The sequence below is a fragment of the Amycolatopsis kentuckyensis genome (assembly GCF_041679295.1).
Classification (GTDB): domain Bacteria; phylum Actinomycetota; class Actinomycetes; order Mycobacteriales; family Pseudonocardiaceae; genus Amycolatopsis; species Amycolatopsis kentuckyensis_A.
Map to the genome: position 1 here is coordinate 115,060 of NZ_JBGDMD010000008.1, position 115,343 is coordinate 230,402.

A 115,343-nucleotide genomic window follows, 5' to 3' on the forward strand; every position below is an offset into this window, starting at 1 on the left:
TTACAAGAGCGGCTGCTCACGGCCCGCTAACTTGGGGCACCCCGAAGCAGAGGAGTGCGCCGTGGGCAAGGTGGTCATGTACAGCTCGGTGTCGGTGGACGGCTTCATCGCGGACGAGAACGACCAGCCCGGACCGCTGTTCGACTGGCTGTCCGGCGGTGACGTCCCGTTGGACGAGAGCGGCCAGGTGAAGGTGTCGCAGACGTCCTACGACTACACCCGGCCGTACTGGGACCGGATCGGGGTGACGGTCGTCGGCCGCCACGTCTTCGACCTGACGGACGGCTGGGACGGGAAGCCGCCGGGCGGGATCGACCACGTGGTCGTCGTGACGCACCGGCCGGCGCCCGAGGGCTGGGACCCCGGGGCGCCGTTCCACTTCGTCGACGGCGTCGAGGCGGCCATGGCCACCGCGCGGGAGCTCGCGGGTGACCGCCTGGTCGAGGTCGCCGCCGGCGACGTCGGGGGCCAGGTGCTCGCCGCGGGTCTGGTCGACGAGGTGCGCATGGACGTCGTACCCGTGGTGTTCGGGTCCGGCAAGCGCTACTTCGGATCGGTCCGCGCGCAGCACCTGCTGGAGGATCCCGACGAGGTGGTTCCGGGCGACCGGGTGCTTCACCTGCGCTATCGGGTGCGCCGTTGACCTGAGCTCCGGCTGCGGCCGTTAGGCTCGGGTCCTCGGGTATCCGGTCTTGGAGGTGCGGTGGAGCGGCTGGTTCCGGACGTCACCGGGCTCGACCCGGCGCTGGCCCGCCGGCTTCGGACCACGGTCGCCTGCACCGACGCCGACGACATCCCCAAAGTCGAGCACGCCGGCGAAAGCCGGGACCACGACGGCGGCCGCGTGCAGATCATGCACAACGGCCTGCTCGTCGAAGAAGGCGGCTACTACGGCCCCTGGATGACCGAGGCCATCCGCGTCCTGCGCGGCCACCACGAACCGCAGGAAGAACTGGTCTTCCACCGGATCGTCGAACGCCTCGCCGCCGACGGCGGGAACCCGGCCATGATCGAGTTCGGCAGTTTCTGGACCTACTACGGGCTCTGGTTCTGCCACGCCATCCCCACCGGCCACGTCGTCGCGGTGGAACCCGATCCCGCCTACCTCGAGGTCGGCCGCCGCAACGCCGCTCTCAACGGCTACACCGGCCGCGTCCGGTTCGTGCCCGCCGCCATCGGGGACCGGCCCGGGGAACCCCTGGACTTCGAAGCCGAAAGCGACGGCCGGACGTACCGCGTCCGGCAGTACGACCTCGCTTCCCTGATGTACGACGCCGAACTGCCCCGCGCGGACCTCGTTCTCGTCGACGTCCAGGGCGCCGAAACCGTCCTGATCGACCGCGCTCGCGACATCTTCGACGCCGGCCGCGTGCGGTTCCTCGTCGTCTCGACGCACCACCACTCCATCTCCGGGGATCCGCTCACCCACCAGAACGCCCTGCGGAACCTGCTCGACGCCGGCGCGCACGTCATCGCCGAGCACACCGTCGGCGAGTCCGCCAGCGGTGACGGCCTCGTCGCCGTCTCCTTCGACCCGCGCGACCAGGACTTCACCGTCCCCGTCAGCCACGGCCGGTATCGGGACTCCCTCTTCGGCGAAGTCGAATACGACCTCGCCGCGGCCACCGGCAGGCACTGACTCTCACGGCACCCGGGGATCGAGGAAGTTCGTCCACACCCAGTCCGACAACGGCCCGAACGCGGGCTTCGCGGGGACGAACACCGCGGACGGCGCCACGTGCGCCGCCCTGGCGCGGATCCAGACGTCCAGCCACCAACGCCGAAGCAGCGCCGGGTCGCCCAGCACCGCCGGCGGGGCACCCAGGTGACGGCGCCAGATTTCCGCGCGCAGCCTGCGGATCGGGCGCCAGTCCGGCGGGTTCGCCGGGCCCGCTCCGCGGGGGTCGTGGACCGTGAGCATCACCTCGGTGTCGTGGGTCCAGCTGCGGTAGCTGCTGTTCACCGACCCCACGACCGCCGTCACGTCGTCGACGATCGTCAGCTTGCTGTGCACGTACGCGGTCCGGCCGGTGTTCGTCCCGTCGTCGCCCGTGCGCTCGAAGACGTAGAAGCGGCCCGGGAACGCGGCCACCAGCGGGGTGAGCATCAGGCGACGGCGGTAGGCGAGGTCCGGCAGGTCCCCGACGCTCGCCTCGTTCGCGATCACCACCACGCCCCAGACGTCCGGGTTCGCCCGCAGCGCGTCCTTGATCGCGTTCGTCAGTTCCGCGGTCCCGGAGTAGTACTGGTCCTCCATGTAGAAGTACTGCTTCGCCGACCGGATCGCCGTCGCGATCGCCCGCGCCGAGGTCTGGATCTTGGCGGGGAACGGGAACCCCGGCGCGTAGGTGTGCGTGACCTGCGACACCAGCGACCCCGCCGCCGGCGACGGCGGGACGCTCAGGCCGCGCAAGGCCGCCAGCGGAACCGCCGGCGGCGGGACCGTCTTCCGCCACCGGCTGGTGAACGTGCGGAGCAAGCTGTCCGCACCTGGCCCGTCGACGCGCAACGTCACGTCGAACAGCGGGGCGCCGGGAAGGCGCTTGCCCGCGGCGTCCGTGGCGTACAGGCGATCCGTGCTGAACTCGATCCCGCCCACGTAGGCGACGAACCGCTGCTTCGAGCCGACGATCAGCAGTTTCTGGTGGTGCGAGCCGGCGAAGAGGTGCGCGGCGTCGATGTGGCACCACGCGTCGTGGCCGTCGGCCTTGAGCTTCTTCACGAGCGCCTCGGTGGCCAGGTTGTGCGCTCGCGTCGGGCTCCACAGGGCGGCCAGGTCGAGGAGGATCTGCCGGACCCGCGGCGGGAACCGGCGCAGCGTGGTCTGGTCCAGCGCCCCCGCCCAGAGCAGCAGCCGGATCTGCGCGCCCCGGCCGGCGGCGAACCGCAGCGCCTCGCCGAGGTTGTCGGTGCGGCCGGACGCGGTCGGCACCGGCAGGTCGTTCTCGCAGTTCCAGCCGGCCAGGTAGACGAACGGTTCCGGGTGGTTGGCCGCCGCCGCCCGGATGTCGGCGAGCATTCTCGGCAGGGTCGCCTCCCCGCCGACGAGGTGCTCGATCCGGGTGCCCGTGGCCGGGGCTTCCAGTCCCAGGCTCGGATCGGCCCGCAGGAACGGCCCCTCCATCAGACCGTGGTGCCGAGGTTGGACCCGATTTCGATGTCGGTGCCCGAGGACGGCGTGTACTCGTTCCACTCCGCGATCAACGCACCCTTGGTCCCCGGCTGCAGCACGGCGAAGGGTGCCGCGGAACCGTCGTGCGCCCGGGCGGTCGACGCCACGGTGAGCCGCGAGCTGTCGGGGATCGCCGTGATCACCGTCGTCTCCTGCACGACGCTGCCGTCCGCGGGGTCGAGCTTGTCGGCCGAGTCGAGCACCACCTGCGCGCCGACCAGGAACCCGTCGGTCGACCCGACGCGGAACGTGACCGGGCTCGCGCTCTTCGGCAGGACCGCCGACGTCGTCGTGTAAGCGGCGTCCTCGAGCCGCACCGCGCTGCGGCCCGGGTTCGCCGGCGGGATGCCCGGGTAGTTGCGGTCGTCGTAGGCCGCGATCTCCTTGGCGATGGACAGGTACTGCGGATCGGGCACGACCGGCGGGGTCTTGAACCCGCCCTCGGCGAACGCGACCCAGGCCGTCTCCCAGCCCTTCCGGACCGTCAGCACCACGCGCGCGCTGCCCGATCGCAGGAACGCCTGCCGCGTGCTGTCCGGGTGCTGCAGCTGCCGGATGAACTCCCAGCTCTGCGGCGTGTCCCAGAAGTAGGAGTAGAGGAACGTCACCACGTTCTCCCACTCGATGGCCTGGTTGACGAACCGGATGACGCTCTCGTGCTCCCGGACGGTCGCCCAGCTCGAGGCGTCGAGGCCGAGCTCGTTGCCGTCGAACCCGATCCCGTGCTCGAGGTCGACGCCGGCCTTCTTGAACGCCGCCACGACGTCCGGCGGCATGAAGGCGAAGTCGGGTCCGAGCAGGAACCGCACCACGCCCTTCATGATCTCTTCGTTCTCTTCACGCCGGAGGGTCAGCGTGTCGACGTTCTCGATCTTCTCGGCCAGCACGGCGGTCTTGGCGGCGATGTCCTGCTGCCGCTCGAAGTACTGCGTCTGCGCCGCGTCCCGCAGGGCGTTCCAGACCGCCGCCTGCCACCGCTCCTTGACCACGGTGCTGAGCGGCGGGTTGCGCGGGTCCGGGTCGAGGACGGTCGGGATCTCCTCGAGCTCGGCGACCAGCTTGAGCTGGGTGTTGCGGTTGTGCCCCAGCGCGAACGACACGACGACCTTCCCGGTCGCGTGCAGCATGAAACCCTTCCACTGCGCGGAGGTCAGCTCGATCGGCCCGAACTGCCCCTGGGTGCCGCTGTTGGTGTAGGACGAGCCCAGCACCGCGATGGAGAACCGGTTCTCGTCGCCGGTCTGGCTCGTCAAGGCGTACCACAGCGTCAACGTCCGGATCCGGTAGCCGTCCGGGATCTCCAAGGGGTCCATCGTGTAGATCCCCGGTTCGTCGAACGACGGCACGGTCGTCGCGGTGCGCTCGACCGGGGCCGGCAGCAGCGGCGGGTCCGGCACGACCGCGCCGTAGCGCTCGGCGAGCACCCGGTGGTGCGGCTGTGCCTCGCCCGGCCGGGTGTCCGCGGTGATTTCGTTGTGCGGCAAGCCGAAGACGAACGGGCCGACGCCGCCCCGCAGGTCCGCCAGCTGCTTGTGCGCCTTCCGCAGCCCGGCCCCGGGCTCGGGGATGACCAGGTCGTAGGTGAGCCGCAGGCCGTACCGGTACAGCCGCACCCGCCACTTGCGCATCAGGCTGAAGTAGTCGACGCGCATCGCCTCGGTCGAGCTCGGGTTCCGGATGGTCCGGGTCGACTGCTCCTCCGACCCCGTCACCGTCGTGGTCGAGATGGTGATCTTGTGTTCCTGCTTCGTCCGCGCGGACGCCTTCTTCGTCAGCTCGGTGGCGTGTTTCGTGCTCGTGGTGGCCGACTGCGAAGTCGAGTCCTGAGCGGTGAACCCGGAGGACGCCGAGCCGGAGATCACCGGGATCCCGCCGGACACCGACCCCGTCACGTTGAACTGGTTCGAGTGCTGGGCCTGCGACGTGGTGGCCTGGCTGAGCTCGGTGTTGTCGGTCACGCCGGTTTCGCTGGTGTTCTCCAGCGAGTCGGTCACGATCGACGTGAACTCCTTGCTCAGCACCGACCATTCCTTGTGGCTGACCGCGGTCTCCTCCAGCGGTGCCAGCGGGATCGTGGCGATCAGCTCCCCGCGCTGCAGCCCGGCGGGCGCCATTTCGAGCCGTTCGAGGTTCAGCATGCCCAGCGGCGTCGCCCGGGTGTTCGCGGCCAGCGCGCCGACGGCGATCGCCGCGTTCCGGACCCGCTGCCGCGCCTGCCCGACCTGCGTCGTCGTCGCGTCCGGATCCTCCAGTGCCTCGGTCAGCGCCCGGCCGCGCAGCTCGGCGACGGCGTCGCCGAGCCGCGTCAGGTCGGCGACGGACGCGTCGACGAGCTCGGCGGCGTCCGGCCCGGTCCCGGCCTCGAACCCGCGCAGCAGGTCCGTCGTCGACGCCTCGACTCGGACGCCGGCGTCGCGAAGGAGTGTCTCCGCGTCGCCGACTTCGCCGGGCCGCAGCCCGAGTTCCCGCGCGAAGGCGTGCTTGACCAGGGCTTGCCCGCTGCTGGGGACCGGCACCGTCAGCTGGACGTGGGTGGCCTTGGCGATCTCGCGCGTCGCGCTCGTCAGCACTGCGGGTGCGGACGGCGGCGCCGCGTGCTGGTCGGTCTGGTGCGCCTGGGCTTCGGTCACGTGTCCGGCTCCGTCCGTGCGGTGTGGATTCCGCCTTCAGGCTTCCGGGCCGCGGTGCGGTCGTCGACGGCCGATGGGCCCGCCGAGCGGGCGGGACCGTCCGTCCCGAACGGTCACCCCTTGAGGCGGGGGAACAGGTTCTCCGCATTGCCCCGGTCGATGGCCGCGCGCAGGTCGTCCTCCAACGGGTAGCGCTCGTACGTCTTGTTCAAGAACGACACCGCGGGCGGCGGGGCGAACGGGAAGTCGCTGCCGTAGGTGATGTGGTCCGGGGAGGCCACCTCCAGCAGGCTCGGCAGCGCCGCCGGGGACGCCGACAGCGCGATGTCGTAGTAGAACTGCCTCAGCACCGCCAGCTGCTTCGGTACCTGGTGCTTCTGGTCCAGCAGCGTCCACGCCTGCTGGGCCTTGTTCTTCGTGCTCATGATCGTCAGCAGGATGCGGTAGGAGATGTACGGCACGAACCCGCCCGCGTGCGCGAGGACGAACTTGATCCCCGGGTACTTCGCCATCGCTCCCGACAGGATCAGGCTGATCGCCGTGCGGGTCGTGTCGAGGAGGAAGTCCGCCGTGAACGACGGGATTCCCGGTACCTCCGGGCCGGGCAGCTCGCCCGGGTGCACGAACACCACCACCTGCCGCTCGTGCAGGAACTCCAGCAGCGGCTCGAACTCCGGGTCGCCCAGGTAGCGGCCGTCGTTGTTGGCGAGCAGCACGATCCCGTCGGCGTGCAGGACGTCCAGCGCGTACTCGGCTTCGGCCAGCGCGCCTTCGACGTCGGGCAGCGTCAGGGTGGCGAAGAAGCCGAACCGGTCGGGTCGGTCGGCGACCACCGCGGCCGCGTACTCGTTGACGTGCCTCGCCCAGCGGCGGGCTTCCGGCACGTCCCCGAAGTAAACCCCTGGTGTGGACAGGGAAAGCACGCCGGTCCGGATGCCGTGGCCGTCCATGAACTTCACCGCGGCCGCGGCCGACCATGACGGCAGGTCGACGCCGCCCGGCCGGATTCCCTTGTCGTGCATCCAATCCCCGTAGCGGGGCGGCACGATGTGCTGGTGGGTGTCGATGCGCTGGGCACGGCTCATCGAAGGGGTCCTTTCGGGATCAGGCGGTGGCCGGCAGCCGGACGCTCTTGGTGGACAGGTAGCGGCGGCGGTCGGTGACCAGGATCGACACGAGCGTGCCGACCAGCAGCCACGCCGCGAGCTGCGCGACGCCCGTGGTCAGGCCCGTGCCGTCGGTCGCCGCGGCGCGCAGGGCCAGCACCGCGCCGTGCGTGGGCAGGTAGCCGGCGAGGGTGTACAGCGGACCCGGCAGCGTCGAGACGACGCCGGTCGCGCCCGCGAGGACGAGCACCGCGAGGGAGGCGATCCGCCCGGCGCGCCCGAAGATCGCCGTCGCCGCCTGGTTGAGCGCGACGAACGCCGAGGCCGCCAGCAACGCGATCAGCAGGAAGCCGATCGTGCCCGCGAAGCCGAGTTCCAGCACCGGAACGGCGATCGCGGTGATGGCCAGGGCCGCGAGCGCGGCCGCCGTCGCACCCGGGATGGCCGCGCGCAGGATGATCCGCCAGGTGGGTTCGCGGGCGGTGAGCACCGCGTCCGGGACGGCCCGGGTGACGATGTACGTCGCCAGCGCGAGCGCCCACAGCGCCAGCGCGGCGAACAAGGTCAGGGCCAGGGTGCCGATCGGGGTGCCGTCGGTCGCGGCCGTGCTGGGGTTCGCGGCGACGGTCTTGAGGTGCGCGCGTTCGGCGTCGGTGTAGCTGGGCACCTGGTCGCGGCCCTTGGCCAGCTGGGTGGCGAGGTCCTGGGCGCCGTCGTCGACCTTCTTGGCGCCGTCCGTCAGCTGTCCGGCACCGGACGCGAGCTTCCGCGCGCCGGAATTCGCTTGCCGGACACCGCTGTCGAGCTGACGTGCGCCGTTCGCGGCGGACGCGATCCCGGCGGCGAGCTGACCCGACTTCGCAGCCAGCTGCGCGTTGCCGTCGGCGACCTTGCGGGCCCCGCTCGCCAGGGCCTGGACGGAGTCGCGCGCCTTGACGGCGTTGGCCCGGACGGCGGCCTTGACCCCGTCGATCTTCCCCGCGTCGGTGGTGAACCGGTCCGCGGCCTGCCGGAGCTCGGCGCAGAAGGCCGCGGTGCCGGTGCACTCGTCGGCCAGCCGACGGAACTGCTTCGCGGCGTCACCGGCCGAGGGGACGGCGTCGATCGCGGCGATGATCCGGTTCGCCAGCGGGACGACGACTCCGGCGAGCTGCTCGTTGCCGTCGGCGACCTGATCGGCTCCGCCGGCCAGCTGCCGGGTCAGCGCGGGCAGCTGCGCGGTGTCCCGCTCGGCCTGGGTGAGCCCCGAAGACAGCTTCCCCGAACCGGCGGCGAGCTGGGCGGTCCCGTCGGCGAGCTGGTCGGCACCGGTGCTCAGCTGACCGGCCGCGTCGGCCAGCTGCCGGGTGCCGCCGGCCAGCTGCCCCGCGCCGTCCGCCGCCTGGCCGACCTGCTGGTGCAGGGTCGTGAACCCGACGTACACATTGTCCAAATAGGTCTCGACGACCTGCTGGTCCAGGGTCCGCCGCGTGGCTTGGGCGATGTGGCCGGCCAAGCCGGGATCGCCGACCCCCGCGGCGTCGGACGTCTGCACCCGCAGCTGCGCCTGCCGGGCTTCGAGCGGTTTCGCGGTGGCGCTGGACGTGGCGCGCGCCGAGAAGTCCTTCGGGATCGTGACCGTCGCGGCGTAGCTGCCGTCGGCCAGGCCGGCCGCGGCGTCGCCGGCGTCGGTGAGGACCCAGTCGTACGCCGAATCTTCGCTGTGCGTCAGGTATCCGGCGAGCTGGCGGCCGAGCGGGATGGTCTGACCGTTCACCTGGACGGGCTCGTCGTTGTTGACCACGGCCGCCTTCGCGGTGCCGTGGTTGGCGTCCGGCGTCCAGAACGCCCACGTGAGCAGGCCCATGACGATCAGCGGCACGGCGATCAGGCCGGCCCAGGTCCGCCAGGTCAGCGGGCCGGTGGCCGACGCGCGGGCGGAGTTGGCGAACGGCTTGAGCATCAGGAGACCTCGGCGGGCTGGACGGCGGTGAGGGCGTGCAGGTGGGTGGCGCCGCCGGGCAGCAGGTCCCGGATGCGCTCGGGGTCCTGGCAGGTCAGCACGAACGTGGTGCTCCCCCGCTCGGCGAGCAGCGCGCGCACCCGGTCGCGGACGTCGGTGCGGAGCACGAGGTCGACGTCGTCGAGGACCACGAGCGCGGCGTCGCCGATCCGCCGGGTCGGGTCCGGCTCGGCGCGGCAGGGCACGACGGCGACGTCCCTGCGCAGTGCGTGCGTGTGCTGCGGCAGGACCCGCCCGAGCACCTTGAGGTCGCCGGTGAACTTCGTGACGCGCCCGGCGAACGTGTACAGCAGCGCCGTCTTGCCGCACGCGCCCGCGCCGTGCAGCACGAGGACTTCCCCGCGCCGCAGGTGCACGTCGATGCCGGCGTAGACCGGACGGCCCCGGTCGTCCTCGAGCCGGAGCCCGCGGGCGCTGACCGCCTCTTCGCTGTCCGGCGCGGGCCAGTCGGCCAGCCGCAGTTCGTGGACGAGCGCGTCACCCTCCGCGTCGAACACCGGCAGCGCGCGGTCGAGCTTCGGCGGCAGGCCCCAGGCGCGGCGGCCCAGCAGCGCCAGGACCGCGGGCACCAAGGTCATCCGCACGACGAAGGCGTCGACGAACACCCCGACCGCGAGGCTGAACGCGATGGGCTTGATGGTGGCACTGCCTTCGGGCACGAACGCGGCGAACACCGCGAACATGATCACCGCGGCCGCGACGACCACCCTCGACGCGGAGATGAACCCGGACTCGATCGCGTGCCGCGGATCGCGAGAGTGGACGTAGTCCTCGCGGATTCGCGAGACGAGGAAGACTTCGTAGTCCATCGCGAGTCCGAAGAGGACACCCATCAGGATGATCGGCAGGAAGCTGATCACGCTCCCGGTGTGCGTCACGTCGAGCGCGTCCGCGAAGTGCCCTTGCACGAACACGAACGACGTCGCGCCGAACGCCGCCGCGACCGAAAGCAGGTAGCCCGCGGTCGCTTTGATCGGCACCCAGATCGACCGGAACACCATGGCCAGCAGGATCAGCGAGAGGCCGACGACGAGGATCCCGAACGGCAGCAACGCGCTGCCGAGCTGCGCGGAGACGTCGATGCCGACGGCGGTGATGCCGGTGACCGCGGTCTGCGTCCCGTAGGCGGCGAGGAAGTGCGGCTCCAGCCCACGCAGCCGCGCGACGAGGTCGTCGGTCTGCACGGAGTCCGGCGCGGTCGCCGGGACGACCTGCACGATTCCGGTGTCGCCCTTGGGGTTCGGGGTGGCCAGCGGCACCGAGGCGACGCCCGGCACGTGCCGGATCTCTTCGGCGATCTTGTTCACCAGCCCGATCGGGTCGGTGCTGGTGATGATGTCCGCCGTGACGATCAGCGGGCCGTTGTAGCCGGGCCCGAAGTGCTCGCTGACGACGTCGTAGGTGTCGCGCGCCGGGCTGCCGTGCTCCTCGGTTCCGTTGTCCGGCAACGCCAGCCGCAACGACGTCGCCGGGATCGCGCAGACGGCCAGGCCCGCCACCACGAGCACCACGGTGACGAGCGGCGCCTTCGTCGCGAGCCGGACCCACCAGCGCGCGACCCGCGGCTTCCGGCGGCGTCGCTTGCGTTTCGGCGCGCGCGGCCGCAACCGCTTGCCCGCGAACGACATCAGCGCCGGGACGAGCGTGACGGCGATCGCGACCGCCAGGGCCACGGCGACCGCGGCGGCGACGCCCATGGTGGTCAGGAACGGGATGCCGGCCACCGCCAGCCCGAGCAGGGCGATGACGACGGTGAGCCCGGCGAAGATGACCGCCGACCCCGCGGTGGCGGTGGCGCGGGCGATCGACTCCTCGACGTCGAGGCCCTCGGCGAGCTGGTCGCGGTGCCGGGAGAGCAGGAACAAGGCGTAGTCGATCCCGACGGCGAGCCCGATCATCACCGCCAGCATCGGCGCGGTCGACGAGATCGGCGTGACGAGCGTGGCCAGGTAGATCAGGCCGCCGGCGACGCCGACCCCGAGAACCGCCGTGGCCAGCGGCATGACCGCGGCGATCAGCGAGCGGAACATCAGCACCAGGACCAGCAGGGCGATGACCAGGCCGATGCCTTCGGTCGGGCTGAGCTTCGGCACCCGGTTCGAAAACGCGTCGCCGCCGGTGTGGACCTTCGCGCCGGTGGCCGTCCCGAGGTCCGCGGCGATCGCGGACAGCTGCGCCTTGGTGGCCGGGTCGACCTGCGCGAGCTGCACCTTCAGCGGCACGGCGAGCAGGGCCGCCCGGCCGTCGGCCGACACCGCGCCGGAAACGCTCTTGTCGAAGGGGTTCACGACGGTCGCGACCTGGTCCAGCTTCCCGATCCGGGTCACCGCCTGCGCGACCGCGGCGCGGTTCTGCGGGGTGTCGGCCTTCGCGCCCTCCGGCACCACGAGCACCAGCTGCGCCGACGTACCGCTGACTTCGGAGAAGACGCGGCCGAGGTGGTCGAGGGCGTCCTGCGACTCCGAACCCGGGATCGCGAAGGTGTCGTCGGTGCCCTGGTTGACCAGCAGTGCGGCCCCGCCGGCCGCCGCCAGCACCACCACCCACAGCGCGAGCACGAGGACACGCGCCCGGGCGGCCGCGCGGCCCAGCCGGTACAGGAACGACGACACGAGGACTCCCAGCTCTTCGGATACGTGGTGTATCGTAATACAGGATGTATCCGATGCGCAGTGGATCCCGTCACTCCCCCGGGTGAGGCGGGGAAAGTAAGGTGACCGGCATGGCGACCACCAGCGCGGACCTCGGCGCTCCGAAGCGGATGACGCGGCGGCGCGCCGAGACCCGGCGCCGGGTGCTGGCAGCCGCCTACGAGGTGTTCACCGAGCTGGGCATCCGCGACGCCCCGGTGGAACTGATCTGCGAACGCGCCGGCTTCACCCGCGGCGCCTTCTACTCCAACTTCGCCAGCAAGGAAGAACTCTTCCTGGCGATCTACGAAGTGGAGATGCGGGAGCGCGCGGAACGGCTGCGCGTCGCCGTCGAAGAGGCGATCGGCCGGGCCGAACCCGGCTCCGTCGACGAAGTGCTGCGGCAAGCCGGGTTGTTGTTCATGGACTCACTAGCGGCCGACGAGACGTGGTACCTGCTCAACGCCGAGTTCCGCGCCCAGGCCATGCGGCAGCCGGAACTGCGCGCGCCGACCGCCGCCGCCGAGGGCCGCTTCCACGACGAGCTCGGCGAGATCCTGCAGCACCTGCTCGGCCGGCTCGACCTGCGGCTGTCGGTCGACCCGCGCAGTGCCGTCGTGACGATCGTGGCCCTGTACGAGACCATGCTGCAGCGCGCGATCTTCGACGCGCTGCCCGACCGGGCCGACAGCCGCTACCTCACCGAGGTCCTGCCCCGGCTGTTCACCGCGCTGGTCGAACCGAGCCGGTGAGCCGGGCGGCGGCGTCGACGTCCGGCAGGGGACGCCGGCAGAGTTCGTGAGCTTCGCCGGCGGGTAAGCCCAGCATGCGCAGGAGGTCCTCGGCGACCTGGTCGGCCGCCGCCGCGGCGTCGCGGTCCGGCTGGTCGTGCAGGAGACGGCCGAGGCCCAGCATCGCGCCCGCCACCGTGACCATGGCCAGCTCGGAGTCGCGCACGGTGAACCGGCCCGCCTCGGCCGCGGCCTCGATGTCCCGGCGGGCGCGCGGCGCCAGGCCCCGATCCGATGTCGCCAGCGCGAGCCCGTTGTTCAGCAGCACCTGGCTCAGTTCGGGCCGCAGCCGGTGCAGGCGGCCGCTGAGCCGGAAGCTCTGCGCGAACACCAGCGCCGGGTCGGTCAGGTCCACGGTGAGCTCGTCGAGCAGGGCGCCGAAGCGGTCCAGCGCGTCCTCCACCGCGGCCTGGTAGAGCTGCTCCTTGCTCTCGAAGTGGTTGTAGAACGAGCCCATCCCGACGTCGGCGGCCTGCGTGATCTCCAGGATCGGGACGTTCGTGTTCCCCGCCGCGATGAAGGCCTGGGCCGCCTGGAGCAGCGCGGCCCGCGTCCGCGCCTTGCGCCGTGTCAACCGGTCGGTACCGATCGCCTGCTCGGCCATGCCTTCCCTCCCGATCGTCGGGGCCACTTTAGCCGGGTCGTCACAAAACTGAGGATAGCCTCTTGACTGACGATACGATCGGAAGTGACGATATCGTCAGAATCCAAGGAGGGGCCATGAGCGATCCCCACGCCGACCTGCACAGCGAGCAGGGCGCGTTGCCCGGCGAGCACCCGGGGCGGGCGGGCAACCCGGTCGTCAAGGTCCACGACCTGGCCTGGCTGGAGTTCGAGAAGCCGGACCTGCGCAAGGCCGAGCTGTTCGCGAACGCCTTCGGGTTCACGACGGCGCTGCGCGGTGCGGACGAACTGCAGCTGCGCGGCACCGAGCCGGGCGCGCCCTGCGTCCTGATCCGCCGGGGCCCGCGCTCGCGGTTCACCGGGCCGGCGTTCCGGGCCGCCGATCCGGCCGACGTGCTCCGCCTGGCGGACGCGACCGGGCACGAGGTCGCGCGGCTGCCGGAGAGCCTCGGCGGGGTGACCGTGGACCTGCTCGACCCGAGCGGCGCGCGCGTGCGCGTGGTGTCCGGCACGCACGAGCTCCCCGCGTTGCCGGCACAGGAGCCGCTCCCCCTCAACTTCGGGCGCGACGTCACCCGGGTGAACGCCACCCAGCGCCCGCCGCGGGAGCCGGTCAAGGTGCAGCGGCTCGGCCACGTCGTGCTGCAGACGCGGAAGTACCGCGAAACGCTCGACTGGTACCTCGCGCACCTGGGCCTGATCGTGAGCGACTTCCTCTACTACCCCGGCCGTCGCGCACGCGGGCCGGTCATGAGCTTCATCCGCTGCGACCGCGGCGGTACCCCGGCCGACCACCACACCCTGGCGATGGTGCTCGGCCCGGCGAACCGGTACGTGCACTCGGCCTACCAGGTGCCGGACCTCGACTCGCTCGCCGCCGGCGGCGAGTACCTGCTCGACCGGGGCTACCACCGGTCGTGGGGCATCGGCCGGCACATCCAGGGCAGCCAGCTCTTCGACTACTGGCGCGACCCCGACGGGTTCCTCGTCGAGCACTTCAGCGACGGCGACCTGTTCGACTCCTCGCTCGAGCCGGGCTGGGCGCCGATGACCGCGTCGGGCCTCGCCCAGTGGGGGCCGCCCGCCACCAAGGACTTCCTCGGCGTCAAACCCGGCCGGGAAGCGTTCCGCGAGCTGCGCGCGATCGTCGGCGCGCTGCGCGAAGAGAACGAATTCGACTTCGACCGCCTTCGCGGCCTGCTGAAAGTTGCGGTGTCATGAGCATTTCCGTCCTGCGCACCGCCGGCGCCTGGTGGGTCGCGACTCCCACCGGCGCGGCGGAAGTCACCACCGACGCCACGACGACCGGCCAGTTGCTGGCCGACCGGACGGCCCTCGCCGCGGCCGCGGCGAGCGGGCGCACGGTCGACGTGGCGACCCTCGAGCTCGTCTCGCCGGTCACCGCGCCGTGCCGCGTGGTCGCCCAGATGACCAACTTCGCCTCGCACGTCGAGGACACCGGCGGGAACCCGGCCACCGTGCCGCTGACGTTCTTCCGCAAGGCGTCCGGCTCGATCAGCGGCCCGCACGACGACGTGGTGCGGCCCGCCCACGTGCGGCTCCTGGACTACGAGGTCGAGATCGGGCTCGTCATCGGCGCGGAGATCCCGGTCGGCACGGAGATCGGCGACGACGTCTCCGCGTACGTCGCCGGCCTGGTGGTGACCAACGACGTTTCCGCGCGCGACGTCCAGCTGCCCCAGACCCAGTTCTACGAAGCCAAGTCCTACCCGTCGTTCACCCCCACCGGGCCCGCGCTCGTCCTGCTCGACGCCGTCGAGTTCGAGCGGTTCGCGGACCTGCGGCTGAAACTGAGCGTCAACGGCGAAGTCCGCCAGGACCGGACGGTCGCCGACATGATCCACCGGCCCGCCGAAGCCCTCCGGGCCCTCGCCCGCTTCCAGCGCCTGGATCCCGGTGACCTCGTGCTGACCGGCACCCCGGTCGGCACGGCGTTGTCCGCGCCACCGAAACCGGTGGAGATCATCGGCTCCCTCCTGCCGCCGGCGCTCAAGTGGAAGCTGTTCTTCCGGGGCCAGGAAAGGAATCCCCGGTACCTCCAGGACGGCGATGTCATCGAAGCCGGCGTCGCCACCGACGACGGTGTCCTCGACCTGGGTACCCAGCGCACGGTCGTGAGGCACGCCCGGTGACCGGAAACCCGTTGTGGCCGGCGTATTCCGGCCCCGCCGACGTCGAAGCGATCGAAGCCGTGCCGCTGGCGGCCCGCGGCCTCCCGGCGTCCACCTACGCCCTGCTGGTCCGCGCCGCCACCACGTGGCCGGACCGCACCGCGCTCACCGTGCTGCCCGACGCCGCGCGTTGGCGGGCAGCCGAGCAGCGCACGTTCGCCGAACTCCTCGGTGACGTCCACCGGTACGCGAACCTGCTGCACGGACTCGGCGTCCGCCGGGGTGCCGCGGTCGCGCTGCTGTCGCCCAACACCGCCGAGCTGGTGCCCGCCACCCTGGCCGCGCAGCTCGCCGGGATCGCGGCGCCCCTCAACGGCGGCCTTTCGCGCCGGCACCTCACCCAGCTCCTCCGCCGCTCCGGCGCCCGGGTCCTCCTCACCGCCGGACCCGAACTGTCGCCCGCCGTCTGGGAAACCGCGCAGGCGCTGGCGCAGGACGGCGCGGTCGACACGCTCCTGGTCCTCCGGCCCACCGGCGCCACCGAGCCGGCCGCGGACCTGCCGAGCCTGCCCGGCGTCCGCGTCGGCTACCTGGGCGAGCTGGCAGCCGAGCGGGAATCGTCGGTCTTCCTCGGCGAACCGCCGCGCCCGGACGACCTGGCGGCGTTCTTCCCCACCGGCGGCACCACCGGCGCGCCGAAACTGGCCGCGCACACGCACGCCGCCGAGGTCGCCGACGCCTGGATGCTGGCCGCGAACTCGCTGCTCGACGAGCACGCCACCCTCTTCGCCGCGCTGCCGCTGTTCCACGTCAACGCGCTGGTCGTCACCCTGCTCGCGCCGCTGTTCAAGGGGCAGGCCGCGGTCTGGGCCGGACCGCTGGGCTACCGCGATCTCCCGCTGTACCAGGAGTTCTGGCGGATCGTCGAGCACCACCGCATCTCCGCGATGAGCGCAGTCCCCACCGTCTACGCGGTGCTCGCGCAGTGCCCGGTCGACGCGGACATCAGCAGCCTGCGCTTCGCCATGGTCGGCGCTTCCCCCCTGCCCGCCGCCGTCCGCGAGAGCTTCCAGGCCTGCACCGGCATCACGCTCGTCGAAGGCTACGGCCTGACCGAAGCGACCTGCGCCAGCGCACGCAGCTTCCCCGATACCCCGCGCCCCGGCTCGGTCGGCCAGCGGTTGCCCTACCAGCGGCTGAAAACCGTGCGCGTCCGCGAAGACGGCACCTGGGAGGACCTCCCGCCCGGCCGCACCGGGGTGCTCGCGATCAGCGGCCCCACCGTGTTCCCCGGGTACGTCACCGGCCACGACGAGCGCGGCCACGTCCTCGACGGCCTCGGCAAGCTCGTCGACGGCTGGCTGGACACCGGCGACCTCGCCCGGGTCGACTCTGACGGGTTCGTGCACCTCGCCGGCCGCGCCAAGGACCTCATCATCCGCGGCGGCCACAACATCGACCCCGCGGTCGTCGAGGACGCGCTGCTCGCCCACCCCGCGGTCACCGCCGCCGGCGCGGTGGGCCGGCCGGACGCCCACGCCGGCGAGGTACCGGTCGCCTACGTCACGCTCGCCGCCGGCGCCTCGGTGACCGAGGAGGACCTGTGCGGCTGGGCCCGCGAGCGGGTCCCCGAGTCGGCCGCCGCGCCGAAGACCGTCACGGTGCTCGACGCCCTGCCGCTCACCGATCTCGGCAAGCCGTACAAGCCCGCCCTGCGCGCCGACGCCACCCGTCGCGAACTGGCCGAAGCGCTCGCCGGCGTCCCCGGGGTGCTGGACGTCGAGACCGAGGTCGACGACGGCGCGGTCGTCGCGGTGGTGCGGACCACGGGCGACGGCTCGGCGGTCAAGGCGGTCCTCGGCCGGTACGCGGTCGGCTGGCGCGTGGCGGGTGCCTCGTGACCGACGTGCCCGTGGTGGTCATCGGCGCGGGCCCGACCGGCCTCACCGCCGCCGCCCTGCTGGCCCGGTACGGCGTCGAGACCCTCGTCCTGGACCGGTGGGAGACGATCTACCCGCGGCCCCGCGCCGTCCACCTCGACGACGAGGTCTGCCGGATCCTCGGCCGGCTCGGGCTGTTCGAGGAGTTCACCGCGATTTCGCGGCCCTGCCACGGGTTGCGGCTCGTGGACCGGGACCTGAACGTGCTCGCGGAGTTCCGGCGCGACGCCGGGCGCGGCAGGCACGGCTACCCCGAGGCCAGCATGTTCGACCAGCCCGACCTGGAAGCGCTGCTGCGCGCGGGACTCGGGCGGCACTCCGTGGCGACAGTGCGCGGCGGCGCCGAAGTGACGTCGCTGGCCCCGGAGGCCGGCGGCGTGCGGGTCACGTTCACCGAGTCCGGCCGGCCGGACTCGGTGCGCGCGCGGTACGTCCTCGGCTGCGACGGCGCCAACAGCCTGACCCGGACCTCGATCGGGGCGGTCCTGCGCGACCTCGGGTTCACGCAACGCTGGCTCGTCGCCGACGTCCGCACCGACGCCGAACTCGGCGCGTGGGAAGGGGTGCACCAGGTCTCCGACCCGGTCCGCGCCGCCACCTACATGCGCATCGGCGCGGACCGCCACCGCTGGGAGTTCCGGCTGGCCGACGGCGAAACCGCCGACGGCTACCGCGAGCCGGCCGGGCTGCTCCCCCTGATCGGGCCGTGGACCCGTGACGTGCCGGCCGGCGAACTGGAGGTCGTCCGCGTCGCCGAGTACACCTTCCGCGCCCAGGTCGCCGACCGGTGGCGCGACCGGCGGGTCTTCCTCCTCGGCGACGCCGCCCACCTCACCCCGCCGTTCATCGGCCAGGGCATGGGCGCCGGGATGCGCGACGCGCTGAACCTCGCGTGGAAACTCGCCGGCGTGCTCGACGGCACGCTCGCCGAATCCGTCCTCGGCACCTACGAGCCGGAACGCAAACCGCACGCCACCACCATGATCCGGCTCGCCAAGCTGATGGGCGCCGCCATGACCGAGGGCGGCGAACTCGGCACGTTCCTCCGCCGCGTCGCCGTGCCCCGCCTGCACCTCGTGCCCGGGGTGCGCAAGCGCGTGCTCGAAACCGCGACCCCGCCGCTGCACCGCTCGGCCCTCGTCCTGCGGCCGCGCCTGCGCCGGTCCCTGGCCGGCCGGCAGTGCCCCAACGCGCCGGTCGACGGCGGACGCCGGCTCGACGAAGTGACGGCCGGGCGGTTCGCCGTCGTCACCACCGCCGAACCCGCCGCCGCGCAGCGAGCGGACATCGAGCAGCGCGGCGCCGTGGTCGTGGTCGCCCGGCCCGGCAGCCCGCTGCACCGCTGGCTGCGCGGTGGCTTCGCCCGCGCCGCCGTCGTCCGTCCGGACGGGACGGTCCACAGCGCCGGCCGCGACCTGGCCGCCCTCTGCGCGGCGCTGCCGGTCCGCCGCGCGACGGTCACTACACTGAGCGGGAATCCGCGGAGGTGAATCCATGGCCCGTCAGCGCCGCGCCAACGGCGAGGAGTCGCGCCGCAAGATTCTCGACGCGGCCGTCGAAGTGGCGGGCGAACGCGGTTACGACGGCACCAGCATCGCCCTCGTCAGCGCGAAGTGCGGCCTGCCGGCCAGCTCGATCTACTGGCACTTCAAGGACAAGGACGAGCTGATCGCGTCGGTCATCGAGCGCAGCTTCGCCACCTGGCTCGAAGCGGTCCGGCTCACCGACCTGCCGGCCCCGGCCGCCGAACGCGTCAAGACGCTGGCCGTCTCGGTCGCCAAAGCGTTGCTGGCAGCACCCGACTTCCTCCGGCTCGGCCTGATGCTCGCGCTCGAACGGCGACCGCAGGATCCCAGCGCGCGCACCGTGTTCCTGCGGGTCCGCGCCACGACCCACGCTTACGTCGCCGACATCCTCCGCTCCACCAACGAAAAGCTGGACGACGCGGCGGTCGAGCTCCTGGCGACGTACGCGATCGCCGCCGCCGACGGCCTCTTCATCGCCCAGGAGATCGGCGGCGACAGCGTCGATCTCGTCCGGCTGTTCGAACTGCACGCCCGGGCCGTCCTGACCGCCGCCGACCAGCTGGGCGTCACCGGCTGACGAGCGCCGGCGGCGGGAGGTGCTCGCCGGCTCCGGCGGCCGCGTAGACGATCCCGTCGGGCCGGACCGCGATGGCGGTGACGCGGCGGCGGCTCATCCAGTCCCGCAAGCGGTTCTCGACGTCGACGAGCGCGCGGGCACCCGGATCGTGCCCGGCCGGCCGCAGCTCGAGCACGTCCGCGCCGGCGTCGCACCAGCGGCCGAGGTCGGCACGCGGACCGGTGTGGAGCACGGTCCAGGCGACGCTGCCGAGGGCGTCGTCGAGCCGGGCGCGCCGGCCTCGCTGGTCGAGGACCCACGGCTGGGGAATGTGCCGGCCCGTGGCCCGCCGTCCCGGACCGGGTACGAGGAACCCGTCGCGGCTGCCGGTGGGCGGCAGCCAGCGGGCGCTGCTGAGGTAGGTCCCGACGCCCGGCAGCCGGCACCCGAGCCGGAACGCCCGGTCCCGCACCGCCGTGACGGCCGGCCGGCGTTCGGTGATCACGCGACCGAAGAACACCGCCGCCCGCGTGACGGCGCGAACGTGCGGCATCCGCTCGGTTTCGTACGAGCCGAGCAGCCGCTCGACGGTCTCGGCGGGCGCCGCCGGGTCGCACGCCGCGGCGAGCTTCCAGCACAGGTTGTCGACGTCGCGCACGCCCGAGGCCATGCCCTCCCCGATCCACGGCGGCATGACGTGGGCGGCGTCGCCGGCCAGGAACACCCGGCCGGCCCGCCACCGGTCGGCGAACCGGACGTGGTGGTTGTAGACGACCGCGCGCAGGACCTCGACCTGCTCGGGCCCGATGCCCTGGGCGGCCAGCAGTTCCGCGACGCCGTCCGGGGAGACGAGCGCGGCCTCGTCGTCGCCGGGCAGCACGGGGAACTCCCAGCGGTGGTGGCCGAGCGGGGTCGGGCAGTCGACGGCGGGGCGGGCCGGGTCGCAGTGGAACCGCAGCCGGTCGGCCTCCGGCCACGGCTGCCTGACCCGCGTGTCGATGACGACCCAGCGGTCTTCGTAGGTACGGCCGGAAAAACCGATGCCCAGCTGGGTGCGGGTGGGGCTGGAACCGCCGTCGGCGGCGATGACGTAGGCCGCGCGGAACCGGCGGGGCGCGGCCGATCCGGTGGGCGTGACGGTGAGGTCGACGCCGCCGGCGTCCTGGGCCAGGTCCGTGCATTCGTGGCCCAGCAGCACTTCCACGTTCGGGTACCGCTCGACGCCCGCGCGCAGGGTGCGTTCGAGCGCGGGCTGGTGGATGAACTGCTGGGGCGGGTAGCCGTTGCCCTGCGTCTCGGGCGTGAACGACAGGAACGTGCGGCCGGCGGCGTCGACGAAGGTGAGCGGCCGGTCGGCGAGCATGTCGGCGGTGAGCGCGTCGGCCAGGCCGGCACGCTGCCAGATCCGGACGACCTCCTCGTCGGTGGAGATCGCCCGGGCGCGGGCGTACACGTCGGCGTCGCGCTCGACCACCAGCACGCGCAAACCCAGGCGCCCCAGCAGGTTCGCCGCGGTGACGCCCACGGGTCCGTACCCGACGACCGCGACGTCGTGGGTCGTCATCGCCGCACCCCCCGGGGAACCGAGGACAGCGCCGGCACGGTCTCTTCCCGCTCGCGCAGGGAGCGCACGGCCCCCTGGAACCGGCTCATCAGCGTGGCGACCCGCTCGCCGGTCGTGGTGTGCCCCCAGATCGAGATGGCGTCGTAGTGGCCGGGTTCCCACGTGGCCTCCCGCTCCGGCGTGATCACCACCGGGTTCCAGCCGACCTCCAGCTCGAACCCGGAGGGGGTGACGCAGTAGTAGGACAGTTCCCGGTCGTTGGTGTGCTGCCCGACCGACCAGGCCATCGCGAAGCCGAGCTCGGTCACCCGGTGGAAGCTGTCGAGCAGGTCCTCCAGGCGAGCGACCTCGATGTTGACGTGCTGCACCGCGGTCCGGACCGGGTCGAGCCGCAACCCCGCGACGTTCGCCAGGGCGATCGAGTGGTGGCGCGGCCCGCTGCGCAGGAAGCGGATGGCCAGTTTCGCCGGCCCGACCCGTTCGGTGATCCGGTCGGACAGGCGCAGGTCGAGCAGGTTGTTCCAGTAGGTGTGCAGCTGCTCGGGGCGGGTGGTGGTGATGGCGACGTGGCCCATCCCGGAGAGCCCGGTGACGAACGCGGTCGTGCGCATCCGCAGCGGCGCGGCGGTGGTCCGGGCGCGGGTGAAGACCTCGGTGGCGACGCCCTTCGGACCGGGGAACCGCCACAGCCGTTCGACTCCGCGCAACGCGGCCTCCTCCTCGGCGCCTTCGGTGACCGGCAGGCCGGCGGCGCGGACCCGGCCCAGGACGACTTCGAACGTCTCGTGGTCGTCGATCTCCCAGCCGATCGCGGTGACGTCCTCGCGCCGGCCGCGTTCGACGAGGAACCGGCACTCGCGGTCGTCGAGCCGCAGCCGCAGGGTGTCGCGGGTCGGCTCGTCGACGTGCAGGCCGACGGCGTCGGCACCGAACCGGTGCCAGTCGGTGAGCCGCCGCGACTCGACGACGAGGTAGCCGAGCCGGGCGGCGCCGAAGATGTCCGGCCGGGTGGTCATGCCCCGCCCTCCAGCCAGGCCAGGACGAGGGCGTTGAAGCGAGCGGCCTGCTCGTACTGGGCCCAGTGTCCGGTGCGGGCGAACAGGTGCAGGTCGCAGTCCGGCAGGGCGTGCGCCAGCCACGGGCCGCCGGAGGGGCGGTTGACCTTGTCCTCGGTGCCCCAGACCACCAGGGTCGGCACCGGGCAGCGCGCCAGCCGGGTCTTGCTGCGGGTGAAGTCCATCTTCAGCATCGTGCGAAGGCTGTTCGGACGGCGTAGCGGCGGGTTCGCGACGACCTCGGGCTGGATGCTTGCCTGGTAGCGGAGTTCCAGCAGGTCCGCGGGCACGTCGGAGGAGTCGTGCACGAGGTGGTCGTGCAGGATCGTCCGGAGCTTGTCCCGCGACGGTCCGTCGCCGGTGTAGTAGTTCAGCAGGGCGGCGAGGCCCTTGGTCGGCAGCGCCCGGGTGGCGCCGACGCCGCCGGGGCCCATCAGCACCTGGCGGGCGACGCGGTCCGGCCGGTCGAGGGCGAGCCGCAGCGCGGCCGCGCCACCGTAGGAGTTGCCGACCAGGTGCGCCCGCTCGATGCCGAGCGTGTCGAGCAGGCAGCGCACGAAGAGGGCGAGGTCGCCGAAGGGGTCCGACTGGTCGAGCTCCTTGGCCGACTGCCCGTAGCCGGGCAGGTCCGGCACGACGACCCGGTAGCCGGCGCCCGCGAACGTCTCGATGTTGCGGACGTAGTTCGACGCGCCGGTCGCCCCGGGGCCGCCGCCGTGCAGCAGCACCAGCGGGACGTCCCGGGTCACGCCCGTGGGCGGGACGGCTTCGGTCAGGAACGCGTCGCGAGCCCCGGCCCGGACTGTCATCTCGGTCCGGACGACCTCGCCGGACGCCAGCGTGTCCACCGCTGCGCCACCTTTCCGTAGCGATCACTACAATTGGAATGATTACTACAGTAAGGTCGTGCCGGGGCGGCCGTCAAGCGCCGCCGCGAGGACTCCCTTCAGCACGGGGAGGCGGTGCCACCCGTCCCCGGGGGTGGCACCGCCTGCTGAGGAGAGACTCAGCCGAACACGAACCAGAAGAACGCCGCCGTCGCCTTCTTGCCCGTCGAGTCCGTCACCGTCACCGAGACCTGCCTGCTGTCCGCGCGGGCCGGGGTCCCGGAGACCACGCCGGTCGCCGGGTCGAGGGTCAGGCCGGGTGCGAGCGCCGTCGACGACCACTTGTTCCCGCCGGCACCGCCCGTTGCCTGCAGCGGCAGGTTCACCGCCTGGCCGACCCGGCTGTTCTGCGTCCCCGGGTTGGTCAGCTTCAGGTCGGTGGGCTGCCCGCCGGTCACCGTCAGGCTGTAGTGCGTTGTCTGCGTCGACTTCGGGCTCTTGCCGGAAATCGTCACGTCGTACGTCCCGGCCGGGGTGCCGGCGCTCGTCGAAAGCGTGAGCGTCGCGTGGCCGCCGACGTCCACGCTCGCCGGGGCGAACGTCGCCGTCGCGCCCGGAGGCAGGCCCGTTGCGGTCAGTGCGATGGTGCCGGCCGGGGTGTCGCCGCCGGGCAGGTGCGGGGCGATGTCCGCCGCGTACGTGGACACCCGCGCGTAGACCGCGTACCAGTCGCACCCGGTCGACATCCACGAGAACACGCCCACGACCGAGTTGCCGACCAGGTACGGGCCACCGCTGTCGCCGACGCAGGCGCCGGCGTGGTGGTCGGCGTACCCCGTGCACAGCATCGCCGGCGTCTTGTACTGCTCCTGCCCGTGCGGGTCGGTGAACCGGCCCTTGCACGCGCTGTCCGCCGCGACCGGGACGTCGGCCTGGCGCAGCACGGTGCTGTAGGTGTTGGCGCCCGTCTCACCCCAGCCGATGGAGATGCCCCGCGTCCCGGCCGCTTCCAGGCTCGGGTCCGTGTTGAGCTTCGGGTAGGTCATCCCGGCGGGCACCGGCATGTCCTTGTCGAGGGTGACGACCGCGATGTCGGCCCCGGCGCTCCAGTCCGTATACGCCGGGTGGACCCACTGGGACGCGATTTCGGCGGTGGTGCCGGTGTTCTGCGTCAGGTCGTCGGCGCCGTAGACGAACCACTTGTGGCCCGGCTTCTCCAGCAGGCAGTGCGCCGCCAGCAGCACCGTGCGCGGCCCGAACAGCGTCGCCGTGCAGGACTGCTGCCCCGGGAACGCCGAACCCTCGCGCCGCATCGAGATGAGGAACGGGTGCGCGGCCGTCGTGGTCGGCGAACCACCGACCACACTGGGGGAAGCGCCGGCCGGAGCGGCGGCCGTGACCGTCGTGCTCACCGAACTGCCCGCGGCCACGCTTCCCGAGGACGGCGAGGCGGACAGCGTGAAGTCCTGCGCCGGGGGCGGGGTGTCGCCACCGCCGAGCAGCTTCGCGCCCAGCGCGTCGGCCTTCGGGGATCCCCAGCCGGTGCACAGGTCGTAGCCCGTGCCCGCGTTGTAGGTGCCGTTGCCGCCGGACGTGACGTCGTGGAACGTCGACGCGTAGTCGCCCGAACCGGCGATCCGGTAGATGTCCGGGTTCAGCTGCCCGAGCCGGGACTTCCCGCCCCCGAGCGACTTCTGGTTCAGCATCGCCACGTACCCCGCCCACAGCGGCGAAGACAGGCTGGTGCCGCCGACGTCGAGCCAGCCGCCGTTCAGGTACACCGACAACGCGCCGGCGCCGTAGTCGGCGACGAGCGAGACGTCCGGCACCGAGCGGTACTGGTTGGTGCCGGGCTGCCAGTCCGGCCGCGGGTAGATCTTCGAGTACGCGCCGCCGGACCGGGTGTTGCCGCTGCTTCCCTGGTTCCAGCACGTCTCCGACTGCCAGGTGCCCGCGCTGTCGGACGTGCGCAGCTGGGTGCCGCCGACGCCGGTGAACAGCGGGTCGCTGGCCGGGTAGTCGGCCTGGATCGTCGAGTTGTCACCGCGGTAGCCGCAGCCGGTGGCGCCCCAGTCGCCGGACGCCGAAAGCATCGTGACGCCCTGGGCGGCGAGCTGCGTGTAGGAGTCGTGCGACGCCGCGATCGGGTCGGCTTCGCAGACCTCGCCGTTGAGCCACGAGCCGGAGAGGATCGTGATCTTGTTGTCCGACGCGATCTTCGCCATTTCGTGCACCCACGCCTGGTCGCTGTTGGGCGCGGAGTAGACGATCTGCTTGGCCTTCGGCGCGGTGGCGGCCACGGCCTGGATGTCGAGGGTGACCTCCATCTGGTCGCTGCCGGGGTTCGGCACGCCGCCGTCGACCTTCACCAGCTCCGGGGTGACGGCCGGCTGCTTGAAGTACTGCGTCCAGGCGTCGATGTCCGACTGCTTGAAGGTGTCGAACTCGATCAGCCCGACCGTCTCCCCCGAGCCGTCGTACGACCCGGACAGCCCGCTCATGCTGTAGGCGGTGCGTAGCTGCGCCGGGGTGTAGCCGCCGGCCGGCCCGGCGGGACCCGCGGGGGCACCCGCCCGGTGCGCGGCCGGCCGGTTCGTCAGACCGGTGACGCCGCGGACGACCGACGCCAGGTCCGCCGGCACCGCGGTGCCCTTGGTGGCGGTGAAGAAACGCTCGCCGGTGGCCGAGCGGAAGCCGGAAAGGGCCGTGGCGAAGGCGTTCTCCACCTGGTCCGGGGTGCCGGACGCGGTGACGACCTGGCGGTTGCCCGTGACGTCGGCGATCCGGAGTCCCTTGCCCGTCAGGTAGTTCCGCACGAGGTCGACCGCCCCGGCGGTGGGGCCGAAGCGCTCGGTGTACTCCGCGGCGCTCAGGTAGTGGTGGTACAGCGGGGATCCCGGATCGGCCGTCGCGGCGACGTACCGCTCGGCTCCCGCCGCGTCCCGGGGCTTGAGCGCGACGGAGACCGTGAGGTTCCCGGGGATCGCCGAGCTGTCCGCGGTGGCTCCGGCCGGGACGGCGGGCGCCGTGCCCAACGGGACCAGCGGCGGCGGGGCGGCCGAGACCGGCGGCGGGGAGATCGCCGACGTCACGAGGAAGACGGCGGCGAGGAAGGCTGGTTTTCGCATGTGCTGCTCCGGTGGGATGAGGAGGAATACAGCACTCCGGACCGTAGGAACCGGGATCCGGGTTTTCCACGAAGAGTGGAAACCACGCCGGTGCCGGGGAACAACCGCTGCTCAGGGACCGGCGTCCACAGAATTGCGTGACAGGACTTTCGTCGGTTCCGCGACCGCCCGCCGCTGATCATGCTGGGGACGTGACCCGGCCGTCCCCGGGCTCGTTCGCGGTCACGCTGGACGCCGCGATCGACGAATCCGGGCTGTCCCTCGAACGGCTCCAGCACCACCTCGCCGCGCGCGGCGTGCGGCTCTCGCGGTCCGCGCTGTCCTACTGGCGGCGCGGCCGGTCGCAGCCCGAACGCGAGACGTCGATGATCGCCGTCACCCACCTGGAGGCGGTGCTCGGCCTCGAAGCCGGGACGTTGGCCTCGCAGCTCGGCCCCAAGGCTCCCCGCGGCCGCTGGCTCGGCGAGCCCGCCTGCCGGATCGAACGCCGCCGGCTGTGGCCGCAGCTGCGGGCCATGTCCGGCGAACTCAAGCCACCGCCGGACGGCCAGCTGTCGTTCTGGTCGATCCACGACCGCATGCTGCTCGACGAACACGGCTGCGAGCGCGCCCTGCAGGTGCGCATGGTCGCCGAAGCCGCCGTCGAGGGCGTGGACCGGCTGATGACGTACTACCAGGCCGATTCCTTCCTGACCGCCGATCCGTACTACCACCACGTCCGGTCGGCGCGGCTGAAGCGGGTCTGCGTGGACCGGGCGACCGGCATGCTCGCCGGTGAGCTGCGCCTCGCGCGCCCGCTCGCGCTGGGCGAGGTGACGGTGGTGGAGTACGAGATCCGGTTCCCGCCCGGGCCACCCATCGACCACTACCACCGGCGGTTCACCCGGCCCATCGCCGAATACGTCTGCCAGGTCGCGTTCGGCCCGCGGATGCCGCGCAGCATCCGTTCGTTCGAGCAGCGCGCCCCGGGTGGCCCCGAGCACGCCGGCCGCCCCCTGCCGGCCGGGGGCACGCACACCGCGACGCTGGCGTTGCGCGACGTCCGGCCCGGGATCTACGGCACCGGTTGGCAGTGGTGACGCCAATTCTGTGAACGGCGGCCGCTGAACAGGGCGTTCGACCGGCGATCGACGGGACGTCCACAAAGGTCTGGGCCCGGCGTGATCACGGACTTACGGTCACGGCGCAGTCACTCCCCGATCAGGAAGGCCGCCACCCATGCGCCGACCATCCCGTGCCCTCCTCACCCTCGCCGCCGTCGCCGCGTTCGCGATCGGCGGCACGTCCACCGCCACCGCCGCGCCCGGCCCCGACACGCGTCCGCTGTCCATGGCCGCCGAATACGGGACCGTCCCGGCCGCCGCCACCGCGGCCACCATCGGCGACAACTACCCCGCGAAGTGGCGCAACGTCCCGCAGGACTCCGTCGTCGACGACTGGAACATGTACAACCGCGAGTGCGTCTCGTGGGCGGCGTTCACCATCGCCCGCCACGGGCAGAGCGCGAACAACTACGGCGACGCGAAGTACTGGGACGACAACGCCCGCAACCACGGCTACCGCGTCGACACCACCCCGACGGCCGGCTCGATCGCCCAGACCGACAACGGCCGCTTCGGTCACGTCGCCGTCGTCGACAGCGTCCACGGGAGCACCGTCACCGTCGAGGACTACAACTGGGCCGGCGACGGCCACTACCTCGTCCACGACGTCAGCGCCTCGTCGTTCCGCTACATCCACTTCTACGACTGACCGGGAGCCGACATGCGTTCGCTGAGCCGCAGGCTCTTTCTCGCGACGACGGCGGTGGCGGTCACCGTCGCCTTGACCCCGCCGGCCGCCCTCGCCCTGCCCGCACCGTCGTCCACCGCCCGCGACTACGAGCAGGACGGGCCGCACCGGCCCGTCAAGGCGGCCGGCGACGCCGCCCACACGCTCTACTACCCCGCCGACATCGCAACCGGCACCGCGAAGCACCCGGTGCTGTTGTGGGGCAACGGCACCGGGGCCACCGTCGAGCAGTACGAGGTCCTGTTCACCCACCTCGCGAGCTGGGGTTACGTGGTCGCCGCGGCGAACACCGGCCAATCGGGCTCCGGCACGGAAATGCTCGACGGCGCGAGGTACCTGATCGCCGAGAACGCCCGCCAGGGCAGCGTTTTCCACGACCGCGTCGACACCGGCGCGATCGCGGCGGCGGGCCACTCGCAGGGCGGTGGCGGCGCCATCGCGGCGGGCGCCGACCCGCTGGTGAAGACGACGATCCCGATCATGCCCGGCCCCCAGGGGAACGTGAACTCCCTGCACGGACCGGCGTTCTTCGTATCCGGGCAGGCCGACATCATCGTCCCGGCACCGTACGTCCGCGCGCGGTTCCTCGCGTGCGACCAGGTTCCGGCCGTCTACGGCCAGTTGAGAGGAGCAACGCACTTCCTGCAGGGTGACACGCGCTACCGCCTCATCGGCGCGGTCACCGCCTGGCTCCAGTACCACCTGGCCGGCGACCAGGCCGCGAAGAACGTCTTCTACGGCACCAGTCCCGACCTGGCGCGGGACACCGGGGCGTGGTCGGACTTCGCCCGCAACACGCTCGCCTCCTGATCGCGGCTGACTCCCCAGGAGGAGGCCGTCAGCCGGCTCGTCGCCCAGGGGGTCGAAGGGAATGCCTAACCGAGGCTCTCGTACGGGTCGTCCGGAGCCGGCACGGGTTGGGCCCGGGCGACGTCGAGGTACGGGATGGTGCCGCCGTTCACCGGGTCCTTGGCCTGTGCCGGGCTGAAGGTGCCGGTGACCTCGAGCCACGAATCGGGTTGCAGCACCGGGGGCACCTCGCCGGTCAGGCCGACCTTGACCGGCTGCGCGTCCGCCGCGCAGCAGTTGAGGAGCATGCGGATCAGGTACGGCGTGCCGTCGTCGCCGAACGCCACGAAACCGGTGAGCGTGACCGTGCGCCCGGTCAGGGACCGGCCGTGGTCGTACACCGCGCGGTCCGCGTAGCCGATCACCGTCAACGGGACCGGGTTGCCGGCCGGGAGCGGGGCGACGATCCGCGGCGCGGTCACCGCCGTGCCCGTGCGCATCGCGCTGTAGGAGCCCAACGCCGGTGGCGCGGCGAGGATCAGCGCGAACACCGGCAGCACCAGCAGCCACGAGATCCGCGGCCCCGGCGGCCCGGCCGGGCGGCGCCGCGCGTACCGGACGGTGGCGACCGCCGCGACCACCAGCACCACCCCGGCCGCCAGCACCAGCGGGCGCAACCCGGCTTTGACGTACCGCAGGTACAGCCCGGTCGCGCCGGCGTGGAGCAGGACCCCGCCGACGAGGAGCAGCAGGATCGCCTGCACCGTGCGGTTCACCGCAGCACCGCCCCGGTCGCGACCGCGGTTCCGGCGGCCACGACGAACGTCACCGGCGCGAACCGCAGCGCGAACCCGCGGCCGAACGTGGCGGCCTGCATGCCGAACAGCTTCAGGTCGATCATCGGGCCGACGACCAGGAACGCCAGCCGGGCCGTGAGCGAGAACTGCGTCAACGAGGACGCGACGAACGCGTCGGCCTCCGAGCAGATCGACAGCAGCACCGCGAGGACGGACAACGCCAAGACCGCCACGACCGGATTGCCGGCCGCGGCGTACAGCCAGCTCGAAGGCACCACGGCCTTGAGGGTGGCGGCGGCCATCGCGCCGCCGACGAGGAACCCGCCCGCGTGCATGACGTCGTGCCGGACCGACCCCCAGAACGCCTCGCCGCGGCCTTCGCCGTCCCCGTGCGCGTGCGCCCGGGGCCGCAGCCAGTCCGGCCGGCCGAGCCGCTGCCACAGCCAGCCCATCACGCAGGACGCCGCGAGACTCGCCACGAACCGGGCGACGACCATCCGCGGCTGCCCGGGGAACGCGACCGCGGTCGCCGTCAGCACCACCGGGTTGATCGCCGGCGCCGACAGCAGGAACGCCACCGCGGCCGAGGGCGTCACGCCGCCGCGCACCAGCGCGCCGGCCACCGGCACCGACGCGCATTCGCAGCCGGGCAGGACCGCCCCGGCCAGCCCGGCGACCGGCACCGCCAGCGCGGGCCGGTTCGGCAGCACGCGGGCGAAGAACGCCGGCGGGACGAAGACGGCGAGCCCGGCCGACAGCAGCACGCCGACGACCAGGAAGGGCAGCGCCTGCACGACCACCGCCACGAACACCGTCAGCCAGCTCTGCAGCACCGGCGTGGCCAGCAGCTGCCGCACCGGCCCCTGCGCCACGAACCCGAGCAGCAGCACCAAGGTCAGGATCAGGACCGGGTCGGCGTTCCAGCCCGCCGGCCCGCGCCGGTCCCGGTCTTCGTCGATGGCAGTCACCACAGGCTCCCGTACTTCCGCTCCGTACCCCGTTCCTGACACGGACGGCGGCGCTTCCGGGTTCACCGCACGCGGCCCGACGAAAGTCGCGGGCGGTTCGCGACGAAAGTCGGACGCGCGCACTCGCCGATTCGTCCCGATCGGGCGGGAACGGGCCGCCGTGGCCGATTGGTCCGCGGGCCATTCGGCGGAACCGCGCCGGGGCAATTCATTGCGCCCCTTCGGAAATGGGTCAACGGCGCCCGGCGGACTGTATAAACAGGACACCCATGGGTCCCCACCGTCCGCACGACTTCCCTCCAGGAGGGCTCGATGCGCCGTCCACCCCGAAGAATCCTCGCCGTCGCCGGTTTCGCGGCACTGGCGCTGACCACTGCCGCACTCCCGGCCACCGCGGCGTCCGCCACGACCACCGTGCACCCGACGGCACGCGTGTGCGCGCAGACCGCGAAGCCCGGCATGGCAACGTGTTTCGCCGAACGCCAGACCGACACGATGCGCGCCGCGCTCGCCCCGGACGCCCTGCCGAGCGGGTTCGGGCCGACCGGGCTGCGGTCCGCGTACAACCTCACGGCGAGCGGGAGCGCGTCGGCCACTGTGGCCATTGTGGACTCCAACGACGACCCCAACGCCGAAGCCGACCTCGCCACCTACCGGTCGACCTACGGCCTGCCCGCCTGCACCACGGCGAACGGCTGCTTCAAGAAAGTCAACGAAAACGGGCAAAGCAGCCCGCTTCCGGCCGCCGACAGCGGCTGGGCCGGCGAGATCTCCCTCGACGTCGACATGGTCTCGGCGATCTGCCCCAACTGCCACATCCTGCTCGTCGAGGCGAACCAGCCGAGCATGGAGGACCTCGGCACCGCGGTGAACACCGCCGTCTCCCTGGGCGCCAAGTACGTCTCCAACAGCTACGGCGGCGGGGAAGACGGCAGCGAACCGAGCTACGACACCAGCTACTTCCACCACCCCGGCGTCGCGATCACCGCGAGCACCGGCGACAACGGCTACGGCATCAGCTACCCGGCGTCGTCGCAGTACGTCACCGCCGTCGGCGGCACGTCCCTGACCCAGGGCGGCGGCACCCGCGGCTGGACCGAAACCGCGTGGAGCGGCGCGGGGAGCGGTTGCTCGACCAGCGTGGCCAAGCCGGCGTTCCAGAACGTGACGACCGGGTGCGCCAAGCGCGCCGACGCCGACGTCTCCGCGGTCGCCGACCCGCAGACGGGTGTCGCGGTCTACCAGACCTACGGCGGCAGCGGCTGGGCCGTCTACGGCGGGACCAGCGCGTCCGCCCCGATCATCGCGTCGGTCTACGCGCTCGCCGGCACCCCCGGCGCGTCCGACACGCCCGCCGCCTACCCCTACTCGCACGCGGGCAACCTCAACGACGTCACCTCCGGCAGCAACGGCAGCTGCTCGACGGCCGTGCAGTGCAAGGCGGGCGCCGGCTGGGACGGCCCGACCGGGCTCGGCACGCCCAACGGGACCGCCGCCTTCACCGCCGGGACGTCCTCCGGCGGCGTCACCGCGGCGAACCCGGGTAACCAGAGCGGCGTCACCGGGACGGCGGCGAGCCTGCAGCTGTCGGCCTCCGGCGGCAGCGGCGGCTACACCTGGACCGCCACCGGGCTGCCCACCGGGCTGTCGATCAGCTCTTCGGGCCTGGTTTCCGGCACGCCGGCCACGGCCGGGACGTACTCGGTGACCGCCACCGCCAAGGACTCCTCCGGCGCCACCGGCAGCACGACGTTCACCTGGACCATCACGTCCCCGGGTGGCGGCTGTTCGGGCCAGAAGCTGGCCAACCCCGGCTTCGAAAGCGGCGCGACGGCGTGGACCGCGTCGAGCGGCGTGATCACCACGTCCGCCGACGGTGAGGCACCGCACTCCGGCACGTACCTCGCCTACCTCGACGGCTACGGCAGCACGCACACCGACACGGTTTCGCAGTCCGTGACGATCCCCAGCGGGTGCCACGCTTCGCTGAGCTTCTACCTGCACGTCGATTCGGCGGAGACCACGACCTCGACGCAGTACGACAAGCTGACGGTCAAGGCGGGGTCGACGACGCTGGCGACGTATTCCAACCTGAACAAGGCGACCGGCTACCAGCAGCGGACGGTCGACGTCTCGGCGTTCGCCGGGCAGACCGTGACGCTGGCGTTCACCGGCACCGAAGACTCGTCCCTGCAGACGTCCTTCTGCCTCGACGACACGGCGGTGACGCTGAGCTGAGTTCGCGAGCGGGGTAGACCATCCTCAATGGACGGTCTACCCCGCTCACCGGGCCGCCCCCAGCGACCCGCGGTACCACTCGGCCGCTTCGGCGAGGCGCGGGCCGAAGCCCGGTCCCGGGGAAACGCCCGTCAGTTCCCAGATCCTCGTGCTCTCGTACCAGTGGTCCCGCGTCAGCAGCGAGTACTGGTGGTCGGTCAGCGCCGGGAGCGCCGCGCGCGTGCGGGCCCGGTGCTCGGTCAGCGTGAGATCCGCGACCGGCACCGGCAGGTCGAGCAGCGCGCACACCGCCGTGATGAGGCCGCGCAGCCGGACCGGGTCGGGGTCGGCCACGTGGAAGACCTCGCCCGCCCCGCCGGTGCCGGGGTTGAGCGCCAGCACGGCGATCGCCGCCGCCAGGTCGGCGACCGCCACGAGCGACGTGCGGGCCGCGCCGCCCGCCGCCCACGCGGGGACCGCGCTGATCCACCGGGCCAGCGCGGGCACGACGTGCCGGTCACCGTCGCCGTGGATCAGGTGCGGCCGCAGGACGACCCCACCGGCGGCGAGGACCAGCCGTTCGCCGGCCAGCCTGCTGCGGCTGGTCGCCGACACCGGGCCCGTCACGAGGGCGGACCCGCCTGCCGGGTGGTCGTGACCGGTTCGCGAGGCCCGGCCGATCTGCGGCACCGGACCGGAGTCACCCCCCAGCTCGCCATGACCGGCCGGTGAACCGAGCTGGGCTGCCGGAGCGGTTCCCGGCCCGCCACTCGCACCCGGATCCATCCCCGGAGTGGATCCGAACCCACCGCGACCGGCCGGCGAGCCCGGACCGGACTCGCCCCCTCGCCGGCCGCGACCGGCCGATGCCGCCGGGTCCGTCCCCGGACCGGACCCGGCCCCCGGCCCCCCGGGTACCGGCGATCCCCGGTGCACGCCGTCCCGGTACACCGCGCACGTGCTCAGGTACAGCACGTCCGCCGTGCCCGCGCGGCGGGCTTCCGCCAGGAGCTTCGCCGTGCCGTCTTCGTTGACGGCCGTGCACAGCGCCGCGTCGCCCCCCACCTGCGAGGCGAGGTGCACCAGCGTCGTGATGCCGGTGCACAGCCCCACCAGACCGGCCGCGTCGGTGACGTCGCCGCGCCAGGTCGTCACCCCCGCGTCGGTCATCCACCCCGGCACGGGGCGGCGGGCGAGGACGCGGACCCGCGCGCCCTCACCCCGGGCGACCAGCTCGCGCAGCACCGCCGTGCCGACGAAGCCGGTCGCGCCGGTGACCAGGAGGTCCGGCTCACCGGTTCTCACGACAAGTGCAGTGCCAGCGTGCCGCCCGCGGCCGAGGCGCCCTTCTGGCGGACGTCGACCCGCACGGTCCGGGTGCGGCCCGGGCCGGCGGGGTCGGCGTCGACCACCAGCAGGCACTCCGAGTCGAACTCGACGTACGAGTCGAACCGGAAGTCCGCCCGTCCGGGCAGCGCGTACGGGTCGCCGATCGCCAGCAGCGCGGCCTGGCGGGCCCCTTCGATCAGCACCATGCCCGGCACGTGGTCGACCGGGTGGTCGAACAGCACCGCGTGGTCCGGGTCGAAGCGCAGCGCCCACGTGCCGTCCGTCGGCGTCGCCGCCACCAGGACGTCCTCCACGCGGTCGCGGCCGACCGAGGCCGGGGCGACCGCGGGCAGGACCGCGGCCTGGAACGGCGTCGCCGCGAAGTGGTCGCCCCGCACCCGGCGGTAGACCGCCGAGGACACACAGCGCCAGCGCTCGGACGCCGTGCCGATCAGGCGCCCGTCGCGGAAGCACTCGAAGTCCAGCCGCATGCCCCCGACGTTCTTGCCCCTGAACTCGACTTCGTGCGCGGTGACCCGCAGGACCACGTCGACCGGCCGCCCCAGCGTGGCCAGCCCCGTCTGCTCGACCTCGTACTCCTTGTGGTCGGACAGGAAGCCGTGGCTGAGCGGCACGCCGTACGCCCGGTGCGCGATCAGCAGCACCGCCTGGCGGATCGTCTCCGCGTAGAGCATCGGATCGTGGAACACGGGCGTCCGCGGCCCGAAGAAGCTGTGCCGGCGCGGCCACTGCGCGCCGACTTCGAACCGGCCCTCGCCGAGGATGTGCAGGTCGGTGACGAAGACTTCCGAGACGGCCGCGCGGTGCACGAGGCTCCGCGGGATAGTCTGCTGGAAGTCGACCGAGCTCACCGACGGGATCGTGTCGATCTTGGTTTCCGGTATTTCGCGCACAGACTCCTGAAGCATCATGCCGACCATGACGGTCCTCCTAGAATGTCCATCCCCAGTACCCCAGTGCCCCCCACATCAGTTTTAGCGGAATCGGACACGCAAAACCATACCAACCGAGCGGTTTTTTTTAGTGGCTTTCCCGGCCGCCGGGACGTAGACTGACCCTCTGACGCGGAAGGTACCGCCGAATGGTCTACTGTGGACTGAGCGGCCAGAGCGAGAGGGGCTGACACGTGGCTCGCCAAGAGCGTGCGGAGCAGACACGGAACGCGATCCTCGAGGCGGCCGCCTCGCGGTTCGACGCCGTCGGCTTCCTCGGCGCGAGCCTCTCGGACATCCTGACCGAGGCGGGTGTCACGAAGGGTGCGCTGTACTTCCACTTCAAGTCGAAGGAAGACCTGGCCGACGCGCTGATCGACGAGCAGTTCACGGTCTGGGACCCGCTCGCGGAGATCGAGAACCCCGGACTGCAGACGGTCATCGACCTGACCCAGGGGATGGCGGCCAGCCTGCAGTCCGACGTGCGCGTCCGGGCGAGCATCCGGCTGGTCATCGAGCAGGGTTCGTTCATCGCCCCGGCGGGCAACGCGTACAAGCGCTGGATCGACACGATCCACGGCTGCCTGCTGGCGGCGAAGGCCGCGGGCGACCTGCGCAAGGAGATCAACGCGTACGACCTCGCGATGTTCGTCCAGGCGTCGTTCACCGGGATCCAGCTCAGCTCCCAGGTCCTGACCGGCCGCAACGACCTGCTCGAGCGGGTGACGTTCATGTGGACCACGGTCCTGACCTCGGTGGTCCCGCCCCGGCGGTTGCACCGGTTCGTCCCGGAGGGGACGGCCCACGTGACGGCGGCGGTCTGAGGGTTTTCGGGGAACGGGCGGCCGGGCAGGTGCCGGTCGCCCTTTTTCACGCGCGCCCCAAGGCCACATCGGTTGCGTGAGACGCACCCAAGGCGGCCTTCGGTGCGTGAGACGCAACCAAGGCCGCCTTGGGGCGCTTCACCGGACCGCCGGCGCGGAGGACTCACGGTTCGCCGGGCGGCCGGGTGCCGGACCGGCTCGGCGGCGTCCTGAATGAGTCATTCAGGGCTTGGGAGGTCCGGAATGACTCATTCAAGACCTTGGCGAAGCCGGGATCCCCACCGGGCCGGCCGGCAGCATGAGGCGGCCGACCAGGCCAACCAGGCCGAGAAGCGCGGGTCGACCAGCCGAACCGAACCCTCAGGTCCGCGCCGTGCGGGCCGCGGCCGGGTGGCGGGACAGCTCCAGCAACCGCCACAACTTGCCCAGCGTCGCCGCCAGATCGCTGTCCGGGACCACGATCCGGCTCGACACCACCGACTCCAGGCCCACGCACGTCACCACCACCAGCAGCTCCGCGGTCTCGATCGGCACGTCCGCGCCCAGCTCGCCGCCGGCCAGCGCTTCCGCCACGTACTCGTGGACCTGCGCGAGCCACGCCCGGGAAAACACCACGAACCGCTCGTCCACCGAGCCCATCTCGCGCGCCATGCGGAAGCTCGCGCCCACCTTGGGATCCTTGTCGAGCCAGCGCATCAACGCGCGGCTCAGGTCCGCCAGCCGCGGCAGGGCCGAGCGCGGCCCCGCCGGCTGGCGGCCCACGTGCTCGCGCAGCACCGCCGTCGCCGCGGCCTGGACCTCGTCGCAGATCTCGTCCTTGGACGAGAAGTGGAAGTACAGGCCGCCCTTGGTGACCCCCGCGGCCTGGGCGATGCCCACCATGCTGGTGGCCGCGTACCCGTCCCGGTGCAGCAGCTCGGCCGCGGCTTCCAGCAACAGGCGCCGCGTGTGTTCCGAGCGTGCCTGCTTGGTCACCGTCGGTCCCCTCGTCCCGGCGCAGGGGTCTGCGCGTCTCGATCATGATTACATACCAACCGCCCGGTTTACAACTAGGGGAACCCCAGAAACCTGCCCCTGACAAGGACATTGCCGACCGCTCACAGAACAAACCGACCGACCTCCCGGTTTTGTCTTGAAAACCGGGAGGTCGGTTTAGTACGCTGCCGGAGTGGGACCGGGCAGTTGGGCGCTGGAGGACAACACTGGGGGCGCCGGGCCGGGCAGATCCGATCGACGCGGACACCGGAGGGCACAGGAAATGGACTACGGGATACTGGGGCAGATCAGAGTAGGCGGACGTCCCGGCGTGAGCGCCCCGCGGGCACGCAAGATCGAGACGCTGCTCGCCGTACTGCTGGTCAAGCGCAACCAGGTGGCGACCACCGAGCACCTCATCGGCGAGCTCTGGGGAGAGCGCCCGCCGGCCCGCGCGAGCGCCGCGCTGTACGTCTACGTCTCGCAGCTGCGGAAGCTGCTGCGCGGCACGGGCGACGACGCCGACGACAGCCCCGTCGTCACCAGCCCGCGCGGCTATTCACTGGTCGTCACGGACGGCGAGCTCGACGCCGACCGCTTCACCCGCCTCTACGAGCGGGGGCGGACCCTCTACTGGGACCGCAACTACAAGGAGGCCGCGAAGATCCTTCGCGAAGCCGCGAACCTGTGGCGCGGTGAGGCGTTCGGCGGCTTCACCGACTCCCCCGACGTCCAGGCCTACGCCACCCTGCTGGAGGAAAGCCGGCTGGAGTGCCTGGAACTGCTGATGGAAACCGAGCTGCTGATCGGACGCCACCGCGAGGTGGTCGGTCAGCTGTCCGCGCTGGCGAAGGAACACACGCTGCGCGAGACGTTCTACGAGTACCTGATGACCGCCCTGCTGCGCTCGAACCGCCGTGCCGAGGCCCTCGAGACCTTCGCCTCCGCCCGGCAGCACCTCGTCCAGCAACTGGGCATCGAGCCCGGCAGTTCGCTGCGGAAGCTGCACCACAGCATCCTCGTCGGCGAGATGTCGGACGCGGTCTGACCCGGCCCGCGTCCGGCTCCCAGCGGCCCGGTCCTCCGCCACCAGCGGGGACCGGGCCTCTTTTTCTTCAGCTGCGGTAGACGGACACGACCGGCGAGCCGCACGTGGCGGCCTCGCCGTACCAGCCACCCCAGCGACTGTCGAGCGCCAGCTCGGCCAGTTCCGCCATGAGGTCAAGCTCCGACGGCCACACGTAGCGCAGCGGCACCCGCGCGTCGGCCAGGAACAGCGTCTGGCGCGCGCAGTCGTGCCCGGTCACCAGCGGGTGCGAAGCCCAGCGGGCCGGGTCCGGGTGGTGGCCCTGCACGACGAGCGCGCCGCCGGGCCGCAGCAGCCCGGCCAGCTTGCGGACCGCGCGCACCTGCTCCCGCTGCACGAGCAGCCGGGAAAGCACGTCCGAACCGGCGTACACGACGTCGAAACGCTGCACGGGCAGGCTGTCGAAGCCCGCTTCCGCGACGGCGTACCCCAGTTCCCCGAGCTCGTCCGCCACCGGGCCCGCGCCCAGGACGAGCACCCGCGGCCGGCCGGCGACGCGGTCGGCGACTTCGGCGAGGAACGCCGCCGCGCCGGCCGGGTCGGCCGCCAGCGGGGCGGCCCACGCGTCGAGGGTCACGGCCGGGTTCTCGGCGATGCGGGTCGGCATCGGGGCCACCTCACTTCACGGACTGGTCGGACGTTCTCTACGCAGAGTGCCCGACCGATCTAAAGTCGACCTTGCGCGCACGCGCTGAGTCGATGTTCGTGATCCGGCCACAGCCACGGCCGAACAGCCCTCGCAGGAATGGTTACGCGCCGCCCGGGGGGGGGCGGCCTGCTTTTGGCCGGATCACGAAGGCGGCCCGTGCGCAGGGCACGGGCCGCCTTCGGTACCGCGGGAGGAATCAGCCGCGGGAACGCTGGTGGAACTTCCGGATCGCGAGGTACGCGGCACCGGCGGTGATGACGCCCCACCAGGCCAGCGCCAGCCAGCCGGTCGAGCCCAGGTCCGTGCCGTTCAGCAGGCCGCGGACGGCGTCGATCAGCACCGTCACCGGCTGGTTGTCGACGACGGCCCGCAGCACCGACGGCATCGACGCCGTGGGCACCAGCGCGCTGGTGGCGTAGGGGACGAACACGAGGATCATGCCCAGGCCGCCCGCGCCCTCGACGGTCTTGGCGATCGACCCCAGCAGCGTGGCGAGCCAGAAGATGCCGGAGGCGAACAGCACCAGCAGGCCGATCGCGCCGAGCCAGCCGAGCACGCCGCCCGCCGGGCGGAAGCCGATGGCCAGGCCGACCGCGACCATCACCACGAACGAAAGCATGCTGCGCAGCACACCGGAGACCACGTGGCCGACCAGCACGGCCGCGCCGGCCATCGGCATCGAGCGGAACCGCTCGACCAGGCCCTGCGTGAGGTCCGCGGCCACGCCGACCACCGTGGTCGTCGAGTTGAACGCGATGCTGATGGCCAGCAGGCCCGGCACCAGGTAGTCGATGTAGGCCAGGCCGCCGGACATGCTGATGGCGCCACCGAACATGAAGCGGAACAGCAGCAGGAGCACGATCGGCAGCGAGACCGCCTGGAACAGCATCTCCGTGTTGCGGAGGATGTGCTTGAGGTTGCGGCCGATCAGGACGCGGCAGTCGGACAGCGCCAGCGCGAACGCCGAGCGGCTCGGGGTCTCGGGGAGCTGCGTCCCTTCGACCTCCCTGGACAGGGTCTGGGTCATCGCTTCTCTCCCGCGGTTCCGGTAAGGGTGTGGAAAACGTCGTCCAGGGTCGGCTCGGAGAGCTCCAGCCCGGTGGTCTCGAGGCCCGCGTCGGCGACCTGGTTGAGCACCCGCCGGACCTGGGCGGGCTGGTCGATCGCGACGCTGACCGTGTCGTCGGTGAGCACGCCGCCGGTGACGCCGTGCGCGCGGACCGCCTCGGCGGCGGTGGCGAAGGTGAGCTTCAGCCGCTCGGTCCCCACCTTGCGCTTGAGCTCGGCCGCCGTGCCCTCGGCGACCACGCGGCCCTTGTCGATGACCGCGATCCGGTCGGCGAGCTGGTCGGCCTCCTCGAGGTACTGCGTGGTGAGCAGGATCGTGGTGCCGCCGTCGAGCAGCTCGCGGATCGCGTCCCACATCGCCGAGCGGCTGCGCGGGTCGAGACCGGTGGTCGGCTCGTCGAGGAACAGCACCGGCGGCGAGGTGATCAGGCTGATCGCCAGGTCGAGCCGGCGGCGCATGCCGCCGGAGTAGGTCTTGACCGGGCGGTCGCCGGCGTCGGTCAGGTCGAACTGCGCGAGCAGCTCGGTGGCCCGGGTCTTCGCCGCCGGGGTGGCCAGGTGGAACAGCCGGGCCATCATCTCCAGGTTCTCGCGGCCGGTGAGCAGCTCGTCGACCGCGGTGTTCTGGCCGGTGAGGCCGATCTGCTCGCGCACCTTGCGCTTGGGCCCGGTGAGGTCGTGGCCGTTGATCGTCACGGTGCCGCCGTCGGCGTCCAGGAGGGTGCTGAGGATCCGCACCGTCGTGGTCTTCCCCGCGCCGTTCGGGCCGAGCAGCGCGAACATCGTGCCGCGCTGCACGCTCAGGTCGACGCTTTCCAGGACGTCCACGTCGCCATAGGACTTGCGCAGCCCCCGTGCTTCGATTGCGTAGCCGGTGACCATGGGTTACCTCTCCTCGTTCGGGTCAAGATCGTGGTGAAGCACGGGAAACTCTCCCCACCAGTGGGCCACAGCCGCGTCAGCGGCGGCAATAATGGCCGGGGCGGGCCGGAATAGGGGTCGACTAGTCGTCGTCACCACCGCCGATCGCCATGCTGATCAGCGCGTCGGTGTCGAGGTCGTCGATCGTGGCCTCTTCGACGGCTTCGGGCTCCACGGTTTCCTCGGGCAGGCGGACGCCCGCCAGCTCCAGCAGCCCGTCCAGGAGCCCGGCGGCCCGCAGCTTCTCCAGCGGGATGCCCGCCAGCGCGTCGCGAACCCCTTGTTCCGTAACGGCTTCCTCGACGACCTCGACCGCGGCCGGGGCCAGTTCGCCGACCAGGTGCTCGGCGAGGACCCGCGGGGTCGGGTAGTCGAAGATCAGGCTGACCGGCAGCTTGAGCCCGGTGACGAGGCTGAGCTTGTTGCGGAACCCGGTGGCGGACAGCGAATCGAAGCCGACCTCGTTGAACGAGCGGTCCGGTTCCACCGCCTCCGGCCCGGCGTGCCCCAGCAGCGTCGCCGCGTGGGTGCGCACCAGCGTCAGCACGGTCGGGACGCGCTTGGCCACCGGCAGCCCGGCCAGCTTCTTCGCCAGCGACTCGGTGTCCTCGGCCACGTCCTGCGCCGCACGCCGGCCGGGGGTGCCGGCCAGGCCGCGCAGGACGGCGGGCAGGTCGTCGTCGCCCGACGACGCCAGCACGCGGGTGTCCAGCGCGATCGGCACCAGCAGCGCGTCCGCGCCGCCGGCCGCCGCGTCCAGCAGCGCCAATCCGTCCTCAGTGGACAGTGCGGTGATACCGGTCTCGCCGATGCGGTGCGCGTCCGCGTCGTCCAGTGCCTCGCCCATGCCGTCGGCCCAGAGGCCCCACGCCAGCGACGTGCCGGCGAGGCCGTCGGCCCGGCGCCGGGCCGCCAGCGCGTCGAGGAACGCGTTGGCCGCGGCGTAGCTGCCCTGGCCCGGTGCGCCGAGGACGCCGGCGGCCGAGGAGAACAGCACGAACGCGCCGAGGTCGAGGTCGCGGGTCAGCTCGTGCAGCACCGAGGCCGCGTCGGCCTTGGGGCGCAGCACGGTGTCGAGCCGCTCCGGGGTCAGCGACGTCAGGACGCCGTCGTCGAGGACGCCGGCTGCGTGCACGACGGCCCGCAGCGGTGCCTCCGCCGGGATCGCGGCCAGCAGCGCTGACACGGCGTCGCGGTCAGCGACGTCGCAGGCGGCGATGGTGACGTCGGCGTCGAGCGCGGCCAGCTCAGCCGCCCCCGGTGCGTCGGCGCCCCGGCGGCTGACCAGCAGCAGGTTGCGCACGCCGTGCTCGGCGACCAGGTGCCGGGCCACGGCCGAGCCCAGCGCGCCGGTCGCGCCGGTGACCAGGACCGTGCCTTCCGCGTCCCACACCGGGGCCGCCACCGCGTCGGCCGCCTTGGCCAGCCGGGGCACCAGCACCGCGCCGGCCCGCAAGGCCACCTGCGGTTCGTCGGACGCCGCCACCGCGGCGAGCGTCCGGCCCGCGGGGGTGCCCGCGCCGAGGTCGACGAGGGTGATCCGGTCCGGGTGCTCGGCCTGCGCCGAGCGGACCAGGCCGGCCACCGCGGCCCCGACCGGGTCGGGGTTCTCGTCCGCCTCGGTCGCCACCGCGCCGCGGGTCACGACGATCAGCGACTCCCCCGGTCCGGCCAGCCAGGACTGCAGCAGGCCGAGCACGCGGTGCAGTTCGGTGTGCAGGTCGTCGCCGGCCACCGGGAGCACGGCCGGGCCGGTCGCCTCCGCCTCGGCGCCCAGCGCTTCGGTGAGACCGAAGGCGTCGGTCCCCAGCACGGACCAGTCGGTGACCTCGGCGACGGCGTCCAGCTCGGCGGGTTCCCAGGCGACGCGGAACAGCGTGTCGCCGCCACCGGCCGGGGCGGCCTGCGGAACGGCGGACATCGGCCGCAGCAGCAGCGACTCCACCGACGCGACCGGAGCCCCGGCGCCGTCGGCGACGTCCAGCGCGACCGCGCCGGTGCCGGCCGGGCGGACGTGCACCCGCAGCGTCGTCGCGCCGACGGCGTGCAGCCGCACGCCTTCCCACGCGAACGGCAGGGCGGGTTCGCTGCCCGCCGCGCCGGAGACGCCGATGGTGTGCAGCGCGGCGTCGAGCACGGCCGGGTGGACGCCGTAACGGTCCACATCGGACACCGACGCCGGGAGCCGGATCTCGGCGAACGCCTCGCCGTCGCGCTTCCAGGCCGCGACGAGCCCGCGGAACGCGGGGCCGTAGGCCAGCCCGTCGGCCGCGAGTTCTTCGTACGTGCCCTCCAGGTCGACCTGCTCGGCGCCGGCGGGCGGCCAGGCCGTCAGGTCGAAGCCCACCTTCGGACCGGCCTTGGCGAGCTTGCCGGTGGCGTGCCGCGTCCACGCGCCGCTCGCGCCCTCGGGTCGCGAGTGGACGCCGAACGCGCGGGTGCCATCGGCACCGGGGGCGTCGAGGGCGAACTGGACGCGGACGCCGGTCCGCTCCGGCACGACCAGCGGGTACTCCAGGGTCAGCTCGTCCAGCCGCGGGCAGCCCGCCTCGTCGCCCGCGCGGATCGCCATCTCGACGAACCCGGTGCCGGGGAACAGGATCGAGCCGCCGACGACGTGGTCGGCCAGCCACGGGTGCGTGCCCACGGAAAGCCGTCCGGAGAACAGCAGCCCGTCGGCGCCGGCCAGTTCCAGGGCCGACCCGAGGAGCGGGTGGTCCTCCTGGCTCACCGATCCGGTGGTGCTCTCCAGCCAGAAGCGCTGCCGCTGGAACGGGTACGTCGGCACCGCGACCGGCCGGGCACCGGTGGGCTCGTACACCGCGGTCCAGTCGACGTCGACGCCGCTGACGTGCAGCTGCGCGATGCCGGTCAGGGCGGCGACGGCTTCGTCGTTCTCCTTGTGCAGCAGGGAAGCCACGACCTCCGGCCGTTCGTCGAAGCACGCGGCCGTCATCGCGGCGAGCGTGGTGTCCGGGCCCAGCTCGAGGAACCGGTTGACGCCCTCGGCCGCGGCGCGGGTGACCGCGTCGGCGAACCGGACGCCTTCGCGCACCTGCTGGACCCAGTACTCCGGCGAGGTCAGGTCGGCGCCCTCGGCGACCGTCGAGACGACCGGGATCCGCGGCGGCGCGTAGGTCAGCTCCGCGGCGATCGCGCGGAACTCCTCGAGCATCGGCTCCATCAGGCGCGAGTGGAACGCGTGCGACACGTTCAGCTGCTTGGTGCGCTCGAACTTCGCCGCCACCGCGGCCACGGCGTCGGCCGCTCCCGAGATCACGACGGCGTTCGGCCCGTTGACCGCGGCGATGTCGACGCTGTCGTCGCGGACTTCTTCCGGCGTCGCTTCGATCGCCACCATGGCTCCGCCGGTGGGCAGCGCCTGCATCAGCGCACCCCGGGCGACGACCAGCTTGGCCGCGTCCGCCAGGGAGAACACGCCGGCGCAGTGGGCCGCGGCGATCTCGCCGATGGAGTGGCCGAGCAGGACGTCCGGCTTGACGCCCCACGACCGCACCAGGCGGAACAGCGCGACTTCCAGCGCGAACAGCGCGGGCTGGGTGTAGCGGGTCTCGGCCAGCTCGTCGGTGACCGAGCGGATCGGGCGGTCGAGGTGCCGGTCGACTTCCGCGCAGACCTCGTCGTACGCGGCCGCGAAGGCGGGGAACTGCTCGGCGAGCCGGGCGCCCATGCCGACGCGCTGCGCACCCTGGCCGGCGAACAGGAACGCCGTGCGGCCACCCGCGGTGGCGATCCCGCTGACGACGCCGCGCGCCTCCTCCTCGTCGACCAGGGCGGCGAGACCGCGGACGAACTGCGGCGAGCGCTGGCCGATGAGCACCGCGCGGCGGTCGAACGCGCCGCGGGTGGTGGCCAGCGAGAAGCCGATGTCGGCGAGGCTGCCCTCCGGGTCTTCATCCACATAGGACATGAGCTGCTCGGCCTGGGCGCGCAACGCCGCCGCGCCGCGGCCGGAGACCGGCCAGGCGACGGGACCGTCGTGATCGGGCGCGGCGGTCACCTCGCGGCGGTCGCCCTCCTCCAGGATGACGTGGGCGTTGGTGCCGCTGACGCCGAACGACGAGACACCGGCCCGGCGGGTGTGCCCGTTGGGCAGCCACTTCACCGGCTCGACCAGCGGCCGGACGCCACCGGACGACCAGTCGATCTCACTCGACGGGCGGCCGACGTGCAGCGTCGCGGGCAGCTCGCCCTGGCGCATGGCCATCACCATCTTGATGACGCCGGCGGCGCCGGCCGCGGCCTGGGTGTGGCCGAGGTTCGACTTGACCGAGCCGATCCACAGTGGACGGTCGGCGGAGGTCTCCTTGCCGTAGGTGGCCAGCAGCGCCTGGACCTCGATCGGGTCGCCCAGCTTCGTGCCGGTGCCGTGCGCCTCGACGGCGTCGACGTCGGCCGCGGAGAGGCCGGCGTCGGCCAGCGCCGCCCGGATCACGCGCTGCTGCGCAGGGCCGTTGGGCGCGGTGAGGCCGTTGGACGTGCCGTCCTGGTTGACCGCGCTGCCCTTGAGCACCGCGAGCACCGGGTGGCCGAGGCGCCGGGCCTCGGACAGCCGCTCCAGCACCAGCACGCCGACGCCTTCGGACCAGGTGGTGCCGTCGGCGTCGTCGGAGAACACCTTGCAGCGGCCGTCGGCGGCCAGCCCCTTCTGGCGGCTGAACTCGACGAACGTCTCCGGCGTCGCCATCACGGTGACACCGCCGGCCAGGGCGAGCGAGCAGTCGCCGCTGCGCAGGGCCTGGGCCGCCATGTGCATCGCGACCAGCGACGACGAGCACGCCGTGTCGACGCTGACCGCCGGGCCCTCCAGGCCGAGCGTGTAGGACACCCGGCCGGTGACGATCGAGCCGGCGCTGTTCGCGCCCACGTAGTCGTGGTACTGGACGCCCGCGTAGACGCCGGTCGGGCTGCCCTTGAGCGACGTCGGGTCGATGCCCGCGCGCTCGAGGGCCTCCCAGCAAGCCTCCAGCAGGAGCCGCTGCTGCGGGTCGATCGCCGGGGCTTCCTTCGGCGAGACGCCGAAGAAGGTGGCGTCGAAGTCGCCGGCGTCGTGGACGAACCCGCCGCGGGCCACGTAGGTCGTGCCGGGGCGGCGGCCGGTCGGGTCGAGCAGGCCGTCGACGTCCCAGCCGCGGTCGGCCGGGAAGTCGCCGATGGCGTCGCGGCCGCCGGCGACGAGGTCCCACAGCTGCTCGGGCGAGGTGACCCCGCCGGGCAGCCGGCAGGCCATGCCGACGATCGCGATGGGCTCGTCGGACGCCTTGGCCGACGCCGTGGCGATCTCTTCCACCCCGCCCGTCAGCTCGATGAGCAGGTGCGCGGCCAGTGCGGACGGCGTCGGGTGGTCGAAGATCAACGTCGCGGGCAGGCGCTGCCCGGTCGCCGCGGTGAGGCCGTTGCGCAGCTCGATCGCGGTGAGCGAGTCGAAGCCGAGGGACTGGAACTGCGCGGCCGGCTCGATCTCGTGCCCGCCGCCGTAGCCGAGGACGGTGGCCGCGTGCCCGCGGACCAGGTCCAGCACGGCGTCGGCCCGGTCGGCTTCCGGCAGGGCGCGGACGCGGGCGGCGAAGGAGTCCTCGGCGGCCGCGGACGCACTCGCCGCGACGCGCCGGGTGGGCCGCCCGGTCAGCTCCTCCAGGGTCTTCGGGATCCGGTCCAGCTTGCGCAGCGCCGGCAGGTCGAGCTTCACCGGCACGACCGCCGCCTGACGGGACGCCAGCGCGCGGTCGAACAGGTCGAGAGCGTCCGAAGTGGACAGCGGCACGATGCCGCCCGAAGCCAGGCGCGCGATCTCGGCCTCGGTCAGGGTGCCGCCCATGCCGCCGACCTCGCCCCACAGGCCCCAGCCCAGCGACAGCGCGGGCAGGCCGTGCGCGACGCGGTGGGCGGCGAGGCCGTCGAGGAACGCGTTCGCGGCGGCGTACCCGCCCTGGCCCGGCGCGCCGAGCACGCCGGAGACCGAGGAGAACAGCACGAACGCCGAGAGCGCCGTGTCGCGGGTGAGTTCGTGCAGGTTGAGTGCGCCGTCGACCTTCGGCCGCAGCACGGTGTCGAGGCGCTCGGGCGTCAGCGCGGTGACGACGCCGTCGTCGAGGACGCCGGCGGCGTGCACCACCGACGTGAGCGGGTGCTCGGCCGGGATCCCGGCCAGGACCTGAGCCAGGGCGGCGCGGTCGGCGACGTCGCAGAGCGCGATGTCGACGTGGACGCCCAGCTCGGCGCCCAGGCTTTCCAGCGCGGGCGTGCTGCGCCGGCTGACCAGCAGGAACCGCCGGACGTCGTGCTTTTCGGCCAGGTGCCGGACGAGCGCGCCGCCGATCGCGCCGGACGCGCCGGTGACCAGCACCGTGCCGCCCGGGTGGAAGTACGCCGGTTCGGCGGCCGCCGCGGTACGCACCAGGCGCGGGACGAGGACCGCGCCGAAGCGGACGGCGGCCTGTGCCTCCCCGGTGGCGAGAACCTGCGGGAGGATCTCGGCCGCGGTGCTGTCGGCGTCCAGGTCCAGGAGCACGAACGTGTCCGGGTTCTCCTCCTGTGCCGAGCGTACGAGACCCCAGGCCGCGGCCGCGGCGAGGTCGGTGACGCCCCCGGCCGCCGCGACGGCACCTCGGGTGACGACGACCAGGCGCGCGTCCTCCGGGTGCTCCTCGGCGAGCCAATCCTGCAGTGCGGCGAGCACCCCGTGGGTCACCTCGTGCGTGTCGGTGCCCGCGACCTCGAAGATCTCGGCGGCCGAGGCGTCCACAGTGGACTCCGCGGCGATGCGCTGCCACTCGACCCGGTAGAGCGGGGCCTCCGTCGCGACCGGCGCGGTGAACGCGCGGAACACGGTCTCGGCGACGGTGGCGACCGGCGCCCCGGTGGAGTCGGCGAGCGCGACCGCGAAGCCGTCCTCGGTGGTCGGCGTGAACTTCACCCGCAGCGCCGAAGCGCCGGTGGCGTGCAGTTCGACGCCCGTCCAGCAGAACGGGACGCGGCCGACTCCGCCGTCTCCCCCGCCCGCGACACGCAGGGCGTGCGTGCAGGCGTCGAGCGCGGCCGGGTGCAGGCCGAAGCGGTCGGCGTCGCTGTCCTCGGGCAGGGCGACCTCGGCGAAGACCTCGCGGCCGCGGCTCCAGACCGCCCGCAGCGAGCGGAAGAGCGGGCCGTAGGTGAGGCCGGTGCCGGCGAAGTCGTCGTACAGGCCGTCGATCGCGACGGGCTCGGCGCCGGCCGGCGGCCATTCGGTCAGCTCGGTCCCGCGGTGCGCCTGCGGGGCGACGGTGCCGTCGGCGTGCGCCGTCCACGGGTCGTCGGTGTCTTCGAGGCGCGAGTGGACGCTGACGGCGCGGACGCCGTTCTCCCCCGCGGCCCCGACCGTGACCTGCACCTGGACGCCGCCGCGGTCCGGGACGACCAGGGGGCTGCCGAGCGTCAGCTCCTCGATGCGGCCGCAGCCGACCTGGTCGCCGGCGCGGATCGCCAGCTCCAGGAAGGCCGTGCCGGGCACGGTGGCGACGTCGCCGAGCCGGTGCTCGTCGAGCCACGCGTGGGTTTCCAGGGACAGCCGGCCGGTGAGCACGACGCCGTCGGTGTCGGCGAGCGCGACGGCCGCGCCGAGCAGCGGGTGCCCGGCGGAGGTGAGGCCGGCGGCGGACACCTCGTCGCGGTTGGCGCGGGCGTCGATCCAGTAGCGCTTGCGCTGGAAGGCGTACGGCGGCAGGTCGACGCGCCGGGCGCCGCGGCCCTCGAAGACCGCGGCCCAGTCCGGCGCGAGCCCGCTGACGTACAGCTCGGCCAGCGCGGTGAGCGCGGTGGCGGGCTCGGGACGGTCCTTGCGCAGGACCGGCACGACGACCGCGTCCGTCGCTTGCCGGGTCAACGCCGACAGGACACCGTCCGGCCCGACCTCGACGAACCGCGAGACGCCCTGGGCGCTCAGCGCGGTGAGGCCGTCGTGGAACCGGACGGCCGCGCGGACGTGCGAGACCCAGTACTCCGGCGTGGCGACCTCGGGACCGGCGAGCGCGCCGGACACATTGGACACCAGCGGGATCTCGGGCTGGGCGTAGGTGAGCGTGCGGGCGACTTCGCCGAACTCGGCCAGCATCGGCTCCATCAGCGGCGAGTGGAACGCGTGCGACACCTTCAGCTTGGCCGACTTGCGGCCGTCGAACTCCGCGACGACGGCCGTGACGGCGTCCTCGGTGCCGGACAGCACGACGGAGTCCGGGCCGTTGATCGCGGCGATGCTGACGCCGCCGGTCAGGTGCGGCGTGACCTCGTCCTCGGTGGCCTGCAGTGCGACCATGGCACCGCCGGTCGGCAACGCCTGCATCAGCTTGGCGCGGGCGGCAACCAGCTTGGCCGCGTCGGCCAGGGACAGCACCCCGGCGACGTGCGCGGCGGCCAGTTCGCCGACCGAGTGGCCGAGCAGGAAGTCGGGCTTGATGCCCCACGAGGACAGCAGCCGGAACAGCGCGACCTCGATCGCGAACAGCGCGGGCTGGGTGTAGCCGGTCTGGTTGATCAGGCGCGGCTTGTCGAAGACGACCGTCTTCAGTGGACGGTCGAGGTGCTGGTCCAGTTCCGCGCACACCTCGTCCAGCGCGGCGGCGAACACCGGGAACGCGGCGGCCAGCTCGGCCCCCATGCCCGCGCGCTGCGCGCCCTGCCCGGAGAACAGGAACGCGGTCTGCCCTTCGACCAGCTCGCCGACTTCCACGGCCGTAAGACCTGCCTTGCCGTTGAACACCACCGCACGGTGGCTCAGCGGCGAGCGTGACGTCGCCAACGAGAACCCGATGTCGAGCGCCGATGCGTCCACATCAGACAGTCGCGCGGCCTGGGCCTTCAGCGCGGCGGCGCCGTGTCCGGACAGGGGCCACGGGACCGGAATTTCCGAGGGCCAGTTCGGCGTGGTCTCCTCGACCTCGATGGCCGGCGCCTCTTCGACGATGACGTGCGCGTTGGTGCCGCTGACGCCGAACGACGAGACGCCGGCGCGGCGCGGCCGGTCCCCCGCGGCCCACGGCCGCTCCTCGGTCAGCAGCTCGACGTTCCCGGCGGTCCAGTCGACCTCGGTGCTCGGTTCGGTGACGTGCAGGGTCTTCGGCAGCAGGCCGTTGCGCAGGGCCTGCACCATCTTGATCACGCCGCCGACGCCGGCCGCGCCCTGGGCGTGGCCGATGTTCGACTTGATCGAACCGAGCCACAGCGGGCGGTCGCGGTCCTGGCCGTAGGTGGCGAGCAGGGCCTGCGCCTCGATCGGGTCGCCGAGCGTGGTGCCGGTGCCGTGGCCTTCGACAGCGTCCACATCGGACGCCGAGAGCTGCGCGTTGGCCAGCGCCTGGCGGATGACGCGCTGCTGGGACGGGCCGTTCGGGGCGGTGAGGCCGTTGGACGCGCCGTCGGAGTTGACCGCGGTGCCGCGCACGACGGCGAGGACGGGGTGGCCGTTGCGGCGGGCGTCGGACAACCGCTCCAGCAGGAGCGTGCCCGCGCCCTCGGCCCAGCCGGTGCCGTCGGCGCTGTCGGAGAACGGCTTGCAGCGGCCGTCGGCGGCGAGGCCGCGCTGGCGGCTGAACGCGACGAACGGGCCGGGCCGCGACATCACCATGACGCCGCCGGCCAGCGCCAGCGCGCAGTCGCGCTGCCGCAGCGCCTGCACGGCCAGGTGCAGCGCGACCAGCGACGACGAGCAGGCCGTGTCGATGGTGATGGCCGGGCCTTCCAGGCCCAGGGCGTAGGCGATCCGGCCGGAGATGACCGAGCCGGCGTTGCCGGTGCTCAGGTAGTCCTGCACCTCGCCGGCGAGCACCGCCGGCGGCAGCTCGTCGTAGTAGTCCTGGTCGCCGCTGCCGAGGAAGACGCCGACCTGCTGCTTGGCCAGCGAGTGCGGCGCGATACCGGCGCGTTCGAAGGTCTCCCACGCCAGTTCCAGCGTGAGCCGCTGCTGCGGGTCCATGGCGAGCGCCTCGCGCGGCGAGATGCCGAAGAAGGGCGCGTCGAACTGGGCGACGTCGTGGAGGAAGCCGCCCTCGCTCACGTAGCTCGTGCCCGGGCTGTCGGGGTCGGCGTCGAACATGGTGTCCAGGCCCCAGCCGCGGTCGGTCGGGAACGGCCCGATCGCGTCCCGGCCCTGCGCCACCAGTTCCCAGAGGTCCTCCGGGGAGCGGACGTCGCCCGGGTACCGGCAGCCCATCGCGACGATGGCGATCGGCTCGGCGTCGGCGGCCTCGACCTCGCGCAGCCGCTCCCGCGTCTCCTGCAGGGTGGCGGTCACCCGCTTCAGGTAGTCGACCAGCTTGCTTTCGTCAGTCATCGTGGACATACCTCTCAGGCGCCGAGCTCGTTGTCGATGAGGGCGAACAGCTCATCCGTGGTCGCGGTCTCCAGCACGTCGGTGGCCTTCGCGCCGGACAGGGTCTTGTGCAGCGTGGTGACCATCGCCTGCAGCCGGGCGACGATCCGGGACCGGTCGATCTCCGCAGCGTCCAAAGTGGACGCGACGGCCTCCAGGCGGTCCAGCTCGACCTCCAGCGGGACCGCGGCCTCGCCGCCGCCCAGCTGGGTCCACAGGTGCTCGGCCAGCGCCTGCGGGTTGACGTGGTCGAACGCGACGGTCGCCGGCAGCTTCAGGCCGGTGGCCGCGCCGAGCCGGTTGCGCAGGTCGACCGCGGTCACGGAGTCGAAGCCCAGCTCCTTGAACGCGCGGGCCGGTTCGACCGCCGAGCCGCCGTCGTAGCCGGCGACCACGGCGACCTCGGTGCGCACCAGTTCCAGGAGCGTCCGCCGCAGCTCGGCGGACGGCAGCCCGCGCAGGTCGCCGTTGTCGGCCGGGGCCTCGGTCTTGTCCTCGCCGACCTCGGGCAAGGCGCGCAGCAGCGGCCGCGGGCGGGCGAGCTGGTACACCGGGGCGAACGCGGCCCAGTCGATGTCGGCGACCACCAGGTGCGTCTCGTCGTGGTCGAGGGCCTGGCCCAGTGCTTCGACGGCCAGTTCCGGCGCCATCTCGGCGAGGCCCATGCGGCGCAGCAGGTCGCTCGCTTCGGCGTCGACCATGCCGCCACCACCCCAGGAGCCCCACGCGATCGCGGTCGCCGTGCGGCCCGCGGCGCGGCGGCGCCGGGCGAGCGCGTCGAGGTAGGCGTTGCCCGCGGCGTAGGCGGGCTGGCCGGAAGTGCCCCACACGGCGGCGCCGGAGGACATCAGCACGAACGCGTCCAGTTCGGTGTCGCCGAGCAGCTCGTCGAGCAGCGCGGCGCCGGTGACCTTGGCGCGGGTGGCCGCGGCGAACTCGCCGGGTGTGACGTCGGCCAGCGGTGACTCGGCGGTGAGCACGCCGGCGGCGTGCACGACGGCGGTCGGCGGGTGCTCGGCCAGCAGGGCTTTCAGCTGCTCCCGGTCGGAGACGTCGCAGGCCACGACCGTGGCGCCCAGCTCTTCGGCCAGCTCACGCGCGCCTTCGGCGTCGAGACCGCGACGGCTGGTGAGCACGAGGTCGTTCGCCCCGCGGCCGGCCAGCCAGCGGGCGACGTGCGCGCCGACCGCGCCCGTGCCGCCGGTCACCAGGACCGTCCCGCGCGGCTGCCACTCGTCCGCGGTGCCGGTCAGCGGAGCGTGGACCATGCGCCGCGCGAACACCCCGGACGGCCGGATCGCGACCTGGTCTTCACTGTCCACACCGGACACCACCGCGGCCAGGCGGGCGGCGTCGGCGGGGCCGTCGACGTCGACCAGGCCACCCCAGGTGGCGGGCTGGTCGAGCGCGGCGACCGTGCCGAGGCCCCACACCGCGGCGGCGGCCGGGTCGGCGCCGGAGAAGGCGTCGACCGCGACGGCGCCGCGGGTGACGACCCACACCGGAGCGTCGCTGTCCCGCAGGACTTGCAGCAGGGCGATGGTGGCGGCGACCGCGGTGCTGAGCGCGGGGTGCTCCGGGTGTTCGCGGGTGTCGAGGGCCAGCAGCGACAGCACGCCGTCGAACGGCCGCACCGCCGTCGCTTCGGTGAGCGCCTCCGCCAGTTCCCCGTGCTCGGCGATCACCCGGACGACATCGCCCTGCCCGGCGAGCGCGTCGGCCAGTTCGGCCGCCTCGGGGACGCCGGCCGGGACGACGACCAGCCAGGTGCCGACCAGCCCGCCCGTGACGGTCACCGGCGCCCAGGACACGCGGTAGCGCCAGGATTCCACAGTGGACAGTTCGGTGCGGCGGCCGTGCCAGGCGGCGAGTGCCGGGACGATTTCGCCCAGGGGGGCCGCTTCGACGCCGAGCCTCGTCGCCAGCGCGTCGACGTCACCGCTCGTGACGTCCTGCCAGAAGTCCTGGTCGGCGACCGACGCCCGGGGCAGTGCCGAGGTGGCTTCCTCTTCGAGCCAGAAGCGCTTGTGCTGGAACGGATAGGTCGGCAGGTCGGCGATCCGGCCACCGGGCACCAGCGAGGCCCAGTCCGCCGCACCGCCGCGGACCGAGTGCTCGGCCAGCGACGTCGCGAACCGCGTCAGGCCGCCTTCGTCGCGGCGCAGGGTGCCGGTGACGGAACCGCTGTGCTCGCCCTCGTCGAGGGTCTCCTGGATGCTCATCGCGAGCACCGGGTGCGGGCTGACCTCGACGAACCGGGTGTAGCCCGCCTCGGCGAGCTTCGCGACGACCGGGGCGAACCGGACCGTGGTGCGGAGGTTCGTGAACCAGTACCGGGCGTCCATCGTCGCCCCGGGCTCCTCGGTCACCGTCGAGGTCATCGCGACGGTGCCGGCGCCGGGCTCGATCGGGCCGAGGTCGGCCAGCAGGCGGTCGGCGAGGTGCTCGACGTGCGCGGAGTGCGACGCGTAGTCCACCGGGACGCGCTTGGCGCGGAAGCCTTCGGCGACGAGCTGGTCGCGCAGCTCGTCGAGGGCGTCGCCGTCGCCGGACAGCACGGCCGAGGTGGCGCCGTTGTCGGCGGCCAGGGAGATCCGGCCGTCCCAGGCGTCCAAGCGGGTCAGCAGCTCGGCGGCGGGCAGGCCGGCGGCGAGCATGCCACCGCCGCGGCCGCCGAGGACGTCCCCGATCGCCTTGCTGCGCAACGCGACCACGCGCGCACCGTCCTGAAGGGACAGCGCACCGGACACGCTCGCCGCGGCGATCTCGCCCTGCGAGTGGCCGATCACCATGTCCGGCTCGACGCCGTGCGCACGCCACAGCGCGGCCAGCGAAACCATCACGGCCCACAGCATCGGCTGCACGACGTCGACCCGGTCGGCGGGCGGGGTGCCCGGCTCGCCGTGCAGGACATCGATCACCGACCAGCCGGTGAACTCGTGCAGCGCGGCGTCGCACTCGGCCATCCGGGCGGCGAACGCCGGCGACTGCGTCAGCAGCTCGGTCGCCATGCCGGTCCACTGGGAGCCCTGGCCGGGGAAGACGAACACGGTCTTGCCACGGACGTCGGCGGTCCCGGTGACGACGTCGGGGCGCGAACCGCCCGCGGCCAGCGTCTCCAACGCCTGCTTCGGATCCGTCGACAGCACCACCGCGCGGTGGTCGAGCCGTGCGCGACCGGTGGCGAGGGTGTGCGCGACGTCGACGAGGTTTCCGTCCACGTGGGACGCCAGCCGCGCGGCGGCTTCGGCCAGCGCGGCCGGGGTCTTGGCCGACAGGACCAGCGGGTGGACCGCGGGCAGCGGCGGCTCGACGGCGTCGCTCTCGGGCGCCTGCTCCAGGATGACGTGCGCGTTGGTGCCGCTGACGCCGAACGACGACACGGCGGCCCGGCGCGGGCGGCCGACCTCGGGCCAGTCGCGCGCCTCGGTGAGCAGCTCGACCGCGCCCGCCGTCCAGTCGACGTGCGTCGAGGGCGTGCCGACGTGCAGGGTGCGCGGTGCCTTGCCGTGGCGCAGCGCCTGCACCATCTTGATCACGCCGGCGACGCCGGCCGCGGCCTGCGGGTGGCCCATGTTGGACTTGATCGAGCCGAGCAGCAGCGGCTCGCCCGTGGTGCGCTGCCCGTAGGTCTCCATCAGCGACTGCGCTTCGATCGGGTCGCCGAGCGCGGTGCCGGTGCCGTGTGCCTCGACGAGGTCCACATCGGACCGCGACAGCCCGGCGTCGGCGAGCGCGGCCTCGATCACGCGGACCTGCGAGGGCCCGTTCGGGGCGGAGAAGCCGTTGCTGGCGCCGTCCTGGTTGATCGCGGAGCCGCGCAGCAGCGCGAGGACGCGGTGGCCGTTGCGGCGCGCGTCGGAGAGCTTCTCCAGCACGAGGACGCCGACGCCCTCGGCCCACGACGTCCCGTCGGCGTCGTCCGAAAAGGACTTGCTGCGGCCGTCGGCGGAAAGCCCGCGGCGCCCGCTGAAGTCGACGAACATCTCGGGGGTGCCCATGACGGCGACGCCGCTGGCGAGCGCGAGGGAGCAGTCGCCGTCGCGCAGGCCCTGGGCGGCCATGTGCAGCGCGACCAGCGACGACGAGCACGCCGTGTCGACCGAGACCGACGGGCCTTCGAGGCCGAGGGTGTAGGAGACCTGGCCGGAGACGAGGCTGCCGTCGGGGCTGCCGCCGCTGTAGTCGTGGTACATCACGCCGGCGTAGACGCCGGTCGGGCTGCCCTTGAGCGAGTGCGGGTCGAGCCCGGCGCGTTCGAAGGCCTCCCAGGAGGCTTCGAGGAGGATCCGCTGCTGCGGGTCGGACCGGCGGGCGTCCCGCGGGCTGATGCCGAAGAACTCGGCGTCGAAACCCGGGGCGTCGTAGAGGAAACCGCCGTGCCGCGTGTAGGTCTTGCCCGGCCGGTCGGGGGTGGGGTCGTAGATGCCCTCGAGGTCCCACCCGCGGTCGGCGGGGAACTCCCCGATGACGTCGCGGCCCTGGTCGACCAGCTCCCACAGGTCGTCCGGCGTCCGGACGCCGCCGGGATAGCGGCAGCTCATGCCGATGATGGCGATGGGTTCGGTGTGCTGAGCTTCCAGCTCCTGGACGCGGCGGCGGGCCGCCTGCAGGTCCGCCGTCGCCCGCTTCAGGTAGTCGCGGAGCTTGTCCTCGTTGCTCATGAGATCCCCAGTTCCTCGTCGAGCACGGCGAAGAGCTCGTCGTCGGTGGCTTCGTCCAGGTCGGCGGACTCGGTGGTGGTCGTGTTCGCTTCGGTCCACTTGCGCAGCAGCGCGTCCAGGCGGGCCGTGACCTTCGCCGTCGAGCCGTTCAGCGAGCCCGCTCCCGTCAGGAGCGTCTCCAGGCGGTCGATCTCGGCGAGCAAGGAGTCCGCCGCACCGCGGGCCGGGCCCAGCAGCGCGTGCAGCCGCTTGGCCAGCGCCGCCGGCGTCGGGTGGTCGAACACGATCGTCGCCGTCAGCTTCAGGCCGGTGAGCGCGCCCAGCTGGTTGCGCAGCTCCACCGACGTCAGCGAGTCGAAGCCCATCTCCTGGAACGCGCGCCCGGGCTCGACGAACCCGAGGCCCAGCACGGCCTTGACCTGCCCGGACACGACCTCGAGGAGGTACGCCTCGCGCTCGGGCTCCGGCAGCGCGGCCAGGCGGGCCGCCACGGCGCCGTCGGTCTTCGCGACCGTCCGGCGGGGTGCCTGCCGGACCATCCCGCGCAGGACCGGCGGCAGAGAGTCCGCGCGGGACCGCAGGGCCGCGAGGTCCAGCTTCACCGGGGCGAGGACGGCGTCGTCGGCGACGAGGCACGCGTCGAACAGCGCGAGGGCGTCGGCCGTCGCCATCGGCGGGGTGCCGAGACGGCGCAGGCGGCGGAAGTCGGCTTCGGTCAGCTCGCCGGCCATGCCGCCGTCGTCGGCCCACGCGCCCCAGTCGAGCGACGTCGCCGGGAGGCCCTGGGCGTGGCGGTGCCGGGCCAGTTCGTCGAGGAACGCGTTGGCCGCGGCGTACCCGGCCTGGCCGGCGGCCAGCACGGTGCTCGCGGCCGAGGAGAACAGGATGAACGCGTCGAGGCCTTCAGTCAGCTCGTGCAGGTGCCAGGCGCCGTCGACCTTCGGGGCGAAGACGCGGTCGAGTTCGTCGTCGGTGAGGCTCTCGACGCGGCCGGCGGACGGGATGCCCGCGGCGTGCACGACCGCGGTCAGCGGAACGCCCTCGACCAGCTCGGCCACCGACGCGCGGTCGGTGACGTCGCAGCTCGCGATGGTGACCTCGGCGCCGAGCCGCGTCAGCTCGTCGCGCAGGTCGGCCGCTCCGGGCGCGTCGGCGCCGCGACGGCTGGAGAGCAGCAGGTGCCGGACGCCGTGGTTCGTCACCAGGTGCTTCGCGATGACGGCGCCGAGGCCGCCCGTACCGCCGGTGATCAGGACCGTGCGGTCGGGGTGCCAGCCCAGCTCGCCGGCCGGGGTCGCCGCTACCAGGCGCGGGACGTAGGCCTTTCCGGCGCGGACGGCCACCTCGGGCTCGCCGGTCGCCAGCGCGGTTTCGACGTCGCCGTCGACGAGGACGAACCGGCCCGGGTTCTCGGCTTCGGCCGCGCGGACCAGGCCCCAGACCGTCGCGAGAGCCGGATCGACGTCCTCGCCGTCGACCGACACCGCGCCGCGCGTGACGACGGCCAGGCGGTCTTCGGTGGTGCGGATGGCGTCGAGCACCTGGCGCGTGACCGCGCGGGCCCGTTCCGGCACCGTGCCGTCCACACTGGACACTTCGAGGACGGTCGCTTTCGTTTCTTCGCCGCCGGTAGCGGGTTCCCAGGCGATGCGGAAGAGCGAGCTCGGGGCCAGCTTGTCCAGGGAGATCGGTCGTGCGGCCAGGGAATCGACCGTCAGCACCGGCATCCCGGTGGAGTCGGCGATCCGCAGCGTGATGGTCTCCGGGCCGGTCGGCGACACGTGGACGCGGACCGCGCCGGTGCCGGCGGCGTGCCAGGTCGTGCCGCTGAACGCGAACGGCAGCATCGGCTTCGCGTCACCGTCTTCGGGCGCGGGGCCGAGCAGCTGGGCGTGCATCGCGGCGTCGAACAGCGCCGGGTGCAGGCCGTAGTCGCGAGCGTCCGCGGAGACTTCGACCTCCGCGTAGACGTCGTCCCCGTGCCGCCACATCGCGCGCAGGCCCTGAAAGGCCGGGCCGTAGTCGTAGCCCAGGTCCGCGAGCTGCGCGTACGGGTCCGCCAAGGGGATCTCGGTGGCTCCGGCGGGCGGCCATTCGGCGAGGTCGAACGCCGGCGCGGCCGCTTCGGCCGTGATGAACCCTTCGGCGTGCCGGGTCCACGCGTCGTCGCCGTCGGGTCGCGAGTGGACGGTCAGCCGACGGCGTCCGTCCTCTTCGGATTCGAGGCTCACCTGGAGTGCCGCCCCGGTGGTCAGGGCGAGCGGTGCGTGCAGCGTCAGCTCGTCGAGCCCGGCGAAGCCGATCTCGTCGGCGGCGGCGCGGGCCAGCTCGACGAACGCCGTGCCGGGCACCAGGACCGTGCCGAGCACGACGTGGTCGGCCAGCCACGGCACGGTGTCCGTCGACAGGCGGCCGGTGAGGACGATCGTGTCCGTCTCCGGCACGCGGACGACGGCGCTGAGCATCGGGTGGGCGGCGGCCTGCTGGCCGTGGTCGCCGGCGTCACCGGTCGCGATCGTCGCGGGCAGCCAGTAGCGGGTGCGGCGGAAGGCGTACGTCGGCACCTCGACGCGTCGCGCGCCGGCGTAGAACGCTGGCCAGTCAACGGGAATCCCGCGAGCGTGCAGGGTGGCGACCGCCGTGACGACGGCGTGGGTTTCGTCGCGGTCCGGGCGGACGGCCGGGACGAACGCGAGGGTGTCGTCGTCCAGCGCGGTGCTCCCGGCGGCGGTCAGGACCGGGGCCGGGCCGATCTCGACGAACGTCCGGACGCCGTCCTCGGCGAGGGCGCGGACGCCGTCGTCGAACCGGACGGTCGCGCGGACCTGCTCCACCCAGTACTCCGGCGAGGTCAGGTCGGCACCCTTGTCCACAGTGGACGTGAGCGGGATTTCGGGCTTGGCGTAGGTGAGTTTCTTCGCCACGGCCGCGAACTCGGCCAGCATCGGCTCCATCAGCGGCGAGTGGAAGGCGTGCGAGACGCGCAGCTTCTTGGCGCGCTCGAAGTGCGCGGCGACGGCGGCGACCGCATCCTCGGTGCCGGAGACGACCAGCGAAGCCGGGCCGTTGATCGCGGCGATGCTCACGCCGTCGGTCAGCAGCGGGGTCACCTCGGCCTCGGCGGCCGGGATCGCGACCATCGCCCCGCCCGCGGGCAGGGCCTGCATGAGCCGGGCGCGGGCGGCGACGAGCGTGCAGGCGTCGTCGAGCGAGAGGATGCCGGCGACGTGCGCCGCGGCCAGCTCGCCGATCGAGTGGCCGAGCAGGTGGTCCGGCTTCAGGCCCCACGACTCGAGGAGCCGGTACAGCGCGACCTCGAACGCGAACAGCGCGGGCTGCGTAAAACCGGTCTGTGCCAAAGCATCGGCGTCGTCCAGGACAGCGCGGTCGAGGCCGAGCCGGGTGCACGCGGCGTCGAGGGCCTCGGCGAACACCGGGTACTTCGCCAGCCGGCGGCCCATCCCGGCGCGCTGGGCGCCCTGGCCGGTGAAGAGGAAGGCCGTCCGGCCGGTGCCGCGGCGGTCGCGGACGACGTTCGGCGCGTCTTCTCCTGCCACGATCGCGGCCAAGCCGGCGCGCACCTCGGTGTCGTCGGAGCCGACGACGACAGCGCGGTGGTCCAGCGCCGAACGGGTCGTGGCCAGCGAGAAGCCGATGTCGGTGAGGTTCCCGTCGTGGTCGAGGAGCTGTTGCGCCTGTGCGGCGACGGCGTCCGCGGAGTCCGCCGAGACCGGCCACGCGACCACGGGAACCTCGGTGGCGGGCTCGTCTTCCGCGGGCTCGGCCTGTTCGATGATGACGTGGGCGTTGGTGCCGCTGATGCCGAACGACGACACCGCGCCGCGGCGGGGGCGGCCCGCCTCGGGCCAGTCGCGGGCCTCGGTGAGCAGCTCGACGGCGCCGGCCGACCAGTCGACGTGCGGCGACGGCGTGTCGACGTGCAGGGTCTTCGGCAGCACGCCGTGCCGGATGGCCTGGACGACCTTGATCACGCCGCCGACCCCGGCCGCGGCCTGGGTGTGCCCGATGTTGGACTTGAGGGAACCGAGCCACAGCGGCTCTTCCCGGCTCTGCCCGTAGGTCGCGAGCAGGGCCTGCGCTTCGATCGGGTCGCCGAGCTTGGTGCCCGTGCCGTGGCCTTCGACGAGGTCGACGTCCGTTGTGGACAGTCCGGCGGTGGCGAGGGCCTGGCGGATCACGCGTTGCTGTGCGGGTCCATTGGGGACGGTCAGGCCGCTGGAGGCACCGTCGGAGTTGACCGCGCTGCCACGCACGACGGCGAGGACGTGGTGGCCGAGACGCTGGGCGTCGGAGAGGCGCTCGACGACGAGGACGCCGACGCCTTCGCCCCAGCCCGTGCCGTCGGCACCGGCGGCGAAGGCCTTGCAGCGGCCGTCGTCGGACAGGCCGCGCTGCTCGGTGAAGTAGACGAAGGTCTCGGGCGTGGCCATGACGGTGACGCCGCCGACGAGGGCCAGCGAGCAGTCGCCGCGGCGCAGCGCCTGCGCGGCCCAGTGCAGGGCGACGAGCGAGGAAGAGCACGCGGTGTCGACGCTGACAGCCGGGCCTTCCAGCCCGAGCGCGTAGGCGACCCGGCCGGAGACGACGCTGCCGGCGGCGGCGTGGCCGAGGTAGTCGTGGTACATGACGCCGGCGAAGACCCCGGTGCTGCTGCCCCGCAGGGTTTCGGGCACGATGCCGGCGCGCTCGAGCGCGGTCCAGGAGGTCTGGAGCAGGAGTCGCTGCTGGGCGTCCATGGAGAGCGCCTCGCGGGGCGAGATCCCGAAGAACTCCGGGTCGAACTCCGCGGCGTCGTAGAGGAAGCCGCCTTCGCGGGTGTTGGTGGTGCCGGGCTTCTCCCCCGCCGGGTCGTAGAGCCGATCGAGCGGCCACCCGCGGTCGGCGGGGAAGGCACCGATGCCGTCGGTCCCGGAAGCGACGAGCTCCCAGAGGTCCTCAGGGCTCCCGACGCCACCGGGATACCGGCAGTCCATGCCGACGATCGCGATGGGTTCGGTATCGCGCCGCCGGACCTCCTGCAGGGCACCCTTGGCCTCCCGCAGGTCGGCGGTGGCGCGCTTCAGGTAGTCGAGCAGCTTCCGCTCGTTTTCGGCGCTCACGCCATTACCCCCGTTCCGGCGCGAGGCCGGGAAATGGCAGGAAAAACGGTACTCACGTAATCGACCACCTAACCGCGAAAGGGGTGGAAGGTGCCACGCCGAAAACGCTACCGAGCGACTTTCGGCCGCCCCACCCCTAACGGCCCCACAATCACCCGGGGCTCGGGGGCGGGCCGGCCCGGGCCGGACCGGGCCGGGCCGGGCCGGGCCGGGCCGCGCCGGGCCGGGCCGGGCCGCGCCGGGCCGCGCCGGGCCGCGCCGGGCCGGGCCGCGCCGGGCCGCGCCGGGCCGGGCCGCGCCGGGCCGCGCCGGATGACGTGAATGACTCATTCATGTCGTGTGGGGACAGGAATGAGTCATTCACAACGTTCGGGCCGGGCGGTGGGCTGCTCGCGGGGCGCGGGCAGCGGCCCTGGCGGCGAAGCGCTCGGCGCGAGCAGCAGCGCTGGCGGCGAAGCGCTCGGCGCGAGCAGCAGCGCTGGCGGCGAAGCGCTCGGCGCGGGCAGCGGCGGCCTGCCGATGGGGCGGCCCGCTTGGCCCGCGCTCCGGCAGCCGGCCCAGATGTCTTGAATGAGTCATTCAGGTCTTCGGAGGTCCTGAATGACTCATTCAAGACACTCGCCCCGGCGCGAACCCGGCGGCGGTCCGCTCACCGAAGCCGGGGAAGCCGCGCCGACGAAGGAACTCTCAGCACGGACCGGCCCGGCCACGATCGACCTCAGCCTGCTCGCCTCGGGCGGGACACCAGCCGACCCCAGTCAGCGCGCCGGCCCGCGGCCCGCGGGCGGGCCGGCCGGCCCCGGTGACCAGATCAGCAGGCTCGCTATCCGCGAACCAACTCAGCAACCACCGCACGCGGCCCAGGCAGCGCAGCGATCTCGTCCCGCACCGCCTCCGCCCCACCGCGCAACGAAGCCAGCTCGGCCACCCCGGGAGCCGCCCCCACCAACCCGGCTCCCGCCGCCGCGATCCGCTCGCCGATCGCCGACTCCGTCAACGACAACTGGGGCAATCCGTGCGTCACCGCCGCCAAGGCAAGCGAAGCGTCGCCGTCGTGGATCACCGCTGTGCACGTTGGCAACACCGCCGCCGGCGGGGCCGCGTCCACCAAACGGACGTTCGCCGGCATCGTCACGCCGTCCGGGATGCGCGCCGGGTCCGTTGCCCACAGCACCTCCGCCTCCAGGCCCGCGACCGCGTCGAACACCGGGCCGGCCTGCGCCGGGTCCGTCAGCGACAGCAACACCCGGCTGCGCCTTGCCCTGCGCCGCAACCAACCCGGGACCACCACCGGCCCGAAGTACGGCACGTGCCGCACCGGGCGGGCGTCCGCGACCCCGTCCCGCAGCGACGGCGGCACCGTGTCGAAACCCGGGCCGGACTCGTCCAGCGGACCCAAGAGCCGGACCGCGACCGCCTCCACCGCTTCGGCCGCCGCCGCTCCGGCCGGGGCCGCCGCGTCGGACACCACCACTCCCGGGCGCCACAGCTCGGCGAACTCCACCAGCGCCGCGGACTCGTCGCCTTCGAGGTCGACCGCGACGCAGCCGGTCGTGAGGATCTCGTCGACGAACGACGGGCGGCCGGCGATCTTGACGTCGTGGCCCGCCGTCCGCAGCGCCCACGCCAGCGGGACCAGGTTGTGCAGCCGCGCGGGGGACGACGGGGCGGCCAGGAGTACGCGCATGGGATCCACTCCAGAAAAGGAAACCGGGCCGGCCCGGTGCGGATAGTCGAATTCGACACTATCCACGCCGGTCCGGCCCGCGAACCCCTAAGAATTCACTGCCCCGGTAATGTCACCGCTTCGATCGGGCTCTTGCGCATCGCCAGCCGCGCCGACAGCGACGTCACCGGCCAAATGATCAGGAACACCGCCAGCACCACGGCGAGGAACACCCAGATCGGCCCCGACGGGATGATCTGGCCCGTGCTGATCGCCATCGGCAGCACCGTGAACAGCGAGATGGCGATGCCGAGCACCAGACCCGCCACGGCCACGATGCCGCCCTCGATGAACAGCATCCGGCGGACCTGCCCGCGGTCCGCGCCCGCGAGCCGCTGCGCGCCGAACTCCCGGCGCCGGGCCAAAACCGCGACCGCGAGGGTGTTCACCGCCGCGATCGCCGCATACGCGATCGCCAGCACCGCCAGCAGGTAGTTGATCATCGCCTCGACGTCCGCGCCGGCCTGGAAGCTCTCCAGCAACGCGTCGTCGCCGCCGACCGCGATGCCCGGCCAGTCCTTCAGCCGGTCGGTCAACGCCGACACCACGTCGCTGCCGTCGGCCGCCTTCACGAGCACCTGCGAAGCCATGCCGCTCGTGGTGTGCGCGGCGAGGAGATCCACCGGCAGGACCATGCTCGCGTAGCTCGACGGGCTGTCGAGCAGCGCGACGACCGTGACCTGCGCCTGCGCCCCGTCGCCGAGCCGCATGGTGATCTTGTCGCCGACCTTGAGCTCGAGGTCGTCCGCGACGGCTTCCGGCAGCGCGACCGACTCGCCGGTGAGGTTCTTCAGCGACCCCTGCGTGACTTCGGTGGCGAGCACCGTGCCGCCCTGGTCCTCGGCGGAGACGCCGAGCAGGCGCAGCGGGTCGCTGCCGTTGCCGTCGTAGGGCTGCTCGATCCAGCCGGAGCTCGTCACCAGCGGCGACGCGGTCGCGACGCCCGGCGTGCTCCGGATCTGCGCCAGCGCTTCCGGCGCGATCCCGCCGGAGGTGGTGCTGACCACGGCGTCGGCCTTCAGCTGGTCGGCGTAGGCGGCGATCTGCGCCTTCTGCGCCGTCGTCTCCGAGTACACGTTGCCGAGCGCGACGGCCGTGGCCAGCGTGATCGGCGTGAGCACCGCGGCGAAGGCCACCGCCCGCGCCCGCGAGTTGATCACCGCGAGCGTGGCGTCCCGGCCCGCGACCCGCCGGACGAACGGGCCGAAGCGGTCCGCCACGTACGCCATGATCTCCGGGCCCAGCAGGGCCACCGCGATGGCGCCGGTGAGCACCGCCGGCCCGCCGATCGCGCTGGCGGTGTCGGCCGGCATGAACAGCGTGGTGCCGGCGAGCAGCACCGTCGCGACCCCGAAGACCACGGCGCCCATGCGCCGCAACGGGTTCACCTTGGGGTTCGGGATCGACGCCTCGGCCAGCGCCTGGATCGGCCGGGCCCGCGACGCGGCCAACGCGGCGAACCACGCGGCGGCGTAGACGATCACGAGCGTGGCGACGACCCCCGCGCCGAACGCGATGATGTCCTGCCGGAACACCAGTTCGTCGGGCACGATGCCGATCGACATGCTCGTGTCGAAGATCCGGTTGCCGAGCAGGCTGCCCGCGACCACGCCGCACAGCGCGGCGACCGCGCCGACGGCCATGGTCTCGGCGACCACCATCCGGTGCACCTGCTTCGGCGTCGCCCCGGTGGCCCGCAGCAGCGCGAGCTCCTGCTGGCGCTGGCGCACGGTGAGACTGATCGTCGCGGAGACGACCAGCGCCATGACGACGAGCACCATGCCGCCGAACACCGCGGCCAGCAGGATCAGCGGGAGCCGGCTGCCGTCGACGCCGAGGAACTCCGCCGATCCGCGGTCGTCCCCGGTCAGCACGCTGACGCCGGGCACCTGCTCCGCGACGCGCGCGGCGAGCTCGCCCGCGTCCACGCCCTCGGCCGGGAACACCCCGGCCAGGTCGGCGCGGCCCTGGTGCGGCGAAAACTGCTGCGCGTCCGGAGCGGAGAAGAAGAACGCCGGCGCCTTGACGGGCTGGCTCGGTTCCGCGACGCCCGCGACGGTGAAGGTCAGCTTCCGGCCGTCGATCGCGAGGTCGACGGGCGAGCCCGCCTTGAGCCCGGCCGCCTCCGCGGTGGCCGAGTCGACGACGACCTGGCCCGGCGCCTGCGGCTGGGTGCCGTCGCGCAGGACGTACCCGCCGAGCGCGGCCGAGTCCCAGCCGTGTCCGGAAAGGACGGACGTACCCTCGGGCGCGCCGTCCTTCAGCAGCGCCGCCGGGAACGAGACGTCCGGAACGACGCGCTGGACGCCTTGCACCGCACCGATCTTGACGAGCTGGTCCGCGGCGAGCCCGGCGCGCTCGGCGTAGGGCACCTCCTCGGACTCTTCGTCCGGCAGCTTGAACGCCGACGAGCCGCCGACCACGACCGGCGTCGCGGCGAGCCGCTGCGGCTGCGCCTGCAGCACGATCGCCGTCTCGAACAGCCCGGCGCACGCGATGAGCAGGCCGCAGCCGATCAGGATCGCGACGAACGACGCCAGCGACGCGGCCGCGCGGTAGCGCAGGCTCGCCAGCGCCAGGTTGAGCACCACCCGCCGCGAACTCACCGCTGCCCCCGTGCCTGCTTGGCTCGCTCGCCCAGCTGTGCCAGGGTCGAGGCGACGGCTTCGACGGTGGGCGTGGCCATCTGCGTCACGATCTGGCCGTCCACCAGGAAGAGCACGTTGTCCGCGAAGGACGCGGCGACCGGGTCGTGGGTGACCATGACGATGGTCTGGCCCGCGCTGACCAGCTCGCGCATCAGGTTCAGCACCTCGAGCGCGGTGTTCGTGTCGAGCGCGCCGGTCGGCTCGTCGGCGAAGACCACCGAGGGGCGGCCGGCGAGCGCGCGGGCGATCGCGACGCGCTGCTGCTGGCCGCCGGACAGCTCGCCCGGGCGGTGCTTGACGCGCTGGGTCAGCCCGACGCGCGCGATCACCTCGTCGACCCACTTCCGGTCCGGCTCGCGGCCGGCCAGCAGGGTCGGCAGGGTGACGTTCTGCTCGACGTTCAGCGCCGGCATCAGGTTGAAGGACTGGAAGATGAACGCGACGTGCTCACGGCGCAGCTCGGTCAGCTTCGTCTCGCTCTTGCCCTTGAGGTCGGTCCCCACCAGGGTGACGCGGCCGGAGCTCGGCTTGTCGAGGCCCGCCGCGCAGTGCAGCAGCGTGCTCTTGCCGGACCCCGACGGGCCCATCACCGCGGTGAAGGTGCCGGCCGGGAAGCTGACGGTGACCCCGGCGAGCGCTTCGACCGCGCTTTCGCCGGAGCCGTAGGTCTTGTGCACCGCGTCCAGCTGGACCGGCGACTCGACGGAAGTCATCGTGGGCACGTCGTTCACTCCGATCCTTCCCGGGCGCGGCGCGCCGGGTCGAGGTACCACCACGCGGCCAGGACGATCCCGCCGCCGACGATCGTCCACAGCCAGAACGGCGCCTTGAACGACATGCTGATCAGGCTCATGAGCAGCCAGATCACGAACTGGATGCCGCTGACGATCGCCCACACGACCGTGACGACACGGCGGGCGAGCCCGCCGGTGGACCGCGTTCCTCCTGCGCTTTCGGGCATCAATCTCCCCCTTGTCGACGTCCGGCCGCACGGTCGGATTAATCGTGTAAGGCTTACACAGTTTAGCGCAGTACCGCCGAACGGGGAAGCCGGGCCCCGATTAGGGGGCGACGCGCATGCGGCGGTCCCAGTCCCGGATCCCCCACACGCCGACGGCCAGGACGCCGCCGCCGAGCACCACCCAGACCAGCCACAGCGGGTCCCACTGGCCGCCGATCAGCCCGATGAGCAGCCAGACGACGAAGTTGGTGACGCTGACGAACGCCCACAGCGCGCCTGCGATCCGCGGGGCCGCCTCGAGGGCGGGCGGCGCGGCCGAGCCGGACGCGCCCGCGACCGCGGCCCGCAGCGCGGCCTGGGTGGTGGCGAGCCGGACGCGGGCGAGCCGCCGGGCGGCCTCCCCGCCGTCGTAGGCACCGGTCGACCGGCCGTGTTCGATCTCCGTGGCCGCCAGCTTCCGGTCCAGCTCGGTGACCCGGCCCAGCCCGAACCGGCTGCTCTCGCTCACAAGCACTCGCCCCCAGCTCCGATTAGTGTAAGACTTGCACAGTTTACTGAAACGGACCGCGGAGCGATAGATGCCGACCGAACCCGAGCCGGACGACCGTCCGGACCTGCCGCCCGGGCTGGCCCCGGCGTGGGGTGCCGCGCCCCGGCCCCGCCGTGGCCCCAAGCCGTCGCACAGCCTGGACCGGATCGTCGCGGCCGCCGTCGAGCTCGCCGACGCCGACGGGCTGGCGGCGGCGTCGCTGCCCAACATCGCCGCTTCGGTCGGGCTGACCACCAACGCGCTGTACCGGTACGTCGGGTCGAAGGACGAGCTGCTGGTCCTGCTCGGGGACGCGGGGTTCGGGCCACCACCGCCGTTGGCGCCCGACTCGGACTGGCGCGGTGCGGCGCGGGAATGGGTCCACGCGGCACTGGAGCGTTACCGGAGCCGGCCGTGGCTGTTGGACCTGCCGTCGCGGGGCAGTGCGGTGACGCCGCACCGGCTGCGGTGGACCGAGCAGCTGCTGGCGGTGCTGGCCGAGGCCGGGTTGTCCGATGTGGACGCTCTCGGGTGCGCGTTGCTGGTGGGCGACTTCGCCCGCGCGACGGCCGACCGGTTGCGGGCCCGCGCCGATCCGGACTCGGCGGACTCCGGGGTGCGGGCTTCGGACGTTCGCGCGTTTTTGCGGCCGTTGCTCGTTGATGGCGGTTATCCGTACTTGGCCGCGCTCGCCGCGCGGGGCGAGTACCCGGGGACGGGTTCGGTGGACTTCGGGCTGGAGCGGGTGCTGGACGGGATTGCTGGGCTGTTGACCACCTCCCGCGCTTGAGTGGCCCCCGCAAGGTGGGATGGACGGCGCCCCGAGGGGGGGGGAGGGGCGCCGCCCTGGCTTGGCAGGCCTGCCGCGGCGGGTCAGGGGAGAGTGGCGAGCCAGGTGCCGACCGCCTCGGCCGTGGTCTCGGCGTCCGTGTCCACCAGGCTGAAGTGGTCGCCCGGCACCGTCACCTTCGCGTCCGCCCGGCTCCACGTCGAGCGCCACGAGTCGTCCGACGGCGCCGGATCCCCCGCCGCGAAGCGGTTTTCCGGCCGGACCAGCACCGTCGGGGCCGCCACCTCACCGAGCACCGCCGACTCCAGCAGACCCAGGTAGTGGGCCATCGCCGTCAGCTTGTCGCGGTCGAACGGGCCGAACTGCTCCTCGCGCTCGATCATGCCCGACGCCATGTCCGCCACCGTGTCCGCTGTGGACTCGCCGCCGGCGTCCATCTCGTAGCTGTCGAGCAGGACCACCGCCGCCGGGGCGAAGCCGGCCTTCTCCAGCCGGGCCGCCAGCGCGTACGCCAGGACCCCGCCGGACGAGTACCCCAGCAGCGCGAACGGCTGGTCACCTGCCCCGAGCCGGACACTCTCCTCCAGGACCTCCAGCAGCGCGTCGACGTCGGCCGGCACCGGCTCGCCCGTGCGGAACCCCGGCGTCGGCAGCGCGGACACCCCGCGCCGGCCGCGGAACCGGGCCGCGAGCTTCGCGTACTGGTACTCCCCGCCCAGCGCCGCCGGTGACGGGACGGCCAGCAGCCGCACGCCGTCCGGACCCTCGGCGAGCGAAATCGGCCGCGGTGCCGCCCCGAGATCCGCGACGCCGGTGAACTTCGGCCGCAGGTTCGCCGCGGCACCCAGCAGCGCGATGCCGTTCTCGACCTGGCCGCCGCGGACCGCCTCGACGAACAGCTCCTTCACCGGGTCCCCGCCGGGACCAACAGGCGCGCTGGTCAGCAGCTCCAGCAGGTGCGCGGCCAGCGCCGCCGGGGTCCCGAGGTCGAAGACCGCCGATCCGGCCAGGGTGACCCCCGTCGTTTCCGCGATCCGGTTCCGCAGCTTCAACGCCGTCAGCGAGTCGAAGCCGAACTCCAGGAAGTGCGCGTCCGGGTCGATCGCGTCGGCGCCGGCGTACCCGAGCAGCCCGGCCGCCTCGGCGAGGACGAACCGCTGCACGCCCTCTTCGGTCCGTTCGAAGGAGACGGGGGCCTCGGTGCGCGGCGCGGGCAGTTCGTGGTCGCCGATCGCGTTGCGTGCCTCCATGTCGACCGTCGGCCAGTAGCGGTCGCGGTGGAACGCGTAGTCCGGCAGCGGCACGGTCTTCGCGGCACGGCCGGCGAACATCCGCGTCACGTCGAGCCCGGCGCCCGTCACGTGCAGCCGGCCGGCGGCCAGCAGCACCGAGCGCACCGTCGGGAGCGCACCCAGGTCCAGAGTGTGCGTCGCCTCGATCTCCGGGACCGCCGCGGCCCGCGCCCAGTGCTGCGGGTCGCGGAAGTCACTCGCGGACGCGAGCGGCACCCGGGCTTCGTCGTAGGTCAGCTCCCCCGCGATCTCCGCCAGCTCTTCGAGCAGGTCGTCGTCGAGCGGTCCCTCGGCCATCAGCTGCCCCCGGTTGGCGACGAGCTTCACCGCGTCCGCCAAAGACAGGACACCCGCCAGGTGCGCGGCGGCGACCTCGCCCACGGCGACGCCGGCCAGCACGTCGGGCCGCTGACCCCAGCTCTCGAACAACCGGGCCAGCGCGACGCCGACCGTGAACGCCGCGGCCTGGCCGAACTCGGTCCGGTCGAGCAGCTGCGCGGCCGCCGTTCCCGCGGGAGCGAACACCACTTCGCGCAGCGAGCGCCCGAGGTAGGTGTCGAACCCGCTCGCCACCCGGTCGAATTCCCGGGCGAACGCGGGGAAAGCGGCGTACAGCTCGGCGCCCTGCGTCCCGTCACCGGGAAGCAGGAAGGCCGTCGTGCCACCCGGACGCGCCCGGCCGGTGACGTCCAATGTGGACAACGCGGCGCGGATCTCGTCGAGGTCGGCGCCGACGACCGCGGCGCGGTGGGAGAACAGCGGACGACGCTGGGCCAGCGAATAGGCCACGTCCAGCAGGTCCGTCGAGGAGCCGAGCCGCGCGAGCAGTGCCCGCGCCTGGTCCGGCAGGGCCGCGGGGGTCCGGGCCGACAGGACCAGGGGCGGCAGCACGCCACCGACGTCCCCCGCCGGTTCGCTCGCGACGGTCTCGACGGCCGGGGCCTGCTCGAGGATCACGTGCGCGTTGGTCCCGCTGTACCCGAACGCCGACACCGCCGCGCGCCGCGGACGCGAGACCTCGGGCCACGGCCGGGCCTCGTCGAGCAGCCGGACGGTCCCGGCGGACCAGTCGACGTCGGCCGTCGGCTCGGCCGCGTGCAGCGTGGCGGGCAGCAGGCCGTGGCGCATCGCCTGCACCATCTTGATCACGCCGGCGACCCCGGCCGCGGCCTGGGTGTGGCCGATGTTGGACTTCACCGAGCCGAGCCACAGCGGCTCGCCGGTGCGGTTCTTGCCGTAGGTGGCCAGCAGCGCGCCGGTCTCGATCCGGTCGCCCAGCGGGGTGCTGGCGCCGTGCCCTTCGACGGCGTCCACTTCGGTCGGTTCGAGCCCGGCGGTGGCCAGTGCCCGGCGGATCAGCCGCTCCTGGGCCGACCCGCTCGGCGCGGTGAGGCCGTTGGACGCGCCGTCGGCGTTGACGGCGCTGGACTTGATGACGGCGAGGACGTCGTGGCCGTGGCGGCGCGCGTCGGACAGCCGCTCCACCACCAGGACGCCGACGCCTTCGCCCCAGCCGAAGCCGTCGGCCGCGGCGGAGTAGGGCTTGCAACGGCCGTCGCGAGCCACCGCGCCGTCCACGAACTGCGCGAACGGCGCGGGCGAAACGAGCGCGGACACGCCGGCGACCAGCGCCAGCGAGCAGTCGCCGCCCCGCAGCGCCTGCGTGGCCTGGTGCAGCGCGACCAGCGAGGACGAGCACGCGGTGTCCACCGACACGGCCGGGCCTTCGAGGCCGAACGCGTAGGCGACGCGGCCCGAGACCACGCTGCTCAGCGCGCCCGACCCGCGGTAGAGCCCGCCGCCCTGGGCCAGCGCGTCACCCGGGTCGTAGTCGGACTGCATCACGCCGACGAAGACGCCGGTGGTGCTTCCCTTGAGCGACAACGGGTCCACGCCGGCGTTCTCGAGCGCGACCCAGGAGGACTCGAGCAGCATCCGCTGCTGCGGGTCCATCATCACGGCCTCGTTGGGGCTGATGCCGAAGAACGCGGCGTCGAAGTCGGTGGCGTCGTGGACGAACCCGCCGTGCGGGGTGCCGCCGTCCGGCGCGACCTGGGGCAGCCAGTGCTCCATGTCCCAGGCGCGGTCCTCCGGGAAGGCGGTGATGCCGTCGCCGCCCGCGGCGACCAGCTGCCACAACGCGTCGGGGCTGTCGGCGCCGCCGGGGAACCGGCAGGCCATGCCGACGATCGCGATCGGCTCGTCGTGCCCGGCGCCGGCCACGACCTCCTCCGGCTCTCCCGCGTCGGCGAGGTCGCCCAGCAGCGACTCGTGCAGGTGCGCGGCGAGCTCGCCCGCGGTCGGGTGGTCGAAGACGAGCGTCGCGGTCAGGCTCAGGCCGGTGGCCTCGTTGAGCGCGTTGCGCAGCTCGACCGCGGTCAGCGAGTCGAAGCCGAGGTCCTTGAACGCGCGGTCGGCGTCGACCAGGTCGGCCGAGCCGTGGCCGAGCACCGCGGCCGCGTGCTTGACCACCAGGTCGCGCAGGTGGTCGAGGCGCTTGTCCGCGGGCAGCCGGATCAGCTTGCCCAGCAGCGAATCCGCGCCCGCCTCGCGGTCGGACACCGTCCGCCGCGCCGCCGGGACGAGCCCGCGCAGCAGGTCGGGGACGCCGCCCGCGTCGCGCCACGCGGGCAGGTCGAGCTTGATCGGGACGTAGAGGTCGCCCGCCGCGCCGACCGCGGCGTCGAACAGTGCCAGGCCCTCGTCGACGCCGAAGGCGCCGAGGCCGCGCTTTCCGTTGGTCTCACCGGCCATGCCGGCCGCCGACTCCCACATGCCCCAGGCGAGGGAGTGCGCCGGCTTGCCCTCGGCGTGGCGCACCGCGGCGAGGGCGTCCAGGAAGGCGTTGGCGGCGGCGTAGTTCGCCTGGCCGGGCGCGCCGAGCACGCCGGCGGCCGAGGAGAACGTGACGAACGCGGTGAGGTCGCCGGCCAGCTCGTGCAGGTGCCAGGCGGCCAGGGCTTTCGGGTCGAAGACGCCGTCGATGCGCTCCGGGGTCATCGAGGCGAGGACGCCGTCGTCGAGCACGCCGGCCGCGTGCACGACCGAGTTCACCGGGTGCTTCTTCAGCAGGGCCCGGACCTTGGTGCGGTTGGCGAGGTCGGCGGCCACGAGGGTCGCCGACGCGCCCAGCTCCGCCAGCTCGGCGACCAGCTCGGCCGCGCCTTCGGCCTCCGGGCCGCGGCGGCTGACGAGCACGAGGTCCTTGACGCCGTGCTGCCGCACGAGGTGCTTCGCGACGAGCTTGCCCAGCGCGCCGGTGCCGCCCGAGACGAGCACCGTGCCCCACTCGGGCGCGGCACCGGCTTCGGGGGTCGCACGGGCGAGCCGGGGCACGGTCACTTCGCCGTCGGCGACGCGGACCGACGACTCGTCGGCGGCGGCGATCGCGGCCAGCTGCGCCGGCGTCGCGGAGCCCTCGACGAGCACGATCCGGCCCGGGTTCTCGACCTGCGCGGAGCGGACGAGCCCGGCGACGGTGGCGCCGGCCAGGTCGCCGTGGGTGACCACGACCAGCCGATCCGGTCCCGCCAAAAGGTTCTTGAGTTCGGACAGTGCACTGTGGACGGCCTTCTTCGCGGCGGCCGCGGTGGTTCCCGGGGCGACCTCGTACACCGCAACGTCTTCGGTGCCTTCGGGAAGCGGCGCCGGGACCCAGTCGATCCGGTAGAGGGAGTCGGTGCTCGCGGGCACCGCGCGGGCCGCGGCCAGCTGCTCCTCGCTGATCCGGCGCAGCCCCAGCGCGCCGACCCGGGCGACCGGGGCACCCGCGGAGTCGGCCAGCAGCAGCTCGACCGTCTGGTCCCCGGTCGGGTGGACCTGGACCCGCAGTGAGGACGCGCCCGCGGCCAGCAGCTCGACATCGGACCAGGAGTAGGGCAGCGTGGTGCCCTCCCCCGCCGCGCCGCTGAGGCCGATGGCGTGCAGCGTCGCGTCGAAGACCGCCGGGTGCAGGCCGAACGCTTCGGCGCCGAGGCGCTCCTGCTCGGGCAGCGCGACTTCGGCGAAGACGTCCTCGCCGAGCCGCCAGGCCGCGCGCAGGCCCTGGAAGACGGGGCCGTACGCCATACCGGCTTCGGCCAGCAGGTCGTACATGCCCTCGATGTCGACGACCTCCGCGCCGGCCGGCGGCCACGCGCTCAGGTCGAACGCGGGGCCCGCCGTGGCCGGTTCCAGGGTGCCGTCGGCGTGCCGGGCCCAGCCGCCGGTCGCGGCGAGGTCGTCCGTTCGCGAGTGGACACTGATCGAACGGGACCCGTCGGCGGCGGGCGTGCCGAGCCGCACCTGGATCCGCGCGGCCCCCTTCGCCGGCAGCACCAGCGGGGCGTGCAGGGTCAGGTCGCGGACGCGGCCGCAGCCGGCTTCGTCGCCCGCACGGACGGCCAGTTCGACGAACGCCGTGCCGGGCAGCAGGATCGCGCCGCCGACGACGTGGTCGTTGAGCCACGGGTGGGTGGCCGCGGAGATGCGGCCGGACAGCACCACACCGTCGGCGTCGGCCAGCAGCGTGGCCGCGCCGAGCAGGGGGTGGTCGACCGGGTCGAGGCCGAGCGAGGAGAGGTCGCCGGAGTCCGACGACACCTCCAGCCAGTAGCGCTGGTACTGGAAGGCGTAGGTCGGCAGGTCCGCGCGGGTCGCGCCACGGGCGGCGAAGTGCGCCGCCCAGTCCGGCACCACGCCGCGGACGTGCAGGCCGGCCAGCGCGGTGGCGAGCGCGACGTCCTCGGGGACGTCCCGGCGCTGCGCCGCTACGGCGACCGCGCTGTCCGATGTGGACTGAGGGACGACGGCGGTCAGCGGCGCGTCCGGGCCCAGCTCGAAGAACCGGTTGACGCCCTCGGCGGCCAGCGCGCGCACTGCGTCGGCGAACCGGACCGGCTGCCGGACGTTGCGCACCCAGTACTCGGGGTCGGTCAGCTCGGCCGAGACCTCCGCGCCGGTGACGCTCGAGACGACGGTCAGCTCGGGCTGCGCGTAGGTGAGCGTCTTGGCGACGGCGCGGAATTCGGCGAGCATCGGCTCCATCAGGCGCGAGTGGAACGCGTGCGAAACTTTCAGCCGCGTCGTCCGGCGGCCGGCTTCGACGAACTTGTCACCGATCGCGATGACGGCGGCTTCTTCGCCGGACAGGACGACCGAGCGCGGGCCGTTGACGGCGGCGACGTCGACCGTCCCTTGTGGATCGTGCGCGGCGACCTCGTCGGGCGTCCCTTCGACGGCGACCATCGCGCCCCCGGCAGGGAGCGCCTGCATCAGCCGGCCGCGGGCGGCGACGAGCTTGGCCGCGTCGGCGAGGGAAAGCACGCCGGCGCAGTGCGCGGCGGCGAGTTCGCCGATGGAATGACCGCACACCGCGTCCGGGACCAGGCCCCACGACTCGACGAGCCGGAACAGCGCGACCTCGAAGGCGAACAGCGCGGCCTGCGTGTTCCCGGTCTGCGCCAGGGCTTCGGCGTCGGTGTCGATCACTTCGCGGATCGGACGGTCGAGGTGCTTGTCGAGTTCGGCGCAGGCTTCGGCGTACGCCTCGGCGAACCGCGGGTACGCGGCGGCCAGCTCGCGGCCCATGCCGGGACGCTGGGAACCCTGGCCGGAGAACAGGAATCCGGTGCTGGTCTCACCCCGGGCAACGCCGGTCAGCGCGCCCGGCTCGCCGTCGGCGAACCCGCGCAGCGCGGCCAGGAGTTCGTCGCGGTCGCTCGCCACCACGGCGGCGCGGTGGTCGAGGTGGGTGCGGCCGGCGGCCAGCGTGCGGGCGACGTCCAGAAGCTGAGCGGGGTTCTCGTCGAGGTCGGCGAGCAGCCGGGTGGCCTGCGCCCGCAACGCCTGCGGCGTCCGTCCGGAAAGGACGAACGGGATCGCGGCGCTGTCGCGGGGGGTCTCCTCGGCTGCTTCCGGTTCCGGGGCTTCCTCGATGATGACGTGCGCGTTGGTGCCGCTCAGGCCGAAGCACGAAACCGCGCCGCGGCGCGGGTGCCCGTTCCGCTCCCACGGGCGGCGCTCGGTGAGCAGCTCGACCTGCCCGGCGCTCCAGTCGACCTGCCGGGTCGGCTGGTCGACGTGCAGGGTCTGCGGCAGCACGCCGTTGTTGAGGGCCAGGACGATCTTCAGCACGCCGGCGACGCCGGACGCGGCCTGCGTGTGACCGACGTTGGACTTGACGGATCCCAGCCACAGCGGGGAGTTCTCGGGCCGGCCCTGGCCGTAGGTCGCCAGCAGCGCGCCGGCCTCGATCGGGTCGCCGAGCTTGGTCGCGGTGCCGTGCGCCTCGACGACGTCGACCTCGTCCGGGGTGACGCGGGCGTTGGCGAGCGCCTGGCGGATCACGCGCTGCTGGGCCGGGCCGTTGGGCGCGGTCATGCCGTTGGACGCGCCGTCCTGGTTGATCGCGGTGCCGCGGACGACCGCGAGCACGGGGTGGCCGTTGCGGCGGGCGTCGGACAGTTTTTCCACCAGCAGCATCCCGCAGCCCTCGGACCAGCCGGTGCCGTCGGCGGAGTCGGCGAAGGCGCGGCAGCGGGCGCTGCGGGCGAGCGTGCCGTCGAGGCTGAACTCGACGAAGGTGCGCGGCGTCGACATCACCGAGACGCCGCCGGCCAGCGCGAGCGAGCACTCGCCGGAGCGCAGCGCCTGCACGGCCATGTGCAGCGCGACGAGTGACGACGAGCACGCCGTGTCGATGGTGACGGCGGGGCCTTCCAGGCCGAAGGTATAGGCGAGCCGGCCGGAGATGACGCCGGAAGAGCCGTAGCTGCCCTGGTAGTTGTGGTACATCGTGCCGGCGAAGACACCGGTGGGGCTGCCCTTCACCGAGTGCGGCGCGATGCCCGCGCGTTCGAAGGCCTCCCAGGAGGTTTCCAGCAGGAGCCGCTGCTGCGGGTCCATGAGCAGGGCCTCGCGCGGGCTGATGCCGAAGAGGTCGGCGTCGAAGTCCAGGGCGTCGTGCAGGAACCCGCCTTCGCGCACGTAGCTCGAGCCGGGGCGTTCGCCGGCCGGGTCGTAGAGGCGTTCGAGGTCCCAGCCGCGGTTGGCGGGGAACTCGCCGATCGCGTCGACGCCTTCGTCGAGCAGCCGCCAGAACTGTTCCGGGGTGGTGGCGCCGCCGGGGAACCGGCACGCCATGCCGATGATCGCGATCGGTTCCCGCGCGGCTTCGGTCAGCCGCCGGTTCTTCTCGCGCAGCCGTTCGCTCTCCTTGAGGGAGGCACGGAGCGCACCGACCAGCTTGTCTTCGGAGTTGCCCACGAGTCCTCTTTCCTTCCACGTCGCCTGCGCTGGAAAGGGGGATCGCGCACCCCCACAGCAATGCGACCGACGATACGAGCGCACGGCGCCCCCACCCACCCCTAACGGCCCCGGTTGCGGCGGAAACCGCGCCCCTAAGCGCGGCGGCGGAAAGCTTTCGCCGACCGGGGTGGCGGACCCGCCGCGGCCACGGCCGGCTCGCCCGGCGCACCGGCACCCGGAAGTCTTGAATGAGTCATTCAGGGCGTGGGAGGTCCTGAATGACTCATTCAAGACACCCGGGAACGCGCCCCTACGCTCCGCGTTCCCCGCCCCGCCAAGGTCCGCTTTAGACGGTCTTTAGGGGTTGTCGGCCGGGACGAGCGGATGTCAGATTTCCGGGAGACATTTCCGCTCGTGTTGCCGTGCGACGGCACTTCCATTCAGCAAAGACTGGGGATCCGGTATGCACAGGAAAATTCGCAAACTGCTGGTCGTGGGAGCGCACGGCGACGACGAGACGCTCGGCGCGGGCGGCACCATCGCCCGGCTCGCCGACGAAGGCGTGTCGGTCTCGCTCTGCATCCTCACCAACGACGACGGCTCGCGGTCGCCGGACGGCGCCGGGGTCGTCAACCGCACCGCCGCGATCGAGCTGGCCGCCAAGACGCTCGGCATCGAACGCGTGCGCATCCACGAGTTCGGGGACAACCGCCTCGACACCGTCAGCCACCTCGAGCTGAACCGGATGGTGGAGAACGAGGTCCGCGACTTCGAGCCCGACACGATCCTCACCACCAGCATGTGCGACCTGAGCACCGACCACGCGCTGGTCAGCCGGGCCGCCCGGGTGGCGGGCCGGCCGGGCAAGGGCAGCGTGCAGGAGGTGCGGACCTTCGAGATCCGCTCCGCCACCGACGTCGGCGAGGCGTCCGGGCTGCCGGTCACCTTCCGCCCCAACTGCTGGCAGCGCCTCGAGGACTCGCACGTCGACCGCAAGATCGAAGCCCTGCGCGCGTACGGCAAGGAACTCGAGCCGTGGCCGCACCCCCGCAGCGAGCGGGGTGTCCGCGCACTGGCGGAGTACCGCGGTTCGCAGATCTCCACCGGCCTCGCCGAGGCCTTCGAAATCGTCCGGGTCGTGCACTGACCTGCGTCCCATTCCACCGTGCAAGAAACGGGTGAACCGCAATGACGAGTACTGTCGCCGAATTCGAAACCATCGCCGAGCGCAACGAGCTGACCTCGGTCGCGGTGATCGGGATGGGGTACGTCGGCCTCCCGACCGCGCTCGGCCTGCACGAGAGCGGTGTCGAGGTGATCGGCATCGACCTCTCGCAGAACCGCCTCGACGCGATCCGCTCCGGCGAGGTCGACCTGATCGAGGCCGACCACCGCCGGCTGGAGAAGGCCGTGCACCAGGAGGACTTCCGGCTCACCGCCGACTCGGCCCGGATGGCCGAGGCCGACGCGGTGCTGGTGTGCGTCCCGACCGGGCTCGACGAGTACCTGATGCCCGATCTGGGCCCGCTGGAGAGCGCCTGCGCGGCGCTCGTCAAGCACGCACGGCCCGGGCAGACGCTGATCCTCACCTCCACCAGCTACGTCGGCACGTCCGGGCGGCTGCTGGTGAAGCCGTTGGTCGCCAAGGGGTTCAAGATCGGGCGGGACATCTTCGTCGCGTCCAGCCCGGAGCGCATCGACCCCGGCAACGTGACGCACACGCAGCAGGAGACCCCGCGCGTGCTCGGCGGCGTGACGCCGACGTGCACCGCGATGGCGCAGCGCGTGATCAACCTGCTGACGCCGGCCGTGCACTGCGTCAGCTCGGCCGAGGCCGCCGAGCTGACCAAGCTGTACGAGAACACCTTCCGCGCGGTGAACATCGCGCTGGCCAACGAGTTCGCGGAGATCAGCGACGGCTTCGCGATCGACCCGATCGAGGTGATCGACGCGGCGGCGAGCAAGCCGTACGGTTTCATGGCGTTCCACCCCGGCCCCGGCGTCGGCGGCCACTGCATCCCGTGCGACCCGCACTACCTGCTCTGGCAGCTGCGCGCGACGCAGCACAACGCGCCGCTCGTCACGCAGGCCATGCACGCCATCGCCGAACGGCCCAAGCAGGTCGTCGATCGGATCGCGGCCACGCTTTCCCGGGACGGCAAGGGTTTGGGCGGCACCCGCGTGCTGGTGGTCGGCGTGACGTACAAGCCCGGTGTCCAGGACGTCCGGTCATCGTCGGCTTTGGACATCATCGACCTGCTGGCGGCGCGGGGCGCGAAGGTCGGCTACCACGACCCGCTCGTGCCGACCATCCGCGTCACCGGCGGGCAGCTGGACAGCGTCGCCGAGCCGGAGGCCGGTGACTGGGACGTCGCGCTGATCCACACCGTCCAGCCCGGCCACGGCTACGACTGGCTCGGGGACGTCCAGCTCGTCATCGACGCCACCTACCGTTTCGACCCCGCGCTTTTCGCGAACTGAGAGGAAATCCGACGTGCGTTACCTCATCACCGGCGGTGCCGGCTTCATCGGCTCCCACCTGACCGAGCACCTCCTGGAGCGCGGCCACGAGGTCGTCGCGCTCGACAACCTCAGCACCGGCACGCTCGACAACCTCGCCGGCTTCCGGGACAACCCGGGCTTCCGCTTCGTGCGCGGCTCGGTCACCGACCCCTCGGCCGTCGAGGCGTGCATGGCGGGGATCGACGCGATCTTCCACCTCGCGGCCGCGGTCGGCGTCTTCACCATCCTCGACAAGACGATGGAGAGCCTCCGCACCAACCTGCACGGCACCGAGACCATGCTGGACGCGGCGCTGCAGCACGACGTCCCGATCCTGGTCGCCTCGACCAGCGAGATCTACGGCAAGAACACGGCCGACGGCCTCACCGAGGACGCCGACCGGATCATCGGCTCGCCGCTGAAGAACCGCTGGTCCTACGCCGAGGCGAAGGCGCTGGACGAGACGTTCGCGTACCTGTACGCGGTGGAGCACGGCCTGCGCACGGTGATCGTCCGGCCGTTCAACACGGTCGGCCCGCGCCAGACCGGCCGCTACGGCATGGTCATCCCGCGGTTCGTGAAGCAGGCCTTGGCGGGCGAGCCGATCACGGTGTTCGGCGACGGCCAGCAGACGCGCTGCTTCTGCCACGTCCACGACGTCGTGCCGGCGCTGGTGGCCCTGCTGTCCGACGAAACGGCGTACGGCAAGGTGTTCAACCTCGGCAGCACCGAGCAGACGACGATCGCCCAGCTCGCCGAGCGCGTGATCGCGGCGACCGGCTCGACGAGCACGATCGCGAAGGTCCCGTACGAGGAGGCCTACGGCGACGGGTACGAGGACATGCAGCGCCGGATCCCGGACTGCACGCGGGCGAACCAGCAGATCGGGTTCTCGCCCACGCGGACGCTGGACGACATCATCTCGGCCGTCGTCGCCGACCGCCGCGGTTCCTGACCCGGTCCCGATGTAGTGAATGACTCATTCCTGTCGCCTGGCGACAGGAATGAGTCATTCACGTCGTTTCAGCGGTGCTTCGCCGGGCCGAGCTTGCGGTACACCGTCTCCAGCAGCCCGGCCGCGTCCGCCGCCGCGATCCCCAGTTTCTCCGCGATCGCGTCGATGCCCGTCGCGTCCGCGGCCAGCTCGGCGACCTTCAGCTCGGTGTCGGTGAGCAACGCGTTCACTGTCCGCCCTCGGCGCCGTCGAACTCGCCCGCCAGCGCGGCGCGGCCGGCGACCCCCAGCTTGCGGTAGACCCGCGTCAGGTGCTGCTCCACCGTGCTGACGGTGATGTACAGCGTCGCCGCGATCTGGCGGTTCGTGCGGCCCTCCACGGCCAGTTCCGCCACCCTCAGCTCCGCCTCGCTCAGCACCGACGCCGACGCCGAGGCCGCGGCCGGCTCCGGGCGTGGGACCGGCCGGGGCGCTGACGGCGGCCGGGCGCGGCCCTGCCGGGGCACGTGCACCGCCTTCACCAGGCTGCCGCCGCGTTCCGCGCGCTGGCTCAGCTGGTTGATCGTGCGCATCGTCTTCGCCAGCTCCAGCCGGTCACCCGACGCCTTGAAGCTCTCCGCCGCCCGGTTCAGCAGCCCCGGCCGCGCCGCCGCGTCCCCGGCGAGCGCCAGGATCCGCAGCGCGAGACCGCGGGAATACGCGTCGGCCGGGCCGGCGCCGGCCAGCTGCTGCTTGGCCAGTTCGACGGCCAGCGCCGTGTTGCCCAGGCCCAGGTTCGCTTCCGCGAGGTCGGCCTGCCACGGCAGGATCGTCGGCAGCTCCAGGTCCTGCTCGCGCAGGATCCGCCGGCACTGCTGCAGATCGCTCACGGCCGCGAGGCCGCGGTTGGTCGCCAGGTGGAACTGCGCGCGGGCCCGCAGGTAGCGGACGCCGCCGAGGGTGCCCCACACCGCGTCCGGCAGCGGGTGCCGAAGCACCGCCGCCGCGTCCTTGAACGCCCCGGCCGCGGTGTGCGCGATCAGCAAGGTGCCCAGCGGGTGAGCGATCGCGACGCCCCAGTTCGGCGCGTCCAGCATGCCCAGCGCCCGCGTCGCCAGCTCGACGGCACCCCCGACGTCGCCCCGGCGCAGCCGCAGGCTCGCGAGGATCGCGTCGAGCATCGCCTTCCACGTGATCGCGCCGCGGTATTCGGCTTCCTCACTGAGAGACGTGCACCAGCCCTCGGCGCGGTCGCCCTTGTCGTCGTGGGCCAGCGCGAGGATCGCCGTGGCGAGCGCCTCCAGCGAGGTGTCGGACAGCCGGCAGTTCTGCAGGATCCGTTCCGCGCACGCCGAAGTCGCCTCGGTGCCGCCGGTCCGCCACATCGCGGCCAGCGTGTTCGCCGTCTGCAGCCAGGGATCGCCCGCTTCGGCCGTCGTCGTCGAAACGCCGTAGTGCCAGTACCCGGCCAGGACCAGCTCGGCCGAGGTGCGCGGGTCGAGCGGCTCGACGTCGTGCTCGAGCGCGGCGAACGCGTGCTCGAAGGTGTCCCGGTCGCCGAGCCACAGCGACTGCCGGGCGAGCCCGATCCGGTCGGACCGGTCCAGCGAACCGGCCTCGCGCAACGACTTCAGGTGCGGCGCCGCGGCGGCCGGGTTGACGCGCCAGGTGATCTTGGCCAGCAGCTGGGAGATGGTCTGCCGCTCCCAGGTCGCCGTCGAGACGGAGTCGGCGAGCTTCAGGCAGCGGGTGGCGAACTCGATGTCGTCACCGAGCATCACCTGCTCCGCCGCCGCGACCAGCACCGGAAGCGCCCAGTCGGGCTGCGCCTCCCCGGCGGCGACGAGGTGCCGCGCGACGTCGGCGGGGCTCAGCCCGCGAGCGTGCTTCACCTCGGCGGCCCGCACGTGCAGCCGGACTTTCTCGGGCCCGCGCAGCCCGCCCAGCACCGCGGCGGCGGCGAGCGGCCGGAACCGGACGCCGGCGACGAGACCCGCGTCGGCCAGCCGCCCGGTGGACGCCTCGGCTTCCAGGGGGTCGACGCCGGCGACGATGGCGACGGCCTCGGTCGTGACGTCGCTGTCCAGCACCGCGATCGCGGTCGCCACCTCCCGCAGCGGCGAGCCGTAGCGGTGCAGCAGCCGTTGCACGGCTTCGGAGTAGGCCGAACCGGTGTCCGCGCTGCCGCGGTGGGCGTCGATCAGGGCCCGGACCAGCAGCGGGTTCCCGGCGCTCAGCTCGTGGATCCGCTCGGGCAGCCCGTCGCCCTGCACGAGTTCGGCGATGGCCTGGACCGACATCGGCGTCAGCTCGACGTGCCGGTGCGGCAGCGAGGTGAACGGCAGGTCGGCGTAGGACCCGTCGGCGTGGTTGAGGACCAGCAGCAGCGCGGCGGAGGGGGTCCGGCGTTGCAGGCGCAGCAGGAGCCGCGCGGAGGTCTCGTCCACGTGGTGGAGGTCGTCGACGGCCACCAGCACCGCGCGTTCGCGGGCCAGCCGGTGCAGTGCGCCGCACAGCCCGGCGATCCGGTCGTCGACGGAGTCGGCGGCCGGCAGCTCGGTCAGCGACGACGGCAGCAGCGGGCTGGCGAGCAGCTGGTCGAGCACCCCGCCGTCCACGTCGCGTTCGTCGGCGGCACCGGTCGCGGTCAGCGTCACGATGCCGAGTTCCTTGGCCCGCACCACCAGCTGGTGCTGCAGGTGTGTCTTCCCGCTGGCCGGGCCTCCGCCGACCAGCACCGTTTCGCCGACGCCGGTGTCGCATTCGATCAGCAGGTCCTCGAGAAAAGCCAAGGCCCCATGCGGATTGTCTCGGCGGTTCTGCCCCCAGATCACGCCCATCGCAAGCTCCTCGAAGCAGGCGGTTGTCTTCCTGCCCTGACGACGTTCGCAGCAGGCGCCTAAGCAGGGCCAACAGCGATCTAAAGTCACCCAACGGAGTGAATCGGACACAGTTTCGCGGGGGGTGTGGTCGGTTGATCTCGGGTGGCCGTCATAGGGGTTGCCACGACCGGGAAAGCCCCCAAAACTTCGGGAACCATGACTGCCGTAAACGAAAGAACGAGCCGGTGGATCCGGCGCTTCCACGCGGCCGATGACGCCGCCGTGCGGCTCGTCTGCCTGCCGCACGCGGGTGGTTCGGCCACCGCCTACTTCCCGTTCTCGCGTGCGGCCGCGCAAGCCGGCCTCGATGCCGATGTCGTTGCCGTGCAGTACCCCGGGCGGCAGGACCGGCTCGGCGAACGGTGCTTCGACGACGTCGGGGCCATGGCCGACGCCATCGCCGACGACCTCGGCCCCTGGTTCGACCGGCCCGTCGCGCTCTTCGGGCACAGCATGGGCGCGACGCTCGGCTACGAGGTCGCCCGCCGGCTCGAGGCGCGCGGCGCCCAGCCGCTGGGGCTGTTCGCTTCGGCCTGCCGGGCGCCGTCCCAGCAGCGGATCGAGTACGTCCACCAGCGCGACGACGACGGCCTCATCGCCGCGTTGAAGGAGCTCAGCGGCACCGACAGCGCCGTGCTGGGCGACGACGAGCTGCTGCGCATGGTGCTGCCCGCGGTCCGCGGCGACTACACCGCCGTCGAGACCTACCGGCACCGGCCCGGCACCGAGCTGGCGTGCCCGATCCAGGTCCTGGTGGGCGACGACGACCCGGTCACCGAGCTCGCCGAGGCCGACGCCTGGCGAGCCCACACGACCGGCGGCTGCGGGGTCGAGGTGTACCCCGGCGGCCACTTCTACCTGAACGCCCAGCTCGACGGCGTCCTGGCGGTCGTCGCGGCCCGGCTGCGCGACTGGGGTGCCCGCGCAACCCCCTGATCCGGGCAGCGGCAGGGGTGGGGGAAACCCCAGCCGGTGTTCAGGTGCCGACCCCATGGTTCGGCGGGTCCCGATCCGCGAAACTGGGTACATCGAGGAAAACGACCCGCCCCCGGAGGTAGTCATGATGGCGATCCAGACCGTTCCCGGTGTCACCCAGCGGATGCTCCCCAACGGCCACCTGCGCCTGACCTGCCGCGGCACCAGCCGCCAGGTCGACTGCGAGCCCGTGGCGGCGGCGATGTGGATCGCGCTGAAGCAGCACAACGGCGACGTCGACCGCGCAAGCGCCGTCCTGGCGGCGCTGTGGGAGACCGACGTCGAGGACACCCGCTACGACATGGAGCTGCTGGCGGGCTCGCTGTGCTCGCTGGGGTTGCTCGCCGAAGTCTGATCGCCCCCTGGGGCGGTGCACGGTTCGGGTCGCCGTGCGCCGCCTTTCGTTGTGCTTAAAGCCCTGTCGGCTCGCGTCGAGCGCCCGGTCCCCGGTGCGATCCGCGAGTTCTGCTCTCGCGTCGAACGCCCCGCTACGGCGACCCGCTGGCCCGCCCCGAGCGGCCTCGCGCCTCGGCGAACCCCGCGCGCAGAGGTCTTGAATGAGTCATTCAGGACCTCCCACGCCCTGAATGACTCATTCAAGACGCTCCGCCTTGGCACCCCACCGTCTCCGGCGCCGGTCGCCGAAAGCGATCCCCGGTGCCGCCCGGCGCGGCATCGCGACCCGCGGTCACCGCACCGGGACGCCATGAACGACTCGTTCATGCCATCCGCCGCCTGAACGGCTGACTGCCCACCGCCTCACCACAAAAGCCGCCACAGAAGCCCACACCAAAGGCGAGAGGCCCCCGAGAACGGGCACCGACGAGAACCCAGACTCCCCCCGCACCCCGATCCGAAGCCACAACACGGCCGGCAACACCGGGTCAAGGCATCTTTCCCGCCTTGACGCGGTGTTGCCGGCCGTAGTCACAATGACAGCTTCGGGGTGCCGGAAGGGCTTTGGCAGGACAGCTGTTCCCGCCCGGCACCACCGCACGCGGAACGCTGGGCTTCGGCGGTCACGGCCGGCCGAGAGCGAACCCCGCGCACGCAAAAAAGGACCGCCTCCGACGCCATTGGCGGAAGCGGTCCCGATGTCCCGGCCGGGGGAGGCAGCCGGGAAGCTCAGCCCTGGGACTCCAGTTCTTCGTCCAGCATCGCGAACAGCTCGTCCGCGCCGGCCTCCTCGAGTTCGCGGTCCGCCGGGGAGAACGTCGCCACCAGCTCGCGCAGCCGGCCCACGACCGCCACACGCGCAGAAGCGTCCAGCGACCGCAGCTCGGCCTCCAGGTCCGTCAACCGGACCTCCACCGCCGACGGCGGGTCGGCCAGTCCCGAGCCGAGGAACGCAGCCAGCGCCGAAGCCGACGGGTGGTCGAAGATCAGCGTCGCCGGCAAGCGCTGGCCGGACACCGATTCCAGCCGGTTGCGCAGCTCGATCGCCGTCAAGGAGTCGAAGCCCAGCTCGATGAAGCCCTTGCGCGGGTCGACCGCGTCCCGGCGTTCGTGGCCCAGGACCACCGCCGCCGTGCCGCACACCAGGTCCAGCAGCGCGCGCTCGCGGTCCGCAGCCGGCAAGGCCACGATCCGGGCCCACGAGTCGTCCGACGCCTCCACGCGACGACGACCGCCGCGGACCAGGCCCCGCAGCATCGCCGGGACGCTGTGCGCGTCGGCCCGCAGGCCCGACATGTCCAGCCGGACCGGCACCAGCGACGGCTGTGACGTCCCGAAAGTCGCGTCGAACAACGAAAGCCCGTCGTCGAACGACAAGCCGAACACGCCCGAACGCGCCATCCGGATCAGGTCCGTCTCCGCCAGCTCGTTCGACATGCCGCCCTCGGACCAGAGGCCCCACGCCAGCGACACCGCGTGCCGCCCGGTGGCCGCCCGGTGGTGGGCCAGCGCGTCCAGGAAGACGTTCGCCGCCGAGTAGTTCGCCTGGCCCGCCGCGCCGAGCGTGCCGCCCGCCGACGAATACAGGACGAACGGGATGTCCAGCGAAGCGGTCAGCGAGTGCAGGTTCCACGCCGCGTCGATCTTGGGCCGCAGCACCGCGTCCATCCGCTCCGGCGTCAGCGCCAGCAGGACGCCGTCGTCGACGACACCGGCCGTGTGCACGACCGCCGCCAAGTCGACGCCGGCCAGGAGCTCGGCCGCCGCCTCCCGGTCGGCGAGATCGCACGCCGCGAGGGTAACCGTGGCTCCCAGGGAAGTCAGCGACGAAACCAGCTCGTCGGCCCCCGGCGCCGCGGCACCGCGGCGGCTCGTCAGCAGCAGGTTCCGGACGCCGTGGTCGGTCACCAGGTGCCGGGCGATCAGCTGCCCGAGCACGCCGGTGCCTCCGGTGACCAGCACCGTTCCGTCCGGGTCCAGGGCAACCGGAGCCGAAGAAGGCACGAACTTCGCCAGCCGGTGCACCAGCACCGCGCCGTCGCGCACCGCGACCCCGGGCTCGTCGGCGTACATCGCCCCGAGCACCGCGTCCAGGGGCAGCTCGCCGCCGTCGACGTCCACGACCATGAACCGGTCGGGGTACTCCAGCTGAGCCGTCCGGATCACGCCCCAGAGCGCGGCGTGCGTCAGGTCGTCGACACCCTCGTCCGGCCGCGTCCCGATCGCCCGCTGCGCCACGACGACCAGCCGCGACGACCCCAAAGTCTCTTCGGCGACCCAGGCCTGCGCCAGCGCCAGCAACCGGTGCGTGGCTGCACGGGCCGCGGAAGGCGACGCCGTCGAAGGCGCCACGAACGGCGCGAACACCACGTCCGGCCGCACACCGTCGGCCACCAGGGCGGGAAGGTCCACATAGGACTTGCCCGGCAGCCCGAACCCGGACCCGAGCACCGCGGACGAGACGCCCGAAACCGCGTCGCCCGCGAACGGCTGCCACTCGACCCGGAACAGCGAGTCGTCCACCGCCGACCGCGTGGCGCGGAACGCGTCGGCCGCGATCGGCCGCAGCGACAGCGCTTCGATGCTGAGCACCGGCGCACCGGCGGCGTCCGTCGCGGTCATCGACACGGTGTTCTCGACGTCCGACGAGATCAGCACCCGCAGGTCCGACGCGCCGGCGGCGTGCAGGGACACACCCGACCACGCGAACGGCAGCACCGGCTTGTCCTCGGTCGGCCCGGCGAGGCCGATCGTGTGCAGTGCCGCGTCGAGCAGCGCCGGGTGCAGGCCGAACGCCGAAGCGTCGGTGTCCTCCGGCAGCGCCACCTCGGCGGCGAGCCGGTCGCCGACCTGCCAGACGCGGCGGAGCCCGGCGAACACCGGGCCGTAGTCGAAGCCCTGCGCGGCCAGCTCGTCGTAGCGGGCGGTCACGTCGATCTCGGTCGCTCCCGCAGGCGGCCACTCGGCCCCCACGGCGGGCGCGGAAAGAGCGGCGGACAGCCGGCCGGAACCGTGCTGCACCCACTCGGAAGCATCCTCGGCCTGCGAATAGATCGCCAGAGAGCGCTGCTCCGATTCGAGAGCACCGACGACGACCTGCAGCCGGACGGCCCCTTCCGCGGGCACGATCAGCGGCGCGGCCAGGGTCAGCTCGTCGAGCCGGCCGCAGCCGACCTCGTCGCCGGCGCGGATCGCCAGCTCGACGAACGCCGTGCCGGGGAACAGCATCGAGCCCTGCACGACGTGGTCGGCCAGCCACGGCTGCGTGGCAGCCGAAAGCCGGCCGGTCAGCACGGCCCCGCCCGAATCGGCCGCGACGACGACGGCACCCAGCACCGGGTGCTCGGCGTCGCGCTGCCCGACCTCGGCGACGCCGCGGACGCGGGCGCCGGTCGGGTTCTCCAGCCAGTAGCGCTTTCGCTGGAACGCGTACGTCGGCAGCTCGACCGGCGCGCCGCCGGCGTAGAACGCCGAGAAGTCCACAGTGGACCCGGCGACGAACAGCGAAGCCACCGCGGCGGCCGCCGACTCGCCTTCGGGCCGGTCCTTGCGCAGCACCGGGACGAACGCCGCCCGGTCGTCCGCGCCCAGGCACGTCGGCCCCATCGCGGTGAGCACCGCCGACGGGCCGACCTCGACGAACGTCGTGACACCCGCGTCGAGCAGCGTGCGGATCCCGTCGGCGAACCGGACGGCGTCGCGCACCTGGCTCACCCAGTACTCCGGGGAGGTCAGGTCGGCGTCCGGCGAAACCGTCGACACGATCGGAATCGCGGGCTCGGCATAGGTCAGGTTGCGGGCGATGAAGGCGAAGTCGGCCAGCATCGGCTCCATCAGCGCCGAGTGGAACGCGTGCGACACCTTCAGCCGCGAAGTCTTCTCGAACTTCGAGGCGACCGCGAGGACCGCGTCCTCGTCGCCGGACAGCACGACCGACGCCGGTCCGTTGACGGCGGCGATCGACACGCCGTCGGTCAGCAGCGGCAGGACCTCGGCCTCGGCCGCCGCCACAGCGACCATCGCGCCTCCGGTGGGCAGCGCCTGCATCAGCCGCGCCCGGGCGGTCACCAGCGTGCACGCGTCTTCGAGCGAAAGGATCCCGGCGACGTGTGCCGCGGCCAGCTCACCGATCGAGTGGCCGAGCAGGTAGTCAGGCGTGACGCCCCACGACTCGAGCAACCGGAACACCGCGACCTCGACGGCGAACAACGCCGGCTGCGTGTACCCGGTCTCGTCGGAGCCCAGCACGGTCCGCAGCGGCACGTCGAGGTGCTTGTCCAGCTCGGCGGCCACGACGTCGAAGGCCTCGCCGAACGCGGGGTACGCCGCCGCCAGCTCCACGCCCATCGCGACGCGCTGGGCGCCTTGGCCGGTGAACAGGAACGCCGTGCGCCCGGGGCCGGCCACGCCCTCGACGACACCGGCAGGCGTGCGGCCGGCCGCGTACTCGGTCAGCGCGCGGATCGCGGCTTCCCGGTCGGCGGCCACGACGCCGGCGCGGTGCTCGGCCCGGGTCCGGGTGGTCGCCAGCGAGAACCCGACGTCCACAGTGGACGCGTCGCCGACGGAAGAAGCGAGCTTGCCCGCCTGCGCCCGCAGCGCTTCCGGGTCGTTCGCGGACAACAGCCACGTCACCGGCCCGTCGTCCGACGAGTGCGCCACCGGGTCGCCCTGCTCGACGATCACGTGCGCGTTGGTCCCGCTGATGCCGAACGACGACACGCCGGCGCGCCGCGGCCGTCCGGTCTCCGGCCACGGCTTCGGCTCGCTGAGCAGCGAAACGGTGTCCGTCCATTCGACGTGCGGCGAAGGCTCGTCGGCGTGCAGCGTGCGCGGGAGGACGCCGCGCCGCAGCGCCTCGACCATCTTGATGACGCCGCCGACCCCGGCGGCCGCCTGCGTGTGGCCGACGTTCGACTTGAACGACCCGACGTGCAGCGGCCGGTCGGCCGTGGCCGCCTTGCCGTAGGTGGCGATCAGCGCCTGCGCCTCGATCGGGTCACCGAGCTTGGTCCCGGTGCCGTGCGCCTCGACGGCGTCCACATCGGACAGCTTCAGCCCGGCGTCGGCGAGGGCCGCCTTGATGACCCGCTGCTGCGCGGGGCCGTTCGGGACGGTGATGCCACTCGAAGCGCCATCGGAGTTCACCGCACTGCCGCGCAGCACGGCGAGAACGTGGTGGCCGTTGCGACGCGCGTCGGAAAGCCGTTCCAGCAAGAGCATTCCGGCGCCTTCGGAGCAGCCGACGCCGTCGGCGCCGCTGCCGAACGCCTTGCAGCGGCCGTCCGGGGCGAGGCCCTGCTGCTCGCTGAAGTAGACGAACATGTCCGGCGTCACCATCACCGTGACGCCACCGGCGAGGGCCAGGGAGCACTCGCCGCGGCGCAGCGCCTGGGCCGCCCAGTGCAGGGCGACCAGGGACGACGAACACGCCGTGTCCACCGACACCGACGGGCCTTCCAGCCCGAGGGTGTAGGAGATGCGGCCGGAGATGAGGCTGCCGTCGCTGCTGCCGGCGCCGTAGTCGTGGTACATCACGCCGGCGAAGACGCCGGTCTTGCTGCCCCGCAACGTCGACGGCACAATCCCGGCGCGTTCCACGGCCTCCCACGCGGTTTCCAGCACGATCCGCTGCTGCGGGTCGAGCGTGCGGGCCTCCCGCGGTGAGATGCCGAAGAACTCGGGCTCGAAGTCGGCGGCTTCGTAGAGAAAACCGCCTTCCTTCGAGTACGTCGTGCCGGGCCGGCCGGCGGGGTCGAAGAGCGCTGCCGTGTCCCAGCCGCGGTCCTCGGGGAACTCGCCGACGGCGTCGGTGCCGCCGGCGACGAGGTCCCACAGCTGGTTCGGCGTGGTGACCCCGCCGGGGTACCGGCAGCCCATCCCGATGATGGCGATCGGCTCGCTCATCGCCGCGGTGAGCTTCTGGTTGTCCGCCTTGAGCCGCTCGTTGTCCATCATGGACTGGCGCAGCGCGGCGACGATCTGCTCGGTGGACGGCTGGCTCACTGGGACTCCTCGGTTTCGGTGCCCGCCATCGCGGACTTGACCAGGTCGGCCAGGTCCATGCCGGCGATGGCGGCCACTTCGTCGGTTCCGTTGGCCTCGGCGGCCTCTTCGACCGGCTCGCCGAGCTCGGGCAGCAGCTCCCCGAGCAGGAAGCGGGTCAGCGGGAGCGGGCTCGGGTAGTCGAAGATCAGCGTCGCCGGCAGGCGCAGCCCGCAGGCCGCCCCGAGCCGGTTGCGCAGTTCGAGCGCGGCCAGGGAGTCGATGCCCAGGTCGGTGAAGCCCTTCTCGACGCCGACCGCCGAAGCGTCGTCGTAGCCGAGGACGGCCGCCGCGTGCTCGCAGACCAGCTGCAGCAGCGCGGTTTCCCGCTCGTCGGCCGACATCCCGGTCAGCTTGTCCGCGAAGCCCGCCTCGGGCGCCGCGGTCACCGGACCCGCCGCCGCGGCGGCCCGCCGCGGGGCGGCCGTGACCAGGCCCCGCAGCAGCGGCGCGATCCGGTCGGCCTCCCGCAGGTCGGCCAGCTTCACCGGCACCAGCGCCGGTTCGCCGGCCGCCAGCGCGGCGTCGAAGAGCGCGAGCCCGTCGGTGACGGCCAGCTCCGCGACCCCGTACCGGGCGACGTGCGTCAGGTCGACGGCGTCGCCGCTGCCCTCCCACGGACCCCAGGCCAGCGCCGTCGCCGGGAGGCCCAGCGCCGCGCGGTGTCCGGCCAGCGCGTCCAGGAAGACGTTGCCCGCCGCGTAGTTCGCCTGCCCGGCGGCGAGCAGCAGGCCGCCCGCCGACGAGTAGAGGACGAACGCCTTCAGGTCCAGCGAAGCGGTCAGCTCGTGCAGGTGCCAGGCCGCGTCCACCTTGGGCCGCAGGACGTTCGTGACCTGCGAAGGGGTGAGCGCGGTCAGCACCGCGCTGTCCATCTGCCCGGCGGCGTGCACGACGGCGGTGAGATCGGGCAGCGACTCGATCAGCCGGGCCAGGTCGGCCCGGTCGGTGACGTCGCAGGCCGCGACGGTCACCGAGGCACCCAGCTCCTCGACCAGCTCGCGAGCCCCCGGTGCGTCGAGACCCCGACGGCTGGTGAGCACCAGCTTCCGGGCGCCGCGGGCGACGAGGTGCCGGGCCAGGTGGCCGCCGAGCAGGCCGGCACCACCGGTGATGAGCACCGTGCCGTCGGCGTCCCACTCGACCGGGTCGCCGACCGTCGTGACCTTGGCCAGCCGGGGCACGCGGACCTCGCCGACCCGGACGATCGCTTCCGGCTCACCGGAGGCGACCACCGCGGGCAGGGCCCGCAGCGACTGGGGCAGGTCGTCGACGTCGACCACCTGGACCCGGCCGGGGTTCTCCGCCTGCGCGGCCCGCACCAGGCCCCAGACCGGCGCCTGGGCGAGGTCCGGGTCGTCCGCCACGGCGTTCCGCGTGACGACCAGCAGCTTGCCGTCGGCCGAACCGTCGAGCCAGGTCTGCAACTGTCCCAAAGTGTTCTGGACGGTCGCGTGGACCCGGGCCGGGACGTCACCTTCGGCGGTGACGACCGGCAGGACCAGCACGTCGGCGGCCACCGGCTCGGCGTGCGCCGGGACGCCGAGGCCGAGGTCGTCGGCGCCGAGCACGGCCCAGCCCTCGAGGGACTTGACCAGCCGGACACCGGCGGCGGGCTGCCAGTCGATCCGGTAGAGCGAGTCGGGCACCTTGGCACCCAGCTGGCCCTCCGACACCGGCCGCGTCACCAGCGACTCGATCCACGCGACCGGCGTGCCGGCCGCGTCGGCGAGGGCGAGCGAGGCGTCCTTGCCCTCCTTGCGGACCCGCACCCGCAGCGTCGTCGCCCCGGAGGCGTGCAGCGAAACCTGGTTCCAGGCGAACGGGATCGTCGTCTCGGTCAGCGCCTTCGGCCCACCCGGAACGAGGAAGTCCGTCGCACCCAGCGCCGAGTCCAGCAGCCCCGGGTGGAGGCCGAAGTCGCTCGCCGCGGTGCCCTCGGGCAGCGCCACCTCGGCGAACACCTCGCCCTCGCGCAGCCAGACCGCACGCAGGTTGCGGAACACCGGGCCGTAGCCGAAGCCGAGGCCGGCCAGGTCGTCGTAGAGCCCGGTGAGGTCGACGGCTTCGGCGCCCTCGGGCGGCCACGCCGTCAGATCGAACTCCGCCGGCTGGGCACCGGTGGCCAGCGTGCCGGCCGCGTGCTGCGTCCACCCGTTCTCGGCGCGGGAGTGCACCGACAGGTCGCGGCGGCCGTCCGCGCCGGGAGCGCCGACGACGACGCGGATGTCGACGCCGCCCTCGTCGGGCAGCAGCAGCGGGGCCTGCTGGGTCAGCTCCTCCAGGAGGTCGCAGCCGACCTGGTCGGCGGCGTGCAGGGCCAGCTCGACGTACGCCGTGCCCGGCAGCATCGTCCGGCCCAGCACCACGTGGTCGGCCAGCCAGGTCTGCTTGTCGACCGCGAGCCGGCCGGTGAGGACCGCGCCGCCGTCGGGCAGCTCCACCAGCGCGCCCAGCAGCGGGTGCGCGGCGGACTTGGCGCCCAGCGAACCGACGTCGCCGGCCGGCTTCGTCGCGTTGAGCCAGTACTCCTTGTTCTGGAAGGCGTAGGTCGGCAAGTCCACAGTGGACGCGCCGCGGCCGGCGAACAGCGCCCGCCAGTCGATCTTCGCGCCCCGCGAGTACACCGTGGCGAGCGCGGTGAACAGCGTCTGCACCTCGTCGCGGCCCCGGCGCAGGGCGGGCACGCCCACGACGCGGTCGGGCCGGTCGGCGACCGACGTGTCGCACTCGCGGGCCATGCCGGTCAGGACCGCGTCCGGGCCCAGCTCGACGAACCGGGTGACGCCGGCCGAGAGCAGCGTGCCGACGCCGTCGGCGAAGCGCACCGCCTCCCGGACGTGGTTCACCCAGTACTCCGGCGAGCAGAGCTGCTCGGCGGTGGCGATCCGACCGGTCACGTTGGAGACGACCGGGATGCTTGGCGCGGTGTAGGTCAACTTCGCCGCCACGACGCTGAATTCGTCCAGCATCGGCTCCATCAGCGCGGAGTGGAAGGCGTGCGAGACGACCAGCTGCTTCACGCGGCGGCCGGCTTCCTTGAAGGCGGCCATCGCGGCCTTCACCGCGTCTTCGGGACCGGAGATGACGACCGAGCGCGGGCCGTTGACCGCGGCGACGTCGACCCCGGCCGGGAGCGCGGCGCGCACCTCGTCCTCGGTGGCCGCGATCGCCGCCATGGCTCCGCCTTCAGGGAGCGCCTGCATGAGACGTCCCCGCGCGGCGACCAGGGCACACGCGTCGGCCAGGGAGAAGACCCCGGCGACGTGCGCCGCGGCCAGCTCGCCGATCGAGTGCCCGGCGACGTAGTCGGGCGTCAGGCCCCACGACTCGACCAGGCGGTAGAGCGCGACCTCGATCGCGAACAGCGCGCATTGCGTGTACGCGGTCTGGTTCAGCAGTTCGCTGCCGTCCCGGATGACGTCCTTGAGCGGGACCTCGGTGTCGAAGAGGCCGCAGGCCTCGTCGAACGCGCCGGCGAAGACCGGGAAGGCCTCGTACAGCTGACGTCCCATGCCCGGCTGCTGCGCGCCCTGCCCGGTGAAGAGGAACGCGGTCAGGTCGGCGGCACTGGTCGCGCCGGTGACCGTGCCAGCCGGGGTCCCGCCGGTGGCGAGCCCGTCGAGGGCCTTCAACGCGGCGTCGCGGTTGCCCGCCAGGACCACCGAACGGTGGTCGAGCGCGGCCCGGCCGGTCGCCAGCGAATAGCCGACGTCGGTCAGGTCCAGCTCCGGGTTCGACCGGATCCACGCGGCCAGGCGGGCCGACTGGTCGGCGAGCGCCGCGGCGGTCGTGCCGGCGATCGGCAGCGGGACCGACGGCAGCGCCGGGGCGGTCGCCCGCGGCCGTTCCACAGTGGACGGAGGTGCCTCCTCGATGATGATGTGCGCGTTCGTCCCGCTGATGCCGAAGGACGAGACACCCGCGCGGCGCGGGCGGCCGTTCGGCAGCCACGGCCGGGCCTCGCTCAGCAGCTCGATGTCACCGGTGGTCCAGTCGACGACCGGGGACGGCGCGTCGATGTGCAGTGACTTCGGCAGCATGTTGTGCCGCATGGCCTGGACGACCTTGATCACGCCCGCCGCGCCGCCGGAAGCCTGCGCGTGGCCGATGTTGGACTTCACCGAGCCCAGGTACAGCGGCTGCCCCTCGGGCCGGTCCTGGCCGTAGGTGGCCAGCAGCGCCTGCGCCTCGATCGGGTCACCCAGCTTGGTGCCCGAGCCGTGCGCCTCGACGGCGTCCACTTCGGCCGGAGTCAAGCCGCCGGCCGCGAGGGCCGCGTGGATCACGCGTTCCTGCGACGGCCCGTTCGGCGCGGTGAGGCCGTTGGACGCGCCGTCCTGGTTGACGGCGCTGGAGCGGACCACCGCGAGGACCTCGTGGCCGTTGCGCTGGGCGTCGGACAGGCGCTCCAGCAGGAGCAGGCCCGCGCCTTCGGCCCAGCCGACGCCGTCGGAGGCCGCGGAGAAGGACTTCGACCGGCCGTTGGGCGAAAGCACGCCCTGGCGGCTGGAGTCGACGAAAAGGTCCGGCTGCGAGAGCAGCGTGACGCCGCCGGCGAGCGCCAGCCCGCACTCCCCCGCCCGCAGCGCCTGCACCGCGAGGTGCAGCGTGACCAGCGAGGACGAGCACGCGGTGTCGACCGTCATGCACGGGCCTTCCAGCCCCAGCAGGTAGGAGATGCGGCCGGAGACGACCGCGCCCGAGCTGCCGTTGGGGATGTAGGCGGCGACGTCGAGCGGCGCGCCGGGGACGCGGCTGCCGTAGTCGTCGTACATCGCGCCGGTGAAGACGCCGGTCATGCTGCCGCGCAGCGCGGTCGGGTCGATGCCGGCCCGCTCGATGGCCTCCCACGCCGTCTCCAGCAGGAGCCGCTGCTGCGGGTCCATGGCCAGCGCCTCGCGCGGGCCGATGCCGAAGAACGCCGGGTCGAACAACGTGCCTTCGTGGAGGAAGCCGCCTTCGCGGGCGTAGGTCTTGCCGCGCTTGCCGCGCTCGGGGTCGTAGATGCTGTCGATGTCCCAGCCGCGGTTGGTCGGGAACTCCGACACCGCGTCGACCTCGTCGACGAGCAGCTGCCAGAGGTCCTCCGGCGACCGGACGCCACCGGGGTACCGGCAGGCCATGCCGACGATCGCGATCGGCTCCTGCATCGACGCGTTCGTCCGGGTCGTGGTGGCCGGGACCTTCGCGACCGCGCCGAGCAGCTTGCCCTTGACGAAGTCCGCCACCGCCTTGGCGGTCGGGTGGTCGAAGATCAGCGTCGCCGGCAGGGTCAGGCCGGTCGCGGTGCCGAGCAGGTTGCGCAGCTCGACCGCGGCGAGCGAGTCGAAACCGAGCTCCTTGAACGCCCGCGCACCGTCCACTTCGGACTTGTCGGCGTAGCCGAGCACGGTGGCCACCTGCGTCCGGACGATGTCCAGCAGCACGCGGTCGCGCTCGTTGTCGGCCAGCGCCGCCAGTTCCGCGGCGAGTGCGTTGTCGGCCGCCTTCGCCGCCTTGGCGGTCCGGCGGGCCTTCGGCGGGACGAACCCGCGCAGCAACGCGGGCAGGTCGTCGGTGCGGGCCCGCAGCGCCGCGACGTCGACCCGCAGCGGGGCGATCACGGCGTCGGTGGTGGCGGTCGCCGCGTCGAACAGCGCGAGCCCCTGCTCCGCGGTGACCGCGGGCAGGCCGAGCCGCGCCATCCGGGCGAGGTCCGCCTCGGCCAGCTCGCCGCCGAGGCCGGTGTTCTCCGCCCACAGCCCCCACGCCAGCGCCGTCGCCGGCTGACCGGCGGCCTGCCGGTGCGCGGCGAGGCCGTCGAGGAACGCGTTGGCGGCGGCGTAGTTCGCCTGGCCCGCGGGCAGCACCTGGCCGCCGGCGGAGGAAAACATGACGAACGCGGCCAGGTCACCGGCCAGCTCGTGCAGGTGCCAGGCGGCGTCGACCTTGGCCCGCAGGACCGCGTCGAGCCGGTCGGCGGTCAGCGAGTCGAAGACGCCGCTGTCGGCGGTGCCGGCCGCGTGCACCACGGCGGTGAGGTCGTCGATCGCGCCGAGGACGTTCTCGACCTGGGCGCGCTCGGTGACGTCGCACGCGGCGACCCGCACCCGGGCCCCGAGGTCGGTCAGGTCCTCGACCAGCTGCTCGGCGCCCGGCGCGCCGAGCCCGCGGCGGCTGGTGAGCACCAGCGAGGTGACGCCGTGCTCGGCCACCAGGTAGCGGGCCAGCAGGCTGCCGAGCCCGCCGGTGCCCCCGGTGATGAGCACGGTGCCGCTGCCCCACGGGGAGGCGTCGCCGGGCTCGGTCTTGACGTACCGCGGCACGACGACCGCGCCGTCGCGGATCGCGGCCTCCGGCTCCCCGGAGGCGACGACCGCCGCGATGGTCCCGGCCGTTGCGTCGGCGTCGGCGTCGACCACGAACACGCGGCCCGGGTGCTCGGCCTGCGCACCCCGCGCCAGGCCCCACAGCAGGCCCTGCGTGACGTCCACAGTGGACTCACCAGCGGGGACCGCGTCCTGCGTCACGACCGCGAGCTTCGTGGCGGCGAAGCGGGAGTCGGCCAGCCAGGCCTGGAGTTCGGCGAGCAGCCAGGCGGCGTTCGCCCGCGCCGTCTCCGGGACGTCGCCGGTGCGCTCGGGCACGCTCAGCGTGAGCACACCCGGCACCGGCTCGCCGCGGTCGACGGCGCCGACGAGGTCGGCGAACCCGGCGTAGGTGGCGGCCACTCCGATGCGGCCCCGGCCGACGGCCACGACCTCGGCGTCGGACTGCGGCACGGACACCGGCTGCCAGGCGATCGTCAGCAGCGAGCCGTCCGACTCGGCCGCCGACGTCAGCTCCCGGCGGACCGGGCGGGAGACCAGCGAGCCGATGGTCGCGACCGGACGGCCTTCGCTGTCGGCCACCTCGATGGCCGACACCTCGTCACCGTCGATCCGCTCGATCCGCACCCGCAGCACCGAAGCGCCGGCGGCGTGCAGCGTGACGCCGTTCCAGACGAAGGGCAGCAGCGTCGCGCCGCCCGGGTCGCCGAGGAGGTCGGCGTGCATCGCGATGTCGAGCAACGCCGGGTGCAGGCCGTAGCGGTTCGCCGTCGCCGCCGCCGGTTCCGGCAGCGCGACCTCGGCGAACACTTCGGTGCCGCGCTTCCAGGCGGCCTTGAGCCCCTGGAAGGACGGGCCGTAGCCGTACCCGCGCTCTTCGAGCAGGTCATAGGCACCCTCGACCACGATGGGGGTCGCCCCGGCGGGCGGCCATTCGGTGAGCCCGGCGGGCTCCGGCCGCGGCGCCGCGGACAGCGTGCCGATCGCGTGCTGCGTCCACTCGTCGCCGTCGGCCGGCCGCGAGAAGACGGTGATCGGGCGCCGGTCGCCGTCGGCGGGGCCGACCACGACCTGCAGCGCGACGGCGCCGTCCGCCGGCAGGACGAGCGGCGCCTGCAGCGTCAGCTCTTCGACCGTCGAGTGCCCGACCTGGTCGCCGGCCGCGATGGCCAGCTCGACGAACCCGGTGCCGGGCACCAGGATCGCGCCCTTGACGACGTGGTCGGCCACCCACGGCACCGACCCGGCCGAGAGCCGGCCGGTGAGCACCGTGGTGTCCGAACCGGACAGCGGCACGACCGCGCCGAGCATGGGGTGCGGCAGCGGCTGCTGGCCGACCGCCGTCACGTCACCGGACGGGGTCGCGTCGAGCCAGTAGCGCTTGTGCTGGAAGGCGTACGTCGGCAGGTCGAGCCGGATCGGGCCGTCGCCGAGCACCTTGCCCAGCCCGGCGGCGCCACGGGCGTGGAGCCGGCCGAGCGCGGTCAGCGCGGTGCGCACCTCGTCCCGGTCGCGGCGGCCGAAGGGCACGAACGCGGCGTCCGGGTCGATCTGGCGGCCGAGCGCGGTCAGCACGCTGTCCGGCCCCAGCTCGAGGAACGTCCGCACGCCGTCGGCGGCCAGCGCGGCCACCGCGTCCCCGAAGCGGACGGCTTCGCGGACGTGGGTGACCCAGTACTCCGGCGAAGTCAGGTCCGCGTCCGGCGAAACCGTCGAGACGATCGGGATCTTCGGCTCGTGGAACGTCAGCCCGGCGGCGATCTCGCGGAACTCGTCGAGCATCGGCGCCATCAGCGGCGAGTGGAACGCGTGGCTGACGCGCAGCCGCCGCGTCCGGACGTCGGTGGCGCGCTCGATGCGGGACACGACGTCGGCGGTACCGGAGATGACGACCGAAGCCGGACCATTGACGGCGGCGATGCTGACGTCGTCCTCGTGCCCGCGGATCAGCTCCCGTGCGGCCTCTTCGGTGGTGGCGAGGGAGACCATCGCGCCCGGCGGGGTGCTCAGCGCCCCCATCAGGCGGCCGCGTGCGGCGACCAGTTTCGCGGCGTCGTCAAGGGAGAGCACCCCGGCGACGTGGGCCGCGGCCAGCTCGCCGATCGAGTGGCCGGCGAGGGCGTCGGGGACGATCCCCCACGACTCGGCGAGCCGGAAGAGCGCGACCTCGACCGCGAACAACGCGGTCTGCGTGTACTGCGTCTGGTCCAGGAGGCCGCGGTCGGCGAGCGCGGTCGTGCCGAAGACGACGTCGCGCAGCGGCACGTCGAGCAGCGGGTCGATCGCGGCGCAGACGGCGTCGAAGGCGTCGGCGAAGACGGGGTAGGCCGCCGACAGCGCGGCACCCATCCCCACCCGCTGCGCGCCCTGCCCGGAGAACAGGAACGCCAGCTTGCCCTCGGTGACGGGCTCGCTTCCCTGCTCGCCGGCGGCCAGCGCGTCGAGGCCGGCGGCCAGCTCGGCCGCGGTCCCGGCGACGACCACCGCGCGGTGCTCCAGCGCGGCGCGGGTCGAGGCCAGCGACCGCGCCAGCTCGGCGACCGGAATGTCTTCGTGGTCGGCAAGGTATTCGCGCAGGCGGGCGGCCTGGCCGCGCACGGCGGCCGCGGACCGGCCGGACAGCGCGACCGGGACGACGGCCTCGGGCTGCGGTTCGGCGGGCTGCTCGATCTCCGCGTCGGCCGGGGCCTGCTCGATGATCACGTGGGCGTTGGTGCCGCTGATGCCGAACGACGAGACGGCGGCCCGGCGCGGGTGGCCGTTGGGTGACCAGTCCTGCGCCTCGGTGAGCAGGCGCACCGCACCCGTGTCCCAATCGACCACAGTGGACGGACGGTCCACGTGCAGGGTCCGCGGCAGCTGCTCGTTGCGCAGCGCCATGACCATCTTGATGATGCCCGCGACGCCGGCCGCGGCCTGGGTGTGGCCGATGTTGGACTTGATCGAACCGAGCCACAGCGGCTGGTCCTCGGCGCGGTCCTGGCCGTAGGTGGCCAGCAGCGCCTGCGCCTCGATCGGGTCGCCCAGCGTGGTGCCGGTGCCGTGACCCTCGACGGCGTCCACTTCGGACGGTGCAAGACCCGCATCGGCCAGGGCCTTCGCGATCACGCGCTGCTGCGAGGGGCCGTTCGGGGCGGTGAGGCCGTTGGACGCGCCGTCGTGGTTGACCGCGGAGCCCTTGACGAGCCCGAGCACCGGGTGGCCGTTGCGCTGGGCGTCCGACAGCCGCTCGACGAGCAGCATGCCCGCGCCCTCGCCCCAGCCGGTGCCGTCGGCCGCGTCGGCGAACGAGCGGCAGCGGCCGTCGGCGGACAGGCCGCGCTGGCGGCTGAAGTCGACGAACGTGTCCGGAGTGGACATCACGGTGACCCCGCCGGCCAGCGCCAGCGTGCACTCGCCGCGGCGCAGGGCCTGGACCGCCCAGTGCAGGGCGACCAGCGAAGACGAGCAAGCCGTGTCGACGGTGACCGTCGGGCCCTCCAGACCGAGCGCGTAGGACACGCGGCCGGAGACGACGCTGGCGAGGCTGCCGTTGCCGAGGTAGCCCGCGATGTCGTCGGACACCGTGCCGAGGCGGGTGCCCCAGTCGTGGTACATGACGCCGGCGAACACGCCGGTCGCGCTGCCGCGCAGCGAAACCGGGTCGATGCCGGCCCGCTCGAACGCCTCCCAGGACACTTCCAGCAGCAGCCGCTGCTGCGGGTCCATGGCGGCCGCCTCGCGCGGGCTGATCTCGAAGAAGTCGGCGTCGAACTCGGCGGCGTCGTGCAGGAACGCGCCGTGCTTGACGTAGGAGTGGCCGGGCTTGCCGGGCTCGGGGTCGTAGAGCGCGTCGACGTTCCAGCCGCGGTCGGCCGGGAACGGCGTGAGCGCCTCTTCCCCGCCGGCGACGAGCCGCCACAGGTCCTCCGGCGTCGCGACGCCGCCCGGGTAGCGGCAGGCGATGCCGACGATGGCGATCGGCTCCTCCGGGTCGGCCGTGGTCACCGGCGCGATCGGCTTGACCGGGGACAGGCCGCCGAGCCGCGTGACGAGGTACTCGGCCAGCGCGCGCGGGGTCGGGTGGTCGAACACCAGCGTGGCGGGCAGCCGCATGCCGGTGACGGAGTCGAGGATGTTCCGCAGCTCCACCGCGGCGAGGGAGTCGAAGCCGATCTCGCCGAACGGCCGGGCCGGGCTGATCGCGCTCGGGCCGTCGTGGCCGAGCACGGCCGCGACGTGCGTGCGGACCAGGTCGAGCACCGCGCGGTCGCGGTCGGCCTCCGACAGCGAGGCGAACCGCTCGGCGAACTGCCGCTCCGGCGTGAGCTCGCCCGCGGCCGCGGCGATGCGGCGCCGGTTCGCGGGGACGAGGCCGCGCAGCAGCGCCGGGACGTCGTCGCGGTTGCCGAGGGCGGCGCGGTCGACGCGGGTGGGCACGACGGTGGCCGTCCCCGAGGTGATCGCGGCGTCCAGCGCGGCCACGCTTTCGGCCGCGGTCAGCGGGGCGAGGCCCAGCCGGCCGATCCGGTTCAGGTCCTTTTCGGACAGTCCGGCGCTCATGCCGAGCGCGGCGCCGTCGTCGGTCCAGAGCCCCCAGGCGAGCGACGTCGCGGGCAGGCCCTGCTCGCGGCGGTGCTCGGCGAGCGCGTCGAGGAAGGTGTTGCCCGCGGCGTAGTTGGCCTGGCCCACGCCGTCGACCAGCCCGGCCGAGGAGGAGAACAGGACGAACGCGGCCAGGTCCGAAGTCAGCTCGTGCAGCGCCCAGGCAGCGTCGACCTTCGGCGCGAGGACGGTGTCGAGACGCTCTTCGGTGAGCGAGCCGATCAAGGCGTCGTCGAGGACACCGGCGGTGTGGACGACGGCGGTGAGCGGCCCCTCGATCTTCTTCAGCGCGGCCGAGAGCGACCGCTTCTTGGTGACGTCGGCCGCGATGACCTGCACGGTCGCGCTTTCGGACAGCTCGGCGACCAGTTCGGCCGCGCCCGGGGCGTCGCTGCCGCGGCGGCTGAGCAGCACCAGGTGCCGGACGCCGTGGGTGGTGACGAGGTGGCGCGCGACCTGCGCGCCGAGGCCACCGGTGCCGCCGGTGACCAGCACGGTGCCGTCGGGCTGCCAGGCCGGCGCGTCGGTGTGCAGGCGGACGAGCCGCGGGGCCAGCACCCGGTCACCGTCGACGCGCAGCTCCGGCTCGCCGGACGCGAGCGCGGTGGCCAGCGTCGCGGCGGTGGTCTCGCCTTCGATCAGCACGATCCGGCCCGGCTGCTCGGCCTGCGCCGAGCGGACCAGCCCGCGCACGACGGACTCGGCGAGCGTGCCGCGCGTCTGCAGCACGAGCTTGGCCGAGGTCGCCTCGGCGAGGAACGACTGGAGGATCTCCAGGACGCGGTGAGCGGTCTGGCGGGCAGCGGCGGGAACCCGTCCGCGTTCGCCCGGCACAGTCACGAGCCGCACCTCGCCCGGATCCGCGTCCGAAGCCGCGACCGGCGTCCATTCGACGGTGTGCAGCAGGTCCTGGGCCCGCGGGCCCAGGTCGGCGCCGCTGACCGGGCGGGAGCGGAACGACTCCACCGACAGCACGGGCGCACCCGCGGCGTCGGTGACGTCGATCGACACACCGCCGGTGGCCGGCGACGTGATCCGCACCCGCACCTCGGTCGCGCCGGAGGCGTGCAGCCGCACGCCGGTCCACGCGAAGGGCAGGCGGATCTCGCCGGCTTCGCGGGCCTCGCCCGGGGCGAAGTCGGTGGCGTGCAGGACGGCGTCGAGCAGCGCCGGGTGGATGCCGAAGTCGCCGTCCCGTTCGGGCAGCGCGACCTCGGCGTACACGACGTCATCGCGCTTCCACGCGGTGCGCAGGCCCCGGAACAGCGGGCCGTAGCCATAGCCCTGCGCGGCCAGCTCCTCGTACAGCTCGCTGGTGGCGACGACCTCGGCACCGGACGGCGGCCACGCGGTCAGCGCGGCGGGCTCGCCGGAGGCGGCCTCGGCCAGCACACCGGTGGCGTGCCGGGTCCAGGCGACGTCCTGCTCGGCGCGCGAGTAGAACTCGATGGTGCGGCGGCCGTCCTCGACCGGGCCGACCACGGCCTGCACCTCGACCCCGCGTCCCTCGGGGACGGCCAGGGGAGCCTGCAGGGTCAGCTCGTCGACGACGTCGCAGCCCGCGCGCTCGGCGGCGTGCAAGGCCATCTCGACGAACGCGGTGCCGGGCAGCAGGGCCGTGCCGGCGATCGCGTGGTCCGCGAGCCACGGGTGCGAGCGCAGGCCGATGCGGCCGGTCAGGACCAGGCCGTCGTGGTCGGCGAGGCCGATCTCGGCGGCGAGCAGCGGGTGGCCGGAGGCGAGCTGGCCGAAGTCGGCCGCGTCGCCGCGGGCGGGCGCGGTGAGCCAGAAGTGCTTGCGCTGGAAGGCGTACGTCGGCAGGTCGACCACGCGGGCCGGGCCGAAGACGGCCGTCCAGTCGACCGGGACGCCGCGTGTGTGCAGCCGCCCGAGCGCGCCGGCCAGGGCCGGGACCTCGGCGTGGCCGCGGCGCTGCGCGGGCAGGAACGCGATGTCCGAGCCGTGCGGGCCGGTGGCGGCGAGCGCCGCGAGGACGGCGTCCGGGCCGACCTCGATCGCGGTGGTGACGCCGGCCGCGGCGAGCGCGGCGACGCCGTCGGCGAACCGGACCGCGCGCCGCACGTGGTAGAGCCAGTAGCCGGGGGAAGTCAGCTCTTCGGTCGTCGCCAGGCGGCCGGTGACGTTCGAGATGACCGGGATCTTCGGCGCCGAGAACTCGACGACCTCCAGGACCTCCCGGAACTCGGCGAGCATCGGCTCCATCAGCGGCGAGTGGAAGGCGTGCGACACGCGCAGCTCGCTCGTCTTGCGGCCCTGCGCGCGGAAGACCTCGGCGACGGCGTCGACCTCGGCGCGCTCGCCGGACACGACGACCGACGTCGGGCCGTTGATCGCGGCGATGCTGACGCCGTCGGTGAGCAGCGGGCCGACCTCGTCCTCGGTCGCGGCGATCGCGACCATCGAGCCCCCCTCGGGCAGCGCCTGCATCAGACGGCCGCGCGCGGCGACGACCAGGCAGGCGTCCTCCAGGGACCAGACGCCGGCGATGTGCGCGGCGGCCAGCTCGCCGATCGAGTGGCCGAGCAGGACGTCCGGCTTGACGCCCCACGACTCCAGCAGCCGCGCGAGCGCGACCTCGATCGCGAACAGCGTGCACTGCGCGTACTGGGTGCCGTTCAGCTCGTCGGCGTCGTCGCCGAAGAGGACGTCCCGCAGCGGGCGGTCCATCTGGACGTCGAGGTGGTCGATGGCCTCGTCGAAGACCTCGGCGAAGACCGGGTGAGCCAGGTACAGCTCGCGACCCATGGCGAGCCGCTGCGAACCCTGGCCGGTGAACAGCATCGCGAGCTTGCCCGGCGTGCGGGTCCCGGTGACGACGGACGCGTCCGGCTCACCCGCGGCGAGCGCGCGCAGGCCGCGGACGGCGTCTTCGGTGCTCTCGGCGACGACGACGGCACGGTGGTCATGCGCGGCGCGCGTGCCGGCCAGGGAGAAACCGACCTCGGTCAGGTCGGCCGACTCCACAGTGGACACGAGCTTTTCCGCCTGCGCCCGCAGGGCTTCCTCACTGCGGGCCGAGACGACGAGCGGGACGACCGGCAACGGCTCAGTGGTGCCGTCCACGTCGGCGGTCACGGGCGCCTGCTCGATGATGACGTGGGCGTTGGTGCCGCTGACCCCGAACGACGAGACACCGGCGCGGCGCGGACGCTCGACCTCCGGCCACTCGCGGGCCTCGGTGAGCAGTTCGACCGCGCCCGCGGTCCAGTCGACGTGCGGGGTCGGCGCGTCGACGTGCAGCGTCTTGGGCAGCCGGCCGCGGCGGATCGCCTCGACCATCTTGATCACGCCGGCCACGCCGGCCGCGGCCTGGGTGTGGCCGATGTTGGACTTGATCGAACCGAGCAGCAGCGGCGTCTCGCGCTCCTGGCCGTAGGCGGCCAGCAGGGCCTGCGCCTCGATCGGGTCGCCGAGCCGCGTGCCGGTGCCGTGCGCCTCGACGGCGTCCACTTCGGACGGCGTGAGCCGGGCGTCGGCGAGCGCGCGGTGGATCACGCGCTGCTGCGACGGGCCGTTGGGGGCGGTGAGGCCGTTGGACGCGCCGTCGGAGTTGATGGCGGTGCCGCGGACGACGGCGAGCACGGCGTGGCCGTTCGCGACCGCGTCGGACAGCCGTTCCAGGACCAGGACGCCGACACCTTCGGCGAAGCCGGTGCCGTCCGCACCCGCGGCGAACGCCTTGCAGCGGCCGTCTTCGGCGAGGCCGCGCTGGCGGCTGAACGCGGTGAACGTACCGGGCCCGCCCATGACGGCGACACCGCCGGCGAGCGCTAGCTGCGTCTCGCCGCGGCGCAGGGCCTGCACGGCGAGGTGCAGGGCGACGAGCGAACCGGAGCACGCGGTGTCGACGGTCAGCGTCGGGCCTTCGAGGCCGAGCGCGTAGGCGACGCGGCCGGAGACGACGCTGGGTGCATTGCCGGTCAACATGTAGCCGTCAAGGCCGTCGGGAGCTTCGTGCAGGCGCGGCCCGTACTCCTGGGCCTCCGCGCCGATGAAGACGCCGGCCGGCGTGCCGCGCAGCGTCGTCGGGTCGATCTTGGCGCGCTCCAGGGCTTCCCACGCCGTCTCGAGGACCAGGCGCTGCTGCGGGTCCATCGCGGACGCCTCGCGCGGGGCGATGCCGAAGAAGTCCGCGTCGAACTCGCCGGCGTCCGGCAGGAAGCCGCCGGAGGTGACGTAGCTGCTGCCCGGGCGGTCGGGGTCCGGGTCGTAGAGGCCGTCGAGGTCCCAGCCGCGGTCGGTCGGGAACCCGGTGATGGTGTGCACCTCCTGCTCGACCAGCCGCCAGAGGTCCTCGGGCGAGGCGGTCCCGCCGGGGTACCGGCAGCCGATGCCGACGATCGCGACCGGCTCGTCGTGGTCGCCGGCCAACGGAAGTCCACTGTGGACGACGTCGGCCCCGAACACCGCCGCGTGCAGGAAGCGCGCGACGGCGGCCGGGGTCGGGTGGTCGAAGGCCAGGGTGACCGGCAGGTCGAGCCCGGTGGCTTCGGTGAGCCGCGCGTGCAGCTCCACCGCCGCCAGCGAGTCGAACCCGTGGTCGGAGAACGCCTTTTCCGGGTCGAGCACCGCCGGGACGTCCGGGCGCGCCGCCAGCAGCGCGGCCCGGGTGGCGTCGTGGACGACGTCGGCCAGGAATGCCGCGCGGTCACCGGCGGGCAGTTCGGTCAGCCGCTCCGCGAACCCGGACGCCCGATTCGATTCGGTCTCAAACTCACGCATTCCGCACTCCACCGCTGTAGCAAGCCAGCACTCATGGTCGTCTTGATCGATCGTAGGTCGGCGCGCACCGCGGCCGGTCCCCCTGAAAAGCCTTCTAGGGGCAGGGAATCACCACGCGATGCGCAGGAGCGACGGCCCCCGCACGATCACGCCGTACTCCCACTTGACGCCCTCGCGGCCGTCCGCGAACCGCAGGTCCGGGAACCGCTCGAGGATCGCCTTCAACGCTTCCTGCAGTTCCAGCCGGGCCAGCTGCGCGCCGATGCAGTGGTGCGGGCCGTGCCCGAACGCCACGTGCGGGTTCGGCTTGCGCGTCAGGTCGATGCGGTCCGGGTCGGCGAAGACCTCCGGGTCGCGGTTGGCCGCGTGCAGCGCCGGCAGCACCGGGTCGCCCGCGCGCACGACGACGTCGCCGAAGCGGATGTCCTCGGTCGCGTACCGGGCGAACATGGCCGCGGTGTTGATCGGCACGTACCGCAGCAGTTCCTCGATCGCCGTCGGCATCAGCTCCGGGTCCGCACGCAGCTGCTGGAGCAGTTCCGGGTTCGTCAGCAGCGTGAAGACGAAGCTGGGCAACGCCGTCGACACCGTCTCGACGCCGCCGGTGAGCAAACCCGCGCCGGCGATCGAGATCAGCTCGTTCTCGGTCAGCTTGTCCCCCGCGTCGCGGGCGTAGACCAGCGCGCCGAGCAGGTCGTCGGTCGGCTCCTCGCGGCGCTGGGCGACCAGCCCGGCGACGTAGTTGTCGAGCTGGTCGCCGTAGACGTCCAGCACGTCGCCCTTGGCCGTCGCGTCGCTGACCAGCGCCTGGGTCCACTCGCGGAAGATCTTGTGGTCCTCCTGCGGCACGCCGAGCAGGTCGCAGATGACGGTGACCGGCAGCGGCCGCGCCAGCTCCTCGACGAGATCGGCGCTGTCGCCGTGGGCCTGCATGTCGTCGAGCAGGCGGTTCACCAGATCCTTGACGCCGTCGCGCATCTGCTCCAGGCGGCGCGCGGTGAACGCCTTGCTCACCAGGCGGCGCAGGCGGGAGTGGTCCGGCGGGTCCATCCCCATGATGCCGTCGCCCATCTGCTGGCGGCGCATCCGCGGCTGGTCGAGGCCCTGCGCGAGCTCGCGGCTGAACCGCGGGTCGGTCGTCACCAGCTTGACGTCGGCGTACTTCGTCGCCAGCCAGGCCGGTTCGCCGAAGGGCATCTGCACCCGGCTCATCGGCTCTTCGCGCTGCAGGACGTGATACTGCTCGGAAACGGAGATCTCGTGCATGTCGAACGGATACGCACGGACTGTCCGGCGTGAACTCGTCACGACTCGCCCCCAATCGCTCTCATCGGTTGTTCCAGCGCCTCGGCGTCGAAGGCGTTCTGGACGTGGGAAAGCGCCGACATCAGCGTCGACGACGTGATCCGGTCGGCGTGGCGGCGTTCCACCACGCGGTGCAGCGGCAGCGACCCGAGCTCGGACCAGCCGAGCCGGCCCGCCGGGTCGAGGTAGCTGCGTGCCTGCCCGGCGTTATCCGGGTGCAGGCAGTACGGGACGTCGAGCAGGCCGCGCTTGAACGCGACGACGATCGCGCGGCCGAGGTCGGCGTGGCTGTTCAACACGGCGTCGACGAGCGCGTACGCCTCGCGGTAGACCTGGTTGTCGGCGTCCACAGTGGACTTCTCGGTGACCGCCCGCGCCGCCGCGCCCGCGTGCTCCAGTGCCGCGACGTTCTCGGCGACGGTCGGGATCCGGTGCGCCTCCGCGGTCGTCTTGACGATCAGCCGTTCCGACCCGGTCGTCACGGCCAGTTCGGCCGCCCGCCCGAGCAGGCTTCGCGCGCCGTCGGAAGTCCGCGGGAACAGGCCCATGTAGGCGTAGATGACGACGTGCCAGGTGGCGTCGGGCAGCAGCTCGGCGCACAGCCGGCGCAGCGCGGACACCGCCTCCTGGTCCTGCGCCATGTTCGTCTGCTGCGCGTAGCTCACCGAGATGCTGCGCACGCCCTTGCGGTAGAAGAACAACGCCTCGAGCACCGACAGCGCCACCAGCTCGCTCGGCGGGCACAGCTGGCCCATCATGCAGCCGCCGAACGTCTCCAGGTGCGGCCGACCGGCCGGGTGCTCGGCGTCCAGCAGCAGGTCGCAGCAGTGCGCCCAGTTGCGCACCGACTCGTCGAGCGGCGTGCGGCTGTAGGGCAGGCAGTAGGACACCGGGCCGCCCTCGGTGGCGTGCAGGCCGGCGGCGATCATGGCGCGGAAGATGTCCGCGGGCCGCGCCGAACCGTGCCGCACCTGCACCGGGAAGTCCGGGCCCTCGAGACCGTCGAGCATGCCGCGGGTGACCTCGGGCGGGTGGTTGACGATCGGGTAGCCGTTGAGTGCGATCCCGTTGCTCAGCGCGTGCGCCACGGAAGCGGTGTCGCACACGCGGGTGTAGCTGTCGAGCGTGACGGTGCCGACGGTCGCGGCGGCCGCGTTCTTCGTCGCGGCCAGCCCGGCGCGCATCACGGCCGGGTCCGCGAACCCCATGCGCGGCTGCACGACCAGTTCGCCGGCGGCGTGGCGCCGCGCGACGAACTCTTCGAAGCTCACGCCTCCACCTGGGTGGCACCGGCCGAGAGCGTGGCGGCGAACCGGCGGAAGGAGCCCGCGCCCTGCTGGTCGTCGAAGACCGCGTCGAACCCGGCGAGCAGCAGCTGCGCGGTCTCTTCCGCGGTCAGCGCCCCGCCGACGCCGAGCTTGCCGCCGATCACCACCGGCAGGCGGCGCAGCTCCGGGAGGGCTCGGATCCGCTGGATCACGCGCAGGCCGTCCTGGTGGCCGTGGCCGTTGACGCTGCTCAGCACGAGCATCGCCGGGCGGCGGCTCAGGCACTCCGACTCCAGCAGCTCGTCGGGCACGCACGCGCCGAGGTTCACGACGTCGAAGCCGAGCTCGCCGACGAGCAGCTCTAGGTAGACCAGGTTCCAGGTGTGGGAGTCCGAGGCCATGCTGCTGACGATCACCGTCCGCCGTGGCGGCTCGGTGACGATGCCGGTGCCGTAGGCCCGCAGTTCTTCGGTCATGGCGAAACCTCGTACACGCGCTGGTAGTCCAAACGCGACACCGAGAGGACCTTGTCGCCGCGGACCACGACCTCCGCCGGCGTGGGCCGGCCGAGGAAGCTGATCAGGCTGGCGGTGACGCCGTAAGCGCCGACGTTCGGCACGGTGACGACGTCGCCGGACGCCAGTTCGGGCAGCTTCGCGGCCTTGGCCAGCGAGTCACCGGGAGTACACAGTGGACCGACGAGGCTGCCGACCACGTCCCCGGTCTCCTCGACCCCGACGGCCGCGGGCAGCAGCCGGCCGATCCCGGACAGCCCGCCGACGACGTTGATCCCGGCGTCCAGCACGACGAACCGGCTGCCGCGGCTGTCCTTGACGTTGACCACGCCGGCCAGCAGCGAACCGCAGCTGCCGGACAGGTAGCGGCCGGACTCGCAGGCCAGCTCGATCCCGCCGTCCCGCCACTCGGGCAGGTGCAGGTTGAGCAGCGTTTCCAGGCCGGCGCGCAGCTTCGGGTAGTCGGTGCGCGGGCCGGGCACCGCGTACGGCGAGGAGAAGCCGCCGCCGATGTCCAGGACCTCCAGCGGTAAGCCGACTTCGTCGCGCAGCCGGGCGGCCGAGGTGAGCACGAACTCGTACTCGCCGAGCAGGGCGTCCTCGTCCTGGGCGTTGCTCATGGTGAAGAAGTGCGCGCCGACGACCCGCGTGCCCGGCACCGCTTTGAGCGTGGGCATCAGGTCGGGCAGCGTCTCGGCGTCGATGCCGAACTGCGACGGGCGGCCCATCATCCGGATACCGGTGCCGCCGCTGCTCGCGGTGGTGTTGACGCGCAGCAGCGCGGACGCGGTGACGCCCTGGTTTTCGGCCGCCGCGCCGACGTGCTGCAGGTCGGTCAGCGACTCGACGGAGAACAGCCGGACCCCGGCGGCGAGCGCGTGCTCCAGCTCCTCGTTCGTCTTGCCCGGCCCGGTGTAGAGGATGCCGGCCGGGTCGAACCCGGCTTCGAGAGCGTTCACCAGCTCACCGGTGGAGCTGATCTCCGCGCGGCAGCCGCCGCGGCGCAGCTCGCGCCCGATTTCGGGATGGGGGTTGGACTTCAGCGCGTAGAACAGCTGGAAGCCTTCGGGCAGCAGGCCGAAGAGCTGGTCCCGCGACTCGGCGACGACGTCGAGGTCGTAGACGTAGGCGGGCGTGCCGTACTTCGCGGCGATGCCGTCGTACTTGCTCATGCGCGGGCCCCCTCGACCAGCTGTGCGAGTTCCTTGGTGGCGTTCTTGCCGTGCGCCGTGAGCGGGAACTCCTCGACGACGTGGCACAGCGACGGGACCTTCTGCGGCTCGAGGCGCTTGGCCAGCTCGCGCAGCACGGTCGTGGGCGGCAGGTCGGTCTCGACGCAGATGGCGAGGTCCCGCGTCTCGCTCGGCGGGATCGCACCCGCCGCGCGGACGCCGGGGATGTCCATCGCCGCGGCTTCGATTTCCAAAGTGGACATCCGGATTCCCTTGCGCTTGAACATGTCGTCGCGGCGGCCCTCGAAGTAGAGGTAGCCGTCGGCGTCGAGGCGGCCGTAGTCGCCGGTGTGCAGGCGCGGCTCGCCGGTGGCCTCGTCGCGACGGAAGGCGCGGGCGGAGATCTCCGGGGCCCGCCAGTAGCCGGGCATGACGTGCGGCCCGGCGGCGACGATCTCGCCGATGTCCCCGGCGGGCAGCTCGGTCCCGTCGGCGGCGAGGATCAGCACGGACGTGCCGGGCAGCGGCAGCCCGGACGAACCGGGGCGCTCGGTGTCCTCGTCCGGAGGCATGATCGTGATCCGCTTGCACTCGGTCTGGCCGAACTGGCGGACGACCTTGACCCCAGGGAACGCTTCGCGCAGCTGCGCGATGGTGGAGTCCGGCAGCGCGGCACCGGTGTTGGTGAACAGGCGCACGGGCGCGGCCGGCTGGGTGTCGCGCTGCGCCAGGGTGGCGATCATGGTGGCCAGCGACGGCACGATCGGCACGACGGTGGCGCCGACCTCCCGCATCCGCTGCAGCAGCCGCAGGTCCGACTCGGCGTCGGCGAGCACGATCTCGCTGCGGCCGAGGGTGCTCAGCAGCACCTTGTAGAGGCCGTAGTCCCAGGACATCGGGAACCGGCAGAAGACGACGTCGTCCTGGCGGTACCCGAGGACCGCCTGGATGGCGCGGGAGGCGAAGGTGACCTGGCGGTGCGGACCGATCACGCCCTTGGGGGCGGCGGTGCTGCCGGAGGTGTAGACGAGGACGGCGATGTCGTCTTCGGTTGTTTCGGCGGCTTCCGCCTGCTGTCCTTGCGCCTTTTCGACTTCCGTCCAAAAGGGACCGAAGTTGTCCGGGGTGAGCACGAGGACGGGCTCGGCGTTGGCCACGACGGAGTCGAAGTGGAACTTCTTCATGGCCGGGTTGATCGGCACGAAGACGGCCCCGCGGCGGGAGGTCCCGTAGAAGAGCGCGACGAGCGCCCGATCGGTGGGCAGCTGCACGACAACGCGCTCGCCCTGCCCGACACCGCGCCGGGCGAGCACTACGGCAACGGCGTGGCTCCACGCCTCGAGCTCACCGTAGGTCCAGGCACCGACGCGGTCCCGGACGGCCGACGCCCCGGCCGCATCGGCCGCCGCGGCATCGAGCAGAGAATGGACCAGAGAATCGTTCACGACTGCCACTCCGTAGGACTCGAAGGATAACCGGGCCGGCGTGGAAGACACACCTGGAGACCTACGGAAAACTAGCCGCGCCGACCTGCGGATCCACACCCCTAACGGCCCCTAAGCCCAGCCCCGGGGCCCGGGCGCGCCAAAGCGGTCGTGAGTGTTCAGGGCAGTTGAAACTGCCCTGAACACTCACGACCAGCGGCGGGAGACTGCACGAGGGTCGGGGGCCCGCCGAGCCGGTTTCGGCCGCGGCCGGGCTAGCCGGTGCCGGGCTGGCCGCGGCCGGTTCGGACGACATGAATGAGTCATTCATGTCGCCAGATGACAGGGTCCCGGCAAAGTCGGATCGGTGCGGCCGGTCCGGAGGCCGGTGACGTCATGAACGAGTCGTTCATCTCGCCGGATGCGATGAACGAGTCGTTGATGACTACCGGAACTCGGCGGTCCGCCGAGGCGCCTCTTCGGCCCGGCGTTCCGCGGGCGGGGCGGGAACAGCTGTTCTGCCAAAGCCCTTCCGGCACCCCGAAGCTGTCATGGTGACTACGGCCGGCAACACCGCGTCAAGGCGGGAAAGATGCCTTGACCCGGCGCTGCCGGCCGTGTTCTGGCTTCGGATCGGGGTGCGGGGGAGTCTGGGTTCTCGTCGGTGCCCGTTCTCGGGGGCCTCTCGCCTTTGGTGTCGGCTTTGTGGCTAGGCGATGGGCAGCCGTTCAGGCGGCGGATGGCGGGACGGCATGAACGAGTCGTTCACCTCACCGGATGCGATGAACGCGTCGTTGATGACCATCGAAGCTCGGCATCCCGCCGAAGCGCCTCTTCGGCCCGGCGTTCCGCGGGCGGTGGTGCCGGGTGGAGCATCGCCCACCCGACTTTGCCGGAGCCCTGTCGCCAGGCGACATGAATCACTCATTCATGTCGTCTGGCGACCGGACCCCCAGCCCATCACGCAACCGGAGCGGGTGCGAGGATCTCCGCCGCCCGAGCCGCCAACGTCTTCCGGTCGATCTTGCGGTTGGAGTTCAACGGGAACTCCTCGACATGCCGGTAATGCCGCGGAATGACCCCCTCCGGCAACACCGCCCGCAGCGCCCGGACCATCTCCAGCACCGGCCGCTCGCCCCCCGTGTAGAACACGAACAGCTCGGTCCCCACGTCCCCGGCCACGCCCAGCGCCACCGCGTCCTGGATGCCGCAGTCGCGCAACGCGTGCTCGACCTCCGTCAGCTCGATGCGCCACCCCAGCACCTGCACCTGGGAATCCAGCCGGCCCAGGTACGCCAGCCCGTCGGACAGCCGCCGCACGCGGTCGCCCGTGCGGTAGAAGCGCCGGCCGTCACGGTCCAGGAAGCGGCCCTGCTCGTCGGCCGGGTCCAGGTAGCCCGGGGTCATCTGCGGGCCCGCGATGCACAGCTCGCCCTCGACGTCGTCGCCGTCCAGCAGGACGTAGTCGTGGCCCGCGTGCACCGCGCCGATCGGCACCACGCCGTTCACCGCCACCTGCGGCGTCACGACGTCGTCCCAGCGGTAGCCCGACACCGTGATCGTCAGCTCGGTGGGCCCGTACAGGTTCTCCACCAGGGACGACGACGCCGCGGCCCGCCAGTCCGCCGTGTCGCGGACCGTCAACGCCTCCCCCGCGAAAAAGCTCCACCGCAGGCCCGGAAGCGCGCCCGGGGTGAGGCCGCCCGTGCGGCGGACCAGGTCGATCGCGCTCGGCGTGGAGAACCACACCGTCAGCCCGCGCTCGGCCGCGAACCGCGGCAGGTTGCGGTACGCCCCGCCCGGCAGCACCACCGCCGGCGCCCCCGCGCCCCACGCGCAGAACAGGTCGAACATCGCGCAGTCGAAGTTCAGGTCGAACGTCTGCGAGAACACGTCGTCCGGCGTGAAGTCGTAGCGGGAATCGAGCAGGCCGAAGTAGTGGTCCACCGCCGCGTGCCCGATCCGCACCCCCTTGGGCCGCCCGGTCGACCCGGACGTGAACAGCACGTACGCGGTGTCCGAAGAAGGCGCCAGCGGTGCCGACAACGCCTGCGAAACAAGCGGGTCCCCAAGCACCGGCACTCCCGCAGGAGCCACCGCCCGACCCCGTTCGTCGGCGACGAGCACGTCGACCCCGGCCGCCGCGACCATCTGGGCGGTCCGCGCCGCCGGGAAGTCCGGACGCAGCGGGACGACCGTCGCGCCGGCGTACAGCCCGGCCAGGATTCCCGCGTACGCCGTGACTCCCTTGCCGGCCAGCACCCCTACGGTGCGGGCGCCCGCCTCGGCCAGCGCGCCGCCCCACAGCAGGGCCAGGTCGTTCAGCCGCTCGTAGCTCAGGGCCTGGTCGCCCACGTGGACGGCCACGCCGCCGCCGGAACGCTCGAGGCCGCGCAGGAACCGCGTGTGCAGCCCGCTGGTGAGTCCGGTGTCCATCGAAGTCCTCCGCAATGAATAGGGGTGCCGATGCGTCGATCCGGGACGGCGACGCGCGGTAGAGTCCAAAACCGAACCGGGCGGTCGGTTTCCTCTCGGTAGATCCCAACCTAGCGATCCGGAGTAGCCATGTGGGACAGCACTTTCGACGAGACCCTTCGCACGTTCCTCCCCTTCCTGCCCGCCGAGGAGGCGCTGACCGAAGAGACCCCGCTCCGCGAGTACGGGCTGGACTCGCTCGCCACCGTGGAGCTGCTCTCGGTGCTGGAGCAGAGCTACAACGTGCGGTTCGAGGACGACGCCCTGAACCTGGAGACGTTCGAGAACCCCGGCCGGCTGTGGACCACGCTGTCCGCGCTGCAGCCCGCTAGCTGACCCGCGACGGTCCTGCGCCCCGGCGGCGGGGTTGCAGGGCCATGCGCGGGTTGACCGTCACGACCTCGAAGCGGCTCGTGGTCACGCGGACGCGCCCGAACAGCGTGTCCGGCCCCGCGACCCAGAGCTTGCGCACGCCGTTGTCCGCCAGCGTGTGGACGACGTCCGGCCAGCGCATCGGCTTGACGATGCTGTCGAGCAGCATCGTGCGCACCTGGTCACCGGTACGCAGGATCTCGCCGTCCTGGTCCGCGACGATCGGCAGCAGCGGGTCGTGGAACTCCAGGTCGCCGAGCACCTCGTCCTCCGCCTTGCGACGCAGTGCGCCGAACGCGCGCGAGTGCAGCGGCGGCCGCATCGTGTAGAGGGAGAGCCCGCCCATGCTCCGGACCGTCTGCTTGAGCCAGTCGAGGTTCTTCTCGCGCACGGAAACCATGTAGAAGTCGTGGTCGATGTAGCACGAGATGTCGAACCACTCGCCCTTCGAGTCCAACTGGGACAGGGCGTCCTTCAGCTTCTCTTCCGGGGTGCGCACGAACGAGTGCGTCACGACGTCGGTGTACTCGGTGTCGAAGAACTCGGTCAGGCAGCGCGCGAGCTCCGCCGTCATCCAGACCGCGTCCGGGAAGGTCAGCGACCCGGCGTACACGCTGGCCGGCTTCTCGCCGAAGCTCGGGCCGGCGCAGAAGTCGGGGCTCATCCCCTGCTCTTCTTCGGCCCATTCGGCGAGCGCGACGCAGGTGAGCATGAACCCGACCTGCGCGTACGGCGAATAGTCGCCCTCGGTTTCGCGGAAGCGGTCGACCAGCGAGTAGCCGAGCCGCTCGTTCGCCTCCCCGATCAGCCGGCGGGCGAAGGGGTTGATCAGCAGGAACTTGCCGAAGTCGGCGAAGCGGCACGGGCTCATGCCGGGGAAGACGACCGCCGATCCCGGCCGGGTGGCCTCATCCATGACTGGCGACCTCTCGTTCGACCCGGCTCGCGGGTGCGGTGGGGTGGACGTCCCGCAGGAACTCCAGCAGGACTTCGCGGAACCGCTCGGGTTCCTCGAGGTGCGGGACGTGGCTGGAGTCTTCGAAGATCTCCCAGCGCACGTCGTGGATCCGGTCGAAGTACGGCTGGATCGTGACGGGGGTGGCTTCGTCGTGGCGCCCCGAGACGAGCAGCGTCGGCACTTCGATGTCGTCGAGCAGGTCGATCACCGAGTAGTCCTTGAGCGTGCCGGTGACGGTGAACTCGCTCGGCCCGTTCATCGTGGCGTAGACGGTGTTGTCGTCCGCCATCTCCATGAACGAGGCCAGGTAGTCGGCGGGCCACGGCAGCACGCGGCAGACGTGCCGGTCGTAGAACGCGCGCATCAGCTCGAAGTACTCGGGCGCGCCGGTGGTGCCGGCGGCTTCGTGGGCCCGCAGCTGGTCGTCGACGCCCGGCGGGAGCTGGGCGCGCAGCACGTCCATCTCCTGGCGCCACAGCGGGTAGGACGCCGGCGAGTCCGCGATCACCAGCCCGCGCAGGCCGTCCGGGCGCTGCGCGGCGTGCCGCGCGACGACCAGGCCGCCCCAGGACTGTCCGAACAGGACGTAGTTGTCCTCGATGCCCAGGTGCTGCACCAGGTTGTCCAGCTCGTCCCCGAACAGCTCCGGCGTCCAGAAGTCCGCGCCCTTGCCCGGCAGCCGCGTCGAGCCGCCGCTGCCCAGCTGGTCGTAGTGCACCACCGGGAACCCGTGCCCGGCGAGCGAGCAGAGGTTCAGCAGGTAGTCGTGCGTGCTCCCCGGCCCGCCGTGCACCACGACGACGGCGGGTGCTTCGCCCCCGGTATCCCCGGTGACTCGGTACCAGGTGCGGTACCCGCCGAAGGGCACCCAGCCCTTCGTGATCGGTGCCACGGCCATGCTCATCACCTCTGTTCGTATCCCTCGCCCCGGCACACGCGGCCGGACCCACGTTCATGTCTAGCCGTCGCGGCCCCGCCGGAACCAGCCCCTAAGGGGCGTCTAAAGCCGTTCCAAATCCACTCCGGATCCCTAGCGCACGGCAGCGCCCGGGAGGAAGGATTCCGGGCGGGAACAGGGGTTGCCGACCCCTACCGGCGCGTTGCCGGGTCGG

Annotated in this window: 57 protein-coding genes and 4 pseudogenes; 21 read left to right on the forward strand and 40 right to left on the reverse strand. The window is 72.9% G+C overall.

From position 1 onward, the window contains the following. Window positions 1-61 precede the first annotated feature (61 nt). Together ACERZO_RS32715 and ACERZO_RS32720 are read left to right on the forward strand one after the other, a co-directional pair. On the forward strand, window positions 62-643 hold the full coding sequence (locus ACERZO_RS32715) for a dihydrofolate reductase family protein (RefSeq protein ID WP_372669211.1): 582 nt from the start codon (window positions 62-64) through the stop codon (window positions 641-643). A gap of 60 nt (window positions 644-703) precedes the next feature. Beyond that, window positions 704-1,639 carry an FkbM family methyltransferase gene (locus ACERZO_RS32720; protein WP_372669213.1) on the forward strand — a complete coding sequence of 312 codons (936 nt, stop codon included), beginning with the start codon at window positions 704-706 and terminating at the stop codon, window positions 1,637-1,639. Between the two features lie 3 nt (window positions 1,640-1,642). On the opposite strand, the gene ACERZO_RS32725 is transcribed toward ACERZO_RS32720, so the two are convergent. The 5 genes from ACERZO_RS32725 to ACERZO_RS32745 all read right to left on the reverse strand — a co-directional run bounded on the left by ACERZO_RS32725 (window position 1,643) and on the right by ACERZO_RS32745 (window position 11,522). Next, the gene (locus ACERZO_RS32725; protein ID WP_372669215.1) at window positions 1,643-3,124 is read right to left on the reverse strand and encodes a phospholipase D-like domain-containing protein; all 1,482 of its coding nucleotides are present in this window, start codon (window positions 3,122-3,124) and stop codon (window positions 1,643-1,645) included. Beyond that, window positions 3,124-5,802: a hypothetical protein gene (locus tag ACERZO_RS32730; RefSeq protein WP_372669218.1), complete on the reverse strand. Its 2,679-nt coding sequence runs from the start codon at window positions 5,800-5,802 to the stop codon at window positions 3,124-3,126. Before ACERZO_RS32730 ends, ACERZO_RS32725 begins: the two co-directional genes overlap by 1 nt. Window positions 5,803-5,915: 113 nt before the next feature. Next, a complete protein-coding gene (locus tag ACERZO_RS32735; protein ID WP_372669220.1) occupies window positions 5,916-6,887 on the reverse strand; it encodes an amidohydrolase family protein in 972 nt (323 codons plus the stop codon). 19 nt (window positions 6,888-6,906) lie between these two features. Beyond that, complete coding sequence (locus tag ACERZO_RS32740) at window positions 6,907-8,850, reverse strand: YhgE/Pip family protein (RefSeq protein WP_372669221.1); 1,944 nt, start codon at window positions 8,848-8,850, stop codon at window positions 6,907-6,909. Beyond that, a complete protein-coding gene (locus tag ACERZO_RS32745) occupies window positions 8,850-11,522 on the reverse strand; it encodes an MMPL family transporter (protein WP_372669223.1) in 2,673 nt (890 codons plus the stop codon). The genes ACERZO_RS32740 and ACERZO_RS32745 overlap by 1 nt, the downstream gene beginning before the upstream one ends. Before the next feature lie 110 nt (window positions 11,523-11,632). On the opposite strand from ACERZO_RS32745, the gene ACERZO_RS32750 reads away from it, so the two are divergent. After that, the gene (locus tag ACERZO_RS32750; RefSeq protein ID WP_372669225.1) at window positions 11,633-12,292 is read left to right on the forward strand and encodes a TetR family transcriptional regulator; all 660 of its coding nucleotides are present in this window, start codon (window positions 11,633-11,635) and stop codon (window positions 12,290-12,292) included. Here ACERZO_RS32750 and ACERZO_RS32755 read toward each other — a convergent pair. Then, window positions 12,264-12,935, reverse strand: a complete 672-nt coding sequence (locus ACERZO_RS32755; protein WP_372669226.1) for a TetR/AcrR family transcriptional regulator — start codon at window positions 12,933-12,935, stop codon at window positions 12,264-12,266. The two genes, ACERZO_RS32750 and ACERZO_RS32755, sit on opposite strands and share 29 nt — an antisense overlap. 116 nt (window positions 12,936-13,051) lie before the next feature. Between ACERZO_RS32755 and ACERZO_RS32760 the strand changes: the two genes are divergently transcribed. The 5 genes from ACERZO_RS32760 to ACERZO_RS32780 are packed head-to-tail and all read left to right on the forward strand — an operon-like array spanning window position 13,052 to window position 19,130. Further along, complete coding sequence (locus tag ACERZO_RS32760; protein WP_372669228.1) at window positions 13,052-14,176, forward strand: VOC family protein; 1,125 nt, start codon at window positions 13,052-13,054, stop codon at window positions 14,174-14,176. Further along, a complete protein-coding gene (locus ACERZO_RS32765; RefSeq protein WP_372669230.1) occupies window positions 14,173-15,108 on the forward strand; it encodes a fumarylacetoacetate hydrolase family protein in 936 nt (311 codons plus the stop codon). The genes ACERZO_RS32760 and ACERZO_RS32765 overlap by 4 nt, the downstream gene beginning before the upstream one ends. Further along, on the forward strand, window positions 15,105-16,988 hold the full coding sequence (locus tag ACERZO_RS32770) for an acyl-CoA synthetase (RefSeq protein ID WP_372669231.1): 1,884 nt from the start codon (window positions 15,105-15,107) through the stop codon (window positions 16,986-16,988). The genes ACERZO_RS32765 and ACERZO_RS32770 overlap by 4 nt, the downstream gene beginning before the upstream one ends. Then, window positions 16,985-18,517, forward strand: coding sequence for a bifunctional 3-(3-hydroxy-phenyl)propionate/3-hydroxycinnamic acid hydroxylase MhpA (gene mhpA / locus ACERZO_RS32775; RefSeq protein WP_372669233.1), 1,533 nt, complete (start codon window positions 16,985-16,987; stop codon window positions 18,515-18,517). Before ACERZO_RS32770 ends, mhpA begins: the two co-directional genes overlap by 4 nt. 4 nt (window positions 18,518-18,521) lie before the next feature. Next, the gene (locus tag ACERZO_RS32780) at window positions 18,522-19,130 is read left to right on the forward strand and encodes a TetR/AcrR family transcriptional regulator (protein WP_372669235.1); all 609 of its coding nucleotides are present in this window, start codon (window positions 18,522-18,524) and stop codon (window positions 19,128-19,130) included. Here ACERZO_RS32780 and ACERZO_RS32785 read toward each other — a convergent pair. From ACERZO_RS32785 to ACERZO_RS32800, 4 genes are all read right to left on the reverse strand, one after another. Beyond that, window positions 19,120-20,673: a bifunctional 3-(3-hydroxy-phenyl)propionate/3-hydroxycinnamic acid hydroxylase gene (locus tag ACERZO_RS32785; RefSeq protein WP_372669237.1), complete on the reverse strand. Its 1,554-nt coding sequence runs from the start codon at window positions 20,671-20,673 to the stop codon at window positions 19,120-19,122. The genes ACERZO_RS32780 and ACERZO_RS32785 overlap by 11 nt on opposite strands. Next, window positions 20,670-21,689 carry a VOC family protein gene (locus ACERZO_RS32790; RefSeq protein WP_372669239.1) on the reverse strand — a complete coding sequence of 340 codons (1,020 nt, stop codon included), beginning with the start codon at window positions 21,687-21,689 and terminating at the stop codon, window positions 20,670-20,672. The genes ACERZO_RS32785 and ACERZO_RS32790 overlap by 4 nt, the downstream gene beginning before the upstream one ends. Further along, window positions 21,686-22,576 (reverse strand): alpha/beta fold hydrolase, encoded by an 891-nt coding sequence (locus tag ACERZO_RS32795; protein ID WP_372669241.1) that lies wholly within the window; start codon window positions 22,574-22,576, stop codon window positions 21,686-21,688. The genes ACERZO_RS32790 and ACERZO_RS32795 overlap by 4 nt, the downstream gene beginning before the upstream one ends. A gap of 158 nt (window positions 22,577-22,734) precedes the next feature. Next, window positions 22,735-25,683, reverse strand: a complete 2,949-nt coding sequence (locus tag ACERZO_RS32800; RefSeq protein ID WP_372669243.1) for a trypsin-like serine protease — start codon at window positions 25,681-25,683, stop codon at window positions 22,735-22,737. Between the two features lie 191 nt (window positions 25,684-25,874). Here ACERZO_RS32800 and ACERZO_RS32805 point away from each other — a divergent pair, with 191 nt between their 5' ends. The 3 genes from ACERZO_RS32805 to ACERZO_RS32815 all read left to right on the forward strand — a co-directional run bounded on the left by ACERZO_RS32805 (window position 25,875) and on the right by ACERZO_RS32815 (window position 28,284). After that, complete coding sequence (locus tag ACERZO_RS32805; protein WP_372669245.1) at window positions 25,875-26,762, forward strand: XRE family transcriptional regulator; 888 nt, start codon at window positions 25,875-25,877, stop codon at window positions 26,760-26,762. A gap of 139 nt (window positions 26,763-26,901) precedes the next feature. After that, the gene (locus ACERZO_RS32810) at window positions 26,902-27,435 is read left to right on the forward strand and encodes a CHAP domain-containing protein (RefSeq protein ID WP_372669246.1); all 534 of its coding nucleotides are present in this window, start codon (window positions 26,902-26,904) and stop codon (window positions 27,433-27,435) included. A 12-nt stretch (window positions 27,436-27,447) separates the two neighbouring features. Then, a complete protein-coding gene (locus tag ACERZO_RS32815; protein ID WP_372669248.1) occupies window positions 27,448-28,284 on the forward strand; it encodes a poly(ethylene terephthalate) hydrolase family protein in 837 nt (278 codons plus the stop codon). 65 nt (window positions 28,285-28,349) lie between these two features. On the opposite strand, the gene ACERZO_RS32820 is transcribed toward ACERZO_RS32815, so the two are convergent. Both ACERZO_RS32820 and ACERZO_RS32825 read right to left on the reverse strand, forming a co-directional pair. Then, complete coding sequence (locus ACERZO_RS32820) at window positions 28,350-29,039, reverse strand: TIGR03943 family putative permease subunit (protein ID WP_372669250.1); 690 nt, start codon at window positions 29,037-29,039, stop codon at window positions 28,350-28,352. Continuing rightward, window positions 29,036-30,028 carry a permease gene (locus ACERZO_RS32825; protein WP_372669252.1) on the reverse strand — a complete coding sequence of 331 codons (993 nt, stop codon included), beginning with the start codon at window positions 30,026-30,028 and terminating at the stop codon, window positions 29,036-29,038. The genes ACERZO_RS32820 and ACERZO_RS32825 overlap by 4 nt, the downstream gene beginning before the upstream one ends. Before the next feature lie 312 nt (window positions 30,029-30,340). Here ACERZO_RS32825 and ACERZO_RS32830 point away from each other — a divergent pair, with 312 nt between their 5' ends. Then, the gene (locus ACERZO_RS32830) at window positions 30,341-32,266 is read left to right on the forward strand and encodes a putative Ig domain-containing protein (protein ID WP_372669254.1); all 1,926 of its coding nucleotides are present in this window, start codon (window positions 30,341-30,343) and stop codon (window positions 32,264-32,266) included. 45 nt (window positions 32,267-32,311) lie between these two features. On the opposite strand, the gene ACERZO_RS32835 is transcribed toward ACERZO_RS32830, so the two are convergent. Further along, the gene (locus ACERZO_RS32835; protein WP_372669256.1) at window positions 32,312-33,550 is read right to left on the reverse strand and encodes an NAD-dependent epimerase/dehydratase family protein; all 1,239 of its coding nucleotides are present in this window, start codon (window positions 33,548-33,550) and stop codon (window positions 32,312-32,314) included. Further along, window positions 33,547-34,446: a ScbA/BarX family gamma-butyrolactone biosynthesis protein gene (locus tag ACERZO_RS32840; RefSeq protein WP_372669258.1), complete on the reverse strand. Its 900-nt coding sequence runs from the start codon at window positions 34,444-34,446 to the stop codon at window positions 33,547-33,549. Before ACERZO_RS32840 ends, ACERZO_RS32835 begins: the two co-directional genes overlap by 4 nt. 275 nt (window positions 34,447-34,721) lie before the next feature. Here ACERZO_RS32840 and ACERZO_RS32845 point away from each other — a divergent pair, with 275 nt between their 5' ends. Beyond that, window positions 34,722-35,351, forward strand: coding sequence for a ScbR family autoregulator-binding transcription factor (locus ACERZO_RS32845; protein WP_372669260.1), 630 nt, complete (start codon window positions 34,722-34,724; stop codon window positions 35,349-35,351). Window positions 35,352-35,711: 360 nt separating this feature from the next. Here the strand turns inward: ACERZO_RS32845 and ACERZO_RS32850 are convergent, their stop codons facing one another. Then, window positions 35,712-36,326: a ScbR family autoregulator-binding transcription factor gene (locus ACERZO_RS32850; RefSeq protein ID WP_372669262.1), complete on the reverse strand. Its 615-nt coding sequence runs from the start codon at window positions 36,324-36,326 to the stop codon at window positions 35,712-35,714. A gap of 331 nt (window positions 36,327-36,657) precedes the next feature. Between ACERZO_RS32850 and ACERZO_RS32855 the strand changes: the two genes are divergently transcribed. After that, a complete protein-coding gene (locus ACERZO_RS32855; RefSeq protein ID WP_372669263.1) occupies window positions 36,658-37,374 on the forward strand; it encodes an AfsR/SARP family transcriptional regulator in 717 nt (238 codons plus the stop codon). Window positions 37,375-37,441: 67 nt separating this feature from the next. On the opposite strand, the gene ACERZO_RS32860 is transcribed toward ACERZO_RS32855, so the two are convergent. From ACERZO_RS32860 to ACERZO_RS32910, 12 genes and pseudogenes are all read right to left on the reverse strand, one after another. After that, window positions 37,442-38,020, reverse strand: coding sequence for a hypothetical protein (locus ACERZO_RS32860; protein WP_372669265.1), 579 nt, complete (start codon window positions 38,018-38,020; stop codon window positions 37,442-37,444). A gap of 238 nt (window positions 38,021-38,258) precedes the next feature. Further along, window positions 38,259-39,089: an ABC transporter permease gene (locus ACERZO_RS32865; RefSeq protein WP_372669267.1), complete on the reverse strand. Its 831-nt coding sequence runs from the start codon at window positions 39,087-39,089 to the stop codon at window positions 38,259-38,261. Further along, window positions 39,086-40,012: an ATP-binding cassette domain-containing protein gene (locus ACERZO_RS32870; protein ID WP_372669269.1), complete on the reverse strand. Its 927-nt coding sequence runs from the start codon at window positions 40,010-40,012 to the stop codon at window positions 39,086-39,088. Before ACERZO_RS32870 ends, ACERZO_RS32865 begins: the two co-directional genes overlap by 4 nt. A gap of 121 nt (window positions 40,013-40,133) precedes the next feature. Beyond that, the gene (locus ACERZO_RS32875) at window positions 40,134-50,336 is read right to left on the reverse strand and encodes an SDR family NAD(P)-dependent oxidoreductase (protein WP_444843239.1); all 10,203 of its coding nucleotides are present in this window, start codon (window positions 50,334-50,336) and stop codon (window positions 40,134-40,136) included. 53 nt (window positions 50,337-50,389) lie between these two features. Then, a pseudogene (locus ACERZO_RS32880) lies at window positions 50,390-55,446 on the reverse strand (type I polyketide synthase); the annotation flags it as partial. A 384-nt stretch (window positions 55,447-55,830) separates the two neighbouring features. Next, window positions 55,831-56,673: pseudogene (locus tag ACERZO_RS50375) on the reverse strand (beta-ketoacyl reductase); the annotation flags it as partial. A gap of 45 nt (window positions 56,674-56,718) precedes the next feature. Beyond that, a pseudogene (locus ACERZO_RS32885) lies at window positions 56,719-60,174 on the reverse strand (type I polyketide synthase); the annotation flags it as partial. An 847-nt stretch (window positions 60,175-61,021) separates the two neighbouring features. Next, entirely contained in the window at window positions 61,022-61,885 is an 864-nt protein-coding gene (locus ACERZO_RS32890) for a nucleotide disphospho-sugar-binding domain-containing protein (RefSeq protein ID WP_372669273.1), read from the reverse strand. 95 nt (window positions 61,886-61,980) lie between these two features. Continuing rightward, the gene (locus ACERZO_RS32895) at window positions 61,981-64,530 is read right to left on the reverse strand and encodes an ABC transporter permease (protein ID WP_372669275.1); all 2,550 of its coding nucleotides are present in this window, start codon (window positions 64,528-64,530) and stop codon (window positions 61,981-61,983) included. Further along, a complete protein-coding gene (locus tag ACERZO_RS32900) occupies window positions 64,527-65,285 on the reverse strand; it encodes an ABC transporter ATP-binding protein (RefSeq protein ID WP_372669755.1) in 759 nt (252 codons plus the stop codon). The genes ACERZO_RS32895 and ACERZO_RS32900 overlap by 4 nt, the downstream gene beginning before the upstream one ends. Window positions 65,286-65,299: 14 nt before the next feature. Further along, a complete protein-coding gene (locus ACERZO_RS32905; RefSeq protein WP_372669277.1) occupies window positions 65,300-65,533 on the reverse strand; it encodes a hypothetical protein in 234 nt (77 codons plus the stop codon). A 100-nt stretch (window positions 65,534-65,633) separates the two neighbouring features. Next, window positions 65,634-66,041 (reverse strand): hypothetical protein, encoded by a 408-nt coding sequence (locus ACERZO_RS32910; RefSeq protein ID WP_372669279.1) that lies wholly within the window; start codon window positions 66,039-66,041, stop codon window positions 65,634-65,636. A 70-nt stretch (window positions 66,042-66,111) separates the two neighbouring features. Between ACERZO_RS32910 and ACERZO_RS32915 the strand changes: the two genes are divergently transcribed. Beyond that, on the forward strand, window positions 66,112-66,852 hold the full coding sequence (locus ACERZO_RS32915) for a TetR/AcrR family transcriptional regulator (RefSeq protein WP_372669281.1): 741 nt from the start codon (window positions 66,112-66,114) through the stop codon (window positions 66,850-66,852). A gap of 83 nt (window positions 66,853-66,935) precedes the next feature. Here ACERZO_RS32915 and ACERZO_RS32920 read toward each other — a convergent pair. Beyond that, window positions 66,936-75,374 (reverse strand): annotated as a pseudogene (locus ACERZO_RS32920) (SDR family NAD(P)-dependent oxidoreductase); the annotation flags it as partial. Window positions 75,375-75,834: 460 nt separating this feature from the next. Here ACERZO_RS32920 and ACERZO_RS32925 point away from each other — a divergent pair. Genes ACERZO_RS32925 through ACERZO_RS32935 form a run of 3 tightly spaced genes read left to right on the forward strand, consistent with a single transcriptional unit; the run spans window position 75,835 to window position 78,828 of the window. Next, complete coding sequence (locus tag ACERZO_RS32925) at window positions 75,835-76,518, forward strand: PIG-L deacetylase family protein (protein ID WP_372669283.1); 684 nt, start codon at window positions 75,835-75,837, stop codon at window positions 76,516-76,518. 41 nt (window positions 76,519-76,559) lie between these two features. Further along, entirely contained in the window at window positions 76,560-77,852 is a 1,293-nt protein-coding gene (locus tag ACERZO_RS32930) for a nucleotide sugar dehydrogenase (protein WP_372669285.1), read from the forward strand. Between the two features lie 13 nt (window positions 77,853-77,865). After that, a complete protein-coding gene (locus ACERZO_RS32935; RefSeq protein WP_372669287.1) occupies window positions 77,866-78,828 on the forward strand; it encodes an NAD-dependent epimerase/dehydratase family protein in 963 nt (320 codons plus the stop codon). Window positions 78,829-78,896: 68 nt separating this feature from the next. Here the strand turns inward: ACERZO_RS32935 and ACERZO_RS32940 are convergent, their stop codons facing one another. Continuing rightward, on the reverse strand, window positions 78,897-79,058 hold the full coding sequence (locus ACERZO_RS32940; RefSeq protein ID WP_372669289.1) for a hypothetical protein: 162 nt from the start codon (window positions 79,056-79,058) through the stop codon (window positions 78,897-78,899). Continuing rightward, window positions 79,055-81,646, reverse strand: coding sequence for a LuxR C-terminal-related transcriptional regulator (locus tag ACERZO_RS32945; RefSeq protein WP_372669291.1), 2,592 nt, complete (start codon window positions 81,644-81,646; stop codon window positions 79,055-79,057). The genes ACERZO_RS32940 and ACERZO_RS32945 overlap by 4 nt, the downstream gene beginning before the upstream one ends. Before the next feature lie 198 nt (window positions 81,647-81,844). Between ACERZO_RS32945 and ACERZO_RS32950 the strand changes: the two genes are divergently transcribed. Both ACERZO_RS32950 and ACERZO_RS32955 read left to right on the forward strand, forming a co-directional pair. Next, window positions 81,845-82,624, forward strand: a complete 780-nt coding sequence (locus ACERZO_RS32950) for a thioesterase II family protein (RefSeq protein ID WP_372669293.1) — start codon at window positions 81,845-81,847, stop codon at window positions 82,622-82,624. Window positions 82,625-82,748: 124 nt separating this feature from the next. Continuing rightward, window positions 82,749-83,018, forward strand: coding sequence for a hypothetical protein (locus tag ACERZO_RS32955; protein WP_372669295.1), 270 nt, complete (start codon window positions 82,749-82,751; stop codon window positions 83,016-83,018). Window positions 83,019-83,788: 770 nt separating this feature from the next. On the opposite strand, the gene ACERZO_RS32960 is transcribed toward ACERZO_RS32955, so the two are convergent. The 8 genes from ACERZO_RS32960 to ACERZO_RS32995 form a co-directional block, all read right to left on the reverse strand. Then, entirely contained in the window at window positions 83,789-89,065 is a 5,277-nt protein-coding gene (locus tag ACERZO_RS32960; protein WP_372669297.1) for a type I polyketide synthase, read from the reverse strand. Next, a complete protein-coding gene (locus ACERZO_RS32965; RefSeq protein WP_372669299.1) occupies window positions 89,062-104,742 on the reverse strand; it encodes an SDR family NAD(P)-dependent oxidoreductase in 15,681 nt (5,226 codons plus the stop codon). Before ACERZO_RS32965 ends, ACERZO_RS32960 begins: the two co-directional genes overlap by 4 nt. A 108-nt stretch (window positions 104,743-104,850) precedes the next feature. Next, a complete protein-coding gene (locus ACERZO_RS32970; protein ID WP_372669301.1) occupies window positions 104,851-106,008 on the reverse strand; it encodes a cytochrome P450 in 1,158 nt (385 codons plus the stop codon). 38 nt (window positions 106,009-106,046) lie between these two features. Beyond that, on the reverse strand, window positions 106,047-107,318 hold the full coding sequence (locus ACERZO_RS32975) for a methylaspartate mutase (protein ID WP_372669303.1): 1,272 nt from the start codon (window positions 107,316-107,318) through the stop codon (window positions 106,047-106,049). After that, window positions 107,315-107,791 (reverse strand): cobalamin B12-binding domain-containing protein, encoded by a 477-nt coding sequence (locus ACERZO_RS32980; RefSeq protein ID WP_372669305.1) that lies wholly within the window; start codon window positions 107,789-107,791, stop codon window positions 107,315-107,317. The genes ACERZO_RS32975 and ACERZO_RS32980 overlap by 4 nt, the downstream gene beginning before the upstream one ends. Next, window positions 107,788-109,002, reverse strand: coding sequence for a type III PLP-dependent enzyme (locus ACERZO_RS32985; protein ID WP_372669307.1), 1,215 nt, complete (start codon window positions 109,000-109,002; stop codon window positions 107,788-107,790). Before ACERZO_RS32985 ends, ACERZO_RS32980 begins: the two co-directional genes overlap by 4 nt. Further along, entirely contained in the window at window positions 108,999-110,447 is a 1,449-nt protein-coding gene (locus ACERZO_RS32990) for an AMP-binding protein (RefSeq protein ID WP_372669309.1), read from the reverse strand. Before ACERZO_RS32990 ends, ACERZO_RS32985 begins: the two co-directional genes overlap by 4 nt. Before the next feature lie 939 nt (window positions 110,448-111,386). After that, window positions 111,387-112,862 (reverse strand): AMP-binding protein, encoded by a 1,476-nt coding sequence (locus ACERZO_RS32995; protein ID WP_372669311.1) that lies wholly within the window; start codon window positions 112,860-112,862, stop codon window positions 111,387-111,389. Window positions 112,863-112,991: 129 nt separating this feature from the next. On the opposite strand from ACERZO_RS32995, the gene ACERZO_RS33000 reads away from it, so the two are divergent. Next, entirely contained in the window at window positions 112,992-113,237 is a 246-nt protein-coding gene (locus ACERZO_RS33000) for a phosphopantetheine-binding protein (RefSeq protein WP_086674110.1), read from the forward strand. Here ACERZO_RS33000 and ACERZO_RS33005 read toward each other — a convergent pair. Both ACERZO_RS33005 and ACERZO_RS33010 read right to left on the reverse strand, forming a co-directional pair. Continuing rightward, a complete protein-coding gene (locus ACERZO_RS33005; RefSeq protein WP_372669313.1) occupies window positions 113,230-114,189 on the reverse strand; it encodes an ACP S-malonyltransferase in 960 nt (319 codons plus the stop codon). The genes ACERZO_RS33000 and ACERZO_RS33005 overlap by 8 nt on opposite strands. Further along, window positions 114,182-115,129 (reverse strand): proline iminopeptidase-family hydrolase, encoded by a 948-nt coding sequence (locus ACERZO_RS33010; RefSeq protein WP_372669315.1) that lies wholly within the window; start codon window positions 115,127-115,129, stop codon window positions 114,182-114,184. Before ACERZO_RS33010 ends, ACERZO_RS33005 begins: the two co-directional genes overlap by 8 nt. Window positions 115,130-115,343 lie beyond the last annotated feature (214 nt).

Excerpts from the sequence above, each read along its gene's own strand:
- ACERZO_RS32740 (WP_372669221.1), bottom strand. The coding sequence starts at position 8,850 with ATGCTCAAGCCGTTCGCCAACTCCGCCCGCGCGTCGGCCACCGGCCCG.
- ACERZO_RS32755 (WP_372669226.1), bottom strand. The coding sequence starts at position 12,935 with ATGGCCGAGCAGGCGATCGGTACCGACCGGTTGACACGGCGCAAGGCG.
- ACERZO_RS33005 (WP_372669313.1), bottom strand. The coding sequence starts at position 114,189 with ATGGATGAGGCCACCCGGCCGGGATCGGCGGTCGTCTTCCCCGGCATG.
- ACERZO_RS32955 (WP_372669295.1), top strand. The coding sequence starts at position 82,749 with ATGATGGCGATCCAGACCGTTCCCGGTGTCACCCAGCGGATGCTCCCC.
- ACERZO_RS32790 (WP_372669239.1), bottom strand. The coding sequence starts at position 21,689 with ATGACCACCCGGCCGGACATCTTCGGCGCCGCCCGGCTCGGCTACCTC.
- ACERZO_RS32815 (WP_372669248.1), top strand. The coding sequence starts at position 27,448 with ATGCGTTCGCTGAGCCGCAGGCTCTTTCTCGCGACGACGGCGGTGGCG.
- ACERZO_RS33010 (WP_372669315.1), bottom strand. The coding sequence starts at position 115,129 with ATGGCCGTGGCACCGATCACGAAGGGCTGGGTGCCCTTCGGCGGGTAC.
- ACERZO_RS32735 (WP_372669220.1), bottom strand. The coding sequence starts at position 6,887 with ATGAGCCGTGCCCAGCGCATCGACACCCACCAGCACATCGTGCCGCCC.
- ACERZO_RS32750 (WP_372669225.1), top strand. The coding sequence starts at position 11,633 with ATGGCGACCACCAGCGCGGACCTCGGCGCTCCGAAGCGGATGACGCGG.
- ACERZO_RS33000 (WP_086674110.1), top strand. The coding sequence starts at position 112,992 with ATGTGGGACAGCACTTTCGACGAGACCCTTCGCACGTTCCTCCCCTTC.
- ACERZO_RS32760 (WP_372669228.1), top strand. The coding sequence starts at position 13,052 with ATGAGCGATCCCCACGCCGACCTGCACAGCGAGCAGGGCGCGTTGCCC.
- ACERZO_RS32945 (WP_372669291.1), bottom strand. The coding sequence starts at position 81,646 with ATGGGCGTGATCTGGGGGCAGAACCGCCGAGACAATCCGCATGGGGCC.
- ACERZO_RS32985 (WP_372669307.1), bottom strand. The coding sequence starts at position 109,002 with ATGAGCAAGTACGACGGCATCGCCGCGAAGTACGGCACGCCCGCCTAC.
- ACERZO_RS32970 (WP_372669301.1), bottom strand. The coding sequence starts at position 106,008 with ATGCACGAGATCTCCGTTTCCGAGCAGTATCACGTCCTGCAGCGCGAA.
- ACERZO_RS32965 (WP_372669299.1), bottom strand. The coding sequence starts at position 104,742 with ATGCGTGAGTTTGAGACCGAATCGAATCGGGCGTCCGGGTTCGCGGAG.
- ACERZO_RS32860 (WP_372669265.1), bottom strand. The coding sequence starts at position 38,020 with ATGCCGACCCGCATCGCCGAGAACCCGGCCGTGACCCTCGACGCGTGG.
- ACERZO_RS32765 (WP_372669230.1), top strand. The coding sequence starts at position 14,173 with ATGAGCATTTCCGTCCTGCGCACCGCCGGCGCCTGGTGGGTCGCGACT.
- ACERZO_RS32865 (WP_372669267.1), bottom strand. The coding sequence starts at position 39,089 with ATGACCCAGACCCTGTCCAGGGAGGTCGAAGGGACGCAGCTCCCCGAG.
- ACERZO_RS32780 (WP_372669235.1), top strand. The coding sequence starts at position 18,522 with ATGGCCCGTCAGCGCCGCGCCAACGGCGAGGAGTCGCGCCGCAAGATT.
- ACERZO_RS32810 (WP_372669246.1), top strand. The coding sequence starts at position 26,902 with ATGCGCCGACCATCCCGTGCCCTCCTCACCCTCGCCGCCGTCGCCGCG.
- ACERZO_RS32830 (WP_372669254.1), top strand. The coding sequence starts at position 30,341 with ATGCGCCGTCCACCCCGAAGAATCCTCGCCGTCGCCGGTTTCGCGGCA.
- ACERZO_RS32925 (WP_372669283.1), top strand. The coding sequence starts at position 75,835 with ATGCACAGGAAAATTCGCAAACTGCTGGTCGTGGGAGCGCACGGCGAC.
- ACERZO_RS32995 (WP_372669311.1), bottom strand. The coding sequence starts at position 112,862 with ATGGACACCGGACTCACCAGCGGGCTGCACACGCGGTTCCTGCGCGGC.
- ACERZO_RS32800 (WP_372669243.1), bottom strand. The coding sequence starts at position 25,683 with ATGCGAAAACCAGCCTTCCTCGCCGCCGTCTTCCTCGTGACGTCGGCG.
- ACERZO_RS32950 (WP_372669293.1), top strand. The coding sequence starts at position 81,845 with ATGACTGCCGTAAACGAAAGAACGAGCCGGTGGATCCGGCGCTTCCAC.
- ACERZO_RS32870 (WP_372669269.1), bottom strand. The coding sequence starts at position 40,012 with ATGGTCACCGGCTACGCAATCGAAGCACGGGGGCTGCGCAAGTCCTAT.
- ACERZO_RS32905 (WP_372669277.1), bottom strand. The coding sequence starts at position 65,533 with ATGCCCGAAAGCGCAGGAGGAACGCGGTCCACCGGCGGGCTCGCCCGC.
- ACERZO_RS32930 (WP_372669285.1), top strand. The coding sequence starts at position 76,560 with ATGACGAGTACTGTCGCCGAATTCGAAACCATCGCCGAGCGCAACGAG.
- ACERZO_RS32725 (WP_372669215.1), bottom strand. The coding sequence starts at position 3,124 with ATGGAGGGGCCGTTCCTGCGGGCCGATCCGAGCCTGGGACTGGAAGCC.
- ACERZO_RS32785 (WP_372669237.1), bottom strand. The coding sequence starts at position 20,673 with ATGACGACCCACGACGTCGCGGTCGTCGGGTACGGACCCGTGGGCGTC.
- ACERZO_RS32900 (WP_372669755.1), bottom strand. The coding sequence starts at position 65,285 with ATGACTTCCGTCGAGTCGCCGGTCCAGCTGGACGCGGTGCACAAGACC.
- ACERZO_RS32890 (WP_372669273.1), bottom strand. The coding sequence starts at position 61,885 with ATGCGCGTACTCCTGGCCGCCCCGTCGTCCCCCGCGCGGCTGCACAAC.
- ACERZO_RS32915 (WP_372669281.1), top strand. The coding sequence starts at position 66,112 with ATGCCGACCGAACCCGAGCCGGACGACCGTCCGGACCTGCCGCCCGGG.
- ACERZO_RS32980 (WP_372669305.1), bottom strand. The coding sequence starts at position 107,791 with ATGACCGAAGAACTGCGGGCCTACGGCACCGGCATCGTCACCGAGCCG.